The sequence below is a fragment of the Pseudacidovorax sp. genome (assembly GCF_017991995.1).
Taxonomy (GTDB): Bacteria; Pseudomonadota; Gammaproteobacteria; order Burkholderiales; family Burkholderiaceae_C; genus Xenophilus.
On record NZ_JAGOPN010000004.1, the window covers coordinates 214,245 to 322,899 of the forward strand.

At 69.5% G+C, this 108,655-nt stretch carries 116 protein-coding genes, 1 tRNA gene, 1 pseudogene and 1 riboswitch (1 of these 119 running past the window's edge); of the genes and pseudogenes, 53 read left to right on the forward strand and 65 right to left on the reverse strand.

The window, feature by feature from the left end; translation table 11 throughout:
- The 3 genes from KBC94_RS07305 to KBC94_RS07315 all read left to right on the forward strand — a co-directional run.
- The coding region (locus tag KBC94_RS07305; RefSeq protein WP_294368015.1) for a hypothetical protein at window positions 1–4,090 on the forward strand (4,090 nt) is incomplete at its 5' end.
- A 245-nt stretch (window positions 4,091–4,335) separates the two neighbouring features.
- Complete coding sequence (locus KBC94_RS07310) at window positions 4,336–4,611, forward strand: hypothetical protein (protein ID WP_017757757.1); 276 nt, start codon at window positions 4,336–4,338, stop codon at window positions 4,609–4,611.
- A 74-nt stretch (window positions 4,612–4,685) separates the two neighbouring features.
- Window positions 4,686–5,135 carry a transcriptional repressor gene (locus KBC94_RS07315; protein ID WP_234193141.1) on the forward strand — a complete coding sequence of 150 codons (450 nt, stop codon included), beginning with the start codon at window positions 4,686–4,688 and terminating at the stop codon, window positions 5,133–5,135.
- Window positions 5,136–5,183: 48 nt separating this feature from the next.
- Here KBC94_RS07315 and zigA read toward each other — a convergent pair whose 3' ends face one another.
- The 3 genes from zigA to rsmI all read right to left on the reverse strand — a co-directional run bounded on the left by zigA (window position 5,184) and on the right by rsmI (window position 8,086).
- Window positions 5,184–6,395: a zinc metallochaperone GTPase ZigA gene (gene zigA / locus KBC94_RS07320; RefSeq protein ID WP_294368021.1), complete on the reverse strand. Its 1,212-nt coding sequence runs from the start codon at window positions 6,393–6,395 to the stop codon at window positions 5,184–5,186.
- Between the two features lie 184 nt (window positions 6,396–6,579).
- Window positions 6,580–7,134: a hypothetical protein gene (locus tag KBC94_RS07325; RefSeq protein ID WP_294368023.1), complete on the reverse strand. Its 555-nt coding sequence runs from the start codon at window positions 7,132–7,134 to the stop codon at window positions 6,580–6,582.
- A gap of 10 nt (window positions 7,135–7,144) precedes the next feature.
- Window positions 7,145–8,086 carry a 16S rRNA (cytidine(1402)-2'-O)-methyltransferase gene (rsmI, locus tag KBC94_RS07330; RefSeq protein WP_294368026.1) on the reverse strand — a complete coding sequence of 314 codons (942 nt, stop codon included), beginning with the start codon at window positions 8,084–8,086 and terminating at the stop codon, window positions 7,145–7,147.
- Window position 8,087: 1 nt separating this feature from the next.
- Here rsmI and KBC94_RS07335 point away from each other — a divergent pair, with 1 nt between their 5' ends.
- The 3 genes from KBC94_RS07335 to KBC94_RS07345 all read left to right on the forward strand — a co-directional run bounded on the left by KBC94_RS07335 (window position 8,088) and on the right by KBC94_RS07345 (window position 10,085).
- Window positions 8,088–8,480, forward strand: coding sequence for a YraN family protein (locus KBC94_RS07335; RefSeq protein ID WP_234193137.1), 393 nt, complete (start codon window positions 8,088–8,090; stop codon window positions 8,478–8,480).
- Between the two features lie 223 nt (window positions 8,481–8,703).
- The gene (locus tag KBC94_RS07340) at window positions 8,704–9,315 is read left to right on the forward strand and encodes an SIS domain-containing protein (RefSeq protein ID WP_234193136.1); all 612 of its coding nucleotides are present in this window, start codon (window positions 8,704–8,706) and stop codon (window positions 9,313–9,315) included.
- Window positions 9,312–10,085 (forward strand): BON domain-containing protein, encoded by a 774-nt coding sequence (locus tag KBC94_RS07345; RefSeq protein ID WP_294368031.1) that lies wholly within the window; start codon window positions 9,312–9,314, stop codon window positions 10,083–10,085. The genes KBC94_RS07340 and KBC94_RS07345 overlap by 4 nt, the downstream gene beginning before the upstream one ends.
- A gap of 324 nt (window positions 10,086–10,409) precedes the next feature.
- Here KBC94_RS07345 and KBC94_RS07350 read toward each other — a convergent pair whose 3' ends face one another.
- The 3 genes from KBC94_RS07350 to KBC94_RS07360 form a co-directional block, all read right to left on the reverse strand.
- On the reverse strand, window positions 10,410–11,330 hold the full coding sequence (locus KBC94_RS07350; RefSeq protein WP_294368033.1) for an NAD(P)-dependent oxidoreductase: 921 nt from the start codon (window positions 11,328–11,330) through the stop codon (window positions 10,410–10,412).
- Between the two features lie 105 nt (window positions 11,331–11,435).
- Window positions 11,436–12,572, reverse strand: coding sequence for a PilT/PilU family type 4a pilus ATPase (locus tag KBC94_RS07355; protein WP_234193133.1), 1,137 nt, complete (start codon window positions 12,570–12,572; stop codon window positions 11,436–11,438).
- Between the two features lie 85 nt (window positions 12,573–12,657).
- The gene (locus KBC94_RS07360; protein WP_234193132.1) at window positions 12,658–13,701 is read right to left on the reverse strand and encodes a type IV pilus twitching motility protein PilT; all 1,044 of its coding nucleotides are present in this window, start codon (window positions 13,699–13,701) and stop codon (window positions 12,658–12,660) included.
- 48 nt (window positions 13,702–13,749) lie between these two features.
- On the opposite strand from KBC94_RS07360, the gene KBC94_RS07365 reads away from it, so the two are divergent.
- The 3 genes from KBC94_RS07365 to KBC94_RS07375 all read left to right on the forward strand — a co-directional run bounded on the left by KBC94_RS07365 (window position 13,750) and on the right by KBC94_RS07375 (window position 16,825).
- Window positions 13,750–14,472 carry a YggS family pyridoxal phosphate-dependent enzyme gene (locus KBC94_RS07365; protein ID WP_294368038.1) on the forward strand — a complete coding sequence of 241 codons (723 nt, stop codon included), beginning with the start codon at window positions 13,750–13,752 and terminating at the stop codon, window positions 14,470–14,472.
- A gap of 166 nt (window positions 14,473–14,638) precedes the next feature.
- Window positions 14,639–15,919 carry a Glu/Leu/Phe/Val dehydrogenase gene (locus KBC94_RS07370; protein WP_294368042.1) on the forward strand — a complete coding sequence of 427 codons (1,281 nt, stop codon included), beginning with the start codon at window positions 14,639–14,641 and terminating at the stop codon, window positions 15,917–15,919.
- Between the two features lie 291 nt (window positions 15,920–16,210).
- Window positions 16,211–16,825: a DUF2242 domain-containing protein gene (locus KBC94_RS07375; RefSeq protein WP_294368045.1), complete on the forward strand. Its 615-nt coding sequence runs from the start codon at window positions 16,211–16,213 to the stop codon at window positions 16,823–16,825.
- Here KBC94_RS07375 and KBC94_RS07380 read toward each other — a convergent pair.
- The 4 genes from KBC94_RS07380 to KBC94_RS07395 form a co-directional block, all read right to left on the reverse strand.
- Window positions 16,785–17,186 carry a response regulator gene (locus tag KBC94_RS07380; RefSeq protein ID WP_294368047.1) on the reverse strand — a complete coding sequence of 134 codons (402 nt, stop codon included), beginning with the start codon at window positions 17,184–17,186 and terminating at the stop codon, window positions 16,785–16,787. The two genes, KBC94_RS07375 and KBC94_RS07380, sit on opposite strands and share 41 nt — an antisense overlap.
- A gap of 147 nt (window positions 17,187–17,333) precedes the next feature.
- Window positions 17,334–18,281 carry an arginase gene (rocF, locus tag KBC94_RS07385; RefSeq protein WP_294368049.1) on the reverse strand — a complete coding sequence of 316 codons (948 nt, stop codon included), beginning with the start codon at window positions 18,279–18,281 and terminating at the stop codon, window positions 17,334–17,336.
- 84 nt (window positions 18,282–18,365) lie between these two features.
- On the reverse strand, window positions 18,366–19,631 hold the full coding sequence (locus tag KBC94_RS07390; protein WP_294368051.1) for a branched-chain amino acid ABC transporter substrate-binding protein: 1,266 nt from the start codon (window positions 19,629–19,631) through the stop codon (window positions 18,366–18,368).
- Between the two features lie 36 nt (window positions 19,632–19,667).
- A complete protein-coding gene (locus KBC94_RS07395) occupies window positions 19,668–20,378 on the reverse strand; it encodes a TetR/AcrR family transcriptional regulator (protein WP_294368055.1) in 711 nt (236 codons plus the stop codon).
- 98 nt (window positions 20,379–20,476) lie between these two features.
- Here KBC94_RS07395 and KBC94_RS07400 point away from each other — a divergent pair, with 98 nt between their 5' ends.
- From KBC94_RS07400 to KBC94_RS07415, 4 genes are all read left to right on the forward strand, one after another.
- Window positions 20,477–22,123 (forward strand): AMP-binding protein, encoded by a 1,647-nt coding sequence (locus KBC94_RS07400; RefSeq protein ID WP_294368057.1) that lies wholly within the window; start codon window positions 20,477–20,479, stop codon window positions 22,121–22,123.
- Window positions 22,124–22,133: 10 nt separating this feature from the next.
- Entirely contained in the window at window positions 22,134–25,433 is a 3,300-nt protein-coding gene (locus KBC94_RS07405; RefSeq protein WP_294368059.1) for a carboxyl transferase domain-containing protein, read from the forward strand.
- Window positions 25,434–25,554: 121 nt separating this feature from the next.
- On the forward strand, window positions 25,555–26,736 hold the full coding sequence (locus KBC94_RS07410) for an SGNH/GDSL hydrolase family protein (protein WP_294368061.1): 1,182 nt from the start codon (window positions 25,555–25,557) through the stop codon (window positions 26,734–26,736).
- 135 nt (window positions 26,737–26,871) lie between these two features.
- Window positions 26,872–27,252: a YXWGXW repeat-containing protein gene (locus KBC94_RS07415; RefSeq protein ID WP_294368064.1), complete on the forward strand. Its 381-nt coding sequence runs from the start codon at window positions 26,872–26,874 to the stop codon at window positions 27,250–27,252.
- Window positions 27,253–27,393: 141 nt separating this feature from the next.
- On the opposite strand, the gene KBC94_RS07420 is transcribed toward KBC94_RS07415, so the two are convergent.
- The 5 genes from KBC94_RS07420 to KBC94_RS07440 form a co-directional block, all read right to left on the reverse strand.
- Window positions 27,394–28,122, reverse strand: coding sequence for an LrgB family protein (locus KBC94_RS07420; protein WP_017757070.1), 729 nt, complete (start codon window positions 28,120–28,122; stop codon window positions 27,394–27,396).
- Window positions 28,122–28,478 (reverse strand): CidA/LrgA family protein, encoded by a 357-nt coding sequence (locus KBC94_RS07425; protein ID WP_017757071.1) that lies wholly within the window; start codon window positions 28,476–28,478, stop codon window positions 28,122–28,124. Before KBC94_RS07425 ends, KBC94_RS07420 begins: the two co-directional genes overlap by 1 nt.
- Window positions 28,478–29,980 (reverse strand): FAD-linked oxidase C-terminal domain-containing protein, encoded by a 1,503-nt coding sequence (locus KBC94_RS07430; RefSeq protein WP_294368075.1) that lies wholly within the window; start codon window positions 29,978–29,980, stop codon window positions 28,478–28,480. Before KBC94_RS07430 ends, KBC94_RS07425 begins: the two co-directional genes overlap by 1 nt.
- Window positions 29,981–30,002: 22 nt before the next feature.
- Window positions 30,003–30,848, reverse strand: coding sequence for a formyltetrahydrofolate deformylase (gene purU / locus KBC94_RS07435; protein ID WP_076507512.1), 846 nt, complete (start codon window positions 30,846–30,848; stop codon window positions 30,003–30,005).
- Between the two features lie 67 nt (window positions 30,849–30,915).
- Window positions 30,916–31,722: an IclR family transcriptional regulator C-terminal domain-containing protein gene (locus KBC94_RS07440; RefSeq protein ID WP_294368078.1), complete on the reverse strand. Its 807-nt coding sequence runs from the start codon at window positions 31,720–31,722 to the stop codon at window positions 30,916–30,918.
- A 96-nt stretch (window positions 31,723–31,818) separates the two neighbouring features.
- Between KBC94_RS07440 and KBC94_RS07445 the strand changes: the two genes are divergently transcribed.
- From KBC94_RS07445 to KBC94_RS07455, 3 genes are all read left to right on the forward strand, one after another.
- Window positions 31,819–32,856: a tripartite tricarboxylate transporter substrate binding protein gene (locus tag KBC94_RS07445; protein ID WP_294368081.1), complete on the forward strand. Its 1,038-nt coding sequence runs from the start codon at window positions 31,819–31,821 to the stop codon at window positions 32,854–32,856.
- Between the two features lie 73 nt (window positions 32,857–32,929).
- A complete protein-coding gene (locus KBC94_RS07450) occupies window positions 32,930–34,441 on the forward strand; it encodes an AMP-binding protein (protein WP_294368083.1) in 1,512 nt (503 codons plus the stop codon).
- Between the two features lie 19 nt (window positions 34,442–34,460).
- Complete coding sequence (locus KBC94_RS07455) at window positions 34,461–35,237, forward strand: citryl-CoA lyase (RefSeq protein ID WP_294368086.1); 777 nt, start codon at window positions 34,461–34,463, stop codon at window positions 35,235–35,237.
- A 21-nt stretch (window positions 35,238–35,258) separates the two neighbouring features.
- On the opposite strand, the gene KBC94_RS07460 is transcribed toward KBC94_RS07455, so the two are convergent.
- On the reverse strand, window positions 35,259–36,104 hold the full coding sequence (locus tag KBC94_RS07460; protein WP_294368090.1) for a ChaN family lipoprotein: 846 nt from the start codon (window positions 36,102–36,104) through the stop codon (window positions 35,259–35,261).
- Between the two features lie 87 nt (window positions 36,105–36,191).
- On the opposite strand from KBC94_RS07460, the gene KBC94_RS07465 reads away from it, so the two are divergent.
- Window positions 36,192–37,280, forward strand: a complete 1,089-nt coding sequence (locus tag KBC94_RS07465; protein ID WP_294368092.1) for an AbrB family transcriptional regulator — start codon at window positions 36,192–36,194, stop codon at window positions 37,278–37,280.
- 92 nt (window positions 37,281–37,372) lie between these two features.
- On the opposite strand, the gene KBC94_RS07470 is transcribed toward KBC94_RS07465, so the two are convergent.
- The gene (locus KBC94_RS07470; RefSeq protein ID WP_076507731.1) at window positions 37,373–37,648 is read right to left on the reverse strand and encodes a DUF3567 domain-containing protein; all 276 of its coding nucleotides are present in this window, start codon (window positions 37,646–37,648) and stop codon (window positions 37,373–37,375) included.
- A gap of 176 nt (window positions 37,649–37,824) precedes the next feature.
- On the reverse strand, window positions 37,825–39,018 hold the full coding sequence (locus tag KBC94_RS07475) for a DUF3108 domain-containing protein (RefSeq protein WP_294368095.1): 1,194 nt from the start codon (window positions 39,016–39,018) through the stop codon (window positions 37,825–37,827).
- Between the two features lie 180 nt (window positions 39,019–39,198).
- Between KBC94_RS07475 and KBC94_RS07480 the strand changes: the two genes are divergently transcribed.
- The 4 genes from KBC94_RS07480 to KBC94_RS07495 all read left to right on the forward strand — a co-directional run bounded on the left by KBC94_RS07480 (window position 39,199) and on the right by KBC94_RS07495 (window position 43,216).
- Window positions 39,199–40,257, forward strand: a complete 1,059-nt coding sequence (locus KBC94_RS07480) for a fumarylacetoacetate hydrolase family protein (protein WP_294368098.1) — start codon at window positions 39,199–39,201, stop codon at window positions 40,255–40,257.
- Between the two features lie 90 nt (window positions 40,258–40,347).
- Window positions 40,348–40,872 (forward strand): TspO/MBR family protein, encoded by a 525-nt coding sequence (locus tag KBC94_RS07485; protein ID WP_294368101.1) that lies wholly within the window; start codon window positions 40,348–40,350, stop codon window positions 40,870–40,872.
- Window positions 40,873–41,108: 236 nt separating this feature from the next.
- Window positions 41,109–41,930 carry a PhaM family polyhydroxyalkanoate granule multifunctional regulatory protein gene (locus tag KBC94_RS07490; protein WP_294368102.1) on the forward strand — a complete coding sequence of 274 codons (822 nt, stop codon included), beginning with the start codon at window positions 41,109–41,111 and terminating at the stop codon, window positions 41,928–41,930.
- Entirely contained in the window at window positions 41,927–43,216 is a 1,290-nt protein-coding gene (locus KBC94_RS07495; RefSeq protein WP_294368105.1) for an FIST N-terminal domain-containing protein, read from the forward strand. The genes KBC94_RS07490 and KBC94_RS07495 overlap by 4 nt, the downstream gene beginning before the upstream one ends.
- Window positions 43,217–43,244: 28 nt before the next feature.
- Here KBC94_RS07495 and KBC94_RS07500 read toward each other — a convergent pair whose 3' ends face one another.
- Window positions 43,245–44,141: a LysR substrate-binding domain-containing protein gene (locus KBC94_RS07500; RefSeq protein ID WP_294368108.1), complete on the reverse strand. Its 897-nt coding sequence runs from the start codon at window positions 44,139–44,141 to the stop codon at window positions 43,245–43,247.
- 133 nt (window positions 44,142–44,274) lie between these two features.
- Between KBC94_RS07500 and KBC94_RS07505 the strand changes: the two genes are divergently transcribed.
- Both KBC94_RS07505 and KBC94_RS07510 read left to right on the forward strand, forming a co-directional pair.
- A complete protein-coding gene (locus tag KBC94_RS07505) occupies window positions 44,275–44,895 on the forward strand; it encodes a glutathione S-transferase (protein WP_294368408.1) in 621 nt (206 codons plus the stop codon).
- Window positions 44,896–44,950: 55 nt separating this feature from the next.
- Entirely contained in the window at window positions 44,951–45,439 is a 489-nt protein-coding gene (locus KBC94_RS07510; RefSeq protein ID WP_294368110.1) for a DUF2127 domain-containing protein, read from the forward strand.
- Between the two features lie 99 nt (window positions 45,440–45,538).
- Here KBC94_RS07510 and KBC94_RS07515 read toward each other — a convergent pair whose 3' ends face one another.
- The 8 genes from KBC94_RS07515 to KBC94_RS07550 all read right to left on the reverse strand — a co-directional run bounded on the left by KBC94_RS07515 (window position 45,539) and on the right by KBC94_RS07550 (window position 54,021).
- Window positions 45,539–46,267 (reverse strand): GntR family transcriptional regulator, encoded by a 729-nt coding sequence (locus KBC94_RS07515; RefSeq protein WP_294368114.1) that lies wholly within the window; start codon window positions 46,265–46,267, stop codon window positions 45,539–45,541.
- Complete coding sequence (locus tag KBC94_RS07520; protein ID WP_294368117.1) at window positions 46,264–47,157, reverse strand: ABC transporter permease; 894 nt, start codon at window positions 47,155–47,157, stop codon at window positions 46,264–46,266. The genes KBC94_RS07515 and KBC94_RS07520 overlap by 4 nt, the downstream gene beginning before the upstream one ends.
- 144 nt (window positions 47,158–47,301) lie before the next feature.
- Window positions 47,302–48,219, reverse strand: a complete 918-nt coding sequence (locus tag KBC94_RS07525; RefSeq protein ID WP_294368120.1) for an ABC transporter permease — start codon at window positions 48,217–48,219, stop codon at window positions 47,302–47,304.
- A gap of 259 nt (window positions 48,220–48,478) precedes the next feature.
- Window positions 48,479–49,759, reverse strand: a complete 1,281-nt coding sequence (locus tag KBC94_RS07530) for a PotD/PotF family extracellular solute-binding protein (protein ID WP_114801404.1) — start codon at window positions 49,757–49,759, stop codon at window positions 48,479–48,481.
- A gap of 83 nt (window positions 49,760–49,842) precedes the next feature.
- On the reverse strand, window positions 49,843–50,874 hold the full coding sequence (locus KBC94_RS07535) for an ABC transporter ATP-binding protein (RefSeq protein ID WP_294368127.1): 1,032 nt from the start codon (window positions 50,872–50,874) through the stop codon (window positions 49,843–49,845).
- A 107-nt stretch (window positions 50,875–50,981) separates the two neighbouring features.
- Window positions 50,982–51,593 (reverse strand): flavin reductase family protein, encoded by a 612-nt coding sequence (locus KBC94_RS07540; protein ID WP_294368130.1) that lies wholly within the window; start codon window positions 51,591–51,593, stop codon window positions 50,982–50,984.
- Between the two features lie 36 nt (window positions 51,594–51,629).
- Window positions 51,630–52,940, reverse strand: a complete 1,311-nt coding sequence (locus tag KBC94_RS07545) for a D-amino acid dehydrogenase (protein ID WP_294368133.1) — start codon at window positions 52,938–52,940, stop codon at window positions 51,630–51,632.
- Window positions 52,941–53,035: 95 nt separating this feature from the next.
- A riboswitch (glycine riboswitch) is annotated at window positions 53,036–53,141 on the reverse strand.
- 148 nt (window positions 53,142–53,289) lie between these two features.
- A complete protein-coding gene (locus KBC94_RS07550) occupies window positions 53,290–54,021 on the reverse strand; it encodes a helix-turn-helix domain-containing protein (RefSeq protein ID WP_294368135.1) in 732 nt (243 codons plus the stop codon).
- A gap of 1,038 nt (window positions 54,022–55,059) precedes the next feature.
- Between KBC94_RS07550 and KBC94_RS07555 the strand changes: the two genes are divergently transcribed.
- The 4 genes from KBC94_RS07555 to KBC94_RS07570 all read left to right on the forward strand — a co-directional run bounded on the left by KBC94_RS07555 (window position 55,060) and on the right by KBC94_RS07570 (window position 59,461).
- Complete coding sequence (locus KBC94_RS07555) at window positions 55,060–57,003, forward strand: MFS transporter (RefSeq protein ID WP_294368411.1); 1,944 nt, start codon at window positions 55,060–55,062, stop codon at window positions 57,001–57,003.
- A 10-nt stretch (window positions 57,004–57,013) separates the two neighbouring features.
- Complete coding sequence (locus tag KBC94_RS07560) at window positions 57,014–57,667, forward strand: phosphatase PAP2 family protein (protein WP_294368138.1); 654 nt, start codon at window positions 57,014–57,016, stop codon at window positions 57,665–57,667.
- A gap of 179 nt (window positions 57,668–57,846) precedes the next feature.
- Window positions 57,847–58,971 carry a serine endopeptidase gene (locus KBC94_RS07565; protein WP_294368142.1) on the forward strand — a complete coding sequence of 375 codons (1,125 nt, stop codon included), beginning with the start codon at window positions 57,847–57,849 and terminating at the stop codon, window positions 58,969–58,971.
- A gap of 88 nt (window positions 58,972–59,059) precedes the next feature.
- Window positions 59,060–59,461, forward strand: coding sequence for a DUF3597 domain-containing protein (locus KBC94_RS07570; protein ID WP_294368145.1), 402 nt, complete (start codon window positions 59,060–59,062; stop codon window positions 59,459–59,461).
- A 66-nt stretch (window positions 59,462–59,527) separates the two neighbouring features.
- Here the strand turns inward: KBC94_RS07570 and tgt are convergent, their stop codons facing one another.
- From tgt to queA, 3 genes are read right to left on the reverse strand one after another with little or no spacing between them, the layout of a single operon-like run.
- Window positions 59,528–60,706, reverse strand: a complete 1,179-nt coding sequence (tgt, locus tag KBC94_RS07575) for a tRNA guanosine(34) transglycosylase Tgt (RefSeq protein WP_294368147.1) — start codon at window positions 60,704–60,706, stop codon at window positions 59,528–59,530.
- Window positions 60,703–62,019, reverse strand: a complete 1,317-nt coding sequence (locus KBC94_RS07580; RefSeq protein WP_294368149.1) for a hypothetical protein — start codon at window positions 62,017–62,019, stop codon at window positions 60,703–60,705. The genes tgt and KBC94_RS07580 overlap by 4 nt, the downstream gene beginning before the upstream one ends.
- On the reverse strand, window positions 62,016–63,098 hold the full coding sequence (queA, locus tag KBC94_RS07585) for a tRNA preQ1(34) S-adenosylmethionine ribosyltransferase-isomerase QueA (RefSeq protein WP_294368151.1): 1,083 nt from the start codon (window positions 63,096–63,098) through the stop codon (window positions 62,016–62,018). Before queA ends, KBC94_RS07580 begins: the two co-directional genes overlap by 4 nt.
- A 116-nt stretch (window positions 63,099–63,214) precedes the next feature.
- Here queA and recG point away from each other — a divergent pair, with 116 nt between their 5' ends.
- The 22 genes from recG to KBC94_RS07695 all read left to right on the forward strand — a co-directional run bounded on the left by recG (window position 63,215) and on the right by KBC94_RS07695 (window position 77,187).
- Entirely contained in the window at window positions 63,215–65,341 is a 2,127-nt protein-coding gene (gene recG / locus KBC94_RS07590; protein WP_294368153.1) for an ATP-dependent DNA helicase RecG, read from the forward strand.
- A 61-nt stretch (window positions 65,342–65,402) separates the two neighbouring features.
- Window positions 65,403–66,368 carry a LysR substrate-binding domain-containing protein gene (locus KBC94_RS07595; RefSeq protein WP_114801399.1) on the forward strand — a complete coding sequence of 322 codons (966 nt, stop codon included), beginning with the start codon at window positions 65,403–65,405 and terminating at the stop codon, window positions 66,366–66,368.
- Window positions 66,369–66,517: 149 nt separating this feature from the next.
- On the forward strand, window positions 66,518–67,123 hold the full coding sequence (locus KBC94_RS07600; protein ID WP_255697234.1) for a DNA starvation/stationary phase protection protein: 606 nt from the start codon (window positions 66,518–66,520) through the stop codon (window positions 67,121–67,123).
- The gene (ubiA, locus tag KBC94_RS07605; protein WP_294368162.1) at window positions 67,120–68,013 is read left to right on the forward strand and encodes a 4-hydroxybenzoate octaprenyltransferase; all 894 of its coding nucleotides are present in this window, start codon (window positions 67,120–67,122) and stop codon (window positions 68,011–68,013) included. Before KBC94_RS07600 ends, ubiA begins: the two co-directional genes overlap by 4 nt.
- A gap of 250 nt (window positions 68,014–68,263) precedes the next feature.
- Complete coding sequence (rplN, locus tag KBC94_RS07610; RefSeq protein ID WP_017760917.1) at window positions 68,264–68,632, forward strand: 50S ribosomal protein L14; 369 nt, start codon at window positions 68,264–68,266, stop codon at window positions 68,630–68,632.
- A gap of 13 nt (window positions 68,633–68,645) precedes the next feature.
- Window positions 68,646–68,963, forward strand: coding sequence for a 50S ribosomal protein L24 (rplX, locus tag KBC94_RS07615; protein WP_017760916.1), 318 nt, complete (start codon window positions 68,646–68,648; stop codon window positions 68,961–68,963).
- Window positions 68,964–68,971: 8 nt separating this feature from the next.
- Window positions 68,972–69,511: a 50S ribosomal protein L5 gene (gene rplE / locus KBC94_RS07620; RefSeq protein WP_234193092.1), complete on the forward strand. Its 540-nt coding sequence runs from the start codon at window positions 68,972–68,974 to the stop codon at window positions 69,509–69,511.
- A 10-nt stretch (window positions 69,512–69,521) separates the two neighbouring features.
- On the forward strand, window positions 69,522–69,827 hold the full coding sequence (gene rpsN, locus KBC94_RS07625) for a 30S ribosomal protein S14 (RefSeq protein ID WP_043117682.1): 306 nt from the start codon (window positions 69,522–69,524) through the stop codon (window positions 69,825–69,827).
- A gap of 20 nt (window positions 69,828–69,847) precedes the next feature.
- Window positions 69,848–70,243: a 30S ribosomal protein S8 gene (gene rpsH / locus KBC94_RS07630; RefSeq protein ID WP_017760913.1), complete on the forward strand. Its 396-nt coding sequence runs from the start codon at window positions 69,848–69,850 to the stop codon at window positions 70,241–70,243.
- 17 nt (window positions 70,244–70,260) lie between these two features.
- Window positions 70,261–70,794: a 50S ribosomal protein L6 gene (gene rplF / locus KBC94_RS07635; protein ID WP_234193091.1), complete on the forward strand. Its 534-nt coding sequence runs from the start codon at window positions 70,261–70,263 to the stop codon at window positions 70,792–70,794.
- An 11-nt stretch (window positions 70,795–70,805) separates the two neighbouring features.
- A complete protein-coding gene (rplR, locus tag KBC94_RS07640; RefSeq protein WP_043117689.1) occupies window positions 70,806–71,171 on the forward strand; it encodes a 50S ribosomal protein L18 in 366 nt (121 codons plus the stop codon).
- Between the two features lie 26 nt (window positions 71,172–71,197).
- Window positions 71,198–71,716 (forward strand): 30S ribosomal protein S5, encoded by a 519-nt coding sequence (gene rpsE, locus KBC94_RS07645; RefSeq protein WP_017760910.1) that lies wholly within the window; start codon window positions 71,198–71,200, stop codon window positions 71,714–71,716.
- Between the two features lie 14 nt (window positions 71,717–71,730).
- Complete coding sequence (rpmD, locus tag KBC94_RS07650) at window positions 71,731–71,916, forward strand: 50S ribosomal protein L30 (RefSeq protein WP_017760909.1); 186 nt, start codon at window positions 71,731–71,733, stop codon at window positions 71,914–71,916.
- A gap of 1 nt (window position 71,917) precedes the next feature.
- Window positions 71,918–72,349 carry a 50S ribosomal protein L15 gene (rplO, locus tag KBC94_RS07655; RefSeq protein WP_017760908.1) on the forward strand — a complete coding sequence of 144 codons (432 nt, stop codon included), beginning with the start codon at window positions 71,918–71,920 and terminating at the stop codon, window positions 72,347–72,349.
- 26 nt (window positions 72,350–72,375) lie between these two features.
- On the forward strand, window positions 72,376–73,695 hold the full coding sequence (gene secY, locus KBC94_RS07660) for a preprotein translocase subunit SecY (RefSeq protein WP_017760907.1): 1,320 nt from the start codon (window positions 72,376–72,378) through the stop codon (window positions 73,693–73,695).
- A 98-nt stretch (window positions 73,696–73,793) separates the two neighbouring features.
- Entirely contained in the window at window positions 73,794–73,907 is a 114-nt protein-coding gene (gene rpmJ, locus KBC94_RS07665) for a 50S ribosomal protein L36 (RefSeq protein WP_017760906.1), read from the forward strand.
- A 23-nt stretch (window positions 73,908–73,930) separates the two neighbouring features.
- Window positions 73,931–74,296: a 30S ribosomal protein S13 gene (rpsM, locus tag KBC94_RS07670; RefSeq protein ID WP_017760905.1), complete on the forward strand. Its 366-nt coding sequence runs from the start codon at window positions 73,931–73,933 to the stop codon at window positions 74,294–74,296.
- 12 nt (window positions 74,297–74,308) lie between these two features.
- Window positions 74,309–74,713 carry a 30S ribosomal protein S11 gene (rpsK, locus tag KBC94_RS07675; RefSeq protein ID WP_017760904.1) on the forward strand — a complete coding sequence of 135 codons (405 nt, stop codon included), beginning with the start codon at window positions 74,309–74,311 and terminating at the stop codon, window positions 74,711–74,713.
- 143 nt (window positions 74,714–74,856) lie between these two features.
- Window positions 74,857–75,480 carry a 30S ribosomal protein S4 gene (gene rpsD / locus KBC94_RS07680; RefSeq protein ID WP_017758444.1) on the forward strand — a complete coding sequence of 208 codons (624 nt, stop codon included), beginning with the start codon at window positions 74,857–74,859 and terminating at the stop codon, window positions 75,478–75,480.
- A 140-nt stretch (window positions 75,481–75,620) separates the two neighbouring features.
- Complete coding sequence (gene rpoA, locus KBC94_RS07685) at window positions 75,621–76,613, forward strand: DNA-directed RNA polymerase subunit alpha (RefSeq protein WP_017758445.1); 993 nt, start codon at window positions 75,621–75,623, stop codon at window positions 76,611–76,613.
- Window positions 76,614–76,692: 79 nt separating this feature from the next.
- Window positions 76,693–77,091, forward strand: coding sequence for a 50S ribosomal protein L17 (gene rplQ, locus KBC94_RS07690; RefSeq protein WP_294368205.1), 399 nt, complete (start codon window positions 76,693–76,695; stop codon window positions 77,089–77,091).
- 19 nt (window positions 77,092–77,110) lie between these two features.
- Window positions 77,111–77,187 (forward strand) — tRNA-Met (locus tag KBC94_RS07695).
- Here KBC94_RS07695 and KBC94_RS07700 read toward each other — a convergent pair.
- From KBC94_RS07700 to KBC94_RS07785, 18 genes and pseudogenes are all read right to left on the reverse strand, one after another.
- Window positions 77,144–78,727, reverse strand: a complete 1,584-nt coding sequence (locus KBC94_RS07700; protein ID WP_294368414.1) for a recombinase family protein — start codon at window positions 78,725–78,727, stop codon at window positions 77,144–77,146. The genes KBC94_RS07695 and KBC94_RS07700 overlap by 44 nt on opposite strands.
- A 153-nt stretch (window positions 78,728–78,880) precedes the next feature.
- Complete coding sequence (locus KBC94_RS07705) at window positions 78,881–79,081, reverse strand: hypothetical protein (RefSeq protein ID WP_294368208.1); 201 nt, start codon at window positions 79,079–79,081, stop codon at window positions 78,881–78,883.
- The gene (locus tag KBC94_RS07710) at window positions 79,078–81,708 is read right to left on the reverse strand and encodes a DNA methyltransferase (RefSeq protein ID WP_294368211.1); all 2,631 of its coding nucleotides are present in this window, start codon (window positions 81,706–81,708) and stop codon (window positions 79,078–79,080) included. Before KBC94_RS07710 ends, KBC94_RS07705 begins: the two co-directional genes overlap by 4 nt.
- Entirely contained in the window at window positions 81,705–83,609 is a 1,905-nt protein-coding gene (locus tag KBC94_RS07715; RefSeq protein WP_294368212.1) for a DNA cytosine methyltransferase, read from the reverse strand. Before KBC94_RS07715 ends, KBC94_RS07710 begins: the two co-directional genes overlap by 4 nt.
- Complete coding sequence (locus tag KBC94_RS07720; RefSeq protein WP_294368214.1) at window positions 83,603–83,746, reverse strand: hypothetical protein; 144 nt, start codon at window positions 83,744–83,746, stop codon at window positions 83,603–83,605. Before KBC94_RS07720 ends, KBC94_RS07715 begins: the two co-directional genes overlap by 7 nt.
- Window positions 83,739–84,236 carry a hypothetical protein gene (locus KBC94_RS07725; protein ID WP_294368215.1) on the reverse strand — a complete coding sequence of 166 codons (498 nt, stop codon included), beginning with the start codon at window positions 84,234–84,236 and terminating at the stop codon, window positions 83,739–83,741. Before KBC94_RS07725 ends, KBC94_RS07720 begins: the two co-directional genes overlap by 8 nt.
- A 2-nt stretch (window positions 84,237–84,238) precedes the next feature.
- On the reverse strand, window positions 84,239–84,928 hold the full coding sequence (locus KBC94_RS07730; protein ID WP_294368218.1) for a hypothetical protein: 690 nt from the start codon (window positions 84,926–84,928) through the stop codon (window positions 84,239–84,241).
- On the reverse strand, window positions 84,925–85,137 hold the full coding sequence (locus tag KBC94_RS07735) for a hypothetical protein (protein WP_294368220.1): 213 nt from the start codon (window positions 85,135–85,137) through the stop codon (window positions 84,925–84,927). The genes KBC94_RS07730 and KBC94_RS07735 overlap by 4 nt, the downstream gene beginning before the upstream one ends.
- Window positions 85,134–85,280, reverse strand: coding sequence for a hypothetical protein (locus KBC94_RS07740; RefSeq protein ID WP_294368221.1), 147 nt, complete (start codon window positions 85,278–85,280; stop codon window positions 85,134–85,136). Before KBC94_RS07740 ends, KBC94_RS07735 begins: the two co-directional genes overlap by 4 nt.
- Before the next feature lie 3 nt (window positions 85,281–85,283).
- On the reverse strand, window positions 85,284–85,487 hold the full coding sequence (locus KBC94_RS07745; RefSeq protein ID WP_294368223.1) for a hypothetical protein: 204 nt from the start codon (window positions 85,485–85,487) through the stop codon (window positions 85,284–85,286).
- A 25-nt stretch (window positions 85,488–85,512) separates the two neighbouring features.
- Window positions 85,513–87,651, reverse strand: a complete 2,139-nt coding sequence (locus KBC94_RS07750; protein ID WP_294368225.1) for a replication endonuclease — start codon at window positions 87,649–87,651, stop codon at window positions 85,513–85,515.
- 12 nt (window positions 87,652–87,663) lie between these two features.
- Window positions 87,664–88,026, reverse strand: a complete 363-nt coding sequence (locus KBC94_RS07755) for a hypothetical protein (protein ID WP_294368226.1) — start codon at window positions 88,024–88,026, stop codon at window positions 87,664–87,666.
- Between the two features lie 4 nt (window positions 88,027–88,030).
- Window positions 88,031–88,642, reverse strand: a complete 612-nt coding sequence (locus KBC94_RS07760) for a hypothetical protein (protein ID WP_294368228.1) — start codon at window positions 88,640–88,642, stop codon at window positions 88,031–88,033.
- A gap of 255 nt (window positions 88,643–88,897) precedes the next feature.
- Window positions 88,898–89,110 (reverse strand): annotated as a pseudogene (locus KBC94_RS07765) (ogr/Delta-like zinc finger family protein); the annotation flags it as partial.
- Window positions 89,111–89,151: 41 nt separating this feature from the next.
- Window positions 89,152–89,343: a hypothetical protein gene (locus tag KBC94_RS07770; RefSeq protein WP_294368229.1), complete on the reverse strand. Its 192-nt coding sequence runs from the start codon at window positions 89,341–89,343 to the stop codon at window positions 89,152–89,154.
- Between the two features lie 18 nt (window positions 89,344–89,361).
- Window positions 89,362–89,838, reverse strand: a complete 477-nt coding sequence (locus tag KBC94_RS07775) for a hypothetical protein (RefSeq protein WP_294368231.1) — start codon at window positions 89,836–89,838, stop codon at window positions 89,362–89,364.
- Window positions 89,835–90,026 carry a hypothetical protein gene (locus tag KBC94_RS07780; RefSeq protein ID WP_294368232.1) on the reverse strand — a complete coding sequence of 64 codons (192 nt, stop codon included), beginning with the start codon at window positions 90,024–90,026 and terminating at the stop codon, window positions 89,835–89,837. Before KBC94_RS07780 ends, KBC94_RS07775 begins: the two co-directional genes overlap by 4 nt.
- A gap of 45 nt (window positions 90,027–90,071) precedes the next feature.
- Complete coding sequence (locus KBC94_RS07785; protein ID WP_294368235.1) at window positions 90,072–90,314, reverse strand: hypothetical protein; 243 nt, start codon at window positions 90,312–90,314, stop codon at window positions 90,072–90,074.
- A 95-nt stretch (window positions 90,315–90,409) separates the two neighbouring features.
- Between KBC94_RS07785 and KBC94_RS07790 the strand changes: the two genes are divergently transcribed.
- The 4 genes from KBC94_RS07790 (at window position 90,410) to KBC94_RS07805 (ending at window position 93,107) form a co-directional block, all read left to right on the forward strand.
- Window positions 90,410–90,865 (forward strand): helix-turn-helix transcriptional regulator, encoded by a 456-nt coding sequence (locus KBC94_RS07790; protein WP_294368236.1) that lies wholly within the window; start codon window positions 90,410–90,412, stop codon window positions 90,863–90,865.
- Between the two features lie 84 nt (window positions 90,866–90,949).
- Complete coding sequence (locus KBC94_RS07795; protein WP_294368239.1) at window positions 90,950–91,450, forward strand: hypothetical protein; 501 nt, start codon at window positions 90,950–90,952, stop codon at window positions 91,448–91,450.
- 111 nt (window positions 91,451–91,561) lie between these two features.
- On the forward strand, window positions 91,562–92,593 hold the full coding sequence (locus KBC94_RS07800; protein WP_294368241.1) for a hypothetical protein: 1,032 nt from the start codon (window positions 91,562–91,564) through the stop codon (window positions 92,591–92,593).
- 7 nt (window positions 92,594–92,600) lie between these two features.
- Window positions 92,601–93,107: a hypothetical protein gene (locus KBC94_RS07805; RefSeq protein ID WP_294368244.1), complete on the forward strand. Its 507-nt coding sequence runs from the start codon at window positions 92,601–92,603 to the stop codon at window positions 93,105–93,107.
- Between the two features lie 77 nt (window positions 93,108–93,184).
- Here KBC94_RS07805 and KBC94_RS07810 read toward each other — a convergent pair whose 3' ends face one another.
- From KBC94_RS07810 to KBC94_RS07890, 17 genes are all read right to left on the reverse strand, one after another.
- Entirely contained in the window at window positions 93,185–94,333 is a 1,149-nt protein-coding gene (locus tag KBC94_RS07810; RefSeq protein ID WP_294368245.1) for a contractile injection system protein, VgrG/Pvc8 family, read from the reverse strand.
- 8 nt (window positions 94,334–94,341) lie between these two features.
- Window positions 94,342–94,824 (reverse strand): phage tail protein, encoded by a 483-nt coding sequence (locus tag KBC94_RS07815; protein WP_294368247.1) that lies wholly within the window; start codon window positions 94,822–94,824, stop codon window positions 94,342–94,344.
- A gap of 5 nt (window positions 94,825–94,829) precedes the next feature.
- Entirely contained in the window at window positions 94,830–97,511 is a 2,682-nt protein-coding gene (locus tag KBC94_RS07820; RefSeq protein WP_294368249.1) for a phage tail protein, read from the reverse strand.
- Between the two features lie 21 nt (window positions 97,512–97,532).
- On the reverse strand, window positions 97,533–97,658 hold the full coding sequence (locus KBC94_RS07825; protein ID WP_294368251.1) for a GpE family phage tail protein: 126 nt from the start codon (window positions 97,656–97,658) through the stop codon (window positions 97,533–97,535).
- Window positions 97,659–97,666: 8 nt separating this feature from the next.
- Window positions 97,667–98,005 carry a phage tail assembly protein gene (locus tag KBC94_RS07830; protein ID WP_294368253.1) on the reverse strand — a complete coding sequence of 113 codons (339 nt, stop codon included), beginning with the start codon at window positions 98,003–98,005 and terminating at the stop codon, window positions 97,667–97,669.
- Window positions 98,006–98,055: 50 nt separating this feature from the next.
- Window positions 98,056–98,577 carry a phage major tail tube protein gene (locus KBC94_RS07835; protein WP_294368255.1) on the reverse strand — a complete coding sequence of 174 codons (522 nt, stop codon included), beginning with the start codon at window positions 98,575–98,577 and terminating at the stop codon, window positions 98,056–98,058.
- Window positions 98,578–98,618: 41 nt separating this feature from the next.
- Window positions 98,619–99,815, reverse strand: a complete 1,197-nt coding sequence (locus KBC94_RS07840) for a phage tail sheath protein (protein ID WP_294368257.1) — start codon at window positions 99,813–99,815, stop codon at window positions 98,619–98,621.
- Between the two features lie 12 nt (window positions 99,816–99,827).
- The gene (locus KBC94_RS07845; RefSeq protein WP_294368259.1) at window positions 99,828–100,202 is read right to left on the reverse strand and encodes a phage tail protein; all 375 of its coding nucleotides are present in this window, start codon (window positions 100,200–100,202) and stop codon (window positions 99,828–99,830) included.
- A 2-nt stretch (window positions 100,203–100,204) separates the two neighbouring features.
- A complete protein-coding gene (locus tag KBC94_RS07850; protein ID WP_294368261.1) occupies window positions 100,205–101,677 on the reverse strand; it encodes a phage tail protein in 1,473 nt (490 codons plus the stop codon).
- Window positions 101,678–101,750: 73 nt separating this feature from the next.
- Window positions 101,751–104,414, reverse strand: coding sequence for a hypothetical protein (locus tag KBC94_RS07855; protein ID WP_294368262.1), 2,664 nt, complete (start codon window positions 104,412–104,414; stop codon window positions 101,751–101,753).
- Window positions 104,411–105,097: a phage tail protein I gene (locus tag KBC94_RS07860; protein WP_294368264.1), complete on the reverse strand. Its 687-nt coding sequence runs from the start codon at window positions 105,095–105,097 to the stop codon at window positions 104,411–104,413. Before KBC94_RS07860 ends, KBC94_RS07855 begins: the two co-directional genes overlap by 4 nt.
- Window positions 105,094–105,993, reverse strand: coding sequence for a baseplate J/gp47 family protein (locus KBC94_RS07865; RefSeq protein WP_294368266.1), 900 nt, complete (start codon window positions 105,991–105,993; stop codon window positions 105,094–105,096). Before KBC94_RS07865 ends, KBC94_RS07860 begins: the two co-directional genes overlap by 4 nt.
- Window positions 105,990–106,325, reverse strand: coding sequence for a GPW/gp25 family protein (locus KBC94_RS07870; RefSeq protein ID WP_294368269.1), 336 nt, complete (start codon window positions 106,323–106,325; stop codon window positions 105,990–105,992). Before KBC94_RS07870 ends, KBC94_RS07865 begins: the two co-directional genes overlap by 4 nt.
- A gap of 5 nt (window positions 106,326–106,330) precedes the next feature.
- Window positions 106,331–107,101: a phage baseplate assembly protein V gene (locus tag KBC94_RS07875; protein ID WP_294368272.1), complete on the reverse strand. Its 771-nt coding sequence runs from the start codon at window positions 107,099–107,101 to the stop codon at window positions 106,331–106,333.
- Window positions 107,102–107,168: 67 nt separating this feature from the next.
- Window positions 107,169–107,630 (reverse strand): phage virion morphogenesis protein, encoded by a 462-nt coding sequence (locus tag KBC94_RS07880; RefSeq protein ID WP_294368274.1) that lies wholly within the window; start codon window positions 107,628–107,630, stop codon window positions 107,169–107,171.
- Window position 107,631: 1 nt separating this feature from the next.
- Entirely contained in the window at window positions 107,632–108,123 is a 492-nt protein-coding gene (locus tag KBC94_RS07885) for a phage tail protein (protein WP_294368276.1), read from the reverse strand.
- A 4-nt stretch (window positions 108,124–108,127) separates the two neighbouring features.
- Window positions 108,128–108,655, reverse strand: the 3' portion of a protein-coding gene (locus tag KBC94_RS07890; protein ID WP_294368279.1) for a hypothetical protein. The gene runs 9 nt beyond the window's last position; only the last 528 of its 537 coding nucleotides appear in the window; the start codon falls outside the window, past its right edge; the stop codon is at window positions 108,128–108,130.

The window sequence follows — 108,655 nt, forward strand, 5'->3', positions numbered from 1 at the left end:
CGACGGCACGGCCAACGGCGCGGGCGCGAGCGTGTCGGCCCATGGCAGCGGCAACGTGCTGGTGCAGGCGCTGGCCGGCAACGTGACGGTGCAGGCGGACGTGCTGAGCGGCAGCGGTGCGATCAGCGTGCGTGCGGGCGGCGCCATCGGCTTCGACGCCGGGGCGGACCTCCGCACAGGCGGCGCCGGCACGGTGGACGTGGATGCGGCAGGTGCCCTGGCGATGAACGCCAGCAGCCTGCTGACCAGCGGCACGGGCACGGTGCGCGTGAACGCGGGCACCACGGCCACCATCGGCCGCATCACGACCGGCGGCACGGTCTCCATCGTGGCCGGCACGGCCATCGTGGATGCGGACGCGGCGGGCGACAGCACGGTCAACATCGAGGCGGCCAGCCTGCGTCTGCAGGCGGGCACGGCCATCGGCAGCGCCACCAACGCGCTGGAGACCAAGGTGGCCCTGCTCAGCGCGAGCGCCGGCAACGGCGGCCTGTTCGTGCTGGAGGCCGACGGCCTGACGGTGGGCGACGTGTCGGCCAGCATCAACCGCGTGGGCGCCGACGGCGCGACGACGGTGGTGGCCGATGCGATGCAGTCGGACCTGCGCACGCTGGGCGGCAACGGCGCGGTGGTGCTGCAGAGCACGACGGGCGACCTGGTGCTGGGCGACGGCACGGCCAACGGCGCGGGCGCGAGCGTGTCGGCCCACGGCAGCGGCAACGTGCTGGTGCAGGCGCTGGCGGGCAACGTGACGGTGCAGGCCGACGTGCTGAGCACGAGCGGCGCGATCAGCCTGCGTGCGGGCGGCGCCATCGGCTTCGACGCCGGGGCGGACCTCCGCACGGGCGGCGCCGGCACGGTGGACGTGGACGCGGGCGGCAACCTGACGCAGTCGGCCGACAGCGTGCTGAGCGCGCAGGCCAACATCCGCGTGGCGGCCGGGCAGCAGCTGACGCTGGGCCGCATCGTGACCGACGCCGACGTGGCGGCGATCGCCGGCGGCAGCCTGGTCGACGGCGGCAACGGGGCGCAGGCCACGGTGCAGGCCCGGGCCCTGCTGCTGTCGGCCGGCCAGGCCATCGGCAGCGCGGCGCGCGCCATCGACACGCAGGTGCAGCGCCTGGCCGCCACGGCCGGCGACGGTGGCCTGTTCGTGCAGGAGCGCGACGGCCTGGCGGTCGGCCCGGTCGGCGTCACCGTCTCGCGCGTGGCGGCCGGCGGCACGGCCACGGGCCTGGGCGCGGCCACGGCCGATGGCCTGCAGGCCACCGGCAGCGGCGCCGTCGTGCTGGGCAACGGCAGCGGCGACCTGACGCTGGAGGCCGGCAGCGCCGGCGCCCGCAGCGCCCAGGGCGTGATGCGGCTGCAGGCGGCAGGCGAACTGGCCCTGCTGTCGGACGTGCGCAGCGACGGCGGCGCCGTCAGCCTGCTGGCCGGTGGCGACCTGCGCACCGGCGCGGGCGTCACCGTGGCCACCGGCGGCAGCGGCACGCTGTACCTGCGTGCCAGCACCGGCGGCATCGCCATGGGCACCGGCAGCCTGCTGCAGGGTGCCGCGGACATCCGCGTGCAGGCGCAGGGCGACCTGCGCATCGCCCGCATCCAGACGGACGGCCAGGTGGCCCTGCTGTCCGACCAGGGCGCGGTGCTGGACAACGGCGATGCGGGCGTGCACGTGCAGGCCGCGGGCCTGGCGCTGCAGGCCCAGTCCGTGGGCCGGGCCGACGACGTCTTCGCCGTCCAGGTCGGCACGCTCAGCGCCCGCGCGGGTGCCGGCGGCCTGCATCTGGACGAGGCCGACGGCCTGACCGTGGGCGAGGTCGGCGTCTCGGTGCGGCGCGTGGATGCAGCCGGCGCCACCACGGTGCTGGGCCTGGCCCAGTCCGACCTGCGCACCAGCGCGGGCGGCGACGTGGTGCTGACGGCGCATGGCGATGTGCGGCTCACCGACGGCCAGTCGTCCGCGGGCGATGGCGCCATCGCCGCCGTGGGCGGCGGCGCGGTGCGCATCCTGACCAGCGGCGGTGGCATCACCGGCGCGGCGGGCGGCGACATCGTGGCCGCCACCGGCGCGATCACGCTGCAGGCCTCGGGCGACATCGACGCGGCCGCGCTGACGGCCAGTGCAGGCATCCTGCTGCAGTCCGATGCGGGCGAGCTGCGCGTGACGCGCAGCGTCGCAGGCGGCGGCGGCAACGTGACGCTGGCGGCCGACCGCATGGAGCTGTCGGCGGCCATCGCCAGCGCGGGCGGCGTGCTGGCCATCCACGGCGCGAGCGCGGGCCATGCCATCGCCATCGGCGACGCTGGCCTGCACGCGGCCCAGCCGGACGCGCTCTACCTGGGCGTGGACGACCTGTCCTTCCTGGTGCCGGGCTTCTCGCGCATCGTGATCGGCAGCGACGCCGCCGGCCAGCAGGTGCAGATCTCCGGCCGCGACGAAGCGGTGCACCTGGCCGATGCGCTGGTGCTGCAGACGACGGGCAACGGCGGGCAGACGCTGCTGCAGGGCGCCATCTCGGCCGCCTCGCTGGCGGTGCAGGGCTCGGGCGCGGGCACGACGGCGAAGGACGCCAGCATCCTGGTGCAGGGCGGCATCGACGTCGACGACCTGCTGGTCGTGGCCGGCGAGGTGCACCTGGAGTCGGGCGTGGGCGGTGCCGGCGACATCGTGCTGCACCGGGCGGTGGACGGCCAGGGCGGCGCGGCCGATTCGCTGATCCTGGCGGCCTCGGGCGGCTCGGTGAGCGTGACCGGCCCGGTCGGCCAGAGCACGCCGCTGGACGTGCTGCGCGTGAGCGATGCGGCCGACGTGGTGTTCGAGCGCTCGGTGCACGTGTCGGGCGAACTCGTGGTCGAGGCCACGGGCAGCGTGGCCTTCAAGGAGGCCGTGACGCTCGACGGCGGCACGCTGCGCATCGTGGGCGCCGCCTCCGTGACGCTGGCCGACGTGGACGTGGGCACCGGCGGCGACCTGCTGATCGCCGCCGACAGCCTGCGCTTCGACGGCATCGTGCATGGCGCCGGCGATGCCACCGCCACGCTGACCACCGCCACGGCGGGCGGCGGCATCCGCGTGGACAGCGCCGGCAGTGCGGCTGGCGCGGCCGGCTTGCTCATCAGCGGCGAGACGCTGGAGGCGCTGCAGGGCTTCGCCCGCGTGGACCTCGGCCAGTCGGCGGCCGCGGGCGAGGTGCCGGCCTCGGGCGACGCGCTGCTGGCGCTGGAGACCCTGTCGCTGCTGACCACCGGCGAGCTCAACGTGCACGGCCGCGACGTCAGCCTGCGCGGGGCCGGCGCGCTGGACATCACCGGCGTGTTCCAGGTCGATGCCACCGGCGCCATCCGCATGGAGGCGGCGACGGCCCTGGTGCTGCACGGAGCGGGCGCGGCCTTCGCGGCCGGCGGCGACGTGGTGCTGGGCCGGGTCGATGCCGGCACCGGCGTGGTGGCCGTCAGCAGCAGCCGCGGCACCGTGCGTGCGGCGGCCGCGGGCGGTGCGGTCAACGTGGTGGCGGGCGACTTCGTCATGCGCGGCCGCGGCCCGCTGATGCAGGGCGGCCAGCCCACGCTGCCCGCGCTGGTGGTGCAGGCCAGCCGCATCGACGTGGACGCGCCCGACGGCCTGGTGGTGCGCGACAGCGACGGCAGCGTCTCGGCCTTCAACCTGCTGGCCGGCGGCCAGAGCTACCGCCAACTGCTGGCGGTGGGCCAGCCCACGCGCACGACCTCGCCGATGGACCCGGCCGAGGCGGGCCCGCTGGGTGCCTTCGCGTTGCAGCTGGACACGCCGCTGCGACAGGCCTTCTCGGCCAGCAGCCTGGCGGCCGTCTCGCTGTCGCCGACGCTGTCGCTGGCCCCGGCCGACGCGGACAGCGCGACGCAGGCCTACCTGGACGGGCTGGCCGGCGGCAGCGTCGCCGTGGCTGTGGCCCAACTGGACGCGGGCGACGCAACTGGCGCGCTGGGCACCGCGCTGGCGCAGTCGCATGTGCTGGGCACCGCTGCGGCGCAGCCCGATGCCGCAGGCACCGCGACGGTGCAGGCGCAATCCTTCGACTTCTGGGAGGACGAAGTGCTGGCGCTGTGACCCCATTTGGGTGCCACAAACCGGCCCGTGGCGCTACCACGGGTCGGCATCGTCAGGATTTGTAAACCTTTTGACACTTGCTGTAAGAAAAATCCTAGCCCGAATAGCCTATATCCCTAGCATCCTCAGTGGGGGCTACGTAAAGGAGATGGGCAGCTGCAATCGCAGAAAGCCCGCAACCATCAAGGAACTGGCGCTCCAAAAAAGGGAGTGCCCGATCGCTCGACGCTTGCGAAATGGATCAAATGTTCGACGTCTTTTTCTGGCCCGAAAGAGCCGCCTATCGCTTCGGTGCCAAACGGGGACTCATCATCCTCGGCTGGGCCGTGCTGCCGGCGGTTCTGAGCCTGTCGCTGCTCTTCGCCGGCCTGCTGAACGGCAACGGACTCATCCTGGCCGTGGTGGGTTCGGTGGCGCTGTGCATCGTGCTGCTGATCGTCGGCGGCCGGACGCTGTGGGTGGACGTGCGGCGCGGCGAGCACCGCAGCCTGGCCTTCCGCTACCGGCGCGGCTGGCGCTGAGCGCACCTTCGGCGCCGCCCGGCGGCGCTGACTAAACTGCGGGGCTTCACGCCCCGCTGTTGCATTCCGAGCCCATGCATTCCACCGCCGACGCCCGTTCGCCCGACTGGGAACACGTGCTGCGCGAGCACGGCCTGCGCGTGACGCGGGCGTCCGTCGCGGTGCTGCGGGTGCTGTCGGCCACGGCCTCGGCGCTGTCCCATGACGAGGTGCTGCAGGTCTGCATGCAGGACGCCGAGCAGCCCTTCGACCGCGTGACGGTCTACCGCGTGCTGGACCGCCTGACGCAGGCCGGCCTGGCGGACCGGCTGATGGGGTCGGACGGCGTCGCGCGCTTCATGCTGCACGATGCGCATTCGAGCCAGCTCTTCGAATGCCAGGCCTGCCACCGGCTGGTGAGCCTGCCGCAGGATGCGCAGCTGCAGGCCGTGCTGGAGCGGCTGAACCGCTCGCTCAAGCGGCGCGGCATGCAGCCCAGCGAGAGCGCGCTGCGCATCCGGGGCACCTGCGCCGACTGCAGGTAAAGCGAGAAGTCACCCCCATGCCGCTTCGCGGCGGCCGACGGCGCATCTTTACTCCCAGGCGGGGAAGGGGTCGTCGTAGCGCAGCCAGGCTTCGGGGCCCCGGGCCATCTCGGCGTCGGTGAGCAGGCAGGCGTCGAGGCGGGCGCGCAAGGCGGCTTCGTCCATGTCCATGCCGATGAGCACCAGCTCCTGCCGGGCATCGCCCACCTCGGGCAGCCAGTGCCGCTCGATGGCGGCCAGGGCCTCGGGGTCCTCGGGCCAGTGCTCGCGCGGCACGGCGGCCCACCAGTAGCCGCCCGCACCGTGGCGGGCCACGGCCCCGGCCTGCGACCACGACCCGGCCAAGGTCGGCCGGCTTGCCAGCCAGAAGAAGCCCTTGGAGCGCACCACGCCGGGCCATTCGCTTTCCACCCAGTCGAAGAAGCGCCGCGGATGCAGCGGCCGGCGCGCGCGCCAGCAGAAGCTGGCGATGCCGTAGGCCTCGGTCTCGGGCACATGCGTGCCGCGCAGCTCCTGCAGCCAGCCGGGCGCCTGCGCCGCCTGCTCGAAGTCGAACAGGCCGGTGTCCAGCACCTGCGCCAGCGGCACCCGGCCGAACTGGCTCAGCACGATGCGGGCGCGCGGGTTGAGGCCACGCAGGATGGCCAGCAGCCGCTCGCGCTCCCCGGCGCTCACCAGGTCGGTCTTGTTGACGACCAGCACGTCGCAGAACTCCACCTGCTCGACCAGCAGGTCGACCACCGTGCGCGCGTCTTCCTCGCCCATCGATTCGCCGCGCGCGGCCAGGCTGTCGCGCGAGCCGTAGTCGCGCAGGAAGTTGCAGGCATCGACCACGGTGACCAGCGTGTCCAGCCGGGCGACGTCGTCCAGCCGGCGGCCGTCCTCGCCGGCGAAGGTGAAGGTCTCGGCCACGGGCAGCGGCTCGGAGATGCCGGTGGACTCGATGACGAGCTGGTCGAAGCGGCCTTCGCGCGCCAGGCGTCCGACCTCGATCAGCAGATCCTCGCGCAGGGTGCAGCAGATGCAGCCGTTGCTCATCTCGACCAGCTTCTCCTCGGTGCGGGCGAGGCTGGCGCCGCCCTGGCGCACCAGCTGGGCGTCGATGTTCACCTCGGACATGTCGTTGACGATGACGGCCACGCGACGGCCCTCGCGGTTGTGGAGGATGTGGTTGAGCAGCGTGGTCTTGCCCGCGCCCAGGAAGCCGGACAGGACGGTGACGGGCAGGCGCGGCGGGGTGGTCGCCAGGGAGTCGGACATGTGAGGGCTCCAGGTCGGTCGGCCTCCTTCGGAATGGAGGCCTTTAATGCAACGGAATTGCATTTTATGGAGATGCAACGCGATTGCATCAAGGACCCGATGGCCGAAGTGTGCGGCGCCGCTCCCGCCGTGCGGGCAAAAAGAAACCCGCCGAAGCGGGTGAAGGCAGCCCTCGAGGGGGGAATCAAGAGTCAGGAAGTCGGGCTGCGGACGCAGTGTGCGGCCCGATCTGGGAGGAATCTGGTGGGCCCGCCGCCCACCGGGCGAAATCCAGGTGGTGCATCAGCTCGCGCAGCACCAGGATGGCGGCGGTGGAGGCCGCATCCTGCGGCAGGCCGGCGCCGGGCCGGCCGAGGGAGACCGCGGCGAACTGCTGGAAGAGCGCCTCCACGTCCTCGCGGGTGGCGCCCCCGACGAGCGGCAGCACACATCCGAAGGCACCGGCCGGCCACAGCACGCGGCCGGCCGGCAGGGGCGGGTGCGGGCGCATCAGGGCGTCCTCGACGGTGTCGATGGCGGCTTCGAGTTCCACGGGCCGCGCAGGCCGGTGGCGGAAATGCGCGTCGCCCAGCGTGTGCAGGCCGAGCGGCAGGGAATGTGCCTGCAGCGCGCCGTCGTGCATCCAGGCCAGCAGGAGCCGGGTGTCGTCCAGCGTGGCCAGCACGGGCGTGCCGGGATGCGGCCAGCGTGCCAGCCGGGCGGCCGTCTCGGCGGTATCGGACGCAGCGAGGGACGTCACGGTGGGGGACTCATTCATCCGCATTGCGCCAGGCCAGGGCCTGGGCATAGAGGGCGTTGCGCGGCGCGCCCGTGATGTCCGCGGCCAGGCGCGCCGCGCTCTTGAGCGGCAGCTCGGCCAGCAGCAGGCGCAGCACGCGCTCGGCCTCGGCGCCGATGCCGTCGCCGTCGACCTGGGCGGGCTGCGGATGCAGCAGCAGCGCGAACTCGCCGCGCGTGCGCTGCGCGCCGGCGGCCAGCCAGTCCGCCAGGGCCTGGGCGGGCACAGTGGCGATCTCCTCGAACTGTTTGGTCAGCTCGCGGCCCACGGTCACCGGCCGCGTGCCCAGCACGGCCAGCGCGCGTGCCAGCGCCTCGATGCGGTGCGGTGCCTCCAGTAGCACCACGGCGCGCGTCTCGCCGGCCAGGACCTGCACCGCGGCATCGCGCTCGCCGGCCTTGGCCGGCAGGAAGCCCGCGAAGACGAAGGCGCCGCCGCGTGCGTCGTCATGCGCGCCGGCGGCGCTGAGCAGCGTGGTCACGCTGGACGGTCCGGGAAGGGGCAGCACGCGCTGGCCCGCGGTCTGCACGGCGGCGGCCAGCCGGGCGCCGGGGTCGCTCACGCCCGGCGTGCCGGCGTCGCTGACGTAGGCGATGCGCTGGCCCTCGGCCAGGCGCGCGATCACGGCCTGCGCGGCCTCGGCCTCGTTGTGCTGGTGCACCGCCAGCAGCTGGCTGCCGGGCCGGTCGATGCCGCAGGCGCGCAGCAGCTGGTGGGTGTGGCGCGTGTCCTCGCAGGCGATGGCATCGACCAGTTGCAGCACATGCAGCGCCCGCAGCGACAGGTCGGCCAGGTTGCCGATGGGCGTGGCCACGACGTAGAGGGTGCCCTGCGGATAATGCTGGCCGCCGGCCGCGTCGCGGGCGGCCTGGACAGCGGCGCCGAAAGAAGCAGCCGTGGGGAGGGTGTTCAAGATGGGTCTTCTTCCGTTCAAGCGGGGGCCGGTGGCGCCCCCGACCACCAAGCGCCTGGGCGATGCCGCCGAGGACGCCGCACTGGCCCACCTGCGCAAGGCCGGGCTGGGGCTGGTGGCGCGCAATTATCGAACCCCGGGCCGCGGCGGCGGCGAGGTGGACCTGATCATGCGCGAGCCCGGCGGCACGCTGGTCTTCGTCGAGGTGCGCAGCCGCTCCCGCGCCAGCCATGGCGGCGCGGGCGCCAGCATCACCTTCGCCAAGCAGCGGCGCATCATCTTCGCGGCGCGGCACTACCTGATGCGCCTGCCTTCGCCGCCGCCCTGCCGCTTCGACGCGGTGCTGGTGGAGGACGAGATCCGGTGGTTGCGGGGCGCGTTCACCGTGGAATAACCGCCCAGGCGGCGCGCTTCGCGTTCCGCCGCCTGCTTTTGCAAGGGGCCAGGAGGCGCGTCTTGCGAAATGGCCCGCTCCGGCATTGGGTGCATCGGTCGTGGAAGTCTTGCGGGTGTTGCCGCGACGCCTTGTTGCCAACTGGCGGGAACCTGACACGGCCGCGGCAGTCGCAGGCTGGGCCCCTTGGCCCGAAAAGCGCACGTCTATGATTCCGGACAGCATGGTTGAACAACGTCTACAACAACATTTCATCGACAGCGCCGATCTCAAATACCAGGCCGGGCCCGTGCTCAGCAAGCCGCTCGGGCTGGCCGTCCAGGCCCTGCTGGCGGGCGTGACCAGCGGCCGCAAGGTGCTGGCCTGCGGCGCCGGCGTCTCCGGTCTCCTGGCCGCCCAGTTCGCGGCCCAGTTTGTCGGCCGCTTCGAACGCGAGCGGCCTTCCCTCGCGGCCCTGGCGCTGCCCTGCATCCCCGACGATCCGCTGGCCGACACGCGCCAGTGCGCCGATGCGGCCGGCTTGGCACGGCAGGTGCGGGCGCTGGGCGAGGCCGGCGACGTGCTGCTGGCCATCAGTCCGCGCGGCGAGTCGGCCGCCGTGCTGGCCGCCGTGGGGGCGGCGCACGAGCGCGACATGTGCGTCATCGCCCTGACCGGCGGCGTCGGCAGCGGCGCGGGCGGTGCGCTGGGCCGGGCCCTGAGAGAAACCGATGTGCAGGTCTGCGTGCCGCATGACCGCCTTTCCCGCATCCACGAAGTCCACCTGGTGCTGCTGCACTGCCTGTGCGATGCCGTGGATGCCCAACTACTTGGTGAACAGGAGCTTTCCGCATGACCACCTCCCCGACGACGATCTTCCGGCGTGGCCAGCGCCTGGCCTGCGCCTGCCTGGCCGTTGCCGCACTGGGCGGCAGCCTGGCGGGTTGCGTTCCGCTGGTGGTGGGCGGTGCCGCGGCCGCGGGCATCGGCACCCTGGCGCTGGACCGTCGCAGCTCCGGGGCGCAGCTCGACGACCAGGCCATCGAGTTGCGCGCCGCCGCCCGCATCCGCGAGATCGCCAACGACGACATGAACGTCACGGTGATCAGCTTCAACCGCACGGCCCTGCTGACCGGCACCGTGGGCAGCGAGGCCGACAAGCAGCGCGCCGGCGAGGTGGTGCGCACCGCGCCCAATGTGCGCGCAGTCGTCAACGAGGTGGTGGTGGGGCCGGCCCTCAACATCGCCCGCCGTTCCAACGACACCTACCTGACTACCAAGGTCAAGGCCTCGCTGCTGGACGCGTCCGACGTGCCCGCCAACTCGATCAAGGTGGTGACCGAGGGCGGGGTGGTCTACCTGATGGGCCTGGTCACCCGCCGCGAGGCCGACCGCGCGACCGACATCACGCGCGGCATCTCCGGCGTCGAGAAGGTGGTGCGGGTCTTCGAATTCGTCGGCGACGACGGCCAGTCCCTGCCCGGCGGCGTCGGCCCCTCGCAGACCGTGCCCGGCACCGACGGCTCGCGGGTGCCGCTGCCGCCCATGGCGCCGCTGCCAGCGCCCGCTGCCCCAGCGGCCGCACCCGCACCAGTGCCGGGCGTGGTCACTTCGCCCGTGCGCTGATCGGTTCCTGCAAACCGACTGTCCGCGCAGACCACTTGAGCGCGTGCGCACTGTTGGGCCGGCAACAGGCGGATGCGCCAAGGCGTTCGCAACGCCAGCCGCGCTGGTGCTCGACTGACTCGAGAGGCCGCGGAGCAGGCCACGCCAGTGCACCCCAGGAACTGGCTTTGCCAGGCCTGCGGGTGCGCCCCCCTCCAAGCCGAAGGCGCCAGAGAGGGGCTGAGGGCCGCGGCTCCAAGCCTGCCTGCGCAGGCTTGGACGTGCCCGAAGAGCAGCCGCCTCTGGCGGCCGCCCGGAGCCGCGAAGCGGCATGGGGGGTGCTCTCTATTTCAGTCGCGTGATGAGGCTGGAGGTGTCCCACCGGGCGCCGCCGGCCTGCTGCACGTCGGCATAGAACTGGTCCACCAGCGCCGTCACCGGCAGGCGCGCCCCGTTGCGCTTGGCCTCGTCCAGCACCAGGCCCAGGTCCTTGCGCATCCAGTCCACGGCAAAGCCGAAGTCGAAGCGGCCGGCCACCATGGTCTTGCCGCGGTTGTCCATCTGCCAGCTCTGGGCGGCGCCCTTGCCGATCACCTCCAGCACTTTCTCCATGTCCAGGCCGGCACGCTGGCCGAAGGCGATGGCCTCGGACAGGCCCTGCACCAGCCCGGCGATGCAGATCTGGTTGACCATCTTGGCGAGCTGGCCGGCGCCGCTGTCGCCCAGCAGCGTGACGGCGCGGGCGAAGGCACCGATCGCGGGCTCCACCTGCGCGAACACCGTCGCGTCGCCGCCGCACATCACCGTGAGCATGCCGTTCTGCGCGCCGGCCTGGCCACCGGAGACCGGGGCGTCGATGAAATGCAGGCCCTGGGCGCTCGCGGCGGCGGAAAGCTCGCGCGCCACCTCGGCCGAGGCCGTGGTGTGGTCCACGAAGACCGCGCCGGGCTTCATGCCGGCGAAGGCGCCCGTCTCGCCCAGCACCACGGAGCGCAGATCGTCGTCGTTGCCCACGCAGCAGAACACGATGTCGGCGCCGGCCGCCGCCTCGCGCGGGGAGGGCGCCGAGGCGTGCGCGGCGCCGAATTCCTGCACCCAGGCGGCCGACTTGTCGGCATTGCGGTTGTAGACGGTGACGCGGTGGCCCGCGGCGGCGAGGTGGGCAGCCATGGGATAGCCCATCACGCCGAGGCCGAGGAAGGCGACGGAGCGGGCCGATACGGCGGCGTAGGACTTGGGGTTGAAAGAGGGAGAGGATGTGCTCATCCCGCTAGCTTAGCGGGCGATGGGCCGGCCCGCCTGCCCTCGGCAGGTGCGAAGGAATACGGCGGTACCGAGCCGTGCGGGCATGGCGGGCCCGGTCAGCCCGCCTCAGACCACCGACAGGTGCTCGGTGCCCGAACTCAGGTCCCGGCTGCGCGCGCGCTGGCTGTGCAGCTTGATCTGCAGGCGCAGGTCGTTGGTGGAGTCGGCGTTGCGCACGGCATCCTCGTACGAGATGGCGTACTGCTCGAACAGGTCGAACAGCGCCTGGTCGAAGGTCTGCATGCCCAGGTTGCGGCTCTTGCGCATCACTTCCTTCATCTCGCCCACCTGGCCCTTGAAGATCATGTCGGCGATCAGCGGCGTGTTGAGCATGATCTCCACCGCCGCCACGCGGCCGCGGCCGTCTTCGGTGGGCACCAGCCGCTGGGAGATCATCGAGCGCAGGTTGAGCGACAGGTCCATGAGCAGCTGCTCGCGCCGGTCGTCGGGGAAGAAGTTGATGATGCGGTCCAGCGCCTGGTTGGCGTTGTTGGCGTGCAGCGTGGCCAGGCACAGGTGGCCGGTCTCGGAGAAGATGATCGCGTTCTCCATGGCCGTGCGGTCGCGGATCTCGCCCATCAGGATCACGTCGGGCGCCTGGCGCAGGGCGTTCTTGAGCGCCGTCTCCCAGCTGTCGGTGTCGATGCCGATCTCGCGCTGCGTGACCACGCAGTTCTTGTGCGCATGCACGAACTCGATCGGGTCTTCGACGGTGACGATGTGGCCCTGGGTGTTCTCGTTGCGCCAGTCCAGCATGCCGGCCAGCGTGGTCGACTTGCCGGAGCCGGTGGCGCCCACCACGATCACCAGGCCGCGCTTGGTCATGGTGACTTCCTTGAGCACCTGCGGCAGGTTCAGCCCGTCGATGGTGGGTGGCGTGGTCGGGATGGTCCGCAGCACCATGCCCACGCGGCCCTGCTGCACGAAGGCGTTGACGCGGAAGCGGCCGTAGCCGGCGGGCGAGATGGCGAAGTTGCATTCGCGCGTGCGCTCGAACTCCGAGGTCTGCCGGTCGTTCATCAGCGCCCGCGTCAGGGCCAGCGTGTGCTGCGGCGACAGCGGCTGCTGCGAGATCTTGACCACCTTGCCGTCGATCTTCACGGCCGGCGGGAAGTCGGCCGTGATGAACAGATCGCTGCCCCCGCGGCTGACCATGAGTTTCAACAGGTCGGTGATGAACTGGCTGGCCTGATCGCGTTCCATGGTGGCTCCAGAAAGGTGGGAATGGGGGACGGGCGGGACGGCAGAGGGGGCGCCCCAGGGAATGGAGGAAGGGCGCCGCCCCGGGTCAGCCTGGGAAATTCTCGGGCGTCTTGGCCTTGCCGCGGGCCTCGGCCGCGCTGATGACCCCGCGCCGCACGAGGTCGACCAGGCACTGGTCCAGCGTCTGCATGCCCATGCTCTGGCCGGTCTGGATGCTCGAGTACATCTGCGCCACCTTGGCCTCGCGGATCAGGTTGCGGATGGCCGGCGTGCCCAGCATGATCTCGTGCGCCGCCACGCGGCCGGCGCCGTCCTTGGTCTTGCACAGCGTCTGCGAGATCACCGCCTGCAGCGATTCGGACAGCATCGCCCGCACCATCTCCTTCTCCTCGCCTGGGAAGACGTCGATGATCCGGTCGATGGTCTTGGCGGCGCTGGAGGTGTGCAGCGTGCCGAACACCAGGTGGCCCGTCTCGGCCGCCGTGAGCGCCAGGCGGATGGTCTCCAGGTCGCGCAGCTCGCCCACCAGGATCGCGTCCGGGTCCTCGCGCAGCGCCGAGCGCAGGGCGTTGGCGAAGCTCAGGGTCATCGGCCCGACCTCGCGCTGGTTGATCAGGCACTTCTTGGACTCGTGCACGAACTCGATCGGGTCCTCCACCGTCAGGATGTGGCCGTACTCGGTCTCGTTGAGGTGGTTGACCATCGCCGCCAGCGTGGTCGACTTGCCCGAGCCGGTCGGCCCCGTTACCAGCACCAGCCCGCGCGGCTTGAGCGCCAGCTCGCCGAAAATCCGCGGCGCATTCAGCTGCTCCAGCGTCAGTACCTTCGACGGAATCGTCCGGAACACCGCCGCGCAGCCGCGCTGCTGGTTGAAGGCATTGACCCGGAAGCGCGCCAGGCCCTCGATCTCGAACGAGAAGTCGATCTCCAGGAACTCCTCGTAATGCTTGCGCTGCGCGTCGTTCATGATGTCGTACACCATGGCATGCACCTCCTTGTGCTCCATGGGGTCGAGGTTGATGCGGCGCACATCGCCATGCACGCGGATCAGCGGCGGCAGGCCGGCCGAGAGGTGCAGGTCCGAGGCCTTGTTCTTGACGCTGAATGCCAGCAACTGGGTGATGTCCACGCGCGACCTCTCTAGACTTCGTGACGTTTTGAAACGGTTTCAGCAATTATGACTACGACGAGTGAGCAGCTCCAGCAGGTTCATGCACGGATCGTGCGCGCCTGCGAGGCGACCGGCCGCGATCCGGCCGGCGTGCGGCTGCTGGCCGTCTCCAAGACCTTCGGCCCCGAGGCGGTGCGCGACGCCTTTGCCGCCGGACAGCGGGCCTTCGGCGAGAACTACGTGCAGGAAGGCCTGGACAAGATCGCCGCCCTCGGCGACCTGCGCCCGCAGCTCGAATGGCACTGCATCGGCCCGCTGCAGAGCAACAAGACGCGGCCGGTGGCCGAGCAGTTCGACTGGGTGCACAGCGTGGACCGGCTGAAGATCGCCCAGCGGCTGTCGCAGCAGCGGCCGGCCGGTCTGCCGCCGCTGCAGGTGTGCCTGCAGGTCAACATCGACGGCGGCGCCAACAAGTCGGGCGTGACGCCGGAGGAGGCCGAGGCGCTGGCGCGCGAGGTGGCGGCGCTGCCGCAACTGGCGTTGCGCGGACTGATGGCCATTCCCGAGCCCCAGCCCGATGCCGCGGCCGAGCGGGCGGTCTTCGCCGAGGTGGCCGATCTGGCCGTCCGGCTGCGCGACGCGCTCGGCCTGCCGCTGGACACCCTGTCGATGGGCATGAGTGCCGACCTGGAATCGGCCATCGCCGCCGGCAGCACGATGGTGCGGGTGGGCACGGCCATCTTCGGCGGCCGGCCGCGCGCCGGGGCCGCCGCCGCGCCGGCCGCCTGATGCAGGGCCCGGCGGCGAGGCGGCCGGACTGATCGAGCGCCCGGGCGCCCCGCCTTGCCGCTCGCGCATAAGGTCCGCCGCCGGCTGCATGGCCACTGGCGCGGCGCGGGCGGCCGGCCTATCGTCGCGGCCATCCGCATCACCGAGGCCCGGCGCCTTCCTCACCATGCAGCAGTCCAGCGAACTCTCCTACGTCCACCCGTCCTCCACCAGCCCCTGGGGTACCTACCTGTCGCAGGTCGACCGCGTGGTGCCCTACCTCGGCCACCTGGGCCGCTGGGCCGAGACCCTCAAGCGCCCCAAGCGGGCGCTGATCGTGGACGTACCGATCGAGATGGACGACGGCACCATCGCCCACTTCGAGGGCTTCCGCGTGCAGCACAACCTGTCGCGCGGCCCGGGCAAGGGCGGCGTGCGCTTCCACCCCGACGTGACGCTGGAAGAAGTGATGGCCCTGTCGGCCTGGATGACCGTCAAGTGCGCCGCCGTCAACCTGCCCTACGGCGGCGCCAAGGGCGGGATCCGCGTCGATCCCAAGAAGCTGTCGCAGAACGAGCTGGAGAAGATGACCCGCCGCTACACCAGCGAGATCGGCCTCATCATCGGCCCGCATTCGGACATTCCGGCGCCGGACGTCAACACCAACGGCCAGATCATGGCCTGGATGATGGACACCTATTCGATGAACACCGGCTCGACCGCCACGGGCGTGGTCACCGGCAAGCCGATCCACCTGGGCGGCTCGCTGGGCCGGGTCAAGGCCACCGGCCGGGGCGTGTACGTGACCGGCCGCGAAGCGGCGCGCCGCCTGGGCCTGCCGCTGCAGGGCGCGCGCGTGGCCGTTCAGGGCTTCGGCAACGTGGGTTCGGTGGCGGCCGAACTGTTCGCCGAGGCGGGCGCCAAGGTGGTGGCCGTGCAGGACCACACCGGCACCCTGGTGAACGAAGGCGGCTTCGACATGCCGGCGCTGATGGCCCATTCGCGCCGCACCGGCGGCATCGCGGGATTCGGTGCTGGCGAGCAGGTGGACAACGAGGCCTTCTGGGACGTGCCCACCGACATCCTGATCCCGGCCGCGCTGGAAGGCCAGATCAGCGCCGAGCGCGCCCGTCGCATCACGGCCCGCCTGGTGCTCGAAGGCGCGAACGGCCCGACGGTGCCGCAGGCCGACGACATCCTGGCCGAGCGTGGCGTGCTCGTGGTGCCCGACGTCATCTGCAATGCCGGCGGCGTGACGGTCTCGTACTTCGAATGGGTGCAGGATTTCTCCAGCTTCTTCTGGACCGAGGACGAGATCAACCAGCGGCTGGACCGGATCATGGTCGGCGCGCTGGAGCACATCTGGAACAAGGCCGACGAGCACCACATCGCACTGCGCACTGCGACCTTCGCGGTGGCGTGCGAGCGCATCCTGGCCGCGCGCCAGGAACGCGGACTGTATCCATGACCCACCCCGTTTGGTTTTCTCACTGCGTGTAGAAAACCCATCCCCCTCAAGGGGCACACCCGCGGGCCCGGCAAAGCCGGTTCCCAGGGTGCACTGGCGTGGCCTGCTCCGAGGCCCTCCCGGCACGAGGGAGCGCGTGTCAGACCGGCGGTAGAAGTCGCGCGGTGCGGTGTGGCGCGCTTGGGTCCAGCACGGCAGCGGGACGGCGCTGCTACGGGGAACCGGGCCCATCTCGCGGCATCCAAGCCACGCCCCGGCCGTCGGCCGGGCGACACTTGCGGGATGACGACGATGCGAACTAAAGCGGGGCGCGGCTGGAGCGCCGTGGGGATGGTGGTGCTGGCCGCCGTGCTGACCGGTTGCGGCAGCGCGCCGAAGGGCAAAGGTGCCAAGGACCTGGCGACCGAAGACTTCGAGGCGACCAACACCCACACTCGCATCTACGATGCCACGGTGGGCCAGACCTGCGAGGCGGCGCGGCGGGCATTGCTGAGCCAGGGCTACATGATCACCGCGGCGGCCGCCGAGCAGGTGACGGGGCGCAAGAGCTTCCAGCCCGAGGGCGAGGTGCATGTGGAGGTCGAGTTCCGCGTGGTCTGCGCCCAGGAGCAGGGCGACAACGGCCAGCCGGCCGCCATCGCCTTTGCCACCGCCGTGCAGGACCGCTACGGGCTCAAGAAGGTCAACAACTCGGCGAGCGTGGGCGTCGGGGCCTTCGGGTCGCTGTCGCTGCCCTTCACCTCCAGCAACGACGCCATGGTCAAGGTGGCCAGCCAGACGCTCACCGACGACCGCTTCTACGAAGGCTTCTATGCGCTGCTGGAGCGCTACCTGGCCCGCACCGAACCGGCGGTGGCCACGCCCGTCACCGAGGGGGCGGCGAAGCCGACGCCATCCCCCCGCTAGCCGGCGTGGCCAGGGCATCGGCCAGCGCATCGATGCCGAAGGGCTTGCGCAGCCATTGCGTGTTGGCCGGCAGCTCGCGTGGAGACGGCCGGCCGGTGGCAAAGATGATGCGCACCGGATCGCGCACGCCCAGCGCCTCGGCCAGCTCCAGCCCCGACAGCGCCGGCAGCCCCACATCGATCATCACCACATCGAAGGCGCCGTCGAGGTAGCGGTCGCGCGCGGTCTCGGCGCTGCTCACCCCGGTCGCCCAATGGCCCAGAAGCTTCAGCATCTCCAGCGTGGTCTGCAGCACGTCGGGATCGTCTTCGACAACCAGGACGCGCAGGGCAGAACCAGGGGGAGAGGCGGATTCGGGCATGGGTGAGAGCGGGCGCAGCAGGGGTGATACGACTATGGGCTACCCGCGACATTCACTGTCGCCCGAGCGGTCGACGAAGCGTGTAGGAACAACGCCCTTTGTCAGCAGACGTGACGCAGACGCCCGAGCGCCCAATCGCCCAGTGGCTCAGCCGCGCGCCAAAGTGGACTTGCCCAGCAGGCTTTCGATGAGTTCCACCGCGATCTCCGCACTGCGGTTGCGCACGTCCAGCGCAGGGTTGAGCTCCACCACATCCAGCGAGCCCAGGCGGCCCGTGTCCGCGATCATCTCCATGCACAGCTGCATCTCGCGATAGCCGGGGCCGCCGCGCACGCCGGTGCCCACGCCGGGCGCGACGTCCGGGTCCAGGCAGTCGATGTCGAAGCTCACGTGGAGGTGGGTGTCCTCGTCCATGCCGTGCAGGGCCTCGGTCATGGTGGTGCGCATGCCGTGCTCGTCGATGTGGCGCATGTCGAAGACCGTGAGGCCGAGGGTGCGGATGGCATCGCGCTCCGCCGCGTCGACGCTGCGGATGCCGATGAAGCGCAGCGCCTCGGCCTGCAGCGCGCCCGGCGTGCCGCTCCAGCCCGTCAGGGCGGCCGGCCCATGGCCCAGCAGGCAGGCCACCGGCATGCCATGGAGGTTGCCGCTGGGCGAGGTGGCCTCGGTGTTGACGTCGGTGTGGGCGTCGAGCCACAGCACCCGCAGTGTCTTGCCACGGCGGCGCGCATGCCAGGCGACGGCGCTGATGGAGCCGATGGCCAGGCAATGGTCGCCCCCCATCAGCAGAGGCAGATGGCCCGCGCCCAGCGCTGCGTCGACCGCGTCGTACACGCTGCGGTTCCACGCCACCGCCTCCTTGAGGTGGCGCAGCCCGCCTTCGGGCGCGCGCCAGGGCGTGGCGGGGCCAGCCAGATTGCCCCGGTCGACCACCGTCAGGCCCATGCGGGCCACGCACTCGGCCAGGCCCGCGACGCGCAGGGCATCCGGTCCCATGCCGCAGCCGCGCACGCTGGCACCCACGTCGGTGGGTGCGCCGATCAGGGCCACGGTGGTGGCTGCAGGGCTGGCGCTGGGGTCGAAGGTGGCTTGCATCGGCTCAGTCTAGGCACGGACGGTGAACACCGCATGCCAGCCAATGCCGACAACGGCGGTGCAGGCCGCCGGGACGCGCCGCGCTCAGCCGCCCGGCCGCACCATCTTGCAGTCGGTGCCCTGGGCGAGTTCGTTGCCGCTGTAGACCGCCTCGGTGCGGAAGCCGTAGTTGGTCCCTTCCCAGCCCGTCCTGACCGTCTTGCCGTCCACCGGCGCGATGGTGTTGACCACCTGCGGCAGCAGCAGCTGATGGTCTTCGCCGCGCATGCGCACCGGGCCCACCACCGAGTCGAAGCTCAGGTCTTCCATGGCACGGGCGACCGCCACCGTCTCGGTGCTGCCGGCCTTGTCGATGGCGGCGGCGAGCAGGCGCGGCGTCATGTCGATGCGCGGCGCCAGGAAGTCCTTGCCCATCCTGGCCTTGTAGGCCTTGGCCAGCGCATCCACGCGCGGGCTGTCGGCCTGGCCCGGGTGCCATTCGGCCACCCACGTGAGTTGCCCCAGCTTGGCCTGCGACACGGCCAGCACCGTGCCCGGCACCGAGCCGGCGCTGTGGTTGAAGTAGCGAAGGTTGTAGCCGGCATCGCCCGCGGCCTTGAGCAGCAGCGTCATGTCCTGGCCCCAGTTGCCGGTGATGACCGAGTCGGCGCCCGAGGCCTTGATGTTGGCCACGTAGGGGGCGAAGTCCTTGACCCGGCCGATGGGATGCAGCGCCTCGCCGACGAACTGCACGTCGGGCCGCGCCAGACCCACCAGCTGCTTGCCATAGCTGGCCCACTGCTTGCCGTGGGCATAGTCCTGGTTGAGCAGGTAGACCTTCTTCACGTCGGGCGTCTTCTTGATGAAGTTGGCCAGGGCCTTCATCTTCATCGCCGTGTTGGCCTCGGTCTGGAAGTGCCAGAAGCTGCAGGCCTTGCCGGTGAGTTCGGGGTCGATGGAGGAATGGTTGAGGACCAGGATCTCCTTGCCCGGGTTGCGCTGGTTCCAGCGGTTGACGGCCTGCACCAGCGCCGTCACCACCGAGGAGCCCGAGCCGCCGGTGACGATGGCGCGCGCGCCCTGGTCGATGGCGGCCTGCAGGGCGCTCTGGCTTTCCTGGGCGGAGAGCTTGCTGTCGAACTGCAGCAGCTGCAATTTGGCCTGGCCCTTGAGCACGCCGCCCTTGGCATTGATGTCGTCCACGGCGTACTGCACATGGGCCAGCATCAGCTCGCCGACGTTGGCGAAGGGCCCGGAGAGTGGGTCGATGTAGGCGATCTTGTAGACCTTGCCGTCCTGGGCCGAGGCACCGCCAGAGGCGGCGAGAAGCAGGGCGGCGGCCAGGGGCGCAAGCCGGGCGCGGAATGTCATGGTGTGTCTCCGTTCGTTGTCGTTGGCATGGAAGGATCAGGCGGCGCGCGTGCGCAAGCCGATCACGCGCGTGGCAAGCACGGTCAGCTCGTCCACGATCTGCTCGGGGCCGAGCCGGCCGCCCGGCTGGTACCAGCTGTACAGAAAGCCCGGCAGGCTGCAGGCCGCCAGCGCGGTGATGCGCGTCTCGTTGAAGTCGAGGTCGCCGTCGCGCCGGCCCTGCTCCAGCAGCGGCGTGAGCTTGTCGTAGAAGTGATGGGCCAGCTTCTTCATCGCGGCGTTGTATTCGGGCCGGTAGACCTGCGGCTCGCGGTAGGGAAAGAAGGCCGCCGGGTAGTGCATGACGGTGGCGCGGATCAGCCGCCGCAGGCCTTCCTGCACCTTCTGCGCCGCCGGGCGCGGGTCGTCGTCGGCGAAGTCCAGCGCGGTGAAGCAGTCCACCGTGGGCCGCCACGACAGCACCTCGAACAGCTCCTGCTTGTCGCGGAAGTAGTAGTAGATGAAGGGCTTGGTCACCTGCAGCGCCTGCGCCACCTGCGCCAGCGTGGTGTTGGCGTAGCCCTGGGTCGCGAAGAGCCGCGTGGCGGCCTGCAGGATGCGCTCGCGCTGCACGTCCGTGCCGGCGGTGGCCGAGCGCTGACGGCCATTGCCGTGGGTGCGTGCAGGCCCGTCCACAGACGCATGACTGGCCGGGCCGTCAGGCGCAATGGCTTTGGGTTTGTGCGGTGTCTCCGATGTTCTACCCATCGGTAGGATTGTTCGTGCACCATGCAATGCATGACAAGGGTCGACGGGGTTCGATGCGCTATCGCTAACCCTGATCGGCAGACGCCACGGAGACACCCATGAGCCTCGACACCCCGCCCGATTTGGCGGCCGGCGCGCTTCCCGAGCGCCCCCGCCAGCCCCTGCACGAGTACCTGCGCGCCCACGCGCGCGAGCGCGGCGACCATGTCGCCTGCTTCTGGTACGGCCACCGAATGAGCTATGCCGAGCTCGACCGCGCCAGCGACGCCTTCGCCGCCCGGCTGCAGGCCCTGGGCGTGGCCAAGGGCGAGCCGGTGGTGCTCTTCCTCAACAACTGCCCCCAATACCTGGTGGCCCATTACGGCATCCAGAAGATCGGCGCCATCGTCTGCCCCAGCGGTCCGCTCAACAAGGCCCATGAGCTGGCCTACCAGGTGGGCGACCTCAAGGCGCGCGTCATCGTGGCCGCCGCGCCGCTGCTGCCCGTGGTGCAGCAGGTGCAGGCCGAGGCGCCACACCTGGCCCATGTCTTCGTCGTGCACTATGCCGACCTGCTGCCCACCGAGCCGGTGCTGGACCTGCCCGCCGAGCTGCAGGCCGCGATGAAGGAGGCGCGCACCGTGCCTGCCGGCTGCGAGGACTTCCGAGAGGCCAGCGCTGGCGATGCGAAGCCTGCCCCGGTCGCGCTGTCGCTGGACGATGTGGCCCTCATGACCTACACCTCGGGCACCACCGGCCTGCCCAAGGGCGCGATGCTGAGCTACGGCAACGCCCTGTTCAAGACGCGCATCGCGGCCGACTGCAACGGCGTGCAGGCCGACGACGTGCTGTTGTCGGTGGCGCCGCTGTACCACATCGCCGGCATGCTGATGGCCGTGAACGTGCCGGTGCTGGTGGGCGCCACGCAGGTGCTGCTGCACCGTTTCGACCCGCATGCGGTGCTGCAGGCCATCGACCGCCACAAGGTCACCTGGTGGTACAGCATCGCGCCCATGAACGTGGCCTGCATGCAGCTGCCGGATGCGCGCGATTTCGACCTGTCCAGCCTCAAGGTCAACCCGGTCACCAGCTTCGGCATCGCCTTCACCGAGCCGCTGGCGAAGCAGTGGCAGGGCTTCGCCCCCCACTGCACCTCGCACGAAGCCGCCTACGGCCTGTCGGAGACCCACACCTGCGACACCTACACGCCGCGCCATGCGCCGCGCTGGGGCACGCAGGGCGTGCCGGCGCCGGGCGTGACCATCCGCATCCTCGATCCCGAGACCGGCCGCGACCTGCCTGCGGGCGAGGTGGGCGAGATCGTGCTGACCAGCGAAGGCACCTTCAAGGGCTACTGGAACAAGCCCGAGGCCACCGCCGCCACACTGCGCAACGGCTGGGTGCACACGGGCGACATGGGCAAGCTGGATGCCGATGGCTACCTCTGCTTCATCGGCCGCTTCAAGGAGATGATCAAGGTCTCGGGCTACAGCGTGTTCCCCGAGGAGGTCGAGACCATCCTCATCAAGCATCCGGCCGTGGCCCAGGCCGCGGTCATCGCCCAGTCCGATGCGGAGAAGGGCGAGGTGGTCAAGGCCTTCATCGTGCGCAAGCCGGGCGCCGACACCACGCCCGAGGCCATTGCCGCCTGGGCGCGCGACAACATGGCGCCCTACAAGGTGCCGCGGCAGGTGCGCTTCATCGATGCGCTGCCAGCCACCGGCGCGGGCAAGGTGCTGCGCCGCCTGCTGAAAGACATCGAGTGAGGACGGGCGCATGTTCAAGAAAGTTCTGATCGCCAACCGCGGCGAGATCGCCGTGCGTCTGGTGCGCGCCCTGCAGGACCTGGGCATCGCCAGCGTGGCCGTGCATGCGCAGGACGATGCACAGGCCCTGCATGCGCAGCTGGCCGATGTCGCCGTGCCACTGGCGGCCACCGGGCCGTCCGCCTATCTCGACATCGACGCGCTTCTGGCCATCGCCCACGCGCAGGGCTGCGATGCGGTGCATCCCGGCTATGGCTTCCTGAGCGAGCGGGCCGACTTCGCGCAGGCCTGTGCGAAGGCCGGGCTGGTCTTCATCGGGCCGACGCCGGAGCAGCTGGCGCTGTTCGGCGACAAGGCGCGCGCCCGCGCACTGGCCCAGCAATGCGATGTGCCGGTCATGCCGGGCAGTGCCGGCGCGGTCACACTGCAGGAAGCCCAGACCTTCTTCGCCGAGCAGGCGAAGGACGGCGCGGGCGTGATGATCAAGGCCATCGGCGGTGGCGGCGGCCGGGGCATGCGCGCCGTGCTGCGTGCGGAGGATGTGGCCGACGCCCATGCCCGTTGCGTCTCCGAGGCCCGCGCGGCCTTCGGTGTGGACGGCGTGTACGTCGAGCGCCTGATGCCACGCGCACGCCACATCGAGATCCAGGTGCTGGGCGACGGTGAATCGGTCGCCAGCCTGGGCGAGCGCGAATGCACCCTGCAGCGCCGCTTCCAGAAGCTGGTGGAGATCGCGCCCAGCCCGACCTTGTCCGAGCCCCTGCGTGCCGCCCTCACACAGGCGGCGCTGCGCATGGCGCAGGCCGTGGGCTACCTGGGCCTGGGCACCTTCGAGTTTCTGGTGGACGAGGGCTCGGCCATGCTGCCCTGGGTCTTCATCGAGGCCAACCCGCGTCTGCAGGTGGAGCACACGGTGACCGAGGCCGTCACCGGGCTCGACCTGGTGCAACTGCAACTGGCCGTGCTGGCCGGTCAGCGGCTGGGCACGCTCGGCATCGACACCGGGCGCACCGCCGCGCAGCAGGGCTTCGCCATCCAGTGGCGCATCAATGCCGAGACGCTGGACGCGCAGGGCAACGCACGCCCCGCTGGCGGCCGGCTGGCGCGCTTCGACCTGCCCTCGGGCCCCGGCGTGCGGGTGGACACCCACGGCTATGCCGGCCTGTCGCCCTCGCCGCACTACGACACGCTGCTGGCCAAGCTGATCGTCGCCAGCCGCAGCAACGACCTTGCCGACGTGCGGCGCCGCAGCCTGCGCGCGCTGGCCGAATGCCGCATCGAGGGCATGGCCACCAATCTGCCGCTGTTGCGCGCCATCGGCGAACGGCCGGAGTTCGCACAGCAGGACGTGCACACACGCTTCGTCGAGGCGCATCTGGGCGAGCTGCTCAAGGCGGCAGAGACGATGGTCGCGCCGGCTTCGCTCACGCCGTCGGTGGCCACAGCGCCTGTCCCGGCAACGGATGACCAAGGCTACGAGGGCTTCCTCCATATCCGCGCCCCCATGCCCGCCCGCCTGGTGCAGTTCGACGTGGCCATCGGCGACGTGGTGCCGGCCGGCGCGCAACTGGGCGTGCTGGAGGCCATGAAGATGGAGCACCTGCTGCAGGCTGCCGAGCCCGGCCGCGTGGTCGCACTGCTGGCCGCTGCCGGCGACTATCTGGCGGAGGGACAGCCGCTGGTGCAGCTCGAACCCGTGGATGCCGGGCAGGCCGGCGAGCAGCAGGGCGCCGCCATCGACCCTGCGCACATCCGCCCCGACCTGCAGCGCGTCATCGACCGCCACGCGCCGACGCTGGACACCAACCGCCCGCAGGCCGTCGCCAAGCGCCATGCGCAGGGCGGGCGCACCGCGCGCGAGAACATCGCCGACCTCTGTGCGCTGGACGCAGACCCCGGCAACTTCATCGAATACGGCCAGCTCGCCATCGCCGCGCAGACCCGCCGCCGCAGCCTGGAGGACCTGGTTGCCAACACGCCGGCCGACGGCATGGTGACCGGCATCGGCAGCGTCAACGCCGAGCTCTTCGGCGCCGAGGCCTCGCGCTGCGTGGTCATGGCCTACGACTACACCGTGCTGGCCGGCACCCAGGGCATGCGCAACCACCACAAGAAGGACCGCATGCTGGCGCTGGCGCACCAGCTCAAGCTGCCGGTGGTGCTGTTCGCCGAAGGCGGCGGCGGCCGGCCGGGCGACGTGGACATGCCCATCGTCGCCGGCCTCAACAACCACACCTTCAGCCAGTACGCCGCGCTCTCGGGCGTGGTGCCGGTGGTGGGCATCGCCCACGGCCGCTGCTTTGCGGGCAATGCGGCGCTGCTGGGCTGCAGCGACGTGATCATCGCCACCAAGAACAGCAACATCGGCATGAGCGGCCCCGCCATGATCGAAGGCGGCGGCCTGGGTCGCTTCGCGCCCGAGCAGATCGGGCCCAGCGCGGTGCAGTCGCGCAACGGCGTGATCGACATCCTGGTGGAGGACGAAGCCGAGGCCACGGCCGCGGCGCGGCAGTACCTGTCGTACTTCCAGGGCCGCACGGCGACATGGGAAGCCGGCGACGCGCGCCTGCTGCGCCAGGCCGTGCCCGAGAACCGGCTGCGCGTGTACGACGTGCGTGCCGTCATGCGCGGCCTGGTGGACACCGGCTCGCTGCTGGAACTGCGCGCCGGCTTCGGCGCCGGCATGGTGACGGCGCTGGCCCGCATCGAGGGGCGCCCTGTGGGCGTGCTGGCCAACAACCCGCGCCACCTGGGCGGCGCCATCGACGTCGAAGCGGCCGACAAGGCCGCGCGCTTCATGCAGCTGTGCAATGCCCATGGCCTGCCGCTGGTGGCGCTGTGCGACACGCCGGGCTTCATGGTGGGGCCGGACGTCGAGGCCCAGGCCCAGGTGCGGCATGTGTCCCGGATGTTCATGGTGGCCTCGCACCTGCGCGTGCCCTACTTCACCGTGGTGCTGCGCAAGGGCTACGGCCTGGGGGCGCAGGCCATGGCGGCGGGCGGCTTCGATGCGCCGGTGTTCACCGTCGCCTGGCCCACGGGCGAGTTCGGTGCCATGGGCCTGGAGGGCGCCGTGCGCCTGGGCTTTCGCAAGGAGCTGGAAGCGGTGCCCGAAGGCGCCGAACGCGATGCGCTCTTCAAGCAATTGGTCGACCGGCAGTACGCCGACGGCCAGGCCGTCAACATGGCGCAGACGCTGGAGATCGACGCCGTGATCGATCCGGCGGACACCCGCGCCTGGCTGGTGCGCGGCCTGGCCTCGGCCGGTCGGGTGCAGGAGTCGCCCAAGCCCTACGTCGACACGTGGTGAGCCCTGGCAGGCGCGACGCCGCGCCTGCGCCTATCGTGCGGGGCTCTTCACTGCGGCTTGCACGATGTTCCTCTTCCGTTGTCGGGGCCTTGCTGCCGCGCTCGTCCTTGGTCTGGCCGCAATGGGTGCGCATGCCGCGCCGGGCTGGACCGCCGCCTGGGCGGCCGCGCCCCAGAATTTCGACGCCCTGCCGCAGTTGCCCGGCGTACCGGCTGCACCCAAGTGGATGGTGCAGGGCACCGTGCGCCAGCAACTCACCGTGGCGCTGGACGGCAAGCAGGTGCGGGTGCGCTTCTCCAACCGCTTCGGCCAAAGGCCACTGCGCATCGCGGCTGCCACCGTCGCCCTGGGCACCGGGGGCGGCAACCTGTCGCCCGGCACGCGGCAGCCCCTCGCGATTGGCGGCCGCGCCGCATTCGAGGTGCCAGCCGGGCAGGAGCGCTGGACGGACGGCGCGGACCTGGCGGTGCGCGCTGGACAAATCCTGGTGGTGAGCTTTGCGCTGGCCGAGTCCGTGCCCGCCACCGTGGTGCATCGCCTGCCGCCGGATGGGGCCTGGCTGGCGTCCGGCAACCAGACCGACGCGGCGCAACTGAAGGACGTCCAGCGCAAGCCGTGGAACCTGTTCGTCACCGGCCTCGACGTCAAGCCGCCCACGCCGGCGAATGTCCTTGTGGCTTTCGGCGACTCGATCACCGAGGGCTCCGGCGCGGAAAGTGGTGCCGACGCGGCCCGCTATCCGCAGCGCCTGGGTGTGCGGTTGCAGGGTGTCGCCGGGCACACGCCCGTCGCCGTGATCAACGCCGGCATGGGTGGCAACCGCCTGCTGGCGGATTTCACCGGGCCCAGCGGCATTTCGCGATTCGACGCCGACGTCCTGCGGCAGAGCGGGGCGACGCATGTCCTGGTGCTCATCGGCATCAACGACATCGGTTTCGGCACCTTCCAGGGCAAGCTGCTGCCGGGCTTCAACCCGCCCACCGCGCAGGCGCTCACAGACGGGCTCCAGCAATTGGTCGACCGTGCCCGCGGGCGCGGCCTGAAGGTGCTGCTGGGCACACTGCTGCCTTTCGAGGGCTCGGGCTACTGGAGCGAGGCGAACGAGGCGAAGCGCGAGGCGGTCAACCGCTGGATCCGCGGCCGGCAGGACGTGGCCGTCGTCGACTTCGACGCCGCATTGCGCGACCCGGCCGATGGGCGCCGGCTTGCCGCGCGCTACGACAGCGGCGATCACCTGCATCCCAACGCGGCAGGCACGGCGGCCATGGCGCAGGTGGCCGACGTGCCGCTGCTGCGGGAATGAGGGGCCGAGCCGTGCGGCCTTCGCGCTGCCTTTCGCGCGGGATACAGCTTCACACAAGCATTTGCCTTGCGCTGACGCGCCGTTGACACCCGCGGCGCACCATCGAGGCTCCAACACTTCATGAGGAAGCAACCCATGAAAAAGAGCATCACCGCCGTCGCCCTCTCCCTGGGCACCGCCACCCTTCTTTCGCTGGGCGCCATCGCCGTCCCGGCTTCCGCCCAGGCCCAGCCGGTCATCAATGTGCAGATCGGCCAGCCCCCGCCGCCGCCCCGTGCCGAGCGCATGCCCCCGCCGCGCCGTGGCTTCGTGTGGGCGCCTGGTCACTGGGAAGCCCGTCGCGGCCAGTACGTCTGGGCGCCGGGCCACTGGGTCAAGGCGCGTCCGGGCTACGCCTACCGCGCGCCGGAGTGGCGTGAGCGCGGTGGCCGCTGGGAATACAACCGGGGCCGTTGGGACCGCGACGGCGTGCCGAATCGCCACGACCGCCGGCCGAACAACCCGAATCGGTATTGACGACACCCCCATGCCGCTTCGCGGCTCCCCCTCCCTGGCGCCTTCGGCTTGGAGGGGGCGCACCCGGAGGCCTGGCGAAGCCAGTTCCTCGGGTGCACTTGCGTCGCCTGCTCCGCGGCGCTTCGATCTGTGGGTAGTGCGTCAACCCAAGAGCCGGAAGATCAGCGGCATGAGCAGGGCAGCCAGCACCACCTGCAGGCCCAGCGCCAGCCCGGCATAGGCACCCGCGTCGGCGTTCACCTGCAGGGCCCGCGCGGCGCCGATGCCGTGCGCGGCGGTGCCCAGCGCAAAGCCGCGGGCGGTCCAGCCCGAGCCGGCTGCAGGCACGCGCAGAAGATCAAACAGGTACTTGCCGCTCAGCGCGCCCACCATGCCTGTCAGGACGGCAAAGACCGCGGAGAGCGCCGGCACGCCGCCGATCTTCTCGGCGATGCCCATGGCCACGGGCGCCGTCACCGACTTGGGCGCCATCGACAGCACCACATCCTTGGGCAGGCCGAAGAGCCACGCCAGCAGCACGGCCGATGCGCCCGCGGCGCCGCCGCCCAGCAGCGCGGCCAGCAGCAGGCGAGGACCGCGCGCGCGCAGTTCGGCCCGGCGTTCCCACAAGGGCCAGGCCAACGCCACCACGGCGGGGCCGAGCAGGAAGTGGATGAACTGCGCCCCCGAAAAATAGGTCGGGTACTTCACCCCGGTCGCCGTCAGCAGCAGCGCCAGCACCACCACCGACCACAGCACCGGATTGGCCCAGGGCGCACCCTGCATGCGGCCATAGAAGGCCTGCGCCAGCAGGTAGACGACCAGCGTGGCCGTCAGGCCGAACAGCGGCGTGGCCGAGAGGTAGACCCAGAGTTCGACGAAGTGGGGCATCAGCGCTTCTCCTGTTCTTCCTTCGGGCGGCCGGCATGCAGCACCAGTGCGGTGACCGCCAAGCCGATCCAGGTGGAAAGGGCGACGACCAGCAGGATGCGCAGCCCATAGTCCGCGAACAGGCCCAGGTGCGTCATCACGCCCACGCCCACCGGCACGAAGAGCAGCGACAGGTGCGACAGCAAAAACTGCGCGCACACGGCCACTGCCTCGCGGATGGCGGCCACGCGCAGCGCCGGCAGCAGCATCAAGAGGCCCAGCACGGGGCCGGGCAGCGGCAGATGAAGGCCGCGAGAGATCAGCTCGCCCAGCGACTGGAAGACCAGCAGCCAGGCCAGGCCGCGCAAGCCCTGCATCAGAACCGCGGCAGCTCGGGATGCGGCAGCCGCCCGCCGCGCACCACCTGCTTGCCGTATTCGGCGCAGCGCGCCAGCGTCGGGATAACCTTGCCGGGGTTGAGCAGGCCGGCAGGGTCGAAGGCGGCCTTCACCGCGAACATCTGCGCGTTCTCCTCGGCGGTGAACTGCACGCACATGCTGCTGAGCTTTTCCACGCCCACGCCATGCTCGCCCGAGACGGTGCCGCCCATGGCGACGCTGGTCTCCAGGATGTCGGCGCCGAACAGCTCGCAGCGGTGCAGCTCGTCGGGGTCGTTGGCATCGAACAGCACCAGCGGATGCAGGTTGCCGTCGCCGGCGTGGAAGACGTTGCAGCAGCGCAGGCCGTACTTCTTCTCCATCTCCGCGATGGCGAGCAGGATGTCGGCCAGGCGCTTGCGCGGGATGGTCGAGTCCAGGCACATGTAGTCCGGGCTGATGCGGCCCGAGGCGGGGAAGGCGTTCTTGCGGCCGCTCCAGAAGCGCAGCCGCTCTTCCTCGCTCTGGCTCACGGCGATGGCCGTGGCGCCGCAGCCGCGCAGCACTTCGCTCATGCGGCCGATCTCCTCATCGACCTCTTCGGGCGTGCCGTCGGATTCGCACAGCAGGATGGCGGCGGCCGTGAGGTCGTAGCCGGCATGCACGAAGTCCTCGACGGCGGCCGTCATGGGCTTGTCCATCATCTCCAGGCCTGCCGGGATGATGCCGGCGGCGATCACCGCTGCCACCGCGTCGCCGGCCTTCTGCACGTCGTCGAAGCTGGCCATGATGCAGCGCGCCAGCTGCGGCTTGGGCACCAGCTTGACGGTGACTTCGAGCGTCACGGCCAGCATGCCCTCGCTGCCGACGACCAGCGGAAGCAGGTCGAGGCCTGGCGCATCCAGCGCCTCGCCACCGAACTCCACCTGCTCGCCGTCGGCCAGGAAGCCGCGCACCCGCAGCACGTTGTGCAGCGTCAGGCCGTACTTGAGGCAGTGCACGCCGCCGGAGTTCTCGGCCACGTTGCCGCCGATGGTGCAGGCGATCTGGCTGGAGGGGTCGGGCGCGTAGTACAGCCCGTAGGGCGCGGCGGCCTCGCTGATGGCCAGGTTGCGCACGCCGCACTGCACGGTGGCGGTGCGGGCGACGGGGTCGACCTTCAGGATCTGGTTGAAGCGGGCGAGCGACAGCGTCACGCCCTCGCCGTGCGGCATCGCGCCGCCCGAGAGGCCCGTGCCCGCGCCGCGCGCCACCACCGGCACGCCCAGGCCATGGCAGGTGCGAAGTACCGCCTGCACCTGGGCCTCGGTCTCGGGCAGGGCCACCACCAGCGGGCGCTGGCGGTAGGCCGTCAGGCCATCGCATTCGTAGGGCGTGGTGTCCTCGTCCTGCCACAGCAGGGCATGCGCGGGCAGCAGGGCGCCCAGGGCCCGCACCACCTGGGCCTGTCGTTCCGCGCGCTGGAAGTTCGATTGCTGGACGGAGGTGGTGGGAGCGTTCATGGCGGGGTCGCGAGGAGGAGGGCTAACGGAAGATCACCGTGCGGTGGCCGTTGAGCAGCACGCGGTGCTCGCTGTGCCACTTGACGGCGCGGGCCAGCACCAGGCTTTCGGTGTCGCGGCCGCGGGCCGTGAGGTCCTCGACGGTGTCGGTGTGGTCGGCGCGGGCCACGTCCTGCTCGATGATGGGGCCTTCGTCCAGGTCGGCCGTCACGTAGTGGGCGGTGGCGCCGATCAGCTTCACGCCGCGGTCGTGCGCCTGGTAGTAGGGCTTGGCGCCCTTGAAGCTGGGCAGGAAGCTGTGGTGGATGTTGATGGCCCGGCCGGCCAGCCGGCCGCACATCTCGTTCGACAGGATCTGCATGTAGCGCGCCAGCACCACCAGGTCCGCGCCCTCGGCCTCGATGATCTCCAGCTGCTTCGCCTCGGCCTGGGCCTTGGTGGCGGCGGTCACCGGGATGTGGTGGAAGGGCACGTTGTAGCTGGCGGCCAGCTGGTAGAAGTCGCGGTGGTTGCTGATGATGGCGCGGATGTCCACCGGCAGCAGGCCGCTCTTCCAGCGGAACAGCAGGTCGTTGAGGCAGTGGCCTTCCTTGCTGACCAGCAGCACGGTCTTCATCGGCTGCTGGGCGGCGTGCAGCTTCCAGGCCATGCCGAAGCCGTCGGCCAGCGAGGCCAGCTGACTGCGCAGCTCGGCCTCCGGCACGCCCTCGCAGGCGAAGCGCACGCGCATGAAGAACAGGCCCGTGCCATGGTCGTTGTACTGGGCGGCCTCTTCGATGTTGCCGCCCCGCTCCATCAGGAAGCCCGAGACGGCATGCACGATGCCGCGGCGGTCCGGGCAGGAAAGGGTCAGGATGTACGCGCTCATGAGGGGGCGGATTGTCGCAGCGCCGGCAGCGGGGCGTCGGCGGGCGCAGCGGCGCGGTCGGCGGGGCTCAGAGCTCGCCCGGCGAGAGCGCCGCCAGCGCGGCCCGGCAGTTGCGGGCGATGAGTTCCTGCCGCTGGCGCGGCATGCGCTCCAGCGTGGAGGCGACGCTGATGCCCGCCACCGCCTCGCCGCGCGCGTTGCGCACCGCCATGCCCACGGCCAGCACGTTGCGCGTGGCATGGTTGCCGATGACCGACCAGCCGCGCTCGCGCGTGGCCCGCACCAGGATGCGCAGCCGCTCGGGCGTCATGCCGCCGTAGCGCGGCAGCTGCGCGGCGTTGGCGGCAATCACCTCGTCCACCTGCGCATCGGGCAGGGCGGCCAGCAGGGCCAGCCCGGCCGCGCCCACGCCCAGCGGCTGGCGCGTGCCCACCTGGATCACCAGCACCTGCACCGGGTGCGTGCCCACCTGACGCGCGATGCAGTGGGAGGCCGCACCCTCGCGCACGATGGCGAAGGCCGCATCGCCGCAGGCGCGGCTCACGCGTTCGAGCACCGGCTGCAACTGCACCGCCATGTTGGGCTGCCGGGCCGCAGGCTCCAGCGCGCCCCAGCGCGGGCCCGGCACGTAGAGGAAGCGGCCGCGTTGCGCCACATGGCCGCCCTCCTTCAGCGTGGCCAGCAGCCGGTAGACCGGCGCCCGCTCCAGGCCGGTGGCGCGGCACAGGTCGACCACACGCAGGCCCTCGGGCCGGGCCATCACGGCGTCCAGGATCTGGAGCCCGCGGCGCAGGGTGCGGCTGCCGGGGTCCTCCGTGGCCTCGGCGGGATCGTCCGGCTGCCGGACGTTTTCGTTCGTGTTTCGGGAGGCCATCTCCAAGAATCCGCCCATCCAAAAGCCTGCAGTGTGCCGCGCATCGCGCGCTGCGCCGACGGGCTCTGGCATTCGAACATCACGGAGACAACGACCATGCCTGCATCCTCACCCCGTCCCTCGCCCTGGCCCGCCCTGCGCCCGCAACGCGCCGGCCGCCGCCTGTTCACCTTGGCCGCCCTGGCCGCCGCCGTGGTGCTCGGCAGCGCGACGGCGCCAGCCGCCGCCCAGCCGGAGGCCTGGCCGGCCAAGCCGATCCGGCTCGTCGTCGGCTATGCCGCCGGTGGCGCCACCGACGTGGTGGCGCGCCTGGTGGCCGTGAAGATGGGCGAACAGCTGGGCCAGCCCATGCTGGTGGACAACCGCGCGGGGGCCAACAGCAACCTCGGCGCCGAGATCGTGGCCCGCGCCGCGCCCGACGGCTACACGCTCTACGTCTACACCATCGCCAACACCATCAATGCCTCGCTCTATCCCAGGCTGGGCTACGACCCGGTGAAGGACTTCGAGCTGGCGGGCCTGATGGCCAAGATCCCCAACATCCTGGTGGTCAATCCCAAGTTGCCGATCCGCTCGGTGGCCGACTATGTGCGCTACGCCAAGGCGTCGAAGGAGGGCCTCACCTTCGCCTCGTCCGGCGCCGGCTCGTCCATCCACCTGTCGGGCGAGATGTTCAAGATGCAGTCGGGCCTCAACATGCTGCATGTGCCCTACAAGGGAAGTGCGCCCGCCATCACCGACCTGATGGGCGGCCAGGTCGACTCGATGTTCGACAACGCGCCCTCGTCGCTGCCGCATGTGCAGGCCGGCAAGCTGCGCGCCATCGCGGTCACCAGCGCCCAGCGCCTGCCGCAGTTGCCCGATGTGCCCACGCTGGCCGAGTCGGGCTACGCGGGCTTCGACGTGCAGTCCTGGTTCGCCCTGGCCGCGCCGGCCGGCACGCCGCGGCCGGTGATCGACCGGCTCAATGCCGCCCTGGCCAAGGTGCTGGCCGCGCCCGACGTGCGCCAGCGCCTGCAGGACCTGGCGGCCACGCCGGCCAGTGGCACGCCCGAGCAGGCGCGCGCCTTCGCCGCGGCCGAGATCCAGCGCTGGCGCGAGGTCGTCAAGGCCTCGGGCGCCAGCGCCCAGTAAGCGCAGGCGCGGCGCGCGCATCCCGCCGCCGCGCCCTGCATCACGCCCGAGCGGGCCGTTTTCCTTCCTGACCATGTACCCCATCGACTTCTTCTGGCGGGCCGCCCAGCGCTGGCCTGCGCGCACCGCCATCGACGCCCCCGAGGGCCTGCTGCGCTACGACGCGCTCGCCGCCCGGGTCGCCGCCCTGGCCGCCGGCCTGATGGCCCTGGATCCGGCGCCGCAGAGCCGCGTGGGCCTCTGCGCCGCCAACAGCACGGATCACATCGCCGCGCTGCTGGCCGTGCTGGCCTGCGGCAAGGTGTGGGTGCCGCTCAACCCCAAGAGCACGCGGCCGGAGATCCGGCGCATCGTCGATGCCACCGAGCCCTCCATCCTGGTGCTGGACGCGGCCCATGCCGACCTGCTGGACGGCGCGCCGGGTGCCCGCGTGCTGACGGGCGATGCGGTGCCATCCGCCAGCGCCACCACGCTGCAGGCGCTGGAACAGGCCCACGCGGGCGCCCCGCCGCCGCGCCTGGCGCTGCCCGGCGACGCCACGCAGGCCATCAAGTTCACCGGCGGCACCACCGGTCTGCCCAAGGGCGTGATGCAGCCCTACCGCGCGTGGATGGCCACCATCGCCAACCAGATCCACGCCTGGGGCTTCGACGAACACGAGCGCTATGTGGTGGCGGCGCCCATCACCCACGGCACGTCGACCTACCTGCTGCCCATCCTGGCGCAGGGCGGCTGCCATGTGCTGCTGGCGGGCGCCGGCGCCGAGGCCGTGCGCACCGCCTTCCGCGAGCGCGGCGGCACCGCCTGCTTCATGCCGCCCACGCTGGTCTACATGCTGATGGCGCTGCCGGAGGCGAGCCGCGACGACTTTCCCCAGCTGCGCCGTCTGATCTACGGCGGCGCCCCGATGCCGCCCGAGAAGATCCGCCAGGTGCGCGACTTCTTCGGCCCGGTGCTGGGCACCACCTACGGCCAGACCGAGGCGCCGCAGATCCTCACCGTGATGCGGCCCGAGGACTTCGACGACCCGCGCAACTGGCCCGCCGTCGGTCGCACCACCTGGTTCAGCGACGTGGCCATCATGGCGCCCGACGGCCGCCTGCTGCCGCCCGGCGAGGTGGGCGAGGTGGTGGCCCGCGGCGACCTGCTGATGACCGGCTACTGGCGCCTGCCCGACAAGACCGACGAGACGCTGGTGGACGGCTGGCTGCACACCGGCGACCGCGGCCTCATCGACGAGCGCGGCTACCTCTTCCTCAAGGACCGGCTCAAGGACATGGTCATCACCGGTGGCTTCAACGTCTACCCGGTGGACGTGGAGAACGCCCTGGGCCAGCACCCCGCCGTGCACGAATGCGCCGTGTTCGGCCTGCCCGACGACAAGTGGGGCGAGACGGTGCAGGCCGCGGTGCAGCTGCGCCCCGGCGCCGACGTGGGCGAGGCCGAGCTGATCGCCTTCGTGCGCGAGCGCCTGGGGCCGGTGCAGACGCCCAAGCGCATCCACTTCCATGCCAGCCTGCCGCGCTCGCCGGTGGGCAAGGTGCTCAAGACCGCCGTGCGCGACGCCGCCCTGGCCGCCAACTGACCCCTCCACGGAGACACCGATGACCGACAAGAACGCCACCCCCGTCACCCGCCTGTGCACCCACACCCTCACCAGCCTGCACTACCGCGCCGCGGACCTGGTGCAGGACCTGATGGGCCAGAAGACCTTCACCGAGGTGATGCTGATGCAGATCCTCGGCCGCACGCCGCGCCCGGTGGACATGCGCATCACCGACGTGGTGCTGATCGTGCTGATGGAGCATGGTCTCACGCCCAGCGCCATTGCCACGCGGCTGATCTACATGAGCGCACCCGAGAACCTGCAGGGCGCCGTCAGCGCCGGCCTGCTGGCGGTGGGCAGCTCCTTCGTGGGCACCATGGAGAACTGCTCGCGCCTGCTCGACCGCATCATGGCGGCCGAGGATCCGCAGGCCGAAGCCGCCGCCATCGCCCAGCACCACAAGGCGCAGAAGAGCGCCGTACCCGGCTTCGGCCACCACCTGCACAAGCCGGTGGACCCGCGCGCCTACAAGCTGCTGGAACTCGGCCGTGCAGAGCCCGAGCTGGCCGGCCGTCACATCCGCGCGCTGGAGATGCTCTCGGCCGCCGTCGATGCCGCCGCGGGCCGGCCCATCACCATCAACGCCACGGGCGCAGTGGCCGCACTGCTGGGCGAGATCGGCGTGCCCACCGGCGTGATGCGCGGCTTCGCCGTCATCTCCCGCGCGGCCGGCCTGGTGGCGCACATCGTCGAGGAGCAGCAGAGCCCCTCGGGCCGCTTCATCTGGGACACGGTGGAGCACGCCATTCCCTACGTGGGCGAGGGCGGTCGCTGAGCGGCCTTTGCGCCGCCGTTTTCAGGGTTTGGCCGGCGCGGCGGGCTTGCGCAGCTCGGCGCAATAGTCCCTGGGCGGCATGGCGGGCGTGGCCCAGAGTGCGTTGAAGCGCTGGCGGTCGGCACCCGCGCCGCCAGCGGCCATGCGCACGCTGCGCACCTTCAGGTCGGTCGGCAGGTGCTGGGGCACGCCCAGCGCCGGGTCAGCATGGCCGGCGCCGGTGATCAGCAGCACCACCCGGCTGGGCGCCGCCGCCTGCGTGGCCTGCGCCACAGTGCGCGCCATCTCGCGGTCGCGGGCGATCTGGATGCGGGTCATGGGCTGGATCTGCGATTCCGGCAGCAGGCCGCAGTGGCCCTCGCGCACCGCGGCCACCTGGGCCTGCCAGGCGGGCGGGGGCAGCTGGGCATCGAGCGAGACGTCGGCCATGGCGTCCTTCATGCGGGCGCGGGGCAGGTTGGCGCCGAGCACCGGCACGCCGGCGCCCACCGCGGCCATCACCACCGGGCCGTAGGCAGACCAGGGCCAGGCGCGGTCGTTCCAGGCCAGGGCGGCGCGAGCCTGCGCCTCGGTGGCGGTCGGGGGCAGCGCGGCGGTACTGCGGCCGCTGTCGGCCATCTCCAGCGCGACGGCCGCCAGGCGCTGGCGGGCGGCTAGCTGTTGCACCGTCTCGCGCTCGAGCGCATGGTGGGCGTCGGCATCGTGCTGCTCGCCGAGGATCAGCACCTGCGCGGGCAGCAGGGCATCCAGGCGGCGGGAGAGCGGGGTGTCGGGCGCGTCTGCCGCCATGCCGGCGCAGCCCGCGGCCAGCACGGCGGCCATCGACAGCGCCGCACAGCGGCAAAGCAGGGGCAGGGGAGACAGCATGCCGCGGATACTAGGTGCACCGTCGGCGGCCTGCCTGTCCGTGCGATTCGCTTTCTTTCTCCGCTTCATTCCAGTCCCTCGCCTCCCGTGCCGTCCTCCGCTGCCGCTGCTTGGCGCCCCCCTCCCTATGTGTTGCGCGTGCTGGGCACGCTGCTGCTGGCCCTGGCGGCCGCCGGTCTGTGCCTTCTTCTGCACACGCCGCTGCCCTGGATGATCGGGCCCATCCTGGCCGTGTCCTTCGCCTCGATGGCCGGCCTGCCCACCGCGAGCTGGGCGCCGCTGCGCAACGGCGGGCAATGGACCATCGGCGCGGCCCTGGGCCTGTATTTCACGCCCGAGGTGACGGCGCTGGTGGCCAGCCTGTGGTGGGCCATCGTGCTGGCCATCGCCTGGGCGCTGGCGTTGGGCACCGGCTTCGGGCTCTGCCTGGACCGGGTTCACGCGCGCCACATGCCCCAGCTGCCGCCGCGCACGCTGAGAGCCACCACTTACTTTGCAGGCGCCATCGGTGGCGCATCGGAGATGACGCTGCTGTCCGAACGGGCGGGCGCGCGCACCGACCTGGTGGCTGCCGCCCACAGCCTGCGGCTGGTGATCGTGACGGTCAGCATTCCCTTCGGCCTGCAATGGGCAGGCCTGCATGGGCTGGACAGCGTGCCCGCCGCGCTGCGCGAGGTGCGGTGGGGCGGCTTCGCGCTGATGGCGGTGGCCACCGCCGCGGGGGCCTGGCTGATGCGGCGGCTGGGGCGCGCCAACCCCTGGTTCCTGGGCCCGCTGCTGGTCACGGCGGGCATCTCGATGAACGGCGTGACACCCTCGGCCGTGCCGCAGTGGCTGTCGAATTCGGCGCAGTTGGTGATCGCCGTGAGCCTGGGCGTGCGCTTCTCGCGGGAGTTCGTGCACACCGCGCCGCGCTGGCTGGCCTCCGTGGCCGCCGGCACCCTGGCCATGATCGGCGCCTGTGCCCTCTTTGCCGAGGTGCTGGCCTGGGCCACCGGCCTGCGCTGGACCACGCTGCTGCTGGGCACCTCGCCGGGTGGCATCGCCGAGATGTCGATCACGGCCAAGGTGCTGCAGCTGGGAGTGCCGGTGGTGACGGCCTTCCAGGTCTGCCGGCTGGTGGCGGTGCTGCTGTTGACGGGGCCGCTGTTCGAGCGGCTCTACCGGCGGCGCTGAGGCCTGCGCCGCAAAAGCAAAAGGCCCGCGATGCGGGCCTTTGTCACGCTGGCGCTGCCGGCTTCGGCCGGCAGAACCTGGCGTTGCGCATCTCAGTGCATCAGCACCGGGTTCTGTGCCAGCTCGGCATAGCCTTCGAGCGTGTCTTCCACCTCTTCCTGGGTGGGGGTGTTTTCCTGCCAGGCGGCGATCTGCTGCTGGAACAGCTCGGCCCAGGAGCCGTCGAGGTAGACCTCCTTGCCGGAGCGCTTGTCCACGATCTCGAAGCCGTCGCGCGACAGCATCGGATGGCTGCCGGCGGGGCGGCTGCCTTCCTCCGGCTGCACGTGGACGACGACGAAGCTGTCGGAGTCGTAAAGCATGTGCATGGCGGGGTGCTTCAGAGAGTCGATGAGGGACATGGTCATGTATTTAGCAATCAATGCGCCAGATTCAAGAGCTGCCGATCTCGTGTGGGCCAATGCGCCGCCCTAATGTACGCGGCACATCGCGGGCCCGTCCGCAAAGGGTCTCCCGTGGGGCGCCGCTGTTGCGGCGGCGCATCTCACTGTGCCTTGTCGGCGCTGCGCAGCTGCAGGTCGGCGAAGTCGCCGTTGGCCTCGGTCTGGCGGATGCGCACCGGCAGCCAGCCGAGGTCGGCCGCGAGCCAGACCTCGATCTTCTGGTCGTACTCGCGCCGCGGCAGGCGAACCAGGCGGCGGGCCAGGTGCTCACCAGAGGGCGTGGCGACGGTCTCGTCGCCTTCGACGCGGAAGGTCCACACATCGGCATCGCGCGGCCCCGCCACCTGCAGGCTGATCGTGCGGCCGGACGTGTAGCGCGCCGGGTCGCCGCCCACCAGCGCCGTCAGCTGCATCAGGATGCTCAGGCGGTCCTGCGCGCCCGGCTGCAGCGGCACGCGCGTGTTGGCGCTGCTGAAGACGATCTCGCCCGTGTCGCGCACGAAATGCGTGGCCACCTCGCTGCGGCGGCGGTCCGAGAAGCGCTCCGGCGCGATGCCTTGCGGGCCGATGCGGCCCTCGCTGGTCTGCGCCCGGATGGTGCGGAACAGCACCTTGAGCGAAAGCCGCGCGTTGTAGCGGTCACCGTCCTGCAGCCAGGTGAGTTCGCCGAACACGCCCGACATGGGCTGCATGCCCTGCTGGCCGGTGGCGTCGAAGTCGAGCTTCACCGAGCCCGGCAGCTGCAGCGGCACGGTGGCGCCGGCCGTGGGCGTGCCGGCTGTCGGGCCCGAGGGAGCGTCGCCACTGCCGCCGGTGCCATCGCCGCCGCCCGGCCCGAGCAGTCCGCCGCGTTGCGATCCGCCGCCGTTGTCGGTGTCGGCCGACACCACCTCGGCGGGCGCAGACGCCGCGGCCTGCGGGGCGGGCGCCGAGGGGGCCGGCTCCGGCGCGGTGGCCACCTCGACGGCGGGCAGGGTGGGCGCTGGCGGTTCAGGCTCGGCCAGCGGGCGCGGCGCCGCCACCGGCGCGGGCCGGTGAACGGGGTGCCGGGGCGCCGCATGCGGCGCGGCGCGTGCAGGCGCAGCCGCGGCCGCTGCCGGTGCGGGGGGAGCGATCACCACCTCGCGCGTGCTGAAGCTGTGGGCCAGCGGCAGGGGCGGCGGCTCGCTGCCCAGCGGCAGCAGGCCCAGCAGCAGCACGTGCGCGAGCGCCACCGCCGCGGCCAGCAGGGCCAGTGCGCGCCAAGGCCTGCGGCGGGGGGCGGGGAGGTCGGTGGAAGAGGCGCTCGGCGTCATCGGCGGCTTCGGCGGAACAGCGGCTGGCTACACTGCCCCGTCCTGGGGGATGGCCCTCGCCGATCGCGCAGCCCGTGGGCAGAAGGCACACGGCGCGGCGATGGGAAACGGCATCCCGATGAGTTTAGTCAGCGCGTGCGGCCCACCTCCGGCCGCGTGCCGCATCCCCTTCACGCCTCCATGAAACTCGCCACCCTCAAGGACGGCTCGCGCGACGGCCAGCTGGTCGTGGTCTCGCGCGACCTGACGCAGGCCCATTACGCCACCGGCATCGCCCACCGGCTGCAGCAGGTGCTGGACGACTGGGGCTTCATGAGCCCTCAGTTGCAGGACCTGTACGACCTGCTCAACAGCGGACGCGCACGGCATGCCTTTCCCTTCGATCCAGCCCAGTGCATGGCGCCGCTGCCGCGCGCCTACCAGTGGGCCGATGGCTCGGCCTACCTGAACCATGTGGAACTGGTGCGCCGCGCCCGGGGGGCCGAGATGCCGGCCAGCCTGCGCAGCGACCCGTTGATGTACCAGGGCGCCAGCGACGACCTGCTGGGTCCCTGCGACGACATCGTGGTGCCCAGCGAGGCCATGGGCATCGACTTCGAGGGCGAGGTGGCGGTCATCACCGGAGATGTGCGCATGGGCGCCTCGCCCGAGCAGGCGCTGGATGGTGTGCGCCTGCTCATGCTGGCCAACGACGTCTCGCTGCGCAACCTGATCCCGGCCGAGCTGGCCAAGGGCTTCGGCTTCGTGCAGGGCAAGCCCGCCACCGCCTTCAGCCCCGTGGCCGTGACGCCCGACGAACTGGGCGAGGCCTGGCGCGAAGGCCGCGTGCACCTCACGCTGCAGGTGGCCTGGAACGGCCGCACCGTGGGGCTGTGCGAGGCGGGGCCGGACATGCACTTCCACTTCGGCCAGTTGATCTCGCATCTGGCGGCCACCCGCCGCGTGCGCGCCGGCAGCATCGTCGGCAGCGGCACGGTCAGCAACCCGGGCGTGGAAGACGCGGCGGGCCGGCTCGACTGGCCGCGCGGCTATGCCTGCATCGCCGAGAAGCGCTGCATGGAGACGCTGCAGGACGGCGCCCCGCGCACCGGCTTCATGCAGTTCGGCGACACGGTGCGCATCGAGATGAAGGGCCTGGACGGCCGCTCTGTCTTCGGCGCCATCGATCAGGAGGTCGTGCCGCCCGGCGGCCGGCCACGCGCCGAGGCGCAGCCCGCCGGGGGCGACGGCGGCGACTGATCCGGCGCGGCGGCGCTGGCGTAAGGAGAGGGCGGCGTCCCACCCGCCGGTGGCGGATGTCGCGCCAGCATTGCCCCGGAGGTCCTGCCCATGAATGCTCCTTCTCTTTCGATGAACCCGCCTGCCTCGTCCCGCGCCCGCCAGGTGCTGGGCCTAGTCGGCTGGCTGCTGCTGTGTTTTGCGGCGGCCGGTGTGGGCGGACTGGCCTCGGCCAACGCGGCCGGCTTCTACGGTGAACTCATACGGCCCGACTGGGCGCCGCCGGCCTGGCTCTTCGGCCCGGTGTGGAGCGCGCTCTACACGCTGATGGCGATCTCGGCCTGGCTGGTCTGGCGCCGCGGCGGCTGGGCGGCTGCGCCGGGCGCGCTCGGCTTGTTCGTGGTCCAACTCGCGGTCAATGCTTCGTGGAGCTGGTTCTTCTTCGTGTGGCACCTGGGCGCCGCATCGCTGGCGGTGCAGGTCGTGCTGGTGCTGCTGGTACTGGCGACGCTGGTCGCCTTCTGGCGGCGCTCGGCGCTGGCCGGTGCGCTGCTGCTGCCCTATGTGGCGTGGCTGGGCTTTGCCGGCGTGTTGATGACCGTGATCTGGCAGCTCAATCCGGCGCAGCTGGGTTGATCGCAGGCGCCCGATGGCGCACGCCGACGAGGGGCATGCGCGTCCCGTGAACGCCGGCCGTGCCAGGCGGGCCGTCGCGAGAAAGTGGCGCCGCGCACGGTGGGCCGATGGCCGACGCCGCGCACGTCGCCCGCTCGGGTAAGCTGGCACGCCGGCCGCCCGCCCCAGCGGCGAGCCCACGATGCCGCCGCCGTGCGCGCCCGATCCGCCTTCGAATGCCCGACAGGAGACGCCCCATGTCCGATGCCAGCCCGCCCCCCTTCAGCAGCTTTGCCCAGTTCGTGCCGGGCTTCGACTTCCTGCGCAACCTGGCCGCGGGCGGTGCCTCCGCCGCCAGCGCCATGCCCGGACTGGGCGGCATGTCGAGCTGGGTCGCGCCGACGCTCAGCGTGGAGGAGATCGACAAGCGCATCCAGGAGCTCAAGGCCGTGCAGTACTGGCTGGAGCAGAACGGCCATGCGCTCAAGGCCACCATCCAGGCGCTCGAAGTGCAGCGCATGACGTTGTCGACCCTGCGCGGCATGAACGTGCGCATGGAGGACCTGGCCCAGGCCTTCGCCGATTCGACGACCCGCGCGGCCGAGGCCGTTCGCGAGGCCACAGCGGCGGCCACGGCGGCACCTGCGGCGCGCGATGCAGCGCCAGAGCCCGCGCCCGCCCCGGCTCCCTCGGCCGAGGCCCCGGCGGAAGAGGAGGCCGACGCCCCTGCCGCCGCGCCCGGCGTCATCGACCCGCTGCAATGGTGGGGCTCGCTCACCCAGCAGTTCCAGCAGATCGCCAGCCAGGCCCTCAAGGAGGCCTCGGCCATGCAGATGCCGATGGCCGCGGTCGGTGCGATGCCCGAGGCGCCGGCCGCTGCAGCCAAGTCGGCCGGCCGCAAGGCGCCGGCCAAGAAGGCCGCGTCCCGCAAGACGGCGGCGCGCAAGAAGCCGGCGGCCTCCAAATCCACCGCCGGCAAGAAGCCGGCGGCCTCCAAATCCACCGCCGGCAAGAAGCCGGCCGCCGCCTCCACCGCCGCCAGTGCCCGCCGCACCGGCGGCAACCGGAGCACCGGATGAAGCTCTTTCCCACTGGCCACGCCACCCATCCCGACTGGCGCATGGCCGCCGGCCTGGTGCTGGCGCAGTTGCGCGCCCAGATGGCGCTGCCCGACTACGAATCCTTGCCCTCGCTGGGCCTGCTCTACGTCACCGACCACTACACGGCCGAGGCGGCCGACATCCTCGACCTGCTGGCGGCCGAGCTGCCCGAGGTGAGCGACTGGGCCGGCGCCGTGGCGGCCGGCATCGTGGCCAATGCCGCCGAGTACATCGACGAGCCCGCCATCGGCGTGATGCTGCTGGGTGTGCCGGCCGACCAGTACCGGGTGTTCTCGGGCGTGGCGCCGCTGGCCGCCTCCGGCCATGCGCCGGGCGACGGGCCCAACGCCGGCTTCAGCGCCCGCTGTGCGCTGGTGCATGCCGACCCCGAGACCCCCGAACTGCCCGAGCTGATTGCCGAGGTCGCCGGACGCACCGACGACGGCCTGCTCTTCGGCGGGCTGGCGTCGGGACGTGCCGGCGCGCTGCAGTTCGCGCTGGGCGGCAACGGCACCATGGCGGGCCAGGGCGCCACGCGCGGTGTGTTCGAGGGCGGGCTGTCGGGCGTCGCCTTCGGCCCCGAGGTGGAACTGACCACACAGGTCACGCAGGGCTGCCAGCCCGTCTCGCGCCAGCGCGAGATCACCGGCGCCGACGAGAACCTGCTGCTCACGCTCGACGGCCGACCTGCCCTGGACGTGCTGCTCGAAGACCTGGGCATCTCGCTGGAGAAAGACCCGCAGCAGGCCATCGACACCGTGCGGGCCACGCTGGTGGGCCTGTCGGCCGCCGGCACCGACGGCGTGCGCATCACCGGCGACCTGGGCCCGCACGCGCGGGTGCGCCACATCATCGGCCTGGACCCCAAGCGCCGCGCCGTCGCCATCGCCGACCGGGCCGAGGCCGGCATGCGCATGAGCTTCTGCCGCCGCAACGCCCAGGCCGCGCGCGCCGACCTGATGCGCATCTGCGCCGAGATCCGAGAAAGCCTGGAGCCGCAGGAGCAGAGCCTGGCCACCGCGCAGGCGCTGGCCCTGTCGGAGACCGATGCCTCGCCGCACCCGGCGCGGCGCATCGCCGGCGCGGTCTACATCAGCTGCGTGGGCCGCGGCGGGCCGCATTTTGGTGCGCCCAATGCCGAGCTGCAGATCCTGCGACATGCGCTGGGTGATGTGCCGCTGACCGGCTTCTTCGCCGGCGGCGAGATCGCCGGGCATCACCTCTATGGCTACACCGGCGTGCTGACGGTGTTCACCGCGGAGTGACGCGCTCGGATGGGGCCGAACGGCGGCCTCAGGCGCCCGCCAGCTCGGCCCGGTAGGCCGTCACTTCCTCGGCGAGCCAGTGGCCGAAGGCCGTTGGCGGCCCTCGCCGCCCGCCCGTGGTCGGCCACACCAGCCAGTACGGATAGGGATAGGGCACGCGCACATCGGTCAGCGCCACCAGCTCGCCGCGCTGCAGCAGGCCGTGCACGATGCTCCGCCGCTCCAGCGCCACGCCCTGGCCCAGGCGCACGGCCTCGATCGTGAGGTTGGAGTCGTTGATCCACAGGCCCGCGAGCGGCGGCGGTTCGGGCAGGCCCACGGACTCGCACCAGCTCGACCAGGATTCGGCCGAGCGCACCGGCGGGCAGGCCAGCACCTCGGCCGGCGTGGCCGGCAGCCGGCCGCCGCGGAAATGCGGCGCCGCCACCATCAGCAGCTCGTCCTCGAACAGGGGCTGCTGGCTCAGGCCTTCCCAGGGGCCATGGCCCATGCGGATGGCGACATCCGCCGCGCCCTGGCACAGGTCCTGCACGTCCAGGCCGGCCTGCAGGCGGATGCGCTCATGCGGATGGCGCTCGGCAAAGCGCGGCAGCCGGGGAAGCAGCCAGTGCAGGCCGAAAGAGGGAATCACCGACACCACGAGCTCGCCCTCGCGCGGGCGCACCCGCAGGCTGCGGGTGGCATCGCCGATGTCCGAAAGCGCGGCGCGCACCTGCAGCGCATAGAGCCGGCCGTTCTCGGACAACCGAAGTCCGCGCCCTTCGCGCTCGAACAGCGACAGGCCCAGCAGCGATTCGAGGTGCCGCAGCTGCTGGCTCACGGCCGAGTGGGTGACGTGCAGCGTCTCGGCCGCGCGGGTGACGCTGCCCAGCCGGGCCACGGCTTCGAAGCATCGCAGGGCTTGCAGGGGCGGCAGGTCGCTCATGGAAGGCGGGGGTCGTTGAAGAAGAACTAACGGATTGGCGCAGAACAAGTCGATGGTGCCTGCGGCGGCCAAAGGGTAGATTGAAAGGCGCGGCACTGATGCCTGCCTGACTCTCTGAAGTGGAACTGAAATGATGCAACTGATCGGCATGCTGGACTCGCCCTACGTCCGGCGCACCGCCATTGCCCTGGACCTGCTGGGCCTGCCCTTCGAATCGAAGCCCGTCTCGGTCTTCCGGCAGATGGAGGAATTCCGCCGCCACAACCCGGTGGTGAAGGCGCCCACGCTGGTGCTGGACGACGGCCAGGCGCTGATGGATTCGACCCTGATCCTGATGCATGCGGAGCAACTGGCCGGCCCGGGCCGCAGCCTGTGGCCGACCGATGCCGCCGACCGTGTGCGGGCCCTGCGCCTGACCGGCCTGGCCCTGGCCGCCTGCGAGAAGGCGGTGCAGGCCGTCTATGAGCGCGAACTGCGCCCGGCCGAGCGGCAACATGCGCCCTGGTCGGAGCGCGTGACGGGTCAGATGCGCACGGCCTGGCAGTTGCTGGAGGCCGAGATGCGCCGCGCGCCCGTGCCCGGCGGCGCCCGTGCCGGGGCCATCGGTCATGCCGGCATCGCCATTGCCGTCAGCTGGCATTTCACGCAGCAGTCGCTGCCGGGCGTGCTGGCGCCCGCGGACTTTCCGATGCAGACGGCTTTCTCGGCCGAGGCCGAGGCGCTGCCGGCTTTCACCCGCTGGCCGCACGCCTGAAAGAGCCGGCCCGCGCCGACCCGGCGGCGTCGGCGGGCCGTGCGATCATCCCGCGATGCACTCCCGCTCCGCCCGCGCCATCCGGCTGGTCGCCCTCATCGAAGCCTTCAAGGGCGTGCTCGCCGTCGCTGCGGCGTCAGGGCTGCTCCTGCTGCTGCACAAGGACCTGCGCACGGTGGCCGAGCACCTGGTGCACCACCTGCACCTGAACCCGGCCTCGCACGAGCCGCAGGTCTTCATCGACTTCGCAGCCCATCTGCAGAACGGCCGGCTGGCGCTGCTGTCGGCGGGGGCTGCGGCCTATGCGCTGGTGCGCTTCACCGAAGCCTATGGCCTGTTCCGCGAACGGGCCTGGGCCGAGTGGCTGGGCGCCCTCAGCGGGGGCATCTACCTGCCCTTCGAGGTGCTGGCGCTGGTGCGGCACATGCACTGGCTGGATGTGGTCACGCTGACGGCCAACCTGACGGTGGTGGGCGTCATGGTGCGGGCGCTCTGGTTACGGCGGCGTGCGGCTGCGCCGGGCCTCCCGATGCGGGTCAACTGACCCGACACCGCTCGGGTTGAGCAGGTCGACGCCTGGGCATCCTCCCTTCGACCCTTCGGCAAAACCCGGACAGGCCAGGCACAGGGCCGCCAGGCCGTCTCAGCCCACCACGCCGAGCAGCCGCGCCAGGTCGCCCGCCGTCTCCGGCCGCGAATCGAAGGCCAGCTGCGACTCCAGCCGCGTCAGGTGCTCGTGCATGCGCCTGGCCGCCTCCGGCGCATCGCGCAGGCGGATGGCGTCGATCAGCGCCCGGTGCTCGCGGCAGCCGCAGGCCGTGGCCTCCTCGCGCTCGTCGGCATGGGCCGAGCTGTAGGTCATCAGGATCAGCGAGGTGCGCGAGATCAGCTCGCGCAGGATGCGGCCCAGCGTCTGGTTGCCCGAGCGCTCGGCGATGGCCAGGTGGAAGTCGCCCGCCAGCCGGATCGCGCGGCGCATGTCGCCGCTGGTGCGGGCGGTCTCCTCCGCCTCGGCCGAGGCGCGCAGGCGCTGCACGTCGGCATCGCTGGCGCGGGCCACGAACAGCTCGACCAGCGTCGGCTCGATCAGCCGCCGCGCGCCGAAGACCTCGCGCGCTTCTTCCTGAGTGGGCTCGGCGATGGTGGCGCCGCGGTTGGGCGTCAGCGTGACCACCTGCTCGTTGGCCAGGCGCACCAGCACCGGACGGATGCGCGTGCGCGAGACGCCGAAGGCGCTGGCCAGCTTGTCCTCCACCAGCTTGGTGCCGGGCGGCAGCTTGTGGTCGAGGATGGCCGAGACGATGCGCTCGTACATCTGCGCCTCGGTCAGCGCCGTGGTGGCGGCGGCGGGGCCGCTGTCCCCCGACGTCATCGGCGGCCCGGCGTCTGGCGGCGGCGCAGCAGCAGCGCCAGGCCCACGGTGAGGCCCATCACGCCCAGCGACACCACGGTGGTGACCGTGCCCAGCGCATAGATGGCCGGCGTGGTGACGGTGGAGGTCAGGCCCTGCAACTCCAGCGGCAGGGTGTTGACGTCGCCGATGGCCTGCGAGGTGCGGGCGATCTCGTCCCAGCTCAGCGTGAAGCCGAACATGCCGATGCCGACGATGGAGGGGCCGATCAGCGGCAGCACCACATGGCGGAAGCTCTGCCATGGCGTGGCGCCCAGGTCGCGGGCGGCCTCCTCGTAGGCGGGATTGAAGCGGTTGAACACGGCGAACATGATGAGCAGGCCGAAAGGCAGCGTCCAGGTGAGGTGGGCGCCCAGGGCCGAGGTGAACAGGCCGAGCGCAGTGCCGTAATTTTCGAGCATGCCGTCCGCGCCCAGCGCGGCCAGGGCCGACTTGAGGCCGGTGTCGATCAGCCGGAACTGCAGGCCGATGCCCAGCGACACGATGATGGACGGCATGATCAGGCTGGCGATGCTCACGTAGAACAGCGCCCCGCCGCCCGCCAGCCGCTTGCGGAAGGCCAGCCCCGCCAGCACCGACAGCCCCACCGTGAGGGCCATCACCGCCGTGCCCAGCGCCAGCGAGCGCCGGAAGGCTGCACCGATATCCACCGTGCCCAGCCCTTCCGCGAGCTGCCGGAACCAGTGCAGCGACACCCCCCGCATCGGAAAGGTCAGCCCACCCTCCGGCCCTTGGAAGGACAGCACGAAGATGGTGAACATCGGCCCGTACAGAAACAGCACGAACAGCACGAACACCGCCGCCAGCGGCCAGAACCCCGGCGCACGCGCCTCAGAAACCCGAGCCTGCATGAAAGTCACTCCTGTCGTTGCTATCGTTGCTGTCGCCGCCGGTCTTCGCGGGTGGCACCGCGGAACCGGCTCCGCCGGGCCGCTGGTGCCGCCCCCTTGAGGGGGAGGCGCCGAAGGCGCCACGGGGGTGGGCCCAAGTGCTGGCTACAACTCTTTCCGGATGTCGACCACCCGCGTCAAGGCCCAGATGATCATCAGCACCACCGCCAGCAGGATCACCGCATTGGCCGCCGCCAGCGGGAACTGCAGGTAGCTGGTCTGCACCTGGATGATCTTGCCCACCGAAGCGATCTGCTGGCCGCCCATCACGCCGATGGTCACGAAGTCGCCCATCACGATGGTGATGACGAAGATGGAGCCGATCAGGATGCCGGTGCGCGACAGCGGCACGATCACGTTCCACAGCGTCTGCCAGCCCGAGGCGCCGCAGTCGTCGGCCGCTTCGAGCAGGCTGCGGTCGATGCGCATCATGCTGTTGAAGATCGGCACGATCATGAACATGGTGTAGAGGTGCACGAAGGCCAGCACCACCGAGAAGTCGGAGAACAGCAGCCACTCCACCGGCTCGTGCACCAGCCCCAGGCCCATCAGCGTCTGGTTGACCAGGCCGTTGCGGCCCAGCAGCGGCACCCACGAGATCATGCGGATCACGTTGCTGGTCCAGAAGGGCACCGTGCACAGCACGAACAGCAGCGTCTGCATGCCCGGCGAGCGCACGTGGAAGGCCAGGAAGTACGCCACCGCGAAGCCCAGCACCAGCGTGATCGCCCACACCAGCAGGCAGAACTTGAAGGTCGACAGATACGTCGACAGCGTCACGCACAGATCGCCGTTGTCCGTGAGGTGCGAGCAGCCCTCGAAGATCGCGAGGTAGTTGCGCAGCGAGACCGCGGGAATCAGCTCGTACTCGTTGAAGTCCCACAGGCTGACCATGCCGATCAGCACCAGCGGCACCACGAAGAAGAGCAGGAACACCAGCGCGAACGGTGCCGCCTGCCACCAAGGCTTGGCCCCGCCCTCCATCGGCGCAGAAGCATGGACGCTGGATGCGGGAGCACTCATGGCAGTCAGGGATGAGGAGAAAGCGCCGAAGCGCGAAAGATGAAGCAGGGGGCGTCAACGCCGCCAATGCGAAGCGAGGCGAAGCGAAAAGAGCGTCAACCCCCACGCGCCCGCTCCAACCCACAAGAGCGATCACCCCGGCAAGCGCAGCGAGCCGCCGCGGGAGCACCCGCGGAACCGGCTTTGCCGGGCCGCTGGGTGCGCCCCCTTGAGGGGGGAGGCGGCTACACGAAGTGAGCAAGCAACGGGGGTGGTCCCTTTATGCGGCGACGAATTCGTTCCATTTCCGGACCATGTATTCGTTCTCATCCATCACCGCGTTCCAGCACGCGATGCCGCCCATGCGCTGCTCGTAGCTGCCGCCGTCGCGCACGCTGCCCGCCTTGGCGATCACCACGCCCTGCGGGCTCTTGATGTCCTGCGTGGCCGGCTTGCCTTCCATCCAGTAGGCCCACTCGTAGGGTTCCATCTTGGCCTTGGCCGTCTCCAGCACGGCGCTGTAGTAGCCCTGGCGGTTGAGGTACGCGCCGGCCCAGCCGTCGAGGAACCAGTTGATGAACTCGTAGGCGGCGTCCAGCTTCTTGCCCGACAGCGTGGCCGGCAGGCCGAAGCCGGATGCCCAGGCGCGATAGCCTTCCTTCAGCGGCTGGAACACGCAGTCGATGCCCTTGCTGCGCACCGCGGTCACGGCGGGGCTCCACATCGACTGGATCACCACCTCGCCCGAAGCCATCAGGTTCACCGACTCGTTGAAGTCCTTCCACAGTGCGCGGAACTGCCCGGCCTTCTTGGCTTCGATGAGCGTCTTGATCGTCAGGTCGATCTCGGCCTTGCTCATGTTGCCCTTGTCCTTGTACTTGTGGATGCCCTTGGCCTCCACCACCATCGCCGCGTCCATGATGCCGATGGAAGGGATGTTCAGGATCGCGGCCTTGCCTTTGAACTCGGGGTTGAGCAGCTCGGCCCAGCTCTCGATCGGGCGCTTGATCAGGTCGGGACGGATGCCCAGCGTGTCGGCGTTGTAGGTGGTGGGGATCAGCGTCATCCACTGCGTGGGCGCCTTGGCGAAGACCTTGCTCTTCTCGCCTTCGAGGAAGATCACTTTCTTGGGCGCCGTGCCCTGGTCACCCACGGCCTTGCCGGCGACTTCGCCCTTGGTGAAGAGCGAGGTGATCTTGTCGGCGTTCTTCACGCGCTTGACGTCGATGCCCTTCAGGTTGCCGGTGGGCACGATCTTCTTGAGCGAGAAGAACTCGGTGTCGATCAGGTCGAAGCTGTTGGGCGCGGTGACGGCGCGCTTGGTCACGTCGTCGGTGGTCACGGCCACGTACTGGATCTCGATGCCGGTGTCGGCCTTGAACTTCTCGGCGATGGCCTTGTCCTGGTTCACCGCGGTGCCCAGGTAGCGCAGCACCATCTTCTCCTGCGCATGGACGAAGGGCGCCGCCCCCGTGGCCAGGATGCCGGCCATGCCGGCGCCGCCTTGCAGCAGGCTGCGGCGCGAAAGGCCGGGGGTGCGGGGATCGAGCGTGTCGGACATCGAGGACTCCTTGTTGGGGGATGAGGAAGCGCGAGCGCGGTTGGAAAAAAGAAAGGGCAGAGGCGACGGCTTGGGCGTGCGGCTCAGGCCGGCAGTGCATGTGCCTGGTGCGGCGCCCAGAACAGGTGCACGTCTTCGCCCAGGGCATAGGGCCGTTCGGCGAAGCGGGCTTCGGGCAGCATCACCGACACGCCGTTGGCGCCAGCCGCGTCCTGCGCCTGCAGGCCGAGCAGCACGTAGGTGCCCTGGTATTCGACGTCGGTGACGGTGGCGCCCATGCCAGGCACTGCCACGACGGCGGCGTCGCCCGCGGCCGGCCGGATCTGCAGGTGGTCGTTGCGCACGGCCACCTTGCCCGTGCCGGTCTGGATCACGTTGTGGCCGCCCATGAAGCGCGCCACGAACTCGGTGGCCGGGGCGTTGTAGACCGCATGCGGCGAGCCGACCTGCTCGATGCGGCCGTGGTTCATCACCACCATGGTGTCGGCCAGCGCCATCGCCTCTTCCTGCGAATGCGTGACGTGAATGAAGGTCAGGCCCAGCTCCTTCTGCCAGCGGCGCAGCTCGGCGCGCATCTGCACGCGCAGGAAGGGGTCGAGGGCGGAGAGCGGCTCGTCCAGCAGCAGCACGCGCGGCTGGGTGATGAGGGCCCGGGCCAGCGCCACGCGCTGCTGCTGGCCGCCGGACAGCTCACCCGGCTTGCGCTGCGCCAGGTGGCCGAGCGAGACGCGCTCCAGCAGGTCCTGCGCGCGGGCCTGGCGCTCGGCCCTGGCCACGCCTTTCATCTTGAGGCTGAAGGCGACGTTGTCCAGCGCCGACAGGTGCGGGAAGAGGGCGAAGCTCTGGAACATCATGGCCGTGCCGCGCGCGGCGGCGGGCAGGTCGGTGATGTTGCGGTTCTCCAGCAGGATGTCGCCGCTGGTCACCGACTCGTGCCCCGCGATCATGCGCAGCGTGGTGCTCTTGCCGCAGCCCGAGGGGCCGAGCAGGCAGCAGTAGCTGCCGCTGGCAATGCGCAGGTCGATGGCGTCCACGGCTGGCGCGCCCTGCGCATAGCGCTTGGTCAGCGCGACGAGCTCGATGGCGGCGGGCGATGGCGTGGCGATGGCGTCCATGCCGATGGCCTACGCAAGGCGTGTGCCAGCGTGCGCTCATTGTTTGCACGCAATCGCCGCCAAAAATTGCGTACAAAAAGCACCGCCGCAGTGCGCGGCGGGCCGGTTCAGCGCCGAAGCGGTGCCAGCGGCTGCGCGTCCGCCGCGTCGCCGTCGATCAGGAAGTGCCCGCCCGCCACGTGGTGCAGGGTGCGCAGCGCGTCGTGGCCGTCGAAATGCCAGCGGCCGTCCGAGAAGACGCGCGCATCGGCCTGGGCGGCCACCACCTCGCCCAGGAACAGGTCGTAGCGCTGCTGGATCGGCGGCTCGGGCAGCAGCCGGCATTCCAGCCAGGCGGCGCAGCCGTCCAGCAGCGGCGCGTCCGTCGCGCTGCCGGCAAAGGTGGCCAGGCCATAGGCCGCGAACTTGTCGAGGCCGCCCAACGCATCGGCATCCCGGCCCGAGACGCTGCCCAGGGCGTTGCACAGGTCCAGTTGCGCCCGCACCGGCACCTGCAGCGCGAATTCGCCGCTGGCTTCCAGCAGTTCGCGGGTGAAGGTGCTCTTGTCCAGCACCACGGCCACCTTGGGCGGGTCGAAGTCCAGGGGCATCGCCCAGGCGGCCGCCATGATGTTGCGGCGTCCGCCCGCCGCCGCGCTCACCAGCACGGTGGGGCCGTGGTTGAGCAGGCGGTAGGCCTTGGCCAGGTCGACGGGGCGGCGGTGGTGGGCGGTGGTCATGCGGCCGACGATAGCGCGCCCGTGTGTCGGAGCCGATCAGGCAGCGCTAGCGAGCGGTCCGGGCACGTTGCCCACGCGGGTCGCGGCGGTGAAGGCGAATTCCACCTCCGGCGCCAGTCCGCTCACAATGCGCGCGATGGACTGGCCCGAGCCGCAGGCATGCGTCCAGCCCAGCGTGCCGTGGCCGGTGTTGAGGAACAGCCGGCCGATGCGGCTGGCGCCGATGATCGGCACGTTGCTCGGCGTGGCCGGACGCAGGCCGCTCCAGAACTGGGCCCGCGCCGTGTCGCCCGCACCGGGAAAGAGCTGCTCCACGCGGCGCACGATGGCCTCGCAGCGCACGGTGTTCAGGTCGCGGTCGTAGCCATTGAGCTCGGCCGTGCCCGCGATGCGCAGGCGGTCGCCCTGCGGCCCGGTCAGGCGCGAGAACACCAGCTTGAACTCGTCGTCCGTCAGCGAGACCTGGTGCGCGCGGCTCGCGTCCTTGACCGGCATGGTCACGGAATAGCCCTTGGCCGGGTAGATCGGCAGCCGGATGCCCAGCGGCGCCGCCAGCAGCGGGCTGAACGAGCCCATGGCCAGCACATAGGCGTCGGCGCGCAGGCGCTGGTAGCGGCCTTCCACGTCGGTGGCTTCCACATGGTCCAGTTCGCCGGCCACCTCGCGCAGCGCGGTGATGGTGTGCCCCATCAGGAAGCGCACGCCGGCCGCCTCCGCCCTCTTGGCGAGTTCGCGGGTGAAGCGGTTGGCGTCGCCCGACTCGTCCTCGGCCGTGTAGGTGGCGCCGGCGAGCTGCGGACGGATGTGGGCGAGGGCGGGTTCCAGGCGCACGGCATGGTCGGCGTCGATCACCTGCCGCTCGCAGCCGAGCTGGCGCATCTGCTCGGCCGGTGCCTGGGCGGCGTCGAATTCCTTCTGCGAGGTGTAGAAGTGCAGGATGCCCTGCGTGCGCTGGTCGTAGGCGATGCCGGTGTCGCGGCGCAGTTGCTGCAGCACGTCGCGGCTGTAGGTGCCCAGGCGCACGATCTGCTCGATGTTGTGGCGGGTGCGCGCGGGCGTGCATTCGCGCAGGAAAGAGAGGCCCCAGAGCCACTGCCGCAGGTCGGGCCGCAGGCGGAAGAGCAGGGGCGCATCCTCGCGGCCCAGCCACTTCAGCAGCTTGAGCGGCGCGCCGGGGTTGGCCCAGGGCTCGGCATGGCTGACGGAGATCTGGCCGCCATTGGCGAAGCTGGTCTCGGCGCCGGGCGTGGCCTGGCGGTCGACGACGGTCACGTCGTGGCCGAGCTGGGAGAGGAAGTAGGCGGAGGTGGTGCCGAGCAGGCCGGCGCCAAGGACGATCACGCGCATGGAAGAACCCCTTTCAGGTTGCAGCGCATGAACGCGGCAGCGGGGACTCGTCCTTGGAACACAAAGGAGCAACCGCCGCATGACGCGTTCAGGTTGCCGCTCCCCCTGTCCTTGGTACCTGAGAGTTTCACCCGCAGCGCGCGCGGCGGGTTTGCTCCTTCGGTGCGCCACATGGCGTGGCGGCTCTCCAGACGGCGTGATGGATGTGCAGTACGGGCCCGTCGCCGGACCGACCTGAGCGTTTATGGGAGTTTGCGCCTTCGGTAGCGCCGCCCGGCCGGTGCCGGTGGGCGGTGCGTTCTCCTGCGGGGCGCGATTCTAGGGGCGGATGCGCTGGCGCCAAAGCCCTTCATCGCCGCAGCTGGGTGAACTGGGCGAACTCCCACTCCCGCATGGCCAACAGAAGGGTGTAGCCCTCCAGCTCGCCAGCGGGCAGCTTCTGGTCGGTCTGGTGCTGCTGGGCGAAGTCCTGCGCCACGCGCTGCAGCCGCTCCAGGAAGGCCGGCGCCAGTGCCCGCGAGATGGAGCCGTGCACCAGCAGCAGTCCCTCGGCCGGGCCGTCGAAGCCGCCTGCGTAATAGTCCAGCACCACCTCTTCGCGGAAGAACTGCATCACCGGTCCATGAGGCCGCCAGCGGAAGGTCTTGGCCACCTTGAGCCGGTAGCGGTTGAGCGGCCGCAGCTCGATGATGCCGATGCGGTCCAGCTGCGCCAGGTAGCCGATGCATTCGGCCTCGGTGATGCGGTAGGTGGCGACGATCTGCTCCAGCGTCCACTGGCTCAGCACGTTGATCGCCACCAGCAGCAGCTTGCGGTCGCGCACCACGGCCTGCTCCTGTTCCTGCGTCAGTTCGCGCAGCAGCGGCTGGCTGTCGGCCACGCGCCGCGCCAGGTCGGCGAAGTCGATGCGCAGGGCGCGGCAGATGGCGTCGATGCGCGCCAGCGGCATGTCGCCCCGGGCCAGCATGCGCTTGACGCTGGATTCGGCCAGGCCAAGCGCCGCGGCCAGATCGGCGTAGGTCATCTGCGCCGCCTTGAGTTCGCGCTTGATGGCGCTGACGAGGTCCTGGGTGGTGCTCACGGGGCGGGGCGGTATCGGCAGGCGATACCTGGAGTGGTTTTGTCTGCCACTGTATTGGAATATGAGCCTCGGCGGCGAGGGTGGGCCGGGAGACTGCGCCACCTTCTTCAAGTCCTCCTGCTGGTCATGTCTTCATCCACCGCCTCCGCTGCCGACCCCGCGCCTACCAACACCGACGCCGCCCTTCTGCCACGCGGCCTCGGGCTGGCGCTGGCCGGCCTACTGCTGCTCTGGCTCGCCGCCTGGCTGGCCGGGCCGGCCTTGCTGGCGGCGCTCGGCCTGCCCCTGGATGCGCACGGCCACTTGCAGGCAAATGCACCGGCCGTGGCCGCGCCCTTCGCCGACGTGCGACCACGCTGGGGCATCCCCAACGCCTTCGACGTGCTGAGCAACCTGCCTTTCGCCCTGGCCGGCCTGTGGGGCCTGGCGCGACTGCGGGCGCGAACTTTGCCGGCGGCCACGCGCCGTGCGGCGCAGGTGTTCTTCGCCGGCCTGCTGCTGACGTCGCTCGGCTCTGCGTGGTACCACTGGGCGCCCGATGCCGGCCGGCTGGCGGGCGACCGGCTGGGCATGGCGGTCGCCTTCGCGGGGGTCTGGGCGTTGGTCGTGGCCGAGCGGTTGGCGCTGGCGGCGGTGCGGCCCGTGCTGTGGGGTGTGCTGTTGCTGGGAGCGGTGTCGGCGGCGTGGCCCCAGGTGGACGGCAACGTGCTGCCCTGGGCCGTGGTGCAGTACGGCGGCATCGGTTTCATCGTCTGGGCCTGGCGTCGCCCCATGGCGGCCGGTGCACTGGGCCTGCGCATCGGGGCCGTGCTGGCGGCCTACCTGTTCGCCAAGCTGCTGGAGATGAATGACTTTGCCCTCTTCGAGGCGACCGGGCAGGCGGTGTCGGGCCACAGCCTCAAGCACCTGGCGGCGGCGCTGGCGGCGCTGCCCGTGCTGGCCGCCGTGGGGCGGGCCCCGCTGCGGCAGAATGCGGCGGGCGCCGGCACCCCGCGTGCCCATCGGCCATGGGCGCGGGCCGGACTTCAGGACCAGACCATGCGCACCGACGCCCCACCGGCCGCCGCTTCTCCGGCGCACGCCAACCAGTTCGCCCTGCTGCGCCAGCGCCGCTTCGCACCCTTCTTCTGGACGCAGTTCGCCGGGGCCGCCAACGACAACCTGTTCAAGTTCGCCTTCACGGTGATGGTGACCTACCAGCTGCAGGTGGCGTGGCTGCCGCCCTCGCTGGCGGGGCTGGCGATCGGGGCGCTGTTCATCCTGCCCTTCCTGCTGTTCTCGGCCACGGCGGGGCAGCTCACCGACAAGTACGACAAGGCCCGCATCATCCGGCTGGTCAAGACGCTGGAGATCGCGATCATGGCGCTGGCCGGCTGGGGCTTCGTGGCTGCCAACGTGCCGGTGCTGCTGGGCTGCGTCTTCCTGATGGGGCTGCATTCCACGCTGTTCGGCCCGGTCAAGTTCGCCTACCTGCCGCAGGCGCTCGACGCGCATGAGCTGACGGGTGGCAACGGCATGGTGGAGATGGGCACCTTCGTCGCCATCCTGCTGGGTCAGGTGGCGGGCGGCCTGCTGGTGGCGCTGCCTGGCATCGGCCACGGCACCGTGGCGGCGGCCTGCGTGGCGGTGGCCGGCATCGGCCGGCTGACGGCGCAGGCCGTGCCCGCGGCGCCGGCCACCGACCCGGGCCTGGCCGTCAACTGGAACCCGGTGACCGAGACCTGGCGCAACCTCAAGCTCGCGCATGGCAACACGGTGGTGTTCCGCTCGCTGCTGGGCATTTCGTGGATGTGGTTCTTCGGCGCCATCTTCCTGTCGCAGTTCCCGAGCTTCGCCAAGGAGGTGCTGCACGGCGACGCACAGGTCGCCTCGCTGCTGCTGGTGGTGTTCTCGGTGGGCATCGGCGCGGGCTCGCTGCTGTGCGAGACGCTGTCGCGCCGCCAGGTCGAAATCGGCCTGGTGCCGCTGGGTGCCATCGGCATGAGCGTGTTCGCCATCGACCTGTACTTCGGCTCGCGCGGGCTGCCGCCCTCGGCCGAGATGGGCCTCGCCGCCTTCCTGGCCCAGCCGGCGCACTGGCGGGTGATGGCCGACCTGGCGCTGCTGTCGCTGTTCGCGGGCCTCTACAGCGTGCCGATGTATGCGCTGATCCAACTGCGCAGCCAGCCCACGCACCGGGCGCGGATCATCGCGGCCAACAACATCCTCAATGCGCTGTTCATGATCGCCAGCGCCGTGATCGCCGGGGCGCTGATCGGCGCCGGCTTCAGCATCCCGCAGGTCTTCCTCTTCACCGGCATTGCCAATGCGCTGGTGGCGGGCTACATCTTCCTGCTGGTGCCGGAGTACCTGCTGCGCTTCATCGCCTGGGTGGCGTCGCGCTTGGTCTACCGCTTCAAGGTGCGTGGCGACGAGCAGATCCCCGACCAGGGCCCGGCCGTGCTGGTGTGCAACCACGTGAGCTTCGTCGACGCCGTGCTGCTGATGGCGGCCAGCCCGCGGCCGATCCGCTTCCTGATGGACCACCGCATCTTCCGCGTGCCGGTGCTCGGCTGGCTGTTCCGGCTGGCCAAGGCGATCCCGATCGCGCCACAGAAGGAAGACCCGGCCGCCTACGAGCGCGCCTTCGACGAGGCGGCCCAGGTGCTGCGCGAGGGCGACCTGCTGGGCATCTTTCCCGAAGGCGGCATCACGCGCGACGGCACGCTGCAACCCTTCAAGGGCGGCGTGATGAAGATCCTGGCCCGCGCGCAGGAGGACGGCCTGGCCGTGCCGGTGGTGCCGATGGCGCTGACGAATCTGTGGGGCTCGTACTTCAGCCGCATCGAGCTGCGCGGCGGCGAGCCGGTGGCCATGGTGCGGCCCTTCCGCCGCGGCTTCTGGAGCCGCGTGGGCCTGAACGTGGGCGCGCCCCTGCCGGCTTCGGCGGTGCAGCCCGAACTGTTGCAGGAGCGGGTCGCCGGCCTGCTCGCCCAGCCCTGACGCCTTGTCGATGAACGCTTTCCTGAACTGGCATGCCCTGACCTGGCTGGGCGACAGCAGCCTGATGATGCCGATGGCGCTGGCCATCACCGCCTGGCTGGGCTGGGCGCGGCGGACGCGGCCCGTGATGTGGCTGTGGCTGCTGTGCGTGGGCGCGGCGGGCGCGACGGTGGTGGCGGGCAAGCTGGCGTTCATGGGCTGGGGGCTTGGCGTCGCCGCCATCGACTTCACGGGATTCAGCGGCCACACGACGCTGTCGACCACCCTCTGGCCGGTGGCGCTATGGCTGGCGGTTTCCAGCTTCGCGCATCGCTGGCGTGTGGCGGCCGCCTTCGCGGGCTGGGCCCTGGGCATGGCCATCGGCTATTCGCGTCTGGCCCTGGACGCGCATTCGGTGTCGGAGGTGGTGTCGGGCTTCCTGCTGGGGCTGTCGGCCAGCGGCTTCTTTCTGTGGCGCCAGCGGAGCAAGCCGCATCCCAGGCTGCGCCTGCTGCCGGTGCTGCTCACGCTGGTACTGCCCGCGCTGGTGATTCAGCCCGGCACGCGCGCGCCGACGCACGAACTGATCGGTCGCACTGCGGCCTGGATGGCTGGCAACGAGCGCCCCTTCGTACGGGCCGACCTGCATGCCGGCACGCGACCGTCGCGGCGGGCGGCCGGCTGAACGGGCGCTGCGCGGTGGTATCGCCTGGCGATACCTGAAGCCGCAAATTCCGAGCGAGGTACAGCCCGACACTTCCGTGAGATCAAAGCCCGGGCACGATGCGATTCATCTCGGGCGGCGGGCGAGCGGCTGGATCCCCCAAGCGCTGTCCAACGGCCGAGCCTGAAAGGAAATCGCCCATGAAGACCTCCCTGCGCCTGTCCGAAGCCTGGTTCCGTCGTGGCCTGTGGCTGTTGTCCCTGGTGTTCGCCAGCTTCCTGATCGGCCTGGGCGGCACGGTGGTGGGCGACCTGCCGCGGGTGGAGCGCCAGTTGCAGCTGGACGACTTCATCGACCGGCCGGCCGCTCAGGCCCAGCGCGACGCCCTGGCCCGCGCGCAACAGGCCCAGACCGAGGCCGACGAGGCCCTGGCGCAGGCGCAACTGCGCGCCCGGACGGCCCAGGCCAACACCCGTTCGGCCCAGGCCAGCCTCGGCGACTGGCTGGCCACGCGCAGCGCCACCGCCCGGCCTGAGCAGGACCCGGCCCTGATCGAGCGCACGCGCGCCCTCGACGAACTGCGTGCCGCCCAGCGGCAGGCCCAGGCGGCGGCCGAGCGCCAGGAGCAGCGGGCACTCGACGCCCGCCAGGCCGCTGCACGCAGCCAGCGCCAGCTGGATGAACTGGAAGCCGCCGCCGCCGCGCGCCTGCAGGCGGCCGAGCGGCGGCAGGAGCTGCGCGTCTTCGGCTACCGCCTCGCCCTCACGCTGCCGCTGCTGGCCGTCGCCGGCTGGCTCTTCGTGCGGCACCGCAAGGGCAACGGGTGGCCCTTCGTCTGGGGCTTCGTCTTCTTCGCCCTCTTCACCTTCTTCGTGGAGTTGGTGCCCTACCTGCCCAGCTATGGCGGCTATGTGCGCTACGGCGTGGGCGTGCTGCTGACGCTGCTGGCGGGCCGCTGGGCCATCGCTGCGCTTCAGCGCTACCTGGCGCGGCAGCAGGCGGCCGAGGCCCGGCCCGAGCCGGCACGGCGCCAGGCCCTGGACTACGACGTGGCGCTGGCGCGCCTGGCCAAGGGCGTCTGCCCGGGCTGCGAGCGGCCGGTGGACCTGAAGAACGCGGCCATCGACTTCTGCCCGCACTGCGGCATCGGCCTGTTCGACCGCTGCGGGGGCTGCGGCAGCCGCAAGAGCGCCTTCGCGCGCTTCTGCCACGGCTGTGGCAAGGCGGCGGAGACCCGGCCGACCGTCACTCCCGGTCCAGATACAGAGTTAAGCAACATTTCTTCGCAGAAGCCGGCAGAAGATCACGAACACGGCCGCCGCTGACGCAGGGCCACCCCGCACGGGTGCTAGAACCGGACACCCGCCGCCGAGCGGTGACGGTTCCTCCCCATCCGACCCAGGAGTCATGCCCGTGAGCATCTTCAGCAGCATCCTTTCCAAGATCTTCCCCGGCGCCCAGGCTGCGCCCGCCCCGGCCCCCGCGCCCGCCGCACCGTCGGCGACCGCTGCGCCGGCTCCGGCGGCGGCGCCAGCCGTGCCCGCGCCACCGCCGTCCATCCCGCTGGGCGAGGTGGCGCCCATCCTCGACGCCAAGCCGGGCGCGGCCCAGCTCAACTGGCGCACCTCCATCGTGGACCTGCTCAAGCTGCTCGGCCTCGACAGCAGTCTGGCCGCCCGCAAGGAACTGGCCAGTGAGTTCATCTACACGGGCAATGCCGAGCCGGGCTCCGCCGAATGGAACATCTGGCTGCACAAGCAGGTGATGACCCGCATCGCGGCCAACGGCGGCACGCTGCCGCCAGAGATGCGCTGAGCGCGTCGCGCCCCAAAAAAGAAAAGCGGCCTGCGGGCCGCTTTGTCGTTGTGGCAGAGGACCTTCTCAAACGCCCCGCGCCCGGTCGCTCGCGAACTGCCGCCGGAATTCGCCGAAGCGCCCCGCGTCCAGCGCCTCGCGGATCTCCCGCATCAGGTTCAGGTAGTAGTGCAGGTTGTGGATGGTGGTGAGCATCGGCCCCAGCATCTCGCCGCAGCGGTCCAGGTGGTGCAGGTAGGCGCGCGAGAAGCCGCCGCGGCCACCGTCGGCCCAGCTCACGCCGGCCGTTCCCGCGCAGGCATGGCAGGTGCAGCTGGGGTCCAGCGGCTGCGGGTCGTTGCGGTGGCGGGCGTTGCGCAGCTTCAGGTCGCCGTAGCGCGTGAAGATGGTGCCGTTGCGCGCGTTGCGGGTGGGCATCACGCAGTCGAACATGTCCACGCCCTGGGCCACGCCCTCGACCAGGTCCTCCGGCGTGCCCACGCCCATCAGGTAGCGCGGCTTGTGGGCCGGCAGACGGTGCGGCGTGTGGGCGGTGATGCGGCGCATGTCCTCCTTGGGCTCGCCCACACTCACGCCGCCGACGGCGTAGCCGGGGAAGTCCATCTCCACCAGCGCAGCCAGCGATTCCTCGCGCAGGTGCTCGAACATGCCGCCCTGCACGATGCCGAACAGCGCGTTGGGGTTCTGCAGCCGCGCGAACTCGGCCTGGCACCGTCTGGCCCAGCGCAGGCTCAGCTCCATCGACCGCCGCGCCTCGGCCTCGGTGGTGATGCGGCCCTGGGTCTCGTAGGGCGTGCATTCGTCGAACTGCATGACGATGTCGCTGTTCAGCACCGTCTGGATCTGCATCGACACCTCGGGCGTGAGCAGCAGCTTGTCGCCGTTGACCGGCGAGGCGAACTTGACGCCTTCCTCGCTGATCTTGCGCATGGCGCCCAGGCTCCAGACCTGGAAGCCGCCCGAGTCGGTGAGGATGGGCTTGTTCCACTGCTCGAAGGCATGCAGGCCGCCGAAGGCGCCCATCACGTCCAGCCCGGGGCGCATCCACAGGTGGAAGGTGTTGCCCAGGATGATCTGCGCGCCCATCTCCTCCAGGCTGCGTGGCATCACGCCCTTGACGGTGCCGTAGGTGCCCACGGGCATGAAGATCGGCGTCTGCACCACGCCGTGGTTGAGGGTCAGCGTGCCCCGGCGCGCATGGCTGTCGGGGTCGGTGGCCAGCAGGTCGAACTGGAGGGCGGTCATGGTTTGGCGGACGAAGAAGAAGGGGCGGCGGAGGGCTGCAGGGGCAGCAGCATCAGCACGGTGCGGTTGAAGTCTTCCACCACCAGCAGGCGGCCGGCGCGGTCGATGGTGAGGCCGGTGGGGCGGCCCATGGGCCGCACGCCGTCCCTGGCCTGCCAGCCGGCGAGCCAGTCGATGGCGGGGCCGGCGGGCAGGCCGGTCTTGGCATCGAGCTTGAAGCCGACCACGCGGTGGCCGCTGGCCTGCGGGCCGCGCCAGGCGACGAGCAGCTGGCCGGCGAAGGGCGTGCCGGCGGGGCCGAGCGTCATCTGCAGCGGCGCGGCATGCGCTGGCCACAGGGCCAGCGGCGCCTCGCTCTTGCTGCAGTCGTAGCGGCCTTCATAGCCCCGGGCGTTCTTGCGCGGGCCGACGCAGTAGGGCCAGCCGTAGAAGCGGCCGCGCTGCAGCAGGTTCAGCTCCTCGGGCGGGCTCTGCGCGTCGCGGTAGTCGATGCTGTTCTCGCCCTGCAGCACGCGGCCTTCGGGCGCCGCCGGCGTGGCGGGCAGCACGGCCAGCGCCATGCTGTTGCGCAGGCCGGTGGCGAAGGGCGCGAAGCGCTGCACGGTGCGCTGCGGGCCGCCGAGTTGCGCCTCGTACACGGCGGCGCGGGGCTTGCCCCCTTCGCCATCGGGGCAGGGCAGGGCGGGCGCGTCCTTGCCGCTGCGGCAGTTGTCGCTGCTGGAGCCGACGTTGACGTAGAGCCGGTCGCCGGGGCCGAAGGCGATCTCCTTGAGCGGATGGGTGCCGTCATCGGGCAGCTGGTCGATCACGGTCTCGCGTTGCGGCTCGGCGCCGGCGGCGCCGACGGGCGTTCGCCAGATCCGGCCGGCCTCGCCGACGTAGACCTTGCCGTCCGGGCCCAGCGCCAGGCCGGACGGCCGGTCGAGGCCGCTGGCCAGCACGGCAATGCGCGCTCGGCGCGGGGCGAGGCCATCGGCGGGCAGCGTCATCTCTAGCAGGCGGCCGCGCTTCGGCTCCCACGAGCCCATGTCGGCGATCCAGTACCGGCCGGGCGCCACCTCCAGGATGCGGCGCGGCGCACGCAGGCCTTCGGCCTCGTCGGCCAGCAGCGCGACGCAGGTGCCGGCGGGGCTGGCGATGTCCAGCCGCGCGAAGTCGCCGCAGCGGCCGGCGGGCGTGTAGCCGCGCGCGGCGGCGAGCAGCGGCAACCCCAGCGCACACAGGAGGGCCGTGTGCAGCAGTCGCCTCGCCGGGCAAGCTGCGGCTTCGCCGAGGTTGCGTGCGCCCCGCGGCGCAGACGGGCGGGCGTTCATGCCGCGCGCTCCAGCAGCATCGCGTCCCCGTAGCTGAAGAAACGGTAGCGCTCGCGGATGGCGTGGGCATAGAGCGCCATCACGCGCTCGTAGCCCGCCAGGGCGCTGACCAGCATCATCAGCGTGCTCTTGGGCAGGTGGAAGTTGGTGACGAGCAGGTCCACGTGTTGGAAGCGGAAGCCCGGTGTGATGAAGATCTGCGTGTCGCCCTGCGCCTGCCCGCTGGCGGCCCAGGATTCGAGTGTGCGCACGGTGGTGGTGCCCACCGCCACCACGCGGCCGCCGCGGGCGCGGCAGTCGGCAATCGCCTGCTGCGTGGCGGGTGGCACGTCATAGCGCTCGGCATGCATCACATGCTCGGCGATGTTCTCGGTCTTGACGGGCTGGAAGGTGCCGGCGCCCACGTGCAGCGTGACGTTGGCGCGGCGCACCCCGCGCGCCTCCAGCTTCGCAAGCAGGGCCTCGTCGAAATGCAGCGCCGCGGTGGGCGCGGCCACGGCGCCGGGCACGCGCGCGAAGACGGTCTGGTAGCGGCGGGCGTCCTCGGCGGCTTCGCTGACGCTTTCGTGTGCCTGCTGGCGCTCGATGTAGGGCGGCAGGGGCACGTGGCCGTGGCGCTCCATCAGCGTGTAGGGGTCGGCGCCGTCGTCGCTCTCCAGCGCGAAGCGGAACAGCGGGCCGCCTTCCTCGGGCCAGCGGCCCAGCAGTGTGGCGCGGAAGGCCGGCTGGCCGGGGCCGGCGTCCATGCGCAGCACGGTGCCGACAGCGGGCTTCTTGCTGACCTTCATGTGGGCCGCCACGACTTGGCCTTCGAGCACGCGTTCGATCAGCAGCTCCAGCCGGCCGCCGGTGGGCTTTTCGCCGAAGAGACGGGCCTTGACCACCTGCGTGTCGTTGAAGACGAGCAGGTCGCCGTCGCGCAGCAGCGTGGGCAGGTCGCGGAAGATGCGGTCGGCGGGTTCGGGGCCGGTGCCGTCGAGCAGGCGCGAGGCGCTGCGTTCGGGGGCGGGCTGCTGCGCGATCAGTTCGGGCGGCAGCGCGAAGTCGAAATCCGAGAGCGTGAAGTCGGTGCGGGACATGCTTGAGGGCCGGACGGGCCCGTTCCAAGAAAGAAGCGGAAGCCCTCCGTGCAGGCCATCGCGGGGCGGCAGCGTTCCGCACGGGGCGGAGGAGGGCGGGGAGGCAGAATTGTCCCATGTCCGCGCGCCCCCTCGCTTCGCCTGCCCCTGCGCCCAGCGCCCCCCGCGCGCCCGGCAGCGGCGAAAGCCAGGTGCAGCGCGCGCTGAAAAAACTGGGTCTGGTGCGCGACATCGACTTTGCGCTCTACCTGCCGCTGCGCTACGAGGACGAGACCCGCATCGTGCAACTGGCCCATGTGCGCGACGGCGAGCATGCGCAGGTCGAGGGCACGATCGTGGACAGCGAAATCGTGTTCCGCCCCCGCCGCCAGCTCATCGTCACGCTGGACGACGGCAGCGACACCTGCCAGCTGCGCTTCTTCAACTTCTACCCCTCGCAGCAGAAGCAACTCGCGCCCGGCAGCCGGGTGCGGGCGCGTGGCGAGGTGCGCGGCGGATTCGTGGGCCGCACCATGCTGCACCCGGTCATCAAGGCGGCCGGCACGGCGCTGCCGCTGGCGCTGACGCCCGTCTATGCCACGACTGCGGGCCTCGCTCAGCCCGTGCTCCGCCGCGCCGTGCAGGCCGGTCTGGCGCGGGCGCCGTTGGAGGAGTTGATCCCCCCCGAGTTGCTGCCCCACAACGCCTGGACGCTGCGCGCCGCGCTCGAATTCCTGCACCACCCGACGCCCGACGTGGCCCTGGCCGCGCTGGAGGACCGCAGCCATCCCGCCTGGCAGCGGCTGAAGGCGGACGAGTTGCTGGCCCAGCAGCTCTCTCAGCTGGAGGCCCGCCGCGCCCGCGAGGCCCAGCGCGCGCCCGTGCTGCGCGCGGGCACCGGCGAAGGCAGTCTGCATGCCCGCCTGCTGGCGGCGCTGCCCTTCTCGCCCACCGGCGCCCAGGCGCGCGCCGACCGCGAGATCGCCGCCGACCTGGCCCACCGCCAGCCCATGCACCGGCTGCTGCAGGGCGACGTGGGCTCGGGCAAGACGCTGGTCGCCGCATTGGCCGCGGCCCGCTGCATCGACGCCGGCTTCCAGTGCGCCCTGATGGCGCCCACCGAGATCCTGGCCTCGCAGCATTTCGGCAAGCTGGTCGGCTGGCTCGATCCGCTGCTGGCCGCCCAGGGCCGCCGCGTGGCCTGGCTGACCGGCAGCCAGAAGAAGCGCGAGCGCGACGCCATGGCGGCGGCGGTCGAAAGCGGCGAGGCCGCGCTGGTGGTGGGCACGCATGCGGTCATCTCGGAGAAGGTGCGCTTCCAGCGGCTGGCGCTGGCCATCGTGGACGAGCAGCACCGCTTCGGCGTGGCCCAGCGCCTGGCGCTGCGCGGCAAGGCTTCGGAAGGCAACGACGGCATGCAGGCGCTGGAGCCCCACCTGCTGATGATGAGCGCCACGCCCATCCCGCGCACCCTGGCCATGAGCTACTACGCCGACCTGGACGTCTCCACGCTCGACGAGCTGCCGCCGGGCCGCACGCCGGTCGTCACCAAGCTGCTGGCCGAGCACCGGCGCGACGAGGTCATCGCCCGCATCCACGGCCAGATCCAGCAGGGCCGGCAGGTCTACTGGGTCTGCCCGCTGATCGAGGAAAGCGAGGCGGTGGACCTGCGCAACGCCACCGCCACCCGCGACGAACTGGCCGACGCCCTGGGCGAGACGGTGCGCGTCGGCCTGCTGCATTCGCGCATGCCCACCGCCGAGAAGCAGGCCGTGATGGCCGACTTCAGCGCCGGCACGCTGCAGGTGCTGGTCAGCACCACGGTCATCGAGGTGGGCGTGGACGTGCCCAACGCCTCGCTGATGGTGATCGAGCATTCCGAGCGCTTCGGGCTGTCGCAGCTGCACCAGCTGCGCGGCCGCGTGGGGCGCGGCGCGGCGGCCTCGGCCTGCGTGCTGCTCTACGCGCCCGGCGACAGCGGCCGCGTGGGGCAGGCGGCCAAGGCCCGGCTCACCGCCATGGTCGAGACGGCGGACGGCTTCGAGATCGCTCGGCGCGACCTGGAGATCCGCGGCCCCGGCGAATTCCTGGGTGCGCGCCAGTCCGGCGCGCCGCTGCTGCGCTTCGCCGACCTGGGCACGGACCAGCGCCTGCTCGAATGGGCGCGCGACCTGGCGCCCCAACTGCTGGACCGCCATCCGGACCAGGCCCACCGGCATGTGGACCGGTGGCTGGGGACGAGGGCGGAGTTCCTGAAGGCCTGAAGGGCTGCCTGTCGGCAGGGCTTCGCCCGCCCGGGACCGGCGCGCATAATTGACGCAAGCTATGACCCTGACCGAACTCAAATACATCGTCGCGGTGGCGCGCGAGCGGCATTTCGGCAAGGCGGCCGAGGCCTGTTACGTCTCCCAGCCCACCCTGTCGGTGGCGATCAAGAAGCTGGAGGACGAACTCGAAGTCAAGCTCTTCGAGCGCAGCGCCGGCGAGGTGACGGTCACGCCGCTGGGCGAGCAGATCGTGCAGCAGGCCCAGTCGGTGCTCGACCAGGCCGCCACCATCAAGGAAATCGCCAAGCGCGGCAAGGATCCGCTGGCCGGCCCACTGAACCTGGGCGTCATCTACACCATCGGCCCCTACCTGCTGCCCGACCTGGTGCGCCAGAACATCGCGCGCACGCCGCAGATGCCGCTGATGCTGCAGGAAAACTTCACCGCCAAGCTGCTGGAGATGCTGCGCGCCGGCGAGATCGACTGCGCCATCATGGCCGAGCCCTTTCCCGACTCCGGCCTGGCCATGGCCCAGCTCTACGACGAGCCTTTCCTGGCCGCCGTGCCGGCCCAGCACCCGCTGGCCAGCCGCGAATGGGTCAGCTCCGACGAGCTCAAGAACGAGACCATGCTGCTGCTGGGCACTGGCCACTGCTTCCGCGACCATGTGCTGGAGGTCTGCCCGGAGTTCGCCCGCTTCTCCAGCAACGCCGAGGGCATTCGCAAGAGCTTCGAAGGCTCCTCGCTGGAGACCATCAAGCACATGGTGGCCGCAGGCATGGGCGTCACATTGGTGCCGCGCCTGTCGGTGCCGCCCGAGGCGCTCAAGCCCCGCAGCAAGGCGCGCAAGGATCTGGAGCCCATCGTTCGCTATGTGCCCGTGCGCGATGGCGAAGGCGGTGCGCCGCCCTCGCGCCGGGTGGTGCTGGCGTGGCGGCGCAGCTTCACCCGCTACGAAGCGATCGCGGCGCTGCGCAACGCGATCTATGCCTGCGAGTTGCCGGGCGTCAAACGTTTGTCCTGACGCGGTGCCGGCCTGCATCGCGGCCGGCTATGTCTTCGATAGAGTGCGGGGTGTTGCCTCCGGCAGGCCCCGGCGCCTAAGGTAGAGGCCTCGCCGCCTCGCTCTCCGAGGTTCACCTCGTTCCCGACCTCCCTCCAAAGGAAACCAGCATGGCCAAGATCCCCAAGTCGCCCAAGAAGGACAAGAACCCCATCGTGGCTGCTGCGCCCGCGGCATCTGCCGGTGCCGTGCCCGACAAGGGCGGTGACCGCGTGGCCCCCGAATCCGGTGGCCGCAACGCGCCCATCATCAACATCGGCATCGACCGCCAGGACCGCGCCGCCATCGCCGAAGGCCTTTCTCGCGTACTGGCCGACACGTACACGCTCTATCTCACGACCCACAACTTCCACTGGAACGTGACCGGGCCGCATTTCAACTCGCTGCATGCCATGTTCATGGCCCAGTACACCGAGTTGTGGAACGCCACCGACGTGATCGCCGAGCGCATCCGTGCCCTGGGCCACTATGCGCCGGGCTCGTATGCCGAGTTCAGCAAGATCGCCACCGTGCCGGATGTGCCGCTGCAGCCGCCGCGTGCCATGGAGATGGTGCGCATCCTGGTCAAGGGCCACGAGACGGTGTCGCGCATCGCGCGCGAGTTCATCCCTGTGGCCGAAGAGGCGGGCGACGATCCGACCGCCGACATGCTCACGGCGCGCTGCACCGTGCACGACCAGACCGCCTGGATGCTGCGTTCGCTCCTGGAAGAGTGAGCGCCAGTGCCACCCAGCCGCCCGCCCGCCGCGGGCGGCTTTCTCTTTATCTGGACCTGATCCGCTGGGACCGGCCCGCGGGCTGGCTGCTGCTTCTCTGGCCGACGCTGGGCGCGCTGTGGTTCGCCGCAGACGGTTTCCCGGGCTGGCACCTCCTGGCCGTCTTCGTGCTCGGCACGATCCTCATGCGCAGCGCCGGCTGCTGCGTCAATGACGTCGCCGACCGCGACTTCGACCGCCACGTCAAGCGCACCGCCCAACGGCCCGTCACCAGCGGCGCCGTGTCGGTCAAGGAGGCGCTGGCTCTTGGCGCTGCCCTGGCGCTGGTCGCCTTCGCCCTGGTGCTGACGACCAACGGGCCGACGGTCGCCTGGTCCTTTGGCGCGTTGGCCATCACGCTGGCCTATCCCTTCGCCAAGCGTTTCGTCTCGCTGCCGCAGGCGGTGCTCGGTGTGGCTTTCAGTGTCGGCATTCCGATGGCCTTCAGCGCGGTGCGCGACGGCGCCGTGTCGGCGACGGCCGCCTGGCTGCTCCTGGGCAACCTGGGCTGGGTCCTGGCCTACGACACCGAGTACGCAATGGTCGACCGTGACGACGATCTGCGCATCGGCATCAAGACTTCCGCGATCACCTTCGGCCGCTTCGATGTGGCGGCGGTGATGGCTTCGTATGCGCTGTTCCTGGCGATCTGGGGCGTGCTGGGCCTGCGTGCCGGGCTGGGCGGAGCATTCGCTCTGGGGATGGCAGCGGCGCTAGGCCAGGCGTTCTGGCATTGGCGACTGATCCGCGACCGCACCCGGGACGGATGCTTCCGGGCCTTCCGCCACAACCACTGGCTGGGCTTCGCCGTCTTCGCCGGCATCGTCGCCGGCTATGCCCTTCGTCCGTGATCCCGCAACACGGGCGTAAGGACGGCGTCAAACCAAGCGCTTGACAGCAATCCGCCTGCAACGCACAATAGCCGGCTTCGCCCTAAAAAGCGAACTCTTTCCGCCCAGACGGACGCGTGCAATCAGCAGAAGCGCCTTACGGCTTTTTTGTGTGCGCCGACGACGGGCCCAAGACTGACCGAACAGGTTTTTCGCGCCGGTGCATTGCCGGACGTCTGGCCTCAACGGTACAAGTTGGGAACTACTAGCAATGATCCAGACTGAATCCCGGCTCGAAGTGGCCGACAACACGGGTGCGAAGTCCGTCCTGTGCATCAAGGTGCTCGGCGGCTCCAAGCGTCGCTACGCCAGCGTCGGCGACGTCATCAAGGTGAGCGTCAAGGAAGCTGCGCCGCGTGGTCGCGTCAAGAAGGGCGAGATCTACAACGCCGTCGTGGTGCGCACCGCCAAGGGCATCCGTCGTGGCGACGGTTCGCTCGTCAAGTTCGACGGCAACGCCGCCGTCCTGCTTAATGCCAAGCTGGAGCCGATCGGCACCCGCATCTTCGGACCCGTGACGCGCGAGCTGCGTACCGAGAAGTTCATGAAGATCGTCTCGCTGGCCCCCGAAGTTCTGTAAGAAGGACAACGCCATGAACAAGATTCGCAAGGGCGACAAGATCATCGTGATCGCCGGCCGCGACAAGGGCAAGCAAGGCACTGTCAGCCTGCGCGCCGGTGAAGAACACGTGGTCGTCGAGGGCGTGAACCTCGTCAAGAAGCACGCCAAGCCGAACCCCATGAAGGGCACGACCGGCGGCATCGTCGAGAAGGCCATGCCCATCCATCAATCCAACGTGGCCATCTTCAATGCCGCGACCGGCAAGGCCGATCGCGTCGGCATCAAGCTGGTGGACGGCAAGCGCGTGCGCGTCTTCAAGTCCAGCGGCGAAGAAATCAAGGCTGCCTGAGGTACACCATGGCCCGTCTGCAACAACACTACCGCGAAAAGATCGCGAAAGAACTGACCGAGAAGTTCGGCTACAAGTCGCCGATGCAGGTCCCCCGCCTGACCAAGATCACGCTGAACATGGGCGTGAGCGAAGCCGTGGCGGACAAGAAGGTCATGGACCACGCCGTTGCCGATCTGACCAAGATCGCCGGCCAGAAGCCCGTCGTGACCAAGGCCAAGAAGGCCATCGCCGGCTTCAAGATCCGCGAAGGCCAGGCCATCGGCTGCATGGTCACCCTGCGCGGCGTGAAGATGTACGAGTTCCTGGACCGTTTCGTCACCGTGGCCCTGCCCCGCGTGCGTGACTTCCGCGGTATCTCCGGCCGGGCCTTCGACGGCCGCGGCAACTACAACATCGGCGTCAAGGAACAGATCATCTTCCCCGAGATCGAGTACGACAAGGTGGATGCGCTGCGTGGTCTGAACATCAGCATCACGACGACCGCCAAGACCGACGAAGAAGCCAAGGCGCTGCTGCAGGGCTTCCGCTTCCCCTTCAAGAACTAAAGGTGACCCTGTGGCAAAAGTTGCTTTGATCCAGCGCGAACTGAAGCGCGACAAGCTGGCCGCCAAGTACGCCAAGAAGTACGATGAACTGAAGGCGACCGCCAACGACGCGAAGAAGAGCGACGAAGAGCGTGCCGCCGCCCGCCTGGCGCTGCAGAAGCTGCCGCGCAACGCGAACCCCACCCGCCAGCGCAACCGTTGCGAAATCACTGGCCGCCCCCGTGGCACCTTCCGCCAGTTCGGTCTGGCCCGTGCCAAGGTCCGCGAACTCGCCTTCGACGGCGAGATCCCCGGCGTCACCAAGGCCAGCTGGTAAGCCAGGCAGGAGCAAGAAACATGAGCATGAGTGATCCCATCGCCGACCTGCTGACGCGCATCCGCAATGCGCAGATGGTCGCGAAGCCCACCGTGTCGGTCCCGTCTTCCAAGGTGAAGATCGCGATCGCACAGGTGCTGAAGGACGAGGGCTATATCGACGGCTTCCAGGTCAAGACGGAAGACGGCAAGACGAACCTCGAGATTTCGCTGAAGTACTACGCCGGTCGTCCGGTGATCGAGCGCATCGAGCGTGTGAGCCGCCCTGGCCTGCGCGTCTATAAGGGTGCCGGCGCGATCCCCAAGGTCCAGAATGGTCTGGGCGTGGCCATCGTCACTACCCCGCAAGGCGTGATGACCGACCGCAAGGCCCGTGCAAACGGCGTCGGCGGCGAAGTGCTGTGCTACGTGGCCTAAGACGGAGGAGCTGAACAATGTCCCGAGTCGGAAAAATGCCGATCACCGTCCCCGCAGGCGTGGACGTGCAGATCAAGGGCGACCAGATCAGCGTCAAGGGCGCTGGTGGCCAACTGTCCATCCCGGCCAACGCGCTGGTGAAGGTGTCGGCCAATGATGGCAAGCTGACCTTCGTGCCCGCCGACGAGTCGCGTGAATCGAACGCGATGAGCGGCACGGTGCGCCAGTTGGTCAACAACATGGTGCTGGGTGTGAGCAAGGGCTTCGAGAAGAAGCTGACGCTTGTGGGCGTGGGCTACAAGGCTGCTGCCCAAGGCACCAAGCTCAACTTGGCCGTGGGCTACTCGCACCCGGTCAACATCGAGATGCCTGCCGGCATCACCGTCGCCACCCCGACCCCCACGGAAATCGTGATCAAGGGTGCCGATCGCCAACGCGTCGGCCAGGTGGCTGCCGAGATCCGCGCGGTCCGCTCTCCCGAGCCCTACAAGGGCAAGGGCATCCGCTATGCGGACGAGAAGATCGTGATCAAGGAAACGAAGAAGAAGTAAGAGGCCGCATGATGTTGACCAAAAAGGAACAGCGCCTGCGCCGCGCCCGCCAGACCCGCATCCGCATTGCCACGCAGGGCGTCGCGCGTCTGATGGTGAACCGCACCAACCTGCACATCTACGCCACCGTCATCTCTGGCGACGGCGCCAAGGTGCTGGCCACGGCCTCCACGGCCGAAGCCGAAGTGCGCGCCTCGCTGGGTGGTGCTGGCAAGGGTGGCAATGCCGCCGCCGCCACCATCATTGGCAAGCGCATCGCCGAGAAGGCCAAGGCCGCCGGCGTCGAGAAGGTGGCCTTCGACCGTGCAGGCTTCGCCTACCACGGCCGTGTCAAGGCTCTCGCCGAAGCCGCCCGCGAGGCCGGCCTGCAGTTCTAAGCGCCCGCGCAGAACAGGAATTCAAGATGGCAAAGATTCAGGCAAGAACGCAGAACGAAGGTCCCGAGGACGGTCTGCGCGAGAAGATGATCGCGATCAACCGCGTCACCAAGGTGGTGAAGGGTGGTCGTATTCTGGGTTTCGCGGCACTCACCGTGGTGGGTGACGGCGACGGTCGCGTCGGCATGGGTAAGGGCAAGTCGAAGGAAGTGCCCGCCGCCGTGCAGAAGGCGATGGAAGAAGCCCGCCGCAACCTCATGAAGGTGTCGATCAAGAATGGCACCCTGCACCATGAAGTGACCGGCCACCATGGCGCCTCCACCGTGATGATGTCCCCGGCTCCCAAGGGTACCGGCATCATCGCCGGCGGCCCGATGCGTGCCGTGTTCGAAGTCATGGGCATCACCGACGTCGTGGCCAAGAGCCATGGCTCGTCGAACCCCTACAACATGGTTCGCGCCACGCTCGACGCGCTGAAGAACTCGACCACCGCCTCGGAAGTCGCTGCCAAGCGCGGCCTGACGGTCGAAGAGATCTTCGCCTGAGCAGGAGAGACGCAATGACGACGCAACAACAGACCGTGAAGGTCCAGCTGGTTCGCAGCCCCATCGGCACGAAGCAGTCGCACCGCGCCACCGTGCGCGGCCTGGGCCTGCGCAAGCTCAACAGCGTGAGCGAGCTGCAGGACACGCCCGCCGTGCGCGGCATGATCAACAAGATCGCCTACCTGGTGAAGGTGCTCTGACATGGAACTCAACAGCATCAAGCCCGCAGCGGGCGCGAAGCACGCCAAGCGCCGTGTGGGCCGTGGCATCGGCTCTGGCCTTGGCAAGACCGCAGGTCGTGGCCACAAGGGCCAGAAGTCGCGTGCCGGTGGCTTCCACAAGGTCGGTTTCGAAGGCGGCCAGATGCCGCTGCAGCGCCGCCTGCCCAAGCGTGGCTTCAAGTCGGCTTCGCTGAAGTTCAACGCCGAGGTCACCCTCGCCGCGCTGGAGCAGCTGGGCCTGGCCGAAGTCGATGTCCTGGCACTGAAGCAAGCCGGCCTGGTGGGTCAGCTGGCCAAGGTGGTGAAGGTCATCAAGGCTGGTGAACTGACGAAGGCCGTCAAGCTGACGGGTGTCGGTGCGACCGCGGGTGCCAAGGCCGCCATCGAGGCTGCCGGCGGCTCCGTCGCCTGATCCAGACGCGAAAGCAAGGCAGCACAGTGGCAACCAACGCGGCAACGCTCGCGAAGACCGGCAAGTTCGGCGACCTGCGTCGCCGGCTGGTCTTTCTGCTGCTCGCCCTCGTGGTGTACCGTATCGGCGCGCACATCCCCGTTCCCGGCATCAACCCGGACCAGCTGGCTCAGCTGTTCCAGGGTCAGCAGGGCGGCATCCTGAGCCTGTTCAACATGTTCTCGGGTGGTGCGCTGTCGCGCTTCACGGTCTTCGCGCTGGGGATCATGCCGTACATCTCGGCATCGATCATCATGCAGCTGATGACCTATGTCCTTCCCTCCTTCGAGCAATTGAAGAAGGAAGGCGAGGCCGGCCGCCGCAAGATCACGCAGTACACCCGTTATGGCGCGCTGGGTTTGGCTCTTTTCCAGTCTTTCAGCATCGCTGTGGCGCTGGAGGCGTCTCCCGGCCTGGTGGTGGCACCTGGTTTCGGCTTCCGGTTCACCGCGATGGTGAGCCTGACGGCCGGTTCCATGTTCCTCATGTGGCTGGGTGAGCAGATCACGGAGCGGGGCCTGGGCAACGGCATCTCGATCATCATCTTCGCCGGTATCGCTGCGGGCTTGCCCAATGCGATCGGCGGGTTGCTGGAGCTGGTGCGTACCGGCGCCATGAGCGTGATCGTGGCCCTGTTCATCGTGGCGTTGGTCGTGCTGGTCACCTACTTCGTGGTGTTCGTCGAACGCGGACAGCGCAAGATCCTGGTGAACTATGCGCGCCGTCAGGTGGGCAACAAGGTCTATGGTGGACAGGCTTCGCACCTGCCGCTGAAGCTGAATATGGCTGGCGTGATCCCCCCGATCTTCGCCTCGTCCATCATCCTGCTGCCCGCAACGGTGGTGGGTTGGTTCAGCACTGGCGACAGCATGCGCTGGCTCAAGGACATCGCTTCTGCGCTGGCCCCGGGACAGCCGATCTACACGCTGCTGTACGCAGCAGCGATCGTGTTCTTCTGCTTCTTCTACACGGCGCTCGTGTTCAACAGCCGCGAGACCGCCGACAACCTGAAGAAGAGCGGTGCGTTCATCCCCGGGATCCGTCCTGGTGACCAGACCGCCCGCTACATCGACAAGATCTTGCTGCGTCTGACGCTGGCTGGCGCGGTGTACATCACCTTCGTCTGCCTGCTGCCGGAGTTCCTGATCCTGAAGTACAACGTGCCGTTCTATTTCGGCGGTACCTCGTTGCTGATCCTGGTGGTCGTGACGATGGACTTCATGGCCCAGGTGCAGAACTACCTGATGTCGCAGCAGTACGAATCGCTGCTCAAGAAGGCCAACTTCAAGACGACGTTGGGTGGTTGAACGCAAGGTCGAGTGAACGCCCTGCCGCGACGAGCCGGGCACGCACATCGTGTTTCGGGCGTCCTAGGGTCGCCACAGTAAGAGTTAGGAGAAATGAAATGAGAGTTTCGGCATCGGTCAAGCCCATCTGCCGCAATTGCAAGGTCATCCGCCGCAAGGGTGTGGTGCGCGTGATCTGCACCGACCCGCGCCACAAGCAGCGCCAGGGTTGATTCGAGAGTTCTAGAGGACGCACATGGCACGTATTGCTGGCATCAACATCCCGCCGCACAAGCACGCCGAGATCGGCCTGACGGCAATCTTCGGCATCGGCCGTACCCGCGCTCGCAAGATCTGCGAAGCCTGCGGCATCGACTACGCCAAGAAGATCAAGGACCTGACGGACGCCGATCTCGAAAAGATCCGCGACCAGATCGCCCAATTCACGATCGAGGGTGACCTGCGTCGTGAAACCACGATGAACATCAAGCGCCTGATGGACATCGGCTGCTACCGCGGCTTCCGCCATCGTCGCGGTCTGCCGATGCGTGGTCAGCGCACGCGCACCAACGCCCGTACCCGCAAGGGTCCGCGCAAGGCTGCCCAGGCCCTGAAGAAGTAAAGAGAGAACAGCATGGCTAAAGCTCCTGCCAACAACGCCGCACAGCGTGTGCGCAAGAAGGTCCGCAAGAACGTTGCGGACGGCATTGCGCACGTGCATGCGTCGTTCAACAACACGATCATCACCATTACCGACCGCCAGGGCAACGCGCTGTCCTGGGCTTCCTCGGGTGGCCAAGGCTTCAAGGGTTCGCGCAAGTCGACGCCCTTCGCTGCCCAGGTGGCTTCCGAAGTGGCCGGCCGCGCCGCTGTCGAGCAAGGCATCAAGAACCTGGACGTCGAGATCAAGGGCCCCGGCCCGGGTCGCGAATCCTCGGTGCGCGCACTGGCTGCGTTGGGCATCCGCATCACGTCGATCTCCGACGTGACCCCGGTGCCCCACAACGGCTGCCGTCCCCAGAAGCGTCGTCGCATCTGAGGTGAGGCCGCCTGCGCAGTCCGCCTCCGGGCGGTCTGCGCGTTTTTGCGTTCTCGCTTTTCACAAGCCCACCGCCATCGACCGAAACGACTGATGGCTCCCGCGGCAGCAATGCTCGCGGCAGAAACCACAAGGAAAATACCGTGGCACGTTACCTCGGCCCCAAGGCCAAACTCTCCCGCCGTGAAGGCACCGACCTGTTCCTGAAGAGTGCCCGCCGCTCCATCGCGGACAAGGCCAAGTTCGACTCCAAGCCCGGCCAGCACGGCCGTACCTCGGGTCAGCGCACCTCCGACTTCGGTCTGCAACTGCGCGAGAAACAGAAGGTCAAGCGCATGTATGGCGTGCTGGAAAAGCAATTCCGCCGCTACTTCGCCGAAGCCGATCGCCGCAAGGGCAACACCGGCGCCAACTTGCTGTCGCTGCTCGAGTGCCGTCTGGACAACGTCGTCTATCGCATGGGCTTCGGTTCGACCCGTGCCGAAGCGCGCCAGTTGGTGTCGCACAAGGCGATCACGGTGAACGGCCAGTCGGTCAACATCCCGTCCTACCTGGTGAAGGCCGGTGACGTCGTGGCCGTTCGCGAGAAGTCCAAGAAGCAGGCCCGCATCATCGAGGCGCTGCAACTGGCCCAGCAGGTCGGCATTCCGGGCTGGGTCGAAGTGAGCATCGACAAGGCCGAAGGCACCTTCAAGAAGGCCCCGGACCGTGACGAATTCGGCGCTGACATCAACGAATCGCTGATCGTCGAACTCTACTCGCGTTAAAGCGAGACCCAGAGGCGACCGGTGGCGCTGCCGCGCAGCGCCACCCTTGAATGTTTTTGTACCCCCTCGAAGGCATTCGAGGCGGGCACTTCACCAGCCTTACCGGTGTAACGAGCCGGGGGTATTGAGAGGAAGTCCGCATGCAAACCACCCTGCTGAAACCCAAGACCATCCAGGTCGAGCAACTGGCTGCCAACAAGGCGAAGGTCACGCTCGAGCCTTTCGAGCGCGGCTATGGCCACACGCTCGGCAACGCGCTGCGCCGCGTTCTGCTGTCGTCGATGGTGGGGTATGCAGCCACGGAAGTGACGATCGCCGGCGTGCTGCACGAGTACTCGTCGATCGACGGCGTCCAGGAAGACGTCGTGAACATCCTGCTCAACCTCAAGGGCGTGGTGTTCAAGCTGCACAACCGCGACGAGGTCACGCTGAGCCTGCGTAAGGAAGGCGAAGGTCCGGTCACGGCCGCCGACATCCAGACGCCGCACGACGTCGAGATCATCAATCCCGAGCATGTCATCGCCCACCTGTCGCAAGGCGGCAAGCTGGACATGCAGATCAAGGTCGAGAAGGGCCGCGGCTACGTGCCCGGCACCATGCGCCGTTATGCGGACGAGCCGACCAAGTCGATCGGCCGCATCGTGCTCGACGCGTCGTTCTCGCCCGTCAAGCGGGTGAGCTACACCGTCGAGAGCGCCCGCGTCGAGCAGCGCACCGACCTGGACAAGCTGCTGGTCGAGATCGAGACCAACGGTGCGATCACCGCCGAAGATGCCGTGCGCGCCTCGGCCAAGATCCTGGTCGAGCAACTGGCCGTCTTCGCGCAGCTGGAAGGCGGCGAGCTGACCGGCATGTTCGAGCAGCCTGCCCAGCGCAGTGCTCAGCAGTTCGACCCGATCCTGCTGCGCCCTGTCGATGAGCTGGAACTGACCGTGCGCTCGGCCAACTGCCTGAAGGCCGAGAACATCTACTACATCGGCGATCTGATCCAGCGCACCGAGAACGAGCTGCTCAAGACCCCGAACCTGGGTCGAAAGTCGCTCAACGAAATCAAGGAAGTCCTCGCTTCGCGCGGTCTGACCCTTGGCATGAAGCTCGAAAGCTGGCCACCGGCCGGCCTCGACAAGCGCTGAGAAGTCCTCGGGCTTCTCGCTCCACGGGGCAGTACCTGATCCGGCTGCCCCGATCAACTAAAGTCAAAAGGAAATCACCATGCGTCACGGCCTCGGTCTTCGCAAACTCAACCGCACCAGCTCGCACCGCCTCGCGATGCTGCGCAACATGTCCAACTCGCTGATCGAGCACGAAGCCATCAAGACGACCGTGCCCAAGGCGAAGGAACTGCGCCGCGTCGTGGAGCCGCTGATCACGCTGGCCAAGAACCCCACCGTCGCCAACAAGCGCCTGGCGTTCGACCGCCTGCGCAACCGCGACAACGTCGTCAAGCTCTTCAACGAACTGGGCCCGCGCTACCAGGCTCGCCCGGGTGGCTACACGCGCATCCTGAAGATGGGCTTCCGTGTTGGCGACAACGCACCCATGGCGCTGGTCGAGCTCGTCGATCGTCCGGAAATTTCTGACGAACAAGACGTGCAAACTTCGCAAGACTGACATATAATCTATTCTTCGACGCGCGATGGAGCAGTCTGGTAGCTCGTTGGGCTCATAACCCAAAGGTCGGAGGTTCAAATCCTCCTCGCGCAACCATCTTTAGAGACCCGCCGGCTGCAGCAAACAAAAGCTGCTCGGCGGGTTCTTTCATTTGGGCCCAGCTCTCGCCCGTCTCTTCGTTGCGGCAGAGGATGATCTCGCCCAGCAGGCCGGCCACCACGGGCCGCGCCTCAGCCACGGTACCGGCCAGCGACTCGCGCAGGTTCATCACCAGCCTGCGATAGGCCGCAGCGATCTGGTCTGCGCTGATCGTCACCTGCGGCGTCTGCTGCAGCGTCGCCTCCAACGTCTTTCGTTCCAGCTCGGCCGCACGCAGGCGCGTGGCCAGGGCTTCGCTCGCCCCCACCGCGACGATGGCGTCGACGATGCGCTTGATCTCTTTGTCCAGCTCCGCGCCGCGCCGGCGTGCATCGGCCTGGGCTCGCTCGTGCCCGCCGTCCAGGTCGGCCATCAGGCGGCGCACGGTGGTCTGCACCTCGGCCATCGCGGCGGGGCTCAGCAGATCCTCGCGCAGCTCGGCCAGCAGGCGGTGGTCCACGTCCTCGCGGCGCCAGGTCGCGCTGTTTGGGCATGCGGTCGGGCCCTTGTCCTTGTGGGCGCTGCAGCCGTAGCGCACCGAACTGATGGCGGTAATGGCGCCGCCGCAGGTCGCGCAGCGCAGCAGGCCGCCGAACAGCGTGGCATGCGGGCGGCCACGGCCCGGCGCGCGCTTGAGCGCGAGCGGCCGCGTGCTGTCCCATAGCGCCTGATCGAGGATGCGCAGCTCGGGCGCCTCGCGCACCATCCACTCGGACGGCGGGCGCGCGACGGCGAGGCGCTTGCCCGTCTCCGGGTCCTTCAGCCACTGCCGGCGGTTCCAGACCACGCGGCCGATGTAGATCTCGTTGTTGAGCAGGCCGTCGCCCATCTTCGGGTTGCCCACCAGCGCGCTCGCGGCCCAGCCGTTACCGCGTGGACTGGGCACGCCGCGCTCGTTGAGCTTGTAGACGATGCTGCGCAGGGTCGCGCCGGCGGCCACCTGCTCATAGATCCAGCGGACGTGCCGGGCCTGCTCTTCGTTGATGACGATGCGGTGGCCGCCTTCCTCTTGCACGCTGGCGTAGCCGTAGGTGCGGCCGCCGGCGGCAAAGCCGCGCTCGAACTGACCCTGCAGGCCGCGGTGGGTCTTCGCGCGCAAGTCGTCGAGGTACAGCTCGTTGACCAGGCCGCGCGCAATTCGCATGACCTTGCGGCCCGAAGCCTGGGTGTCGTAGCCGTCGGCGGTGCCGATGATGCGGATGCCGCGGTGCTCCAGCCGCTTCACCGCGCGCTCCTGCTCGGCCAGGTCGCGCGTGATGCGGTCGAGGCCTTCGACGATCAGCACGTCGAACCGATCAGCAAGCGCGTCGGCGAGCAGGGCCTTGCCGCCCGCGCGCAGGGCGACCGGCGTGCTGCCGCTGATGCCCTCGTCGGCGTGCACCATGGCGATGGCCCAGCCCTCACGCGCGGCGCGCTCGCGGCCGGCGCGCAGCTGGTCGGTGATGCTGTTCTGGCTCTGCTGGTCAGTGCTGTATCGGGCGTACAGGCAGACTCTCATGTCGGGCTTCAATGGTCTGGTGGACGAGCTGCCGGGCGAGTAGCTCGATCAGTTGGGCGCGGAAGTGCGCGCGGTCGGCGCGGGGGCGCATCGTAGGGCTGCCGCGGCCGGCCAGTGATTTCGGCCTCCCTTCGGCGGCGAACTGTCGGACGGTCAAGGCGTGGCCTCCGGTTTCGTTCTGGCCGCCGCGGCACGTTCACGCACGCGGCGCACTTGCTGTGCGCGGCGCGCTTCCTCGAACGCCGCGGCGGTGTCGGCGCGGGCGGTGGCTGCGCGCTCTTCGATGAAGGCCGCGATGCGGCGCAGGGCCGCGCTACAGCGCCGGTCGAGGCTGAACACGGGCCGGGCCTTCATGCCGCCACCTCTTCAAGGTCGAACAGGCTTGGCATGGCCAGCTCGCGCGCGGCAGCCTCGCAGTAGGCGGCGCCGTCGGCGAAGTAGGTGGGGCTCAGCTCGCAGCCGCGGCCGCGGCGCTTGAGCTTCACGGCGATGTAGGGCACCGTCATCAGGCCGCCAAAGGGGTCGAACACCTCTTCGCCTTCGTTGGTGAATTGGGTGATGGCCCGCTCGGCAATGTCGAATTGCATCGGGCACAGGTGCATTTCGCGGCCGGCGGAGGACTGGGCTCCGTTGAGGGTGCGCATGCGCGTGATGTCGGTCCACACGTCATCGCTCCACGACTGCGGCTGCAGCAGCATGAAGCTGGTGGGCAGCATGCCCTTTTCGGACAGGGCCTCGCCGATCTTCACGTCGTGCTCGAAGTCATAGACGGCGGTCAGCGAGTGCTGTTTGAACAGCTTGAAGATGACGTCGTGCGGCAGGCCCTCCAGCTCTTCGGGCGTGAGCAGGCGGTTGCCGCTGGAGCGCATGAAGCCATGCGCGTCGAGCTGCCAGCGGGCGCGGGAGTACTTGCCCTTGGACTTGACCACCGGCACGTCGGCATAGCCGCGCGTCGGGTCGCTGGGCGCCTTGCGGAACAGCAGCAGGTACTCGCTCATTCCGCAGCCCTGGCGCGAGCCGTCCTTGCACTGTTCGCTCCAGCCCAGGCGGTAGGTCTGGGCGTTCTCGCGCACCACGTCGGTGGTGATGGTCTTGCGGCCGATGAAGTGGAAGCCGTGCCGGCGGAAGCGGGCGACGGTGTCGAGGTCGAAGGGGTACTCGGTCTGGAAGCCCAGGCCGGTCATGCCGCCCGGCACGATGCGGTTCTTGACGTGGATGGCGGCCACCCGGCCGGGCTGCAGCACGCGCAGCAGCTCGGGGATCAGGAAGTCCATCTGCTGGAAGAAGTGCTCGTTGTTGTCGGTGTGGCCGAAGTCCGCATAGTTCGGCGAGTACTCGTACTGGGTGGAGAAGGGAATCGACGTCAGGATCAGGCCCACGCTGTCGCTCTCCATGCGGCGCGTCTCTTTCACGCAGTCCTCGTTCACCAGGGTGTAGCCCTCGCCCTTGACCTCGACCCGCTCGACGCCGAGCGCGCGGGTCAGCTGCTGGGCCATGGCGATGCGCGACAGCCCGTACTCACGAATGATTTCTGCCATCTTGGCCCTCAGCTCTTTGTCTTGGTTCCACTTGCGTTCGAGGTTGCGGCGCACCTCGCGCTCGGCCTCGGTGTAGATCAGGTCGATGCGCACGCGGTGCGGCTGCAGGAAGCGGTGCACGCGGTGGATCGACTGGATGAAGTCCTTGAACTTGTGGCCGATGCCGAGGAAGACCTCCCAATGGCAGTGGCGCTGGAAGTTGCAGCCCGAGCCCAGCATCACCGGCTTGCCAGCCAGCTCGGGCACCTTGCCGCGGGCGAAGCCGATCACGGCCTGCTCGCGTTCTTCGAGGTCCTGTGAGCCGTACACCGAGACGATGCCCGGCACCGCCTGCTCGATGGCGCGCCGCTCGTCTTCGAGGTCGTGCCAGATGATGCGGTGCGCGGCCGGGTCTTCGGCCCGGATCTCCAGCAGCTTGGCCACGCGCGCGGACAGGCTCGCGCGCTTCTCGCGGGCCGCGTCCACCACGCCGATGGCCTGGGTGCGAAACATGCGCTGCTGGCCCCATTCCTCGGCGCCGGCGTCGCTGTGGTCGCTGGGGATTTCGTGCCAGCGCACGTCCAGCGGCGGCAGCTCGTAGCCGGCATCCGAGAAGCTCGGGTCGAGGTCCGACGGGCGCTGCACGAACAGGGCCCAGCTCGCCATCCACAGCCAGAACTCGCGTTCCTTGTGCGGGTGAATCGTCAGCTGGTCGGCCTTCTCACTGTTGCGCTTGAAGAAGCGGGTTTTCGCCTGGCCCACGTCCATGATGTCGAGGAAGGCGGCATAGGCCAGCAGCTCCACGTACTCATTCGGGCTCGGCGTGGCCGTGGCCACCAGGCGGTACCGGACGCTGCCACCGCGCACGCGCTGGTGCATGCTGCGCCGGTCGTCGCCCGCGAAGAGCGCCATGAACTCACGGAAGGTCTTCGAGCCACCGAAGGCCCGCAGGCAATCGGCCTCGTCGAGGCTGGCGACCGAGAAGTCGCGCGGGTCGAGCTTGCCTTCGCGCACCGTTTCGTAGTTGGTCAGGTAGATGCCCTCGGAGTCGTCGCATTCGGCCAGCGAGCGCACGAACTTGACGCGCGGGATGCGGTCAGGCCGGCCCGCCTGCCAGGCGCGCAGCTGCTCGCGCTGCGCGTCGGTGAAGGCCGGGTCGTCGCCGGTGGCCAGCTTGTGCGCGTCGGCGATGAACTCCAGCCGCACGCCCAGGGGCAGCACGACCAGGCCCATGCCGCCGGCGTGCTGCCGCACGATGCGGACGAACTCCAGCTGGTCGAAGGTCTTGCCCAGGCCGAAGGCCTTGAACACTGCGCGGCGACCACCGGCGACGGCCCAGCGCACCGTGGCGCGCTGGAACGGGGCCAACAGCGGGTTGACCTCGTCGTCGCCGATGTCGAAGCCCAGGGACGGGGCGAGCTGGACCTTGGCGCGCAGGAAGTCGGTGTAATCCTCGCCGCTCATGCAGAGCCTCCTGCCAAGCTCAACGCCACAGCCACATTGCGCACCCAGATGGGCGTGCTGCCCAGCGCGAAGGTCTCGCCGCTCCAGGCCAGCATCAGCGTGCGGCCCATTTCCTCGGCCACTGCCTGCGCGGCCGCGGGCGGGACGGCGTTGCCGATGCGCTCGCGCCAGGCCTGATCGCTCAGGCCGTCGAGTTCGAGCTGATCTTCCGGGTCCACGAGCGACTGCAGCGCGGCCAGCTCCAGCGTGGTGAAGGGCCGGTGCCATGTGCCGTCGAGCGATCGGATGCGGCAGACCAGCTTGTCGGCCGGCGCGGGCATCGGGCGCGGGTCGGCCACGCTCCACCGGCCGTTATCGTGATCGGCCGAGGCGCTGACCGCGCCGCTGTGGCCGTCCCACGGCACAACGCCGTAGTGGCCGCCCGTGAGGTAGGCATCGCCGGCGCTGCGCTGGATTCCCGGCCGCGGGTCGGCGACCGCGTAGGAGCCCTCGCCCGACGTGCTGCCGCCGATCACCGTGCGGCCTGCGGCGGCCCAGTCCGCGCAGTGGTACTTGCCGAAGAGCCGCCCCTGCGGGCCGCGCGGATCGGCCACAGCCTGGGCGCTGCCGTGCGCGCCGGTGACGGTGTTGCCGGTCCGGTCCCAGGCGACGATGCGGAACTCGTTCGAGAACTTGGCGGGCCCGCCGTGGCGCGGGTCGGCCACGCTGAACGTGCCTTGGCCAGGCGACTTCACGCCGATCACGGCGCCGGCCGTCTGTTCCATGCGAATGACGCCGTACTGCTGGTACTGGGCGGCGCCGGCCTCGGCACGCGGGTCGGCGACGGCGAAGCGGCCGTTGCTGGGCAGCGACTCGCCGGCCACCGCGCCGGCGGTACCGGCCCAGTCCGTGACGCCACAGCCTGCACCGTAGAGCTGGTGCCGCGGGTCGGCCACAGAGAAGGCGCCGTTGTGCGGCCGGTTCGCGCCGGCGACCACGCCCGTGGGCTCGGCCCAGTCGCGCACGCCCAGCGCGCCGCCGTGCATGTCCGGCACGATGAGGAAGTCACTCAGCACGCCGTCCTCGACCGCCAGCCGGTTCAGGCTGCGCCAGTCGCTGCCAGCTTCGACGAACGCGAGGCGCACCCAGGTCTTCCACTGCAGTGAGGGCACGCGGTGCATGGGCCCGGCGCGCAGATCGCCCGGCAGCGGCATGCGGCCGAGCACGTCGCCGACGGCGCGCAGCTGCTGCTTGGCGGGCTCGTAGAGGAAGGGCGGCACCTTGGCCATGTGGCGGGCCACAAGCAGGAAGCGCTTGCGGCTCTGTGCCAGGCCGGCCAGCTCGCCGCAGTCGTGGGTGGTCTCGGCGACCGCGTAGCCATAGGTCCGAAGCAGGTCGCCGATCTGGTCGAGCAGGTGCCGCCCGCGCGTGGCGATGCGCGGCACGTTCTCGAACAGCAGCATCTCGACCGGGTCGTCTTTGTAGGCCTCCAGCAGCAGCCAGATGCCGCGCAGCGTCAGGCGGTTGAGCGCCTGATACTTTTCGGTCTTGCTCTTGCCCTCGGACAGCAGGCCGCTGAAGCCCTTGCACGGCGCCGACAGGAAGACGATGTGCGGCCGCTCGTGGTGGAAGGCCGCGTGAATGTCAGCGGGCGTGGCCTCGCGCCAAGTAGCCGGCGGCTCCGCGCCGTGAAAGGCCGTGTACTGGCTGCGGTCGAACATGTCCAGCACGGTGCCGGCGACGCCGGCGGCGCGGCCGAAGTCGGCGATGGCGGCCGGGTCGTTGTCGATGCCGCCAACGCAGCGGAACCGCGCGCGCTGGCTACCCAGCACCGGCCGGGCGGCATTGAAGCCCTTGGCGCCGCCGCCCAAGCCGCAGAACAGGTGGCCATGGCGAATCTCAATGGTGGTGGGCATCAGCATGCAGCAACACCCCGGATCAGGTAGGCCGCGATGAAGCCAAAGCAGCCGCCCATGGCGATCAGCAGCAGCGACTCGAAGAGGTTCAGCGTGCGCTCGGTTTCGGGCACGTCGTCGGTGACGTTGAAGTGGTCAGGCATGGGCAGCCTCCGGGGTGGGGTTGGTGGTGGGTTTGGCGTAGAGCTCCGCGCCGGCGACGTCGGCCAGGCTGGCGGTTCCGGCACGGATGCGGGCGGCGATCCAGTCGGCGCCGCTCATGAACTGGAAGGCGAGCGCCGAATGCGCGATCAGCAGTGCCTTCGAGGCCTCGGCCGCGTCGTGGAGCACCGGTGCCTGGGCGTTCTGCCAGGCGTCGTCGGCGCTCAGCTGCACGATGGTGCGCAACGCGGCATGCAAGGCCCGCGCTTCGGGCGAGCCGGGCGCGGTGGCGGCGGCGACTTCGACGCCGATGCCGACCATCCAACCCAGGTGGGCCAGCAGCTCGCGCTGGGGCGTGCCGTCGTCGGCGAGGTAGATCTCGAGTCCGATGGTGGTCATGTGCTGCGCCATCTGCTGCTTGGCCACGGCGTGGCCGACGGGGTGCGCGAAGGCGTTGCGATTCCGCTGCGCGCGGCGTTGGGCGCGGTTCATGGTCAGGCCCTCCGACGCGCGGGCAGCGCTGCGATGAAGGGCAGGCCGAGCACGGCCTCGGCCAGCGCGTCGAGGCTGCCCTCGTTCTGGATGTCGTGGTCCGCCTGCAGCTGGTGCCGCTCGCTGCTGTGGTGCGCGGTGTCTTCGGCCAGGCGAATGGCCCGGCTGCTGTGCACCCGCACGATGTGCAGTGGGGCACCCAGCGCGGTCAGCATGGCGTGCTCTATGGGGTCGCGCAGGTCGGTGATGGCGACATGGCGGAAGCCGGTGCCGAACTGCCGGCGTACCCAGCCGGTCACGATGGCGGCGTAGTGCTCGGGTCGGTACCGGCGCTGGTAGCTGGCCCACTGCTGCATGGTCCAGCGCGGGCTGCGCGGCTCGTGCAGGCTCAGGCCGCTCTCGAAGCACCAGCTGATAAAAGCCGGCTCGCCGCACATGCCGACGGCGAGCGCGGGCAGCGGCAGCTCTTTGGTGGGCCGGTGCGTCAGCATGCGCTCATCGATGCGCCAGGCCGCGCTGATCTCGCGGCGCAGGGCGTCGGCGAAGGCGATGGTCTGGAAGTTGTGCACGTCGGCCAGGGCCTTGGCGGCGCTGTCCTTGCCGGCACCGGTGCGGCCGGTGAAGGCGACGATCAGGCACTTGGCGTAGTCGGGGCGGCCGAAGGGCCACGCGGCAGAAGCGACGGCACTCACTTGGCACCTCGCACGGTCAGCGGCCGCACGTTGTCGGCGGCCAGGTCGAGGGTCTGCTGCTGCGCGGCGTCCTTGGCGGCCTGCTCGGCGGCCAGGCGCTTGCGCTCGCGGGCGAAGGTGGCCTTGAGGTCGGTCTTGACTGCGGCCCGGTACTGGAAGGCACGGTCGGTGATGCCGCGCGTGGGGAAGGTGATGCGCGGCGCGGTCATTGCAGGCTCCGAACCGCCACCAGGTGGCATTCACCGAACTCGTCCCAGGCCGCGTCGAACGCGGCGGCCGCGTTGGGCGCGATGGCGAAGTAGCGGTGGCTGACGCGCTGGGCGTCCACCACGCGCACGGCGTAGGTCTTCATGGTTCAGGCCTCCAGGGCGGTGGGGATGGGGGAAGCGGCGGGCGCGGGCTCGACGCGGTCGATCTGGTGGCCGATGGCGGCCTCCGCGCGTTGCGCGGCTTCGTCGGCGGTGCGGGCGCGCACCTGCACGTAGAGGGCGAGCGGCTCCTGACCGGGCACGGTGCGCCGGTAGTGGCAGCGGAAGGAAGACGCAGCGGCGATGTGCATGCGGGTGGGCTCCGGTGGTGGTGGATCAGTGGCCAGCGGCGGCGAGGGCGCGCAGGCGGGCGGCGCCGGCCTTCGCGCGGGCGGCGATGGCGGCGAATTCGGGGGAATCGATGTCGTCGAGCGGGTTGGGCGCCCGCGCGGCCGGCGGCTCGGGCTCGGCCGGGCGTGCCTGGGCCCGGCGGATCAATGCGGCGGCCTCGGCGATGGCCGGATCGGGCATGCGGAAGCTCGTGCGCTCGCCGTCGATCACGTAGACCGGGGCTGCCGGCGCCGCCGGCGGGGGCCGCCGTGCGCCGCGGGCCGGCTTCAGGGGCTCCAGCGGCAGGATTTCGGGGCTGTCGTAGGCCTTCGGCCAGGGATCGTCGCCATGCAGGAGCTGGCGGATCGGCTCCGACGTGAGCCGGGCCGTACAGTTATTGAAACGAGTCCAAGGGCGGCCCAGCGCTGCGCGCTGGCCCTTGTCCTGCTCGGCTTCGCCGACGCAGGATTTCCACGACTGGCGGCGGCTGATGAGCCAGTGGCCGACCTTCGTCTCGACGCCGACGATGGTCTTGCGGTCGATCTTCTCGCCGTAGCCGTTGGTGTCGCCCTTGTTCACGCGCACGGCGGCGCGCAGCATCCAGGCGCTGCGCTTCTGGCACATGCCGCCCTGGGCGCGGACGTAGCGGTCCCACGATGCCTGCAACTGGCCGAACTTGTGCGAGGCGTACCAGGCCTTGACCGCGGCCGAGTCGCCGAAGTCGAGCCGCAGCTGCGCCCGGTCGATCTGGTCCTTGGTGACGCGGCGCAGCTCGCGCCATACCGTCACGCTGGGCTGCCCGATGGCTTGGAACTGCCGGATGCCCCAGGTGCTGGCCCAGGCGTCCACGCGCTGCCAGCCCTTGTATTCGCGCGTGTCCATAACGTGCTCGAAGCCGTCGATGGTGTCGGTGTGCACGCCCACGCCAGCGTCGCCGCCGTCCTGGGCGCCGACGTTCTTGGCCACGTACTTCGCCACATAGCCGGCTGCGCCGCCGCGCACCATGGCGATGAACTTGCAGCGGTTGCGCACGGCGCCGGGCTCGTCGCCGGCGTCGCTCAGCCAGTAGCCGCTGATGATCGAGCGGGCAAGGTTGGCCTGCTCCTGCGTGGCGAACCACAGCAGCGCATGCCAGTGCGGGCAGCCGTCGTGGTGCGGCTCGGCCACGCGGATGCCGTAGGCCTTCACGTCCTTGCGCGCCATCTTGGCGCGGGCCTTCGCCCACATGCCGCACAGCCACTGCTGCGCGTCGCGGGGCGTGGCGCCCTCGTACTTGGGGTTGCGCGTGGGCTTGGCGTGGCGCGACTTTCCGCCCGACAGCACGGCATGAAAGCGGCTGGGGCAGGTGAGGGTGAGGAACAGGCCGAAGTGCCCCTGCGCGTCGGCGTATTCCTCGCAGCCGCGGATGCGGGTCATCAGCTCGCCGCGGCGGATGTCCCGATTGCTTGGCGAAAGCGCCGCCAGCTCGGACAGGCTGTAGACCTGGCCGGCCTCGTTGCGCATCTTGACGCGCTTGAGCAGATCCGCGTTGCGGCGGTTCTGATCGAGCCGGCGCCGGCAGGCCTCGTCGCTGGCGTAGCCGCCATTGCGGTGGTGCACCACGGCCAGCTTGATGGCGGCGTGTTCCACAGTGCGCGCCACCTTGCGGCGCAGCGCCCGGCGCCACCACTGCTCGGAGAGGGCACGGGCGATCAAGCCCTCGGGCGTCTCGGCCGTGGGCGCGTCCACGCCGATGCGCTCGCAGTAGTCGAGCACCACGTCCAGGCGGTCTTGCAGGCCCATGGGCAGCGGGTGCCCGTTGAGCATGTCGTCGACGGTGTTGGCACAGCGGCGGGCGCGGGTGCAGACCTCGCCGTCATCCACAGACCAATGCAGGATGTCGTGGTGCTCGTGCTCGAAGGCACGCATGGCATCGACGCGCGACAGGTGCCAGCTCGTCCACTCGCCCTGTACCGCCTTGGCCACGGGCCTGCGCGGCATGATGATGTCGAGTGCCGGCACCCACTGCGGCGGCACCGTGGCCCGCAGCCGGGCGTCCATCGACCGGGCCACCAGCGCGACGTGGTCCGCCACATTCAGCGACGAATGCTGGCGCATCCAGAACACCGGGTTCGGCTTGGCGTGGCGCGGGGCGACGAGGCGCATGGTGGGCCGGGCCTACAAGGTCAGCGCGCCGAGGGCACGCAGCACGCGCAGCCAGGTGCGCAGCGTGGCGCGGATGGCGAGTCGCTCCGCGTCGGTGAACTCACGCCAGCGGCGGCGCAAGGCGTCGTCGGGGTCGCCCATGCCGGCCGCCGTGAGCACGAGGAAGCGCAGCAGCTGCGGCAGTTGCTGCCACTCCTGCTCTTCGATGAGCACGGCGCGGTCACCACGCACGGCGACGACGAACTCTTCGCGCAGCTGCGCGATGGTTCCGCGGTGCGGGGCATAGAAGGGGTTGGGCTGACCATCGGGGATTCGAGGCGGGGGCTTGGGCGGGCCGGGTGTCGCGTCGGGTTCGGGGGACTCGGCGGGCGGCATGAACTCAGGCGGGCTGGGCGGCTCCCTGGGCTGCGGGATCGCGCAGCGGCACGCCCGTATCGGTGGCCGGATGCCGGCCCGCCGTCTCCGCCGTGATGTGGCCGAGTGCGATGGCGTCGAGTACCCACTGACGCATGCATGTGGTTTCCACCACTTGGCGGCCGCGCATGAAGACGAGGCGGTCGCGGCTGACCGTCGAGCCATCCGCATAGGCGAACACGATCCGCCAGCCGGCCTCCAGCAGCACACCGGCCAGGGCGTTCTGCTCTCGCGGGTCGCGCCACATGGAAATGCTGTCCTCGGGGCGCAGCACCACGGCTTCCACGCCGCGGGCCAGGTCGTTGCTGCGGTAGCGCATGGGGCTCAGCCGCACGCACTCCAGATCGATCAGCGCGCCGCGCTCGCGAGCCTCTCGCACGAGTGGCTCCAGCGGCTGCAGCCGCTCCGCCACGACGCGCAGCTCGGCCAAGCGGGCAGCGTGGCGCGCGTGCTCCTGCATCAGCGCACGCTCCAGCAGAGAGAGTCGCTGTACCTGTTCAGGCGACAGCTTGGGCACCTTGGGCACATCGATGCGGTCGGCGTGCTTGGCGGCGAATCGGCGGGCGTTGAGGGACATGACGGGGCTCCAGCGCAGAAAAAAGGCGTGAGAGGGGCCGCACGCCCTGTCTAGGGCGCGTGGCGGGTGGGGGTGGGGGCTATCGCGCCGAGGGGCGCGAGGTGGGCGTCAGCCCGGTGGGGCGGCGGGCATGGCGCCTCCGCTTCCCTGGCCCGGGCCCCAGTCGTTGGTGGGCTCGTGCAGGTGGGCCAGGAACTCGGCCTCGTCGGCAGCGACGTTGCCTTCATCGGCCAGCTGCAGGGCGAGCTGACCGCGGCGGATGTGCTTGGAAAGCGGCAGACGAATGTCAGCCGCGGGGATGCTGGACAGCACCAGGGTGCGGACGAACTCCAGCGTGGAGACGCCGACGAAGCCGCAGCGGAAGTTGCGGCAGCGGTAGGTGATTTCGCGCATGGTCTGGCTCATGGCCCGGCTGTCCACCGCCGTGCAGCGCGTGCCGCAGTGGGGGCAGTCGATGGTGATGCGCAGGTAGCGGTTGTTGGCGTCGGCCTGCTCGGCGGTGTCTTTGTTCACCGTGACTTACCCCCGACGATCAGCCGTAAAGCGCGGCGCGAGCCCCTGCCGCCGCCCATCTTGCGACGCAGGTTCTCTTTCACCAGCCACTCAGCAGCCGCATGCAGGCTGGTGAAGCCTTGCTGCACGCGTACACGCTCCAGCATGCGCGTCTGCTCGGGGGTGAAGTCAACGTCTCGGGTATTCATGTTCTTGTCTGCCGAAAGTCAGCCGTGTGCACGCTGCTTGGCGGCTTCCTGTGCCGCGCGCTGGGCGCGAAACTGCATTGGGCTTGGCGGCGACCATACGAACATCAGTTCCTTGGCCAGCTCAATCAAAAACTTCTGGACTGCCCAGTCTCCAGCCGTCAGCACGCCCAATCTGCACAGTTCGTCGAAGCTGAAGCGCAGGCCCTGCGACACGAGCGTGACGGTCTCGCCGGCGATCAGTAGTTCCATGTCCGACTCACGCCAAGCGCCGATCCATGCAACGCCCTGAACCTTGCAGCGGTGCTGTTCCACGGCACTGCGGATGCTCCAGAGCCAGCCGTGCACCACGCCGGCTTGATATCCGCCGACCACGGCGCCGGTGTGGCGGCTGCAGCGCGCAAGGTCGCGTGCCTCTCCGCGGTAGATGGTCCACACGCACTCGGCATGGGTCGCATCTACAGCGCCCAGAACGAAGGAGAAGGTTTCGCCCCTCACGCCTGTGCGTCCTCTTGGCCGGCATCCAGCCCCAACACGCGGCGCGCTTCGGTCATTGCCATTTCGCGCAGCATCGTGGTCATCTGCTCACCCTTGAAATTGGCCATGGCGCGGAGCAACTCATCCTCGTAGTCGTCGAAGCGGATGGTCACGCGGTTGTCGCGCACGCGCTTGGGGTCGGGGTACATCGGCGGAAGTCCTTCGGGCAAAGGATGGAGGTCGGAGGGGAAAGGTCAGAAGTGCTGGACGGCCGAGGCGGCGGCGCCGCTGCGGCCGAGCTCGGCCTCGTACTGGGCCAGTCCCTTGAGGTAGATGCGACGCGCGAAGCTGGACATAGACCGCTCTTCGCGTTCGGCATGCTCTCGGCAGCGCTGGTGCTCGGCAGGGGAGACGCGCATGCCGATGAGGACGTCGGCATCACCGCGCACTTCGGGCGGGAGCGACGGGCGACCAAGGCGACGGGCGGTGGTGGTCATACGGCTACTATTCGGGGCTGTTTAGGGCTGTTTTTTCTTGTGTTGGGCGAATTCTGGTGGTCGTTTGCCGGATCGTCAAGCGTTTTGGTGGGCAAATGCCGGATTTCTGTTCTCGACTGATCGAGGAGCGCAAGCGGCTTGGCCTCAATCAGGCCGCCTTTGGCGCTCTTGGCGGCGTGACGAAGGACTCGCAGCTCAACTACGAAAAGGGCACTCGACGGCCTGATTCGGAGTACCTAGAAGCGCTCGCCATGCATGACGTGGACGTCTCGTATGTGCTGACCGGCCATCGCATGCACATGCGGGAGACGCGCCCTGCAGCTCAATCCAGTCGCGGGCGTGGGAAGGTTTCGGACGACGCGTTCATCGTGGGAATGGCCGCGAGCGTGGATCTCAGCGAAGACTCACCAGCCGGTGCCATCGTCCGCACATTGACGCCTGAAGAGGCTGCGCTACTGGACAACTACAACGCAGCCGACGAGAAGGGCCGCGCGGCTGCGCGCAGCGTTCTTGATGCGCTCGCGGAACCAAAGAAGAGGGCCAACGGATAGCCTGAGCCTGATCCTGGCCGAGCTGTTCCGTTGGAGTGTGGTGGTTGGCTGCGCCTTCTTGGACGCAGTGGACTAGGAGGGTCTATGGGTGATGCTCAGACGCCATTGGCATTCCGGTACAAAAACGCTGCCGGCGAAGTGAGCGAACGTGTGCTTACGACGTGGTCGGAGGTCGGTCACTACGTCGAGGGCTTCGATCAGCGCGCGGGCAAGTTCTGCACGTTCCGAAAGGATCGCGTGGTCGAGTACTTGGATGACGCCGCCAGCCTGCTCGCGACGCCGCGCAGCTCGCCGCCGCCAAAGGTGAGGCAAGCCACTCTGAAGGACGAACGCCCACAGATCCTGTTCACCGGTTTCGCGGCGGTGCAGCGAGCCCACCTTGAAGGGCTCGCGGATGCCGGCGGGCTGCGCGTCGTGAAGACCGTCACCGCTGCGCTGGTGTTCCTCTGCGCTGGGCCTACGGCCGGCCCCGCCAAGGTGGCGAAGTCGCGCGCACAGGGCGTCTACATCGTTCGCGAGCCCGAACTCCATTCGCTGATTGAGACGGGTGAACTGCCGGACTATGCACTCGATGGTGTCGTGTAGCGCCGGGCCTTCATGCTTTTGAAAGCATGAAGCCTGCGAACCGGCCGTTTGGACGAGCGGCCTGCAGTTGGGCAATAGTATTTTTAGCGCTTTTGGAAGGGGATTCGCGACGTGGCTGAACAGGTAATGACGCAGAAGGCGGTGAGCTACCGTAGGTGTGTGCTTTCTCCGAAGCAGAACGTGACGCTGCAGCAGCTCGTCGCCGCTGCGCTCGTGGACAAGGCGAAGGCGAGCGATCGGTTTCAACCGATGAACGCTCAGAGCACGCAGTTCCGGTGTATCGGCGCCCACGATGTCGTGAGTGGCTGCTTGGTCGGTTATCTGACGGTGTTCGAGCGCGGCGCCGCTCAGCCGGTGATTAACGATGATGCCGATGCCACTACTCTTAAGCTCGGAGCCTTGGCCCCGCCGAAGGCAGAAGACGGCGGTGTTCAGCAGCAATTCGTTCCTGGCGTCGTCTACTTCGCCATCCACCAGAACCACTTGGCCATTGTCCAGAGTGCATCGATTCGCGCAAACGCCCTTGAAAGTCACCTCAGCTGGTTGCTCAAGGAGCGGACAAGTCACCTGCCGGCCACGGTAGGGTTGGTGCTATCTGACGAAGCCCAGAAGGCAACGAAAGAGAAGATCCGGCAATCACATGTGAAGAAGATCGCGCTGGGTCAGCCCTTGATGGAGCAGGTGCAGCCGGAGGAACTCCCAAGCGAAGTTGAACAGCCGGCGCCCAAGGGACAGAAGAAGGGCATGAAGCCCGCCAAGTTCCGTCCGCACGGGCCAGCCGTGGAGTTCCTACGGAGCTTCTTCCCTGACGAAAATCAGTTCGAGAAGCTCGGGTTCGACGAGGTTTTTGACGGTAATCTGGAGGTGTGGATCGAGGTGCGGTATCCCAAGCGCAAGCGCAGCAAGCCTGAGGATGCCGTCAAGTTCATGGACACCCTCGGCATTGCGCTGCGCGACGTCGAAGGTGACCAAGTCGCATTGGAACTTGCCGATGGCAAGACTGTGACTGGCAAAGAGTTGAAAATAGCGTCAACTCTCGAAGCTCCACTGCTCGCAAATGGCCTACCTGACCATCAGAAGCTTTGGGACGCAATGGTTGGCTGGATGCTCGGCCAGATTTCCAACGGTGTCATAGATCCTTGAGGCGACCATGCTCCAAGCGGCTCGGCTACTGACGATCTTCCTCACCCCTTTGGTGTTCTGGGGGGCGTGGTATGTCGTGCCCGACTTGCTGGCCGCATCCGGCCTCAGGTGGCTATCCGGCATCGTCACAGTCCTGTGGGGCCTTGAGCTTTGGTTCTTCCAGCGCCTGAGTGGGCTTGGCCCCCAGGAGGCGCTTTCTTCGCGCGAGAACGAGCGCCTTGTTTATCGGCTTGCATCGATACGCCGCCGAGTCTGGTGGATTGGGGGCATTGGGCTTGTTTGCGCCGTGGCGATCTGGTTGCTCGTCGAACTTCAGTTGCCCACCTCAGCCCCCATCTATGCCGCCATGGTGGGCGTTCTGTTCGGGATCAGTGTGTCCTACCTCATCTTGATTCCGGGTTGGGTCAACGAGTCCCAAGCGTTCATCGATGAGGTTAAACGCCAAGAGGTGCTGAAGAAACGGCGCGACGAAGCTGCGAAGGTCTTGACGGGTGGGGCGGCAAAGTCGAAGTAAGCCGCTGTCCGTCCGAGTAGAGAGCAACCCTCCGAAGAGCCCGCTGAAGCGGGCTTTCTTTTTGGCCGCTGATCAGCTCAATCCTCTGCTTCAGCGCCTTCCTGCCCTTCGACGCCCTCAGCCTGCTCAGTCTCCAGCGTCAGGTGGCTGGTGTAGCCGTTGCCGTCCAGGCTGTGGCGCACGCGGGTGACGACCCAGGGCGTCGCGTCGATCTGCGGCTTGAAGCCGGCCACGCGCGCGGGCCGCTGGGGCATGACGTCGGCGCGGCCGTAGGCGAGGGTGATCTCGAAGTCGAAGATGCCGCGTTGCACGCGCAGCCACTCGGCTCGGGCGGCGGCCAGCGCGTCGGACTGGCTGGCGTAGGTGATGCGCAGATCCTTGGCGCGGCCGCTGATGCCGGCGATGACGGCACTGCGCTGGCCCGTCTTCACGTTGTTGTACCAGGCGCGCACGCCGCTGTACGCGTCGCGGTCGGCGCGGGCCCACCGGTGCTGGTCGCCGTCTCCACGCACGATCACGATGGCCGGCAGCTCTTTGCCGGTGGCGGTGCGAGCCTTGCGGCGCTGGCTGAAGAGCAGCCGGCCGGCCTTGACGGTGCAGATGCAGTCGTAGGTGTGGGCCAGCCGGCGCAGGAAGGACGCATCGGATTCGCTCAGCTGGTCAGCGTGCTTCACCTTGCGCTGGGCGACTTCCTTCTCGACGGTGGCCTCCACGCCGTTGCGCTTGGCGATGCTGGCCACGATGGCGCCCACGGTAGTGCCGTGCCAGCTCTGATCGCGCAGGCCTCGCCAGCTGTCCACCAGGTTGGCCGCGCGGGCCCGGATGGTGATGGTGTCGGGCGTGCCGGAGTACTCGACGGCCTGCACGGTGTAGCTGCCCTTGTCGACCAGGCCGACCGGGAAGCCGATGTCGTCGCTGCTGTACTGGCGGTACGGCGCGGCCAGGGGCTCGGCCCGCCAGCCAATGGCCACGGTGACGGTGTCGCCGGTGCTGGGCAGGGCGACGGCGCCATCGTCGTCACTCACGCACAGCTCGACCTCGTCGGCCTCGTTGATGCGGTCGTCGGTGATGGTGAGGCTGACGAGGCGCGGCCTAATGCGCTCGCTCACGTCCTGGCCGTTGACGGTGACCCGCCAGATCGGCGTGAGGTGAGCGCCGGTGCGCGCCGGGCCGGCCGTGACGCTGACCTTCGGCAGCGTGGCCGCGATGCGGTCGGTGTCGGACATGGTTCGGGTCAGCCGAGTGCCGCACGGGCCGTGATGTTGAGCGACAGGCCGGTGCCGCCGTCCGCGCTCTGCATCAGCGCGCCCAGCTCGCCCAACTGATCGACCACGTCCTGCACGTCCTGATCGACGCGCTCCAGCGTCAGCGAGAACTCGATGCGCCGCGCCGTGCCGTCCTCGTAGAACAGCGTGCGCGTCTCGGTCATTTCCTTGATGACGAAGGCGCCATAGAGCGTGCCCGTGCCCTCGATCAGCACCCAGGCCGCGCCGGTGTCGGCCATGGCGCGGAGCATGTCGAGGCTGGCGGCCTCGCCCGTGAACTCCGGGATCAGCAAGCCCTGCAGCGTGATGGTGTCCTCGCCGGGGCCCAGGTACTGGCTGGCGTTGCGGGCGCCCACCAGGGGCTGGCTGGCGTGCTTCCAGCTGGTGCGCCGCTGCAGCTCCTGATAGCTCAGGGTGTCGAGCTGGAAGACGAAGAGGCCGAGGCAGAGCATGGTGGTCAGCCGTTGTCGTAGTCGATGAAGGCGCCGCGCATGCGGGCGCGCTTGGCGGCCTCGCGGCGATCCAGCTCGGCGCTGATGGCTCGCGCGAACGCCTGCGGATCGGCGCCGGGGCCAGCGTTGATCTGGATGGTGATGCTGTCGCCCTGCACGATCACCTGCACCGGCGCGCGGCCGCCGGCTGCAGCTGCCAGCGGCGGGCGGTTGTCGATGACGCCCTCGGCAAGTGGGAAGGCGGCGGCCATGGCCGGCAGCGCGCTGGCGGTGGCGCCGGCCAGGCCCAGCGCTGCGGCGCGCAGTAGCGGCCGCGTGCGGTCGATGCCGATGGCTGCACCCTCGCCGATGTTGGCGCCGGCCTCGATGAAGACGCGCGAGGGGCTGCGAATGCCGAGCTTGTCCTTGAACCAGCCGATTGCGCCATCGGCCGCGGCGCTGATGGCGTCGCGCACCATGGCCAGGCGGCTGGTGATGCCGTTGGCCAGGCCGTCCATGAGGTCGGCGCCGGCCTGCACGAAGCGCGTGGCCAGGCTGCCCAGCCACGCCACCGCACTGTCGAGGCTGCCGCGGATCAACACCACGGCCGCCGACACTCCGCCGGTGATGCTGTCCCACAGGTTGGAGAACCAGGCCTTGATGGGGCCCCAGTTCTGATAGATCAGGTACACGGCGCCGCCGATCAGGGCGAGCGCCGCCACCACGGCCGCCACGTACCAGGTGACGGGGTTGGCCAGGAGCGTGAGGCCGAAGCGGGCCACCGAGGCGCCGGCGGCGATCAGCACCGGCACGGCGCCGGCGACTGCGCGGGCGAGCCACGCGACGCCAGAGGCCGCCAGGCCGATGGTGCCGGTGAAGAGTCGCACCAGCGGGGGCAGCACGCTCAGCTTGACGCCGAACAGTCCGATGCCATAGCGAAGGATGGCCCAGGGTCCAAAGATCGCGGCCGCTGCAAGGCCGAGGGCGCCGAAGCCCGCCGCGAGCAGCCCGATCCACAGCACGGACTGTGCGATGAAGCCCGCCATCCGCGGGTTCTCCTGCGCGAAGCTGGTGAGCATCTTGAGCGCGCCGCCGGCCGTCTCCAGCATGCCGACGTAGGCGGGCAGCAGCGCCGTGCCGGCCTCGCGCATCGTGTCGTGGAAGCGGGCCATGGTGTCCACTTCCTTGCCGCTGACGATGTTCCGGCCCTTGGCGTCGAGCTGCTCGATGCCATCGGCGCCGGCGTTGAGGCGGGCATTCTTGTGGACCTGATCGCGCTGCAGGTACATCTGCGCGAACAGGTTCGAGGCCGTGCGGTTGCTGAAGATGCTGCCGATGGCGTCGAGTACTTGGTCCTTGCTGGTGATGCCCTTGGCGGCCAGCGTCGGCAGCAGCACCTGCTCCATCCAGTCGAACTGGCTCGTGCGGAACAGCTCGGAGCCCTTTAGGGCGCCGGGGTTCAGGAAGCTCAGTTGCCCGGCTTTGTCGTGCTTGATCTTCGACGGGTCGCCGATGAGTCCGAGCGCCTCGATGTTCTGGGCCGTGCGCTTGGTGGTCTTGCCCTGATAGAGGTTCTGGTAGGCCGACATGGTGGCCGTGCCCACGCGGTGGCCTCCCATTTCGCTGATGAGCGGCTCCAGCTGGTAGTACATGGCCGAGTCGCTCAATCCCTTCGCGGCCACGCCGCCGGTCTTGATGAAGTTCAGCCATTCCTCGGGGCCCACGCGCCCGCCGGTGGCGGTGATGACGCGCTGGACCATGTCGGCCTGATTCTTGAAGGTCGCCTCGCTGGAGAGGCCGCCGCGCAGCTCGATCACGCGCAGCATGTCGAGGAACTTGCGCTCGTTCTCCGCCCCGTGCTCGGCGCCGAACATCGCCGCGTTGGCGAACTTCATCTTCGCAAGCGTGGGCATGACCATCTCGGCGTGGTGCACGTCTGCGAATGCCGTGGTGGCGTCCAGCATCAGCCCGAGGTTGTCATTCATGCTGGTGCCGAAGGTCTTCATCCGCTTCGCGTACTCGACGGCGCGCGCGGATTCTTCCTTGCCCAGGCCCAGCGCCTCAATGCGGGCGGTTGTGGTCTCGTAGGTGCGGATTTGGCCGATGGGCTCGGCAGCTGCGCGGCGCACGCCGTAGGCGATGCCGATGCCGGTGGCGCCGGCCATGGCCGCGTTGCCCGCGGTGCCGCGCATGGCGCTGTATCGCTGCTGCAGTGCCGCGCGGCGGGCCTGCTGGGCGCCCAGCGCTTCGAGCCGCGCTTTCTGCTGGCTGATCGCCCCGTTCGTCGCCTGCACCTCGGTGCGCAGGCGGATCTGCTCGGCGCCCAGGTGGCCCAGGCCGATGCCGGAGCGCTGGGCGGCGAGCTGCAGCTCGTTCAGGCTGGTGCGCTGCTTGTCATAGGCCAGGGTCTGGGTCAGCAGCTGCTGCGCGAGCCGGCTGGCCTGGGCGCTCTTCAGGCCCTCGCGGGCGATGACGGCATTGAGTTGCGTGTCGAGGTCGCGCAGCGCGCGGGATTGACGGTCGAGCGCGGCCTGCTGCTTCTGGATGCCGTCGATCTGGCCGAGCTGGGTGTTGAGCAGCTTGAGGGCGTCGCGGGACTTCTTGAGGCCCTCGGCCGTGGTGCGGCTCTGCTTGTCCAGCGGCCGCAGCTCGTTGACCGCCTTTGTGGCCCCGGCCAGGATGAGCTTGAGGGTGAGCGGGTTGGCCATGGCTGCGGTCGGGTGGGTGGGTCAGGTGTCGGTCTTGTCGGGGGCGTAGCGCCGGCGGGCCCGCTCTCGCCAGTCCATGAGGTCGCCCAGGTTCATGCGGTCCATCGCGTCGGGCGTCCAGCCGAAGACGAGCGCGATGTCCGCCATGGGGTCTTCTACGTGCTCTGCAAGACCGCGTCCCGCACCGCCTTCTTCAGCAAAAAAGAGATCACGATGCCCCCCGCTTCGGAGAGGTCCGCCGGATCGAGCTGGGCGCACTCGTGCGGCGTCAGGCTGGGCGTGCTGATGCGGGGCAGCAGCTTGAGCAGCTCGTCGGCGTCGGCCGCATGCAGGCGCTGCAGCGAGAGGCCTCGCAGCTCGCCGGCGTTGGGCTTGCGCAGCGTCACCTCGGCGATGGTGGTGTTGCCGCGCTGGATGGGCGTGTCGAGCGTGATGGTGTTGGGCACGCTGGGCGGCGTGCCGGCGGCGGTGTTGTCGGGCTGCTGGTCGGTCATGGTCGGTTCTCAGAGGGTGGGCGAGTGGGCGGTGCTGCGCGGCGCGCAGATCAGGCGGGCAGGGCGAGGCCGATGGCCAGGCGGATGCTGGCGTACACGTCGGTGCCGCCGACCTTCCAGAGCATGCCGGGCACGTCGATCTCGAGCAGGTCGGCACCGTCGACCGTGACCTTGTAGTAACTCAGCGCGAACTTGAAGTCGTGCTCGTTGTTGTCGCCGGGCTTGGCCTCGCCAGGGTTCCACTCCATCAAGCGGCCGCGGCAGATCACCTCTGCGGCGACGACCTGGCCCGTGGCGTCGTTTTGGTAGGCACCCGCGAAGCGCAGCACGCTGGCACCCACGGCGCCGGCGCCGAGCATGGCGATCAGCTGGGGCTTGATGCCGCCGGACTTGAGCTGCAGCTCCAGCTTCTCGTGGCCCATCTCCAGCTGCACCGGGCCGTGCATGCCGCCGCCTCGGTATTCCTCCATCTTCTTGGTGATGGTGGGCAGCGTGATGCTGGGCACCTCGCCCAGCCAGCTTTCGCCGTCGCCGAAGACGCCGAAGTTCTTGAGTTTCTTGGGCATGCCCATGGTGGTGCTCCTGTGCGGGTTGCGAAGCGATCGGCTTCGGCTCAGGCGGCCTGCACGGCCGCGGCGAAGTTGGCGAGGTAGTCGTCGGTGATGGTCTGGTTGAAGCCCAGGTCTTCGAGCGGCGGCACCGGCGTGTAGCGGTAGCTGATGCGCAGGCGGCCGACGGCGAGCTCTTCCTTCGGGTTGAGGTCCGGATTCAGGAAGGCCTCGAAGCCGATCAGGTAGCCGCCATTGACTAGGTCCTGCCCCTTCGCGTTGATGCTGGCGAGCATGTCCTTCACCAGGCTCGGGTGCATCGGCTTGTCCACGAACGTGAAGTGCGCCTCGGCCATCGTGTCGGCCAGCACCTGGGCGGTGCGCGTGTAGTTCTCGAAGAAGAACTTGCCGCCCTGGGCTTCGGTGGTGCGGTTGCCCCAGAACCGATAGCCGCTGCGGTTGATGATGGTGGTGACTTCCAGGCCGTTCAGGTAGGTGGTGTCGCTCGCCGGGCTCTGCAGGTCGAAGAACACATCGGCCGTGATGCCCTGCGGGCCGTTGACCACGATGTTGCTGATGGTCTTGTGCCAGCCGATGGTCTGGTCGAGCTTGGCGCGCAGGCCCAGCGCGTACGCAGTGGCGGGCACCGGCTCCGCTTCGCTGGTGGTGGTGTTCCATGCCAGGAAGTTGGGCCAAATGACCATCAGCTCGCGCTTGCCGAACTTGGCGCGGTAGGTGGTGGCTTCTTCCTTGGTGGTGGCCAGGGCCAGGCCGTCGGCCTTGCGGGCGGCCACGTAACCGAAGCCGCGCAGCTGCTCGGCGACGGTGCCGATCTCGTCGGCCACGGCCTCGGTGTCCAGGCCCGGCGCCCCGATGATGCGCGGCTTGACGCCGAGCTGGCCCTGCGCGGCGAGCAGCGCCTGCAGGCCGGTCTTCTGGCCCTGGGCGTTGGTGGTGCCGATCACGTTGGAAGTGGTCGCGGCGGCATCGTTGCCGGGGGCCACGCGCACCACGACCGTGACGGCCTGTGCCTGCTGGCCGATGACCTTGAGCGCCTGTGCCAGCGTGCCCGTTGCGCCGGCCTTGCCGACGCTGCCCGAGGGGTTGGTCAGCAGCACCGGCACGTTGAGCGGGAAGGCGTCGTCGTCGGCATCGGGCGCCGTGGCCACGAGGCCGATGATGGCCGTGCTGACGACGCGGATGGTGGCGCCGCCTTCGTTGACTTCAAAGACGCGTACGCCGTGGTGGTACTCGGTGGACATGGTGCGGTGCTCCTACGCGCTGGGCGTGGTGTTGGCGTTGATGAGGGCCGAAACGTCCGGGTTCTCGGCCAGGAAGGCGGCCAGCTTTTCCACTGGCGTGGGCGCTGCCTGGGCGGGCGCGACGGGACGGGTGACCAGCTCCCAGGCGTGGCCGTTGAACCGCGGCCATTTGTCGTCGGGCCAATGGCCCTGCCAGTCGAAGAAGCCGGAGTCAGTGCGCTCGGTGGTGATCCAGCCTTCTGGCAAGTGCTCGACCGTTGCGCCGGCCGGGACGTGGTAGACGCCTTCGCCTGGCTGGGCGATGGACTCCATGGCAGGCACAACGTCCACCAGCAGGCCGGCGGCGTTGAGCTGGAAGGCAGGGATGCGGTCGGGAAGGGCGGCCATGGTCAGAGCGCGCGGATGATGGGCACGTAGGCCCGGGTGTTAGGGCGGGTGTGCGCGGAGCCGGTCGCCGTCGCGTTGGCGTTGTGACGGTGTTTGCCACCGGGGGAAGTGCTCCCCTTGTGTCCGTGGCGCCCAGCTGGAGAGGTTCCAGAGTTGCGCATGCCGCTGCCGGAATGCAAGGTGCCCTCGCCATTGCGGACTTCAAACGGCACGAAGAATCGGACGCTGGACGTGTCGAGCTGATGCTGATGGTCCGGCGCCTCTTCGATGTTCACCGGATGGTCGTGCTCGCCGGCGTCCTGCACCGCCACCGTGTGACCGTGGGCCTTGACCGTGCTGTCGAGCACGGCGCCGAGAACCATGTCGGCATCCAGGCCTCGACCCATGTCCGCGCCACCATCGAACAGCGAACGGTCGTCGGGCACGTTGAAGGTCGTGAAACCGTCTCCGGCGCCGTACCGTGTGCCAAGGACAGCGAACAGCTTGGGAAAGCCCGTGCGGCTGATGGCTGCGCCGTCGCGCACGATCCAGCCCGCGGGCAGGTTCGCCGTCGGCCAGTGCGCAGGCATGCCGATGGGTCCGGCGCGGTCCGACTCGTCCTTACTGTAGACGCCGAGATTTGCGCGCGCATCGACGGTGCTGGACAGGTCCGAGAGGTTCTTGCTGCGCAGCAGGGGATCGGGCGCATTGCCCGTTGGCTCGTTCTGCGCGGCCACCAGCTTGGTGCCGGCGGGGTAGTCCGTTGCCAGGGTCAGGCGGGTGGGTTCGTCGGGGTCTTTCGTCCACTCGTCGGCGCGTAGCCGCACCCCCTCGATGTAGACCGCCAGGCCGCGCGTCGTGGTGACCGTCAGGTCCACCACCGTCTGGCCAGCCGCGAGCGTCTGCGTTTCTTCGATGGTGTTGACAACCACGTTGATGGCGTCGATGTCCTGCCAGTCGGCGTCGCCGTCAGCGTTGCTCTGCTTGGTGAGCACCTGGCCGGTGGTGCCGCCTGGGAAGACGTTGCCGTCGTTGAAATAGTTGATGACCCAGCTTTGCGTGGCGAGCGTCACGTTGGGGTCGATCTGCAGCGCGACGGTGTCGGCGTTGGCCGGCTGGAAGGCGATGCGGAGCGTGATGTCGCTGGCCGTGCCTTCCTCCGGCAGCGGCTTATAGCTGTCCGGCAGGTTGGCGATGGTGAACATGGCGCCGCTCGTGTCGATGAGCGCGGCCTCTCGCATCGTCCAGCCACCCACCGACGCCGGAATGATGGCCTCGGCGATGTAGAGCAGCGCGTTGGCCGGGTCTTTGTAGATGCGGTTGATGGGCCCGCGCCAGCGCTCGCCCACCAGGCCCACCATGGCGACGTTGGGCGTGATGGGGTTGCCGCCCCCATCGCCCACGGCCAGCGCGATCAGTCCGATCTGCGCGTTATCCGCGATGGCCCGCGCGATCTCGCGCAGGCCGTGCGTGGTGTGGATGCTGGAGAAGGCCATGCACCGATGGTGCCGAGCCTTCCGCGCGTGCGCGAGCCTTCGCGCAGGTGACGGTGGCGGGTACTGTTGCGGTTTACCTTATCACCGCGTCCCGCGAGAGTTGCCCACTCGTGATGAGCCGAGCGAGCTTGCGTGCTCCAAGGTCAAATGTGGCTTGACGATGGAAAACGTTCGGGTGGTTGTGCTGCTTGAGGTCGGGATAGCCTGGGTAGCTCGTGGTGTAGCCGACGTCCCACCCAGGGGAAGCCCCTGTCATCGTGCGGGTGCCCTCATCCCACGCCAGTGTGTCCCCACCGTTTGCAGCAACGAAGTCGAAGCTCATTTTGTCGATCTGGATGAGCGGCACTCGAAGTTCGCGGGCCAGTGCCCCGATGGCGGCGTTGTAGGCATCCCATAGCCGGACGCCCATAAGCACCCCGCTGCCGCTCCGGTTGGCTCTGACGTATCGCTTTGAAGGGGGGACAGGCAGCAGCGTCTCGTTCTCCGCCGCTGACACCCGGTGGTACATGGTGCGTGGCCCGGTTTCAGAGGCGACGAGAGTTCCTCCACCAATGGTGGCTGTGGTGGCCGTGAGCGCCGTGATTACGTGATCCACACCAGCATTCGGGCCGTCTGTGAACCGCAGGATCGAGCCGACCTTGAGCTTGTCCGAGCCCCATTGCGGGGTTTGGAACGCTGCGTCATTGCTGATGGTCTTAGCCACCGCATCAACGGCATACGTGAGCGGCACTCGGAACGTGGGCGTGGGCCAGTTCCAGCCTTCCAGCGTATCGGTGCCAGCGTTCTGCCAGGTCCAAAGCGGATGCGGATGCATCGTGGTCTGTAGCACAGGCAAGTAGCCGGCGGCGATTGCCTGTTGACAGGCAAGGCGCAGGCCATTGATCTGCCCGGGCCGCGTCGCAGCGGCGAATTGGCCGAAGGTACTCGCGGCATTCATGCCCGGGGTGAGCAGCAGAATCCTTCCCGTTGCGAAGCCAGACGGGCGCGCTTCAAACTGGCTCGGCGCCTCGTTGTCAAAAGAGCCGCCGACCGACTGATTCGCATACGGGAAAGAGAAGGCCCCGACGAGTCCGAACTCTTCCGCGAAGATCGTCGCCATACGCACGATGGGCGCATAGCTCGCATCACCGGCCGGGTCATTCGGATGTCGGGCGCCGGCACCATTTCCAACCGACGTGCCGATGCCCACCATCGGGACGGAGTTGTCCACCTGCGTGACCACGCCGTTCGTGTAAGTCTGGCTGCCATACGGCGTGGTAGTGACCATCGCCTGAATCGCGGCCACGGCGGCGTCGACTGGGTCGGCCACGGCGCTTGTGGCCCGCTGCGCGGAGGTCAGTACGAAGACATTCCCCGGCGGGCCTGTGTAGATGATCGTGAAGTTGGAGAACGGTGGCAGCGCAGTGGTGTACGCACCTCCCCCCGCACCCGTGACCCCGATCCATGCGTAGCCGTTTACCCTGACCCGAAGTGTCTTCCCTTCAGTGGTGCCCACCGACCCAAGACGCACAACGAAGGGCTGGTTGCGGGAAAGCGTTTGGAGGCCTGGCGCTTCGGGGGTGCTGACATCCACATCGCCGGTGCCTGCGTCCGCGGTGCCGTCGACGAATAGCGTCGCGCCCTCAAGGCGAGACTGAGGCCAGCTCAAGAGCGCGTAGTTGTTCGACGGCCCGCCCGTCCACTGGACGACTAAATCGGTATTGGCCGGGATGACTTCGGAGATGAGGGTGCTTTTAAGCACCACGGGATATTGGCCACTCCCATTAAGCCTCAACCGCAGGGGCTGTCCTGCAGTCGTTGCCTGTGCAAGCCGGATCGTGAAGACGCTGTTCCGGGGCCAGGACAGGACGTAGGGGTAATCTAGGACAGTGGCCTCGATGTCCGATGCTCCGGCAGCGACGGTGCCCGTAGCGATCAGCGGCTTGCCCGACCGCGCATCCATCCCCACCGCGTCGTCGAAAAAGCAACGGTAATGATTGCCACCGCCGTTGACGATGCGCTCCATCATGTACCACCGCCCGGCCACCATAGGGTTGCCGGGACCGATCTTGGCGTATCCAGCGTCCCAGAAGTTCGTCGCAATGCCCTCGGGCATGCGAGCAAGCACGATGCCGGTGTTGTTTGCCGGCGCCCTGAATCTGACCCAGTCCCCGTTGATAACTGTGTCGCCGTTGGGGTAGGTGAAGGTCCAGTCGTTGACGTCGGTCCCCGCGCCGGTAAGTGCGACCGTTGCGTTGTGCACCACACCACGATTCGCAAAGGTCCGCTCTGCTGCGATGTCTTCTGCCCTGGGTAGGGTCTGCACAACCACAGTGGTGGCCGACCCAGTCCGTTGCAGGCAAGTCAGCGCCGCGTATCCGTCCGTCTCGTTCGGAAGCACCCACCACACGCTGTCGGGCAAGGCCGTAGACGGATAGACAGCAAGGCCCTCCGCCCGGTTCGCAACGATGCGACCAGCTGCGAGTGCTGCAGTCGCCAGCACTTTCGCTTGTTCCGCTACGGCGGTCGTAGCGCTTGCTGCGTTGAGCACGGCCGCTGCTGCGGCTGTGAAGTCACCGATCTGCTGGTCTAGCTTCTCTTCAGCGGCGTCCGAGACATCCCTTGTGAGCTGGCGAAGAGTCGGTACCGGCTCGCCGCCGGGCAAGGCGATGTGATCTGCCGGCCCTTGCAGAAAGTATTGGAGCGTGTCAACGGCCGCGCCAAACGGGAGTACTTTGCCTTCGATTGGTGAGCTCATAGGTCTGCCGGAATCTGTAGTTTGCTGGGCATGCTGGCGACGATGAGGCTGACCTGATCGACGGCCGCTCCGACAATTGCGTAGCCATTGACCGCGCCGTCCATGATCAGATCCAGTGCGCTGGTGCCGTCGCTGTAGACGGGAGTGCCGTCGCCCACCTGCTGATCGACCCCGGTGAGTACCACGCATGCCATGCGCGGACCGGTTCTGGAGCGGATATCGATGTCTATGCCGTCTAAGTGGGAGCGCACGTTCTTGTAGCGCTCAACCGCTCTTCGCACCTGGGCGAGCTGTTGGGCATTGAAGCCGATCTGCTCGGCCTCGATGTGCACCCGGAAGGTATAGGGTGCGGCAGTGGGACTCTGTTGGAACCACTCCTGCACGCGCGCAGGCAATCCCATCGCAGCGAGCGCGCGCTGCACGGCCCCATAGGTGCCCTTCACGCGCTTGATCCGCAGCGACTGCGCGATGACCTCGCGCTTCACTTCGACCGTCCAGCCGTTGTCCCACTCGTCCACGGCGTAGGCGAAGGCCAGCCAGGGCAGGATGTCCGCGGGGCAGGTGTAGGGGTTCCACACGTCGCGCACCGGCACCGGCGTGTCGCTGATGCGAGCGTCGGCCGCGGCGGCGGCGCGCTCCAGCGCGGTGGCGTTGCTGGGCAACAGGGTGGCGGTGTCGGTCATTCGTCCAGCTCCGCGGTCAAAGTGATTGCGGTGCAGTGGGCGGCCTGGCCCTTGGCCATCATGAGGTTGGCGGCCGGCGTGGTCAGGGTGGCCCGCTTCACGCCGGGCTGGTGCAGGGCGCGATAGAAGCCGCTGATGCTGGGGTCAGCGTCCAGCATGTGCATGCTGTCCGCATAGGCCTGCAGGGCTGCCAGCGCGGCGAGCCGCACGACCTCGGCATCGCTGCCGCGGTCCACGATGAGGGAAGCCTCGATGACGTAGGGCACCACGCTGGCGGATAACACCGTGAGGTTGTCCGTGAGCGGGCGCACGGTCTCGCCGGACAGCGCGGCCCGGACTGTGGCGACCAGCTCGGCGCTGGCCGTGCCGTCGCCCTGTCGGGACAGCACGTACACAGTGACATAGCCGGGCGTGGGGCTCTCGACCGACGCGTGGCGGACTTGGCCGCTGGCCGAGAGGGCGTGGTATCGGTAGCTCGCCTCGCTGCCGGCCGTGGTGAAGGCTTCGAGGCGCAGCTGAATGCGGGCGCGGAAGTCGCTGTCGCTTTCCATCACGGCCGCCACGGGCGGCACCGCGGTGTCGTCGGCGGGCGTGATGACCAGGCGCAGCACGTCCCAGTTCGCGCCCAGGTTGTCGAGGTCGCCCTTCTGGGCGTGCGCCAGCATGACGGCGCGGGCGGCGTCGTTGACGCGCTGACGCAGCAGCAGCTCGCGGTAGGTGCTGGCCTGCAGCAGCTTGTTCAGCGGTTCGGATTCCAGCGACAGCACGCTCTGGATGGCGGCGCGCTGGTCTTCGGGGATGGCGGCCAGCAGCTCGGCCTTGCGGTCGGCGAGCAGGGCCTCGAAGTCGAGCGCCTCGACGATGTCGGGCGCGGGAATCTGGGATAGGTCGATCATGCGCCGCTCTGCAGTTGGACGGTGGAGCTGACGGTCTCGACGTCGGCGGTGTCGCGGCGCGCGATGTTGAGCGAGCAGCGGCCCTGCGCGTCCACGCTGACGGTGACGCGCCGCACCCGCGTGCGCGGCTCCCATTTCATGATGGCCTGGGCCGTCGCTGCGATGAGGCGCAGCCGGTTGGCGGCCGTCGCGGGGTGGTCCACCAGCTGCGGGACATAGCTGCCGTAGTTCCGGCGCATGAGCCGCTCGCCGATGGGCGTGGTGATGATGTCGCCGATGGACTGGCTGATGTGGGCCCGCCGTTCTAGCCGGCGGCCGGTGGCGTTGGACATGCCGGTCATAGCGGCCCCCCGGACACGTCGCCGCCGCTCTGCACCTCGCCGTGCGGGTGCGTCTTGAGGCTGATGGCGCCCGCCGTCACGTCGGTGTCGGCGTGGATGGTGCTGGTCGTCTCGATCTCGCGCGTGGATAGCAGCGGGATGTTCATGCGGCCGGTGCCCTGCGAGCCCGGCACCGTGGACGTGCCGTAGGCGGCGAAGCCGCCCATCATGCTGGTCAGGCCCATGACGGTCAGGTGCCCGGTGGTGGTGGTCTGGGGCGCGTCGAGGGTGATCTGCTGCGAGTGGACCGTCGCGCTCTCGCTGGCCGTCACGTCGGCGGTCTTGCACGTCACGGTGATGGCGTCGGGCACATCGATGTCGGCGGTGCCGTCGGCCGGCAGCGTGGCCTTGAACTTGTGGGCGGCGTGGTCGTACTCGATGACCATGCCGTCGGGGTAGCGGGTCACGGTCTTGTTCGGGTCGTTGCTGGGCGGTGGATGGCCTTCCGTGGGAATGCCGGCCAGCACATAGCCGCCCTCCGTCAGGCCATTGGGCGACAGCAGCATGACGGGCTCGCCCACGGTGGGCGGGTTCCATGTTCTCGTCTCGCCGGTGCGCAGCTCGAAGTAGGGGCGCCAGTCCGTAGTGGTGTTCTCGGTCAGCTTGACGCGGACCCGCGGCGGCGTCGCGGTGGGATCGACGGCCGCGATGGTGCCCACGCGCAGCAGGTTCGCCACCATGCGCTGCAGGTCGGCGAATAGCTGGAATGGGTCCGTGGGGCCGGGCATGCGGCGACTTTGCCGGACGGCCCGCGCGTGCGCGAGGGGGGGCGCCACGTCGGCGCGCCGGGCACGGTCAGCCGCCGACCGTGATGTGTCGCAGCACGATGTCTGTGATGGCGGCCTCGTCGGCAGCAGTGAAGCCCAGCAGCTCGCGGCGCGGGTAGCGAACCTCGGGCGATGCAGGCCGGCGCCAATCGACCTTGTCGCGCAGGCCGTACTGGTGGACGCGCGCGATGCGTGCCGTGCGGCCGCCGATGGTGATGGTGGCCGTGGTGGCGGTGGCCGCCTTGCGCAAGTACTTCGCCGTGCGCAGCTTCTCGAACATCTTGCGGCGGATGGCGCCCTTCTTCCGTCGCAGGCGTGGCTTGCGAGGCTCGTACGCCGTGCCGTCGGGGTTCAGTTGCGCGCCGATGCGCTCGGCCTGGCTGCGGCGCAGGTAGGTGGACACTTCGACCATCGCCGCGCGTTGCCTCGGCGCCGACAGGCCGGCCAGCAGCGGGCCCAGCCAGGTGGACAGCGCGGAGAGGTCGGACACGTCAGGTGTCCGCCTGATCGAGCGGCTCGACGCGCCACTCGGCCTGCAGATCGAGTACGGAATCAGGCGGCGCGAAGCCCGCGATGAGCGGCTCGCCAATGTGGCGCGTGGTCAGACGGTTGATGCCGTCCACGGTGCCCCCCTGCACGGCCACGGTCTCGGTCAGGTCAAGCTCGAAGGAGATATCGGCGGTCTTGTGGTCGATCACCTCGGCATCGAAGCGGAAGCCCTTCGCTCGCCGCTCCGGGTTGTCGAGCAGATCCGGCTGGTGCTGCTTCAGCCACGCGATCACCGGCACCACGAGCACGTCGGGGCTGTCAGCCCAGTCCGTGATGACGAGATTGAGCGTGTAGGCGTACTCGAACGACAGCGAGGGCGTGCCGGTGTGCAGCACGTTGCCGCGCTCGATGAAGATGGTGAGCTTCTCGGGGTTCGTGGCCAGATCGGGGCAGGCACGCGTGATGGTGTCACGCAGCAGCTGGGGCTTCTTCATGGCGTCAGGGCTCGGGCTGGCTGCCGGCGCCGGCGGAGGGGTCGAAGAGCTGGCGGTCGGCGCGGATGGTGTCGGCCAGGAGCTGGATGCGTCCGTCCCGCTCGACAACAGCCGCCCGGAGCTGCTCAGCCACGACTCGGCCCTCTGCAAGACTTGCGTCGAGCTGGGCCGCATGGCTTGCAAGACGGTCGCGCTCAGCGGCGCTGGCTTCGGACATAGCGCGGTATCGAAGGGCGCGGCCTTCGGCGCCACGCTGCAGGCGCTCAGCGTCAGCAACGCGAGCAGCAGCAGCAGCATCGGCAGAAGCCTGTGCGGCGCGGTAGGTGTCCACAGCCTGGGTGCTCTGGCTTGCATGGGTGGTTTCCTTCTCTCGGGTGGTGGTGACTTGGGCGGTGATCGCCTGGGCGGTGCTGGCCTTGGCCTTGTCCCACTGCTGCTGGACGCTGGCGGCGCCCTGCTGGTGGCCGACGGCATAGCCGCCGATCAGCGCGCCGACAGCGACCAGCGCGGCAATGGCCAGGGTGTCGAGGAT

Coding starts and splice junctions, on each gene's coding strand:
- KBC94_RS07310 (WP_017757757.1), top strand. CDS start 4,336: ATGTTCGACGTCTTTTTCTGGCCCGAAAGAGCCGCCTATCGCTTCGGT.
- KBC94_RS07315 (WP_234193141.1), top strand. CDS start 4,686: ATGCATTCCACCGCCGACGCCCGTTCGCCCGACTGGGAACACGTGCTG.
- zigA (WP_294368021.1), bottom strand. CDS start 6,395: ATGTCCGACTCCCTGGCGACCACCCCGCCGCGCCTGCCCGTCACCGTC.
- KBC94_RS07335 (WP_234193137.1), top strand. CDS start 8,088: ATGGGTCTTCTTCCGTTCAAGCGGGGGCCGGTGGCGCCCCCGACCACC.
- KBC94_RS07340 (WP_234193136.1), top strand. CDS start 8,704: ATGGTTGAACAACGTCTACAACAACATTTCATCGACAGCGCCGATCTC.
- KBC94_RS07345 (WP_294368031.1), top strand. CDS start 9,312: ATGACCACCTCCCCGACGACGATCTTCCGGCGTGGCCAGCGCCTGGCC.
- KBC94_RS07350 (WP_294368033.1), bottom strand. CDS start 11,330: ATGAGCACATCCTCTCCCTCTTTCAACCCCAAGTCCTACGCCGCCGTA.
- KBC94_RS07355 (WP_234193133.1), bottom strand. CDS start 12,572: ATGGAACGCGATCAGGCCAGCCAGTTCATCACCGACCTGTTGAAACTC.
- KBC94_RS07365 (WP_294368038.1), top strand. CDS start 13,750: ATGACTACGACGAGTGAGCAGCTCCAGCAGGTTCATGCACGGATCGTG.
- KBC94_RS07370 (WP_294368042.1), top strand. CDS start 14,639: ATGCAGCAGTCCAGCGAACTCTCCTACGTCCACCCGTCCTCCACCAGC.
- KBC94_RS07375 (WP_294368045.1), top strand. CDS start 16,211: ATGCGAACTAAAGCGGGGCGCGGCTGGAGCGCCGTGGGGATGGTGGTG.
- KBC94_RS07380 (WP_294368047.1), bottom strand. CDS start 17,186: ATGCCCGAATCCGCCTCTCCCCCTGGTTCTGCCCTGCGCGTCCTGGTT.
- rocF (WP_294368049.1), bottom strand. CDS start 18,281: ATGCAAGCCACCTTCGACCCCAGCGCCAGCCCTGCAGCCACCACCGTG.
- KBC94_RS07390 (WP_294368051.1), bottom strand. CDS start 19,631: ATGACATTCCGCGCCCGGCTTGCGCCCCTGGCCGCCGCCCTGCTTCTC.
- KBC94_RS07395 (WP_294368055.1), bottom strand. CDS start 20,378: ATGGGTAGAACATCGGAGACACCGCACAAACCCAAAGCCATTGCGCCT.
- KBC94_RS07400 (WP_294368057.1), top strand. CDS start 20,477: ATGAGCCTCGACACCCCGCCCGATTTGGCGGCCGGCGCGCTTCCCGAG.
- KBC94_RS07405 (WP_294368059.1), top strand. CDS start 22,134: ATGTTCAAGAAAGTTCTGATCGCCAACCGCGGCGAGATCGCCGTGCGT.
- KBC94_RS07410 (WP_294368061.1), top strand. CDS start 25,555: ATGGGTGCGCATGCCGCGCCGGGCTGGACCGCCGCCTGGGCGGCCGCG.
- KBC94_RS07415 (WP_294368064.1), top strand. CDS start 26,872: ATGAAAAAGAGCATCACCGCCGTCGCCCTCTCCCTGGGCACCGCCACC.
- KBC94_RS07420 (WP_017757070.1), bottom strand. CDS start 28,122: ATGCCCCACTTCGTCGAACTCTGGGTCTACCTCTCGGCCACGCCGCTG.
- KBC94_RS07425 (WP_017757071.1), bottom strand. CDS start 28,478: ATGCAGGGCTTGCGCGGCCTGGCCTGGCTGCTGGTCTTCCAGTCGCTG.
- KBC94_RS07430 (WP_294368075.1), bottom strand. CDS start 29,980: ATGAACGCTCCCACCACCTCCGTCCAGCAATCGAACTTCCAGCGCGCG.
- purU (WP_076507512.1), bottom strand. CDS start 30,848: ATGAGCGCGTACATCCTGACCCTTTCCTGCCCGGACCGCCGCGGCATC.
- KBC94_RS07440 (WP_294368078.1), bottom strand. CDS start 31,722: ATGGCCTCCCGAAACACGAACGAAAACGTCCGGCAGCCGGACGATCCC.
- KBC94_RS07445 (WP_294368081.1), top strand. CDS start 31,819: ATGCCTGCATCCTCACCCCGTCCCTCGCCCTGGCCCGCCCTGCGCCCG.
- KBC94_RS07450 (WP_294368083.1), top strand. CDS start 32,930: ATGTACCCCATCGACTTCTTCTGGCGGGCCGCCCAGCGCTGGCCTGCG.
- KBC94_RS07455 (WP_294368086.1), top strand. CDS start 34,461: ATGACCGACAAGAACGCCACCCCCGTCACCCGCCTGTGCACCCACACC.
- KBC94_RS07460 (WP_294368090.1), bottom strand. CDS start 36,104: ATGCTGTCTCCCCTGCCCCTGCTTTGCCGCTGTGCGGCGCTGTCGATG.
- KBC94_RS07470 (WP_076507731.1), bottom strand. CDS start 37,648: ATGCACATGCTTTACGACTCCGACAGCTTCGTCGTCGTCCACGTGCAG.
- KBC94_RS07475 (WP_294368095.1), bottom strand. CDS start 39,018: ATGACGCCGAGCGCCTCTTCCACCGACCTCCCCGCCCCCCGCCGCAGG.
- KBC94_RS07480 (WP_294368098.1), top strand. CDS start 39,199: ATGAAACTCGCCACCCTCAAGGACGGCTCGCGCGACGGCCAGCTGGTC.
- KBC94_RS07485 (WP_294368101.1), top strand. CDS start 40,348: ATGAATGCTCCTTCTCTTTCGATGAACCCGCCTGCCTCGTCCCGCGCC.
- KBC94_RS07490 (WP_294368102.1), top strand. CDS start 41,109: ATGTCCGATGCCAGCCCGCCCCCCTTCAGCAGCTTTGCCCAGTTCGTG.
- KBC94_RS07495 (WP_294368105.1), top strand. CDS start 41,927: ATGAAGCTCTTTCCCACTGGCCACGCCACCCATCCCGACTGGCGCATG.
- KBC94_RS07500 (WP_294368108.1), bottom strand. CDS start 44,141: ATGAGCGACCTGCCGCCCCTGCAAGCCCTGCGATGCTTCGAAGCCGTG.
- KBC94_RS07505 (WP_294368408.1), top strand. CDS start 44,275: ATGCAACTGATCGGCATGCTGGACTCGCCCTACGTCCGGCGCACCGCC.
- KBC94_RS07510 (WP_294368110.1), top strand. CDS start 44,951: ATGCACTCCCGCTCCGCCCGCGCCATCCGGCTGGTCGCCCTCATCGAA.
- KBC94_RS07515 (WP_294368114.1), bottom strand. CDS start 46,267: ATGACGTCGGGGGACAGCGGCCCCGCCGCCGCCACCACGGCGCTGACC.
- KBC94_RS07520 (WP_294368117.1), bottom strand. CDS start 47,157: ATGCAGGCTCGGGTTTCTGAGGCGCGTGCGCCGGGGTTCTGGCCGCTG.
- KBC94_RS07525 (WP_294368120.1), bottom strand. CDS start 48,219: ATGAGTGCTCCCGCATCCAGCGTCCATGCTTCTGCGCCGATGGAGGGC.
- KBC94_RS07530 (WP_114801404.1), bottom strand. CDS start 49,759: ATGTCCGACACGCTCGATCCCCGCACCCCCGGCCTTTCGCGCCGCAGC.
- KBC94_RS07535 (WP_294368127.1), bottom strand. CDS start 50,874: ATGGACGCCATCGCCACGCCATCGCCCGCCGCCATCGAGCTCGTCGCG.
- KBC94_RS07540 (WP_294368130.1), bottom strand. CDS start 51,593: ATGACCACCGCCCACCACCGCCGCCCCGTCGACCTGGCCAAGGCCTAC.
- KBC94_RS07545 (WP_294368133.1), bottom strand. CDS start 52,940: ATGCGCGTGATCGTCCTTGGCGCCGGCCTGCTCGGCACCACCTCCGCC.
- KBC94_RS07555 (WP_294368411.1), top strand. CDS start 55,060: ATGCGCACCGACGCCCCACCGGCCGCCGCTTCTCCGGCGCACGCCAAC.
- KBC94_RS07560 (WP_294368138.1), top strand. CDS start 57,014: ATGAACGCTTTCCTGAACTGGCATGCCCTGACCTGGCTGGGCGACAGC.
- KBC94_RS07565 (WP_294368142.1), top strand. CDS start 57,847: ATGAAGACCTCCCTGCGCCTGTCCGAAGCCTGGTTCCGTCGTGGCCTG.
- tgt (WP_294368147.1), bottom strand. CDS start 60,706: ATGACCGCCCTCCAGTTCGACCTGCTGGCCACCGACCCCGACAGCCAT.
- KBC94_RS07580 (WP_294368149.1), bottom strand. CDS start 62,019: ATGAACGCCCGCCCGTCTGCGCCGCGGGGCGCACGCAACCTCGGCGAA.
- queA (WP_294368151.1), bottom strand. CDS start 63,098: ATGTCCCGCACCGACTTCACGCTCTCGGATTTCGACTTCGCGCTGCCG.
- recG (WP_294368153.1), top strand. CDS start 63,215: ATGTCCGCGCGCCCCCTCGCTTCGCCTGCCCCTGCGCCCAGCGCCCCC.
- KBC94_RS07595 (WP_114801399.1), top strand. CDS start 65,403: ATGACCCTGACCGAACTCAAATACATCGTCGCGGTGGCGCGCGAGCGG.
- KBC94_RS07600 (WP_255697234.1), top strand. CDS start 66,518: ATGGCCAAGATCCCCAAGTCGCCCAAGAAGGACAAGAACCCCATCGTG.
- rplN (WP_017760917.1), top strand. CDS start 68,264: ATGATCCAGACTGAATCCCGGCTCGAAGTGGCCGACAACACGGGTGCG.
- rplX (WP_017760916.1), top strand. CDS start 68,646: ATGAACAAGATTCGCAAGGGCGACAAGATCATCGTGATCGCCGGCCGC.
- rplE (WP_234193092.1), top strand. CDS start 68,972: ATGGCCCGTCTGCAACAACACTACCGCGAAAAGATCGCGAAAGAACTG.
- rpsH (WP_017760913.1), top strand. CDS start 69,848: ATGAGCATGAGTGATCCCATCGCCGACCTGCTGACGCGCATCCGCAAT.
- rplF (WP_234193091.1), top strand. CDS start 70,261: ATGTCCCGAGTCGGAAAAATGCCGATCACCGTCCCCGCAGGCGTGGAC.
- rplR (WP_043117689.1), top strand. CDS start 70,806: ATGTTGACCAAAAAGGAACAGCGCCTGCGCCGCGCCCGCCAGACCCGC.
- rpsE (WP_017760910.1), top strand. CDS start 71,198: ATGGCAAAGATTCAGGCAAGAACGCAGAACGAAGGTCCCGAGGACGGT.
- rpmD (WP_017760909.1), top strand. CDS start 71,731: ATGACGACGCAACAACAGACCGTGAAGGTCCAGCTGGTTCGCAGCCCC.
- rplO (WP_017760908.1), top strand. CDS start 71,918: ATGGAACTCAACAGCATCAAGCCCGCAGCGGGCGCGAAGCACGCCAAG.
- rpmJ (WP_017760906.1), top strand. CDS start 73,794: ATGAGAGTTTCGGCATCGGTCAAGCCCATCTGCCGCAATTGCAAGGTC.
- rpsM (WP_017760905.1), top strand. CDS start 73,931: ATGGCACGTATTGCTGGCATCAACATCCCGCCGCACAAGCACGCCGAG.
- rpsK (WP_017760904.1), top strand. CDS start 74,309: ATGGCTAAAGCTCCTGCCAACAACGCCGCACAGCGTGTGCGCAAGAAG.
- rpoA (WP_017758445.1), top strand. CDS start 75,621: ATGCAAACCACCCTGCTGAAACCCAAGACCATCCAGGTCGAGCAACTG.
- rplQ (WP_294368205.1), top strand. CDS start 76,693: ATGCGTCACGGCCTCGGTCTTCGCAAACTCAACCGCACCAGCTCGCAC.
- KBC94_RS07700 (WP_294368414.1), bottom strand. CDS start 78,727: ATGAGAGTCTGCCTGTACGCCCGATACAGCACTGACCAGCAGAGCCAG.
- KBC94_RS07705 (WP_294368208.1), bottom strand. CDS start 79,081: ATGAAGGCCCGGCCCGTGTTCAGCCTCGACCGGCGCTGTAGCGCGGCC.
- KBC94_RS07710 (WP_294368211.1), bottom strand. CDS start 81,708: ATGAGCGGCGAGGATTACACCGACTTCCTGCGCGCCAAGGTCCAGCTC.
- KBC94_RS07715 (WP_294368212.1), bottom strand. CDS start 83,609: ATGCTGATGCCCACCACCATTGAGATTCGCCATGGCCACCTGTTCTGC.
- KBC94_RS07720 (WP_294368214.1), bottom strand. CDS start 83,746: ATGCCTGACCACTTCAACGTCACCGACGACGTGCCCGAAACCGAGCGC.
- KBC94_RS07725 (WP_294368215.1), bottom strand. CDS start 84,236: ATGAACCGCGCCCAACGCCGCGCGCAGCGGAATCGCAACGCCTTCGCG.
- KBC94_RS07735 (WP_294368220.1), bottom strand. CDS start 85,137: ATGACCGCGCCGCGCATCACCTTCCCCACGCGCGGCATCACCGACCGT.
- KBC94_RS07740 (WP_294368221.1), bottom strand. CDS start 85,280: ATGAAGACCTACGCCGTGCGCGTGGTGGACGCCCAGCGCGTCAGCCAC.
- KBC94_RS07745 (WP_294368223.1), bottom strand. CDS start 85,487: ATGCACATCGCCGCTGCGTCTTCCTTCCGCTGCCACTACCGGCGCACC.
- KBC94_RS07750 (WP_294368225.1), bottom strand. CDS start 87,651: ATGCGCCTCGTCGCCCCGCGCCACGCCAAGCCGAACCCGGTGTTCTGG.
- KBC94_RS07755 (WP_294368226.1), bottom strand. CDS start 88,026: ATGCCGCCCGCCGAGTCCCCCGAACCCGACGCGACACCCGGCCCGCCC.
- KBC94_RS07760 (WP_294368228.1), bottom strand. CDS start 88,642: ATGTCCCTCAACGCCCGCCGATTCGCCGCCAAGCACGCCGACCGCATC.
- KBC94_RS07770 (WP_294368229.1), bottom strand. CDS start 89,343: ATGAATACCCGAGACGTTGACTTCACCCCCGAGCAGACGCGCATGCTG.
- KBC94_RS07780 (WP_294368232.1), bottom strand. CDS start 90,026: ATGTACCCCGACCCCAAGCGCGTGCGCGACAACCGCGTGACCATCCGC.
- KBC94_RS07785 (WP_294368235.1), bottom strand. CDS start 90,314: ATGACCACCACCGCCCGTCGCCTTGGTCGCCCGTCGCTCCCGCCCGAA.
- KBC94_RS07790 (WP_294368236.1), top strand. CDS start 90,410: ATGCCGGATTTCTGTTCTCGACTGATCGAGGAGCGCAAGCGGCTTGGC.
- KBC94_RS07795 (WP_294368239.1), top strand. CDS start 90,950: ATGGGTGATGCTCAGACGCCATTGGCATTCCGGTACAAAAACGCTGCC.
- KBC94_RS07805 (WP_294368244.1), top strand. CDS start 92,601: ATGCTCCAAGCGGCTCGGCTACTGACGATCTTCCTCACCCCTTTGGTG.
- KBC94_RS07810 (WP_294368245.1), bottom strand. CDS start 94,333: ATGTCCGACACCGACCGCATCGCGGCCACGCTGCCGAAGGTCAGCGTC.
- KBC94_RS07815 (WP_294368247.1), bottom strand. CDS start 94,824: ATGCTCTGCCTCGGCCTCTTCGTCTTCCAGCTCGACACCCTGAGCTAT.
- KBC94_RS07820 (WP_294368249.1), bottom strand. CDS start 97,511: ATGGCCAACCCGCTCACCCTCAAGCTCATCCTGGCCGGGGCCACAAAG.
- KBC94_RS07825 (WP_294368251.1), bottom strand. CDS start 97,658: ATGGCGGACATCGCGCTCGTCTTCGGCTGGACGCCCGACGCGATGGAC.
- KBC94_RS07830 (WP_294368253.1), bottom strand. CDS start 98,005: ATGACCGACCAGCAGCCCGACAACACCGCCGCCGGCACGCCGCCCAGC.
- KBC94_RS07835 (WP_294368255.1), bottom strand. CDS start 98,577: ATGGGCATGCCCAAGAAACTCAAGAACTTCGGCGTCTTCGGCGACGGC.
- KBC94_RS07840 (WP_294368257.1), bottom strand. CDS start 99,815: ATGTCCACCGAGTACCACCACGGCGTACGCGTCTTTGAAGTCAACGAA.
- KBC94_RS07845 (WP_294368259.1), bottom strand. CDS start 100,202: ATGGCCGCCCTTCCCGACCGCATCCCTGCCTTCCAGCTCAACGCCGCC.
- KBC94_RS07850 (WP_294368261.1), bottom strand. CDS start 101,677: ATGGCCTTCTCCAGCATCCACACCACGCACGGCCTGCGCGAGATCGCG.
- KBC94_RS07855 (WP_294368262.1), bottom strand. CDS start 104,414: ATGAGCTCACCAATCGAAGGCAAAGTACTCCCGTTTGGCGCGGCCGTT.
- KBC94_RS07860 (WP_294368264.1), bottom strand. CDS start 105,097: ATGACCGACACCGCCACCCTGTTGCCCAGCAACGCCACCGCGCTGGAG.
- KBC94_RS07865 (WP_294368266.1), bottom strand. CDS start 105,993: ATGATCGACCTATCCCAGATTCCCGCGCCCGACATCGTCGAGGCGCTC.
- KBC94_RS07870 (WP_294368269.1), bottom strand. CDS start 106,325: ATGTCCAACGCCACCGGCCGCCGGCTAGAACGGCGGGCCCACATCAGC.
- KBC94_RS07875 (WP_294368272.1), bottom strand. CDS start 107,101: ATGCCCGGCCCCACGGACCCATTCCAGCTATTCGCCGACCTGCAGCGC.
- KBC94_RS07885 (WP_294368276.1), bottom strand. CDS start 108,123: ATGAAGAAGCCCCAGCTGCTGCGTGACACCATCACGCGTGCCTGCCCC.